Raw genomic sequence first — 115,343 nt, forward strand, 5'->3', positions numbered from 1 at the left:
GGAGAGCACCGACCAGGCCCGCGCGCCCAGCTCGGCCGCCAGCGCGCGCGCCTCCCGCTGCGTGTCCTGCGACGCTCCGGGCCGCGTCAGCACCACGAAGCCCTCGCCGAGCACGTGGTCCATCAGCACCCGCTGGCCCTCGGAGGCCTCGACGCGGGGCTGCGGGAAGTAGGTGCCCTCCGGCGCGGCCTTCGCCCGCTGCGCGCCGAGGATGAAGCCCTTCTCCAGCGCGAAGGCGGGCTTCACCTTGAACTGGCGGATGAACTCCCCGGTGACGGGCAGGCGGTAGAGAAGCTGGATGAGCACGTTGCGCGCGCGCGCCAGCACCTGGCCGCCGGTCATCATCGCCCGGCCCATGGCGTCCGAGCTCTTGATGACCTCCGCGACGTGGCCCCGGCGCTCCTGCTCATACGTGTCCAGGAGCGAGTCGTCCGCCGAGCCGTCGAGGACTCGCGCCAGCTTCCAGGTCAGGTTCGCCGCGTCGCGGAAGCCCGCGCACAGGCCCTGGCCCAGGAAGGGCGGCATCAGGTGCGCGGCGTCCCCGAGCAGGAACGCGCGCCCCACCCTCCAGCGGTCCACGAGCCGGCTGTGGTACGAGTGGACGTTGACGGAGCGGATCGTCACCGTCGCCGGGTCGATGTAGTGCGCGATGAGCGAGCGCACGTGGTCCGGCTGCCGCACGGCCTCCAGGTCCGCGCCCGGGTCGACAATCAGGTCGAAGCGCATCTCGTCCCGCGCGGTGCGCGCGATGAAGCCCCGACGGTTCGGTCCGCACAGGTAGCTGGTGTAGTCGGGCTCCGGCGACGTGGTGCTCACCGTGATCGCCAGCGAGTGCTCCAGCGCGGTGGTGCCCTCCAGCTTGAGGTCCAGCTTGCGGCGGATGGAGCTGTGGGCGCCGTCGCAGGCCAGCAGGTAGCGCGCGCGCACCGTCACGGACTTGTCGGTGCCGCACTCGCGCACGCGCACGTTGAGCCCCTCGCCATCCTGCACGAAGGATTCGACCTCGCGGCCCTGCCACAGCTCCACGTTCTCGAAGCGCGCCATCCCCCGCCGCAGCCCGGCCTCCATGCGCGGCTGCTGGAAGAAGGCCCCCACGTAGTGGCCGTACGGCTGATCCAACCCCGCGAAGTCCACCTCCGCGAGCGAGCGCAGGCGGTCGTCGAGGTAGCGCAGCGTGTGGCACGGATGGAAGCCCGGCCCCAGCTCGCCCTCCAGGCCCGCGGCCTGGAAGATGCGCTGGGCCTCGTCATCCACGCTGATGGCGCGGGACTGACCATGCGGGGACAGCTCCTTCTCCACCACCAGGGTCCTCACGCCTTGGAGCCCCAGCAGATTGGCTGCCATCGCTCCGACCGGTCCACATCCCACGATGATGACATCAACAGTTTCTGGAGCCACGTCCGCCCTCCGGGTGCCGTGCTTGTTGAGCTGCCTTTGATTCATCCCCCAGGCCAGGCCTTGGAATAATCAAGCCAGTACCACCGCTCCGCCTCGCCCCGTGCCTCTTGATTCAAAGAACGCCTGGGGGTGGATTCCTTGCCTGTTTGAGTTTCACCCCTCGAACAGAATTTCCAATCACTCCCGGATGTTTTCCGTTGCAAGCGGGGGGTGCTCCCTACCCGGCGGATTCCCGTCGTGGGCCGAGGTGGGCGTGTATTCCTCGTGAGCTACAAGTTTTGCGTCTGCATGAAATCGCAGTGTCGAGTAGCAACGGAGACCCTGTCGGGAAAGCAGCACAGACGTCGTGGGCAACGCGCGGCGTCGTGCTTTCGGGGATCGACGGATGCTTTGGTGGCGCTTCCCCCTCACGCGAAGTTCGCGAAGGAGCAGTCCGATGGAATGGCTCGAATTCTCCCGCTGGTCCCCCGAGGTGGAGCGACAGCTCGCGCTGCAGGCCGCGCGACTGGGCGCGGCGGCGGCCCGTGGAGCCTCGCTCACCCGGCGGGTGCGCGTCAGCGCCACCGTGGCGGCGGCGTACCGGCTGAGCGCGATGCTGCGTGAGTATCCGCGCACCAATCCCTGGGGGCACCCCGTCTCGGAGTCCTGAGTCGGGCAGACGCTCGCCGGAGGTCCCCCGGCTTCCGGCGTCACGTCCCCACCAGGAGCCCAGGCCCCGTCGTCGAGGGTGAGCGCGTGAAAGGTCCCTTCAAGGGGCCCCACGAAAGCTCCCTTCCGAGGGAAGGGCCCTGAGAAAAGCGGTTCGTTTCACGATTGATTGACACATCAATCCACTCCCACTTCAGACTACCGGGTTCCCGCTGCGACGCCCAGGGGCACGCAAGGACTTCGCTCAATGGCCCAGGCGCGGCGCAGGACCTGCGTGGGCGCTTTCGGCGGGCTGGCCCGGGTCCACGTCCCAGGGTATGCGTCCTGCCTCCTCCGGCGGTCACCTCGCTGGCGGCGGTGACCTGGAGAGAATGTCGGTGGTGAACAACACGGAAGGACGCCACGGGCGATGGGTGCCCTGGGTGGGCGCGCTCCTGGGGGTGCTCTGGCTCATCGCCCTGGGCGGCGGGCGCGCGTTGGACCCGACGTACCTGGAGTGGCTGGGCTGGGGCGACCTGGCGCAGCACGTGCTCGGCTGGATGTTCTTCCGCGATGCGCCGTGGGGCTTCCCGCTCGGCAGGACGCCCGGGTTGATGACCCCGCTCACGATGACGGTCGGCTTCTCCGACTCGAACCCGTGGGTTTCTCTGCTGCTCAAGCCCTTCTCCGGCTGGCTGCCCCGCGACTTCCAGTTCATCGGTCCGTGGCTCGCCCTGTGTCTGGCACTCCAGGGGTTCATGGGCGCGAAGCTCATGGCGCTGTTCACCCCTCGAGCCTCCCAGCAGGTGCTCGGCGCCGCGTTCTTTGTGCTGGCGCCCGTGCTCACGCATCGCATGGGACACGACACCCTCTGCGCCCAGTGGGTGCTCACGGCGCTGCTCTGGCTCCACCTGAAGCCTCGGACGAACTCGCAGGCGGCCTGGCGCTCGCTGGGCGGGGCGCTGTTGCTCAACGCGTACGCGGCCGGCACGCATCCCTACCTCGCGGTGATGGTCTTCGCGCTCTCGCTAGCGCTGCTCATCACCACGGTGCGCACGGAACGCTGGCTCACCTGGCGCCAGGGAGCGGCGGTGTCCGGAGTGATGAGCCTGGTGGTGCTCACCCTGTTCGTCGCCTTCGGCTACGTGGGCACGGACGTGCGCGGCGGGACGAGCAGCTTCGGCGTCTACAGCGCGGACATGCTCGCGCTCATCAACCCCATGGGCTGGTCGCGCGTGCTGCCGTGGTTGCCCTCCCGCGTGGAGCAGTACGAGGGGTTTGGTTATCTGGGCACCGGCGTGCTCGCGCTCGCCCTCCTCGCCCTGCTGGGGAGGCCCTCTTCATGGTGGCCCCAGGCGCGGATGCAGGTGAAGGCGCGGCTGCCGCTGGTGGTCATGGTGGTGCTGCTCTCGCTCCTCGCGTTCTCCACGCGGATGACCCTGGCGGGACAGGACGTGCTGACGATGCGCAAGGTGGCCGACCCCCTCATGCCCATCCTCGGGGTGTTCCGCGCGTCGGGACGGTTCATCTGGCCACTCCACTACTTCGCGCTCACCGCCATCCTCGCGCTCGCCATGTGGCGGTGGCGGCGATACCCGGCGGTCGCCACCACGGTGATGCTGGTCGCCGTGATTGCGCAGGCCGCGGACACTGCGCAGCTGTGGACGGGCGAGCGGTTCCAGCCCGCGCCGTGGCCCCGTCTGCGTGCACCGGAGTGGGAGAGCCTGGACTCCAGCTACCGGCACGTCGTGCTGTTCCCGCCCTCCATCCGTGACGCGGACGTGCCTTGCGTCAAGAGCACCTTCGCCCTGGATGACTACCTGCTCTGGGGAGACCTCGCATACCGCAAGCGCATGACGACAAACAGCGGCTATGCGGCGCGCATCAACGAGAAGCACATCGCGGAGGTCTGCTCGGCGCTCACGAACGACGTCGAGAACGGGCGCCTCGCGGACGATGCGCTCTACGTCGTCGACGCTCCGAAGCTGGAGCTGTTCCAGCGGCTGGGTGACCGTGTCACGTGCGGACTGGTGGAGGGATTCACCGTCTGCGTGACGGCTCGGGAGAGTCACTTTCGGGAGACCCTGCTCCGAACACCCGTCCGCGCGCCGATGCCTCCGACAGCGGGCAGCCCTCCGTGAGCCGGTGATGCTCGCGCTCCCAGCGGCGCGAGCTCACTCCCCCGCGGCCTTGCGCAACGCGCGGCGCTCCAGCTTCCCCATCGCATTTCGTGGCAGGGCCTCCACCTCGAGGAACCGCGCCGGCAAGTTCACTCCTCGGCGGCCTTGCGCAACGCTGGGCGCTCCAGCTTCCCCATCGCATTGCGTGGCAGGGCTTCGACCCAGAGGAACCGAGCCGGCAGCTTGAAGCCCGCGAGCGACTGGCGACACCATGCCTCCATCTCTTCCACCTGGGGGCTTGGCTGGCCCACGCGCAGGACAACGAAAGCCACGGGGACTTCGCCCCAGCGCGCGTCCCTCACGCCGACGACGGCGGCCTCCTGCACCGATGGATGATTGGCGAGCACCGCCTCCACCTCGGCCGGGTAGATGTTCTCACCGCCCCGGACGATGAGGTCCGTGCGGCGCGACAGCACCGTGAGGCAGCCTCGTGCGTCGAGCATCCCGAGGTCCTTCGTGTGCAGCCAGCCATCACGCAAAACTTCGCTCGTGGCCTCGGGCCTTCGCCAATAGCCCGCCATCACCGTGGGGCCACGGACCTCGATGTCGCCCTCCTGCCCCGGGCCTCGCACGTCGCCGTGTTCCCCGACGATTCGAACCTCCGTCCCTGGCAGCGGTGGCCCGGCGGTCCGCCCATCCGCGTCAGAGGGTCGCTCCGTCGTCACCTGTGAGCACGCCTCGGTGAGCCCGTACGTCTGGAGCGCGAGCAGTCCCACCGCGCGCGCCCGCTCCAACAAGGGCACGGGCACCGGCCCTCCGCCAATCAACGCCAGCTTGAAGGACTCCGGCACGCGACGCCCCGCTCGAACATCCAGCACCCGCTCCAGCGTGGTGGCGACGAGGCTCGCGTGCGACACGACCTCATCGTCGATGGCTCGACACGCGGCTTCCGCATCGAAGCGCTCGTGCAACACGAGGCAGCCACCCTCGTATGCCGTGCGCGTGAGCATCGCGAGTCCACCAACGTGGAACAGCGGCAACGTCCCCAGCCAGCGGGGTGCCCGGTGTTCTCCCAAGTTTGCCGCCGAGCCACGTGAGGACGCCCGGAAGTTCCCCTCCGTCAGCACCGCCCCCTTGGGCCTTCCCGTCGTCCCACTGGTGAAGAGGACGACGCGAGGCTCGCCCTCCTCCAGCTCCACGCACGTGTCGGACGAAGCCTCTCCCACGAAGGACTCCATGTCCTCCGCGCCGACCAGCCGCTCACGCAAGGCCCCCAGGGCAAGCGTCAGGCTCGGCTCGACATCCTGGGCCAGGGGCTCCAGCTCCGCGCGGGTGAGTCGCGCATTGAGCGGCGCCAGCACGGCTCCGAGTCGGCCCAACGCCCAGAAGAGGAACACGCAGGCAGCGTGATTCGTGGCCAGCACACAGACGCGATGGCCCGCGCCAATCCCGCGAGCCTCCAGCGCCGCCACCCACCGACGCACCTCTACCTCCAGCGCGCCGTAGCTCCACGAGCGTCCCGCGAAGGTGAGCGCCTCCGCGTCCGGGTGACGCGAGGCCCCTTCTCGAATGGGACACCCGAACTTCGTCACACCAACGCCCCGACATCCAGGCCCAGTCCAGGCGACTCCGGAAGACGAATGCGCCCGTGGACGGGCTGGTAGTCATGCCAGTCGGGCTCCTTCGCGAAGAGCCGCCCCACCGCGAGCCCCGAGGCCAGCGCACCCGAGGGCAGCGCGGCGGCCAGGTGCGCCGCGCCCGCTCGCGCCACCACGCCATCCAGCGAGCTCGTCACATACGCCTGCATCCCCAACCGCGCGGCCCGCATCGCCACCACGAGCCCGGGGAGCAGTCCACCCAGCACCATCGGCTTGAGCACCACCGCTCCCACCGCCGGGCCACCGCCCAACAGCGGGTCCACCGACAGCAGCGCGCGCAGCGTCTCCGGTGAGCCGAGCGACTCGTCCGCCGCCACCATGCACGGCGCCCTTCGCTGAACACGCCACAGCGCCGACAGGTCCTCCGGCGGCGTCGGCTGCTCCACCAGCTCCAGGCCATACCAACCCAGCTTGTCGAGCGCGCGCTTCGCCTCGGGCTCGGACCAGCCGCCGTTCGCGTCCAGCCGCAGCTTCACGTCCGGCCCCACGGCCTCGCGCACCGCCTTCACGCGCTGCTCATCCGCCTCCAACGAGCGCGTCGCCACCTTCAGCTTCAGCGTCCCATAGCCCTCGGCCACCGCGCGCCGGGCCTCCTCCGCCAATGCCTCCGGGGACTCCTCGCCCAAGAGCGCGTTCACCAGCACCTCGGGACGCGACTCCTCCGCCAGCAGCCAGCACAGCGGAACACCCTGGCGCTTCGCGAGCAGGTCCAACAGGGCCAGCTCCAGCGCATGCTCCGCGGCGGGCACGGGACCCGGAGGCGCGGGATGACGGGCCCGGACGCGAACACCCTCGCCACGCGCCACCGTCGGCGGGAAGGGCGACAGCGTGTCCTCGACGGCGCGCACCGTGTCGCCCAACAACTGGCCCTTCAGCGACGACAGCCACGCCCCCAGCACCTCGCCGCACACCGCCAGCGACTCCGTGCCGAACTCCGGCAGCGGCATCGCTTCTCCGAGCCCTACCCGCCCATCCTCGTCCTCCAACTGCACGAGGAAACCCTCGCGCGCGGAGTAGGAGCCTCGGGCTGTCTTCAAGGGCTGGAGCAGCTCCAACTTCAGCGGGGTCAGCGTCGCCTGGACAATGCGCATGAGCTCACATCATCGCAGGTACAGGCCCACCCCGAACAGCACTCCGAAGAAGAGTTGGAAGCGCGCCGTCCCGCCCAGCGCCGGGTTCAGCGCGGCCCCCTGCTCTCGCAGCACCCGCTTCAGCGGCGGCACGACCAGGGGCAGGCTCAGGAACGACAGAAAGACCCAGGGTCCCGCGAGTCCCAGTGCGAACATCGCCACCGGCGTGGCGAACGAAGCCCCGAGCAGCAGCACGTACTCAGCCTTGCCCGCCGTCGTCCCCCAGCGCACCGCGAGTGTGCGCTTGCCCGCCTTCACGTCCGTGGTGACGTCTCGCAGGTTGTTGACGACGATGAGCATGGTGCCGCTCGCGCCCACGGGAATCGCCGCCCACCACGCCGCCGGATGGACCGTGCCGGCCTGCACGTAGAAGGTCCCCGTCACCGCGACGAGCCCGAAGAAGATGAAGACGAAGAGGTCGCCCAGGCCGTTGTAGCCCAGGGGGAACGGCCCGCCCGTGTACGCGTAGCCACAGAGGAGCGACGCGAGTCCAATCGCGACGATGGGCCAGCCGCCCACCGCCACGAGGTACGCCCCCACCGCCGTCGCCAGGGCGAAGCAGATGGCCGCGCCCAACAGCACCGTGCCCGGCGCGATGAGGCCGCTCTGCGTGACTCGCACCGGCCCGAGCCGCTCATGCGTGTCCGCGCCCTTCTTGAAGTCGTAGTAGTCGTTGATGAAGTTGGTGCCAATCTGGATGAGCACCGCGCCCAGGAGCGCCGCCAGGGCCGGGACGATGCGCCCCACGCCCAGGCCGAACGCGAGCGTCGTCCCCACCAGCACCGGCACCAGCGCCGCCGTCAGCGTCTTGGGACGCACCGCCATCAACCACGTCTTCACCGTGGGCCGAGGCTTCACCATGGCCACCGGGGCTCCCGGCACGGACGTACTCACGGGTTCATCCTCTCGGGACTCACCGCCGCGGTGGCGGCCTCGAACTGGGGCGCCTCGTACCAGGGCGTCTGGAGGAACCCCAGCACCTCCCGGGCGTAGCCCTCCGGCGCCTCCAGGTGCGGCGCGTGGCCGCAATCCGAGAAGGCATGTCGCCACACCACCGGAAGCTCCGTCGCCATCTTGCGCGCCGTCTGCGTGAACTTCTCGTCCCGCGCTCCCGTGAGCAGCAACGTGGGTAGTCGCTGGTGGTGCAGCTCCGACCAGTAATCCGGTTGCACTCCGAGCCCCAGGCACTCCAGCGCCCCGGCGAGCCCCTCCGCGGTGCAGGCCCGACGGTGGGCGCGCAGCACGGCGCGACGCTCCTCGGGCATGGCGCGAAGGCCGTCGAACAGGGGCAGCGCCTCCCAGCGCTCCACGAAGGCGTCCACGCCCCGGGCGCGGATGAAGGCCGCGAGCTGCGCGTCCGCCTCACGTCGCGCGGCACGCTCCTGACGGCGGTGCAGCCCCGGCGAGCCGCTCTCCATGATGAGCCGGCCGAACCGGTCCGGCGCGCGCACGGCCGCGGCCAGCGCCACCCGCGCGCCCTGCGAATAGCCGAGCAGATCCACCGTGCCCGCGCCCAGCGAGTCGACCAGGGCGACCAGCGCGTCCACCGTCTCCAGGAAGCCGTCGCGGCCCTGTCGCGTGGGCAATGGCGTGGCGCCATGCCCCGGCAGGTCCACCGCGATGGCTCGCACGGAGCGCCCCAGCAGCGGACGCAGTCCGTTGAACGAGGCCCGGTTGCCGGTGAAGCCGTGCAGCAGCACGAGGGGCCGAGAGCCTTCTCCCCACGTCTCGTAGGCCAGTTTCATGCCCATGGTCCGTCTCCCAGTGCGGCTGCCATCCTCGTGAAGAGCTGCCGGTGGTCATCCACGTTCGCGGCCCGGTCCACGCGAACCTCCACGAGGTGCAGGCCGCCTTCGAGTCCTTCACGTACCGCCGACCGCAGCGCGGAGGGCGTCGTCGGCCGGTGCAGCCGCGCCCCTCCGAGCGCCGCCGCATGCGACAGGTCCACGCCGTGCGGGGTGCCGAACAGCGTCTCGAACTCGTCCGGCTTCGCCGCCTGGGCAATCGGCAGGAACGAGAAGATGCCGCCGCCGTCGTTGTTCACGGCGACCACCGTCAGCGGCACGCGCGAACGCGACGCCGTGACGAAGGCGCCCACGTCGTGAAGCAGCGCCAGGTCGCCGGTGAGCAGCACGGCGGGACGCGAGGCCGCGGCGGCCATGCCCAGCGCGCTGGAGATGATGCCGTCGATGCCATTCGCCCCACGGTTGGCCAGCACCCTCAGCGGCACCGGACCCGCCGGCGCGAAGGCGTCCACGTCGCGGATGGGCATGCTGCTGGACACGAACAGCGGAGCACCCGCCGGAAGCGCGGCCACCACCTCGCGGGCGATTCTCGGCTCGCTGAGCGACTCGGGCCGCTCGGCGAACGCGGCTTCGAGCGCGCCTCGCGCCAGTCGCTCCGCCGCGAGGAAGGCCTGCGCCCACCGACCCGGGCCTCGCGTCTGCCCCTTCGTCAGCGCCGCGCAGGCCGCCACCGCCGAGCCCTCCACCACCGTCGCCGCGCGATGCGTGGGGTCGAACAACGCGCCCCCATCACTGAAGAGGACGACGTCCGAGCCCGACGCCTCCAACCACTGCTGCGGCGACTTGGGCGTCAGCCCGCCACCGAAGCGCAGCACCAGCTCCGGCCGGTGCGTCTTGGCGAAGGGCGCATGGCGCAACAGCGCGTCGTAGTACGAGAGCGTGAGCGGCCCACCGCCGTAGCGCGCCTGCGACGTCGCCTCGGCGAGCACCGGGTAGCCCGTGGCCTGGGACAGCGCGGAGATGGCGTCCGCGAACCCGTCCGCCTCGTCACGGGGGCCACAGACGATGACACCCCGCTCCGTCGCGGCGATGCGCTGACGCAGGGACTCCAGCACCGAAGCGTCCGGCTCTTGCATCGGCGGCACGATTCGCGTGAGCGGCGCACCCGCGCGGCCCGCCTTCGACAGCTCGGACAGGCGCTCCTCGCCAAAGGCCTCGGTCACCGGAGCGAGCGGCTCGCGGAAGGGCACGTTGAGCTGCACGGCGCCACGCGGCATGCGCAGCGCGGTGGCCACGGCCCGAGCGGCGGTGGCGCGCAGGTGGATCAACGCGACGTCACTGGCCTCCGGGACTCCCACGTCCGTGAAGCTGCGCGCGTGCTCGCCATAGAAGTGCGCCTGGGGCACCGTCTGCGCCGCGCCCCAGCCCTGCAGCTCCAGCGGCCGGTCCGCCGTCAACACCACCAGCGGCACCTGCGACAGCGAGGCCTCGATGACCGCGGGATAGAAGTGCGCGCCCGCCGTGCCGCTCGTCGCCACGAGAATCACCGGCGCGCGGGACTGCTTCGCGAGCCCCAGCCCGAAGAAGCCCGCGCTGCGCTCGTCGATGATGGACCAGGTGCGCAGGCCCTCCGCGCGAGCACACGCCAGCGCCAGCGGCGAGGAGCGCGAGCCCGGGCACACCACGGCGTGCCGCGCGCCACCGCGAACCAGCTCCTCCACGAGCGCGCGAGCCCACAGCAGGTTGAGATTACTGTCGCCCGACATCCCCGCCTCCCAACGCACGCAACACGGCCAGACTCTTCATCTCCGTCTCCCGCCACTCCGCCTCCGCGATGGAGCCGGCCACGATTCCGCAACCCACGTACAACCGGGCCCGCGAGCCCCGCACGCGCGCCGAGCGCAACGCCACCATCAGGTGCGCACGCCCCGGCCCCACCCACCCCACCGGCCCCGCATACCAACCCCTGTCCAGCCCCTCGTGCTCCACCAGGAAGAACAGCGCGCGCTCACGCGGAGTTCCTCCCACCGCGGGCGTGGGATGCAGCGCCCCCACCACCTGCGCCGCCGACACGCCCTCGCGCAGCTCCGCGCGGATGCCCGTGCGCAGGTGCACCACGTTCTTCAACGCCAACAACCGGGGCTCCGCGTCAGCCCGCACGTCCTCGGTGGCCAGGCCCCGCACCGTCGCGAGGATGTAGCGAACCACCGCTTCGTGCTCGCGCACGTCCTTGTCCTGGCCCCGCAGCCCCTCGGCCAGATGCGGCGCGGCCGTCCCCGCGAGCGCCTCCGTCTCCAGCACCCGCCCCTCCACCCGACACAGCGTCTCCGGCGTCGCGCCCAGGAAGCACGTCCCGTCCGGCGCTCGAAACAAGAAGGTGGCGCAGCGAGGGTTCTGCTCCCGCAGCCGCGCCAGCACCTCCACCACGTCGAAGGGCGCCGGCCCCTCCACGTCCACGGCGCGCGCCAGTACCACCTTCTGGAGCTGTCCCGAAGCAATGGCTTCCAGCGCCCGCTCCACCCGCGCCTCGAACTCCGGACGCGACGACGTCAGCGACAGCGCGACCTCACCGCCCCGCGCATGTCGATAGGCCGCGGAGAAGCGCGCACGCACCCGCTCCAGCCGCGAGCGCACCAGGTCCTCGCCGCCCCGTCCCTCGGGCGCGAAGGCCGCCACGGACAGGCCGCTCGCGGTGCGCCACACCAGCACCTCCGGCAGCGTCCAGCGCGCCACGCCGTGCGCCGCCCAGGCCTCATCAGGAAGGCCCGTCGCGCCGAACCGGATTCCGCCGAACCAGGGACCCGGAAGGTTGTCGGGCACCTCGCCCAACCAGCGCAGTGACGTCGCGGCCAGCGTGTTCAGGACCTCGGGCACCTGCCCGGACTCCGACGCCACCACCACCGCCGCCTCACCCCACCCCGCCGCCGCTTCCCGCTCCAGGGGCCGCTCCCAATACACCGTCGGCACGCCCAGCGAATCCGCTCCGGAGAGTGGATCCACCGCCGCCAGGGGCATCATTCCGGCCACCCAGCGCTGGCCCTCAACGGGATTGAGCGTCTTCATCAGCGGTCCTCATCCGCGACTGCCCTGAAATCACCTTCGGTTGTCTTCTAAGCCATCTCGGCTATACATGCACCAAGGAGTTCAAAACCTCTTGAACTCGGTGGATGGGAGGGCTCGTGGGAGGCAAGCAGCCAGACGAATCCGTGCCGGCAAACGCCGGAAAGGACACGGGTGCGCGGCGGGTGCTCCGAGCATTCCGTCCCGAGGGCACGCGTGTCCGCGTGGGGACCGTGGAGGTAGGCGGCCCGGGGTTCGTCGTCATGGCTGGCCCCTGTGCCGTGGAGGGCGTGGAGCAGGTGGACCGGACCGCCGCGGCCGTCGCGCAGGCCGGCGCCCATGTCCTCCGGGGCGGCGTGTTCAAGCCTCGCACCAGTCCCTACGCGTTTCAGGGCATGGGAGAGCCGGGGCTTCACCTGCTGGCCGACACCGGGCGCCGGCACGGACTGCCCATCATCAGTGAAGTGATGGAGACCGCGCAGATTCCCTTCATGGCTGAGTCCGCGGACATCCTCCAGGTGGGCGCGCGGAACATGCAGAACTTCTCCCTGCTGCGCGCGCTGGGAAAGATTCGCCGCCCGGTGCTGCTGAAGCGGGGGCTGTCCGCCACGGTGCAGGAGTGGCTGCTGGCGGCCGAGTACCTCCTGGAGGGCGGCAACGAGCAGGTGCTGCTGTGCGAGCGGGGCATCCGGACGTTCGAGACGGAGATGCGCAACACGCTGGACCTGGCGGCCGTCGCCTGGGCCAAGCAGCGCACGCACCTGCCCGTTATCGTCGACCCCTCGCATGCGACGGGACAGGTGGAGCTCATCCTCCCCATGTCCCTGGCGGCGGCGGCGGCGGGGGCGGACGGGTTGTTGATTGAGGTCCATGCGAAGCCGGAGCAGGCGCTGTGCGACGGGGCCCAGGCCCTGACGCCGGAGCGCTTCCAAACGTTGATGCAGCGGCTGCCAGCCGTGCTAGACGCGGTGGGCCGACACCTTTGGCGGCCGGAGAGTCCGGCCCAGGTCGTGAGGGCGCGATGAGTACCGAAGTCCGTCAGATGTTCTCCTCCATCGCCACGCGGTACGACGTGACGAACGAGGTCCTGTCGTTCGGCATCCACCGCCTGTGGCGCCGCACCGCCGTGCGACTCAGCCGGGCCAAGGAAGGCGACAGCGTCCTCGACTGCGCCTCCGGCACCGGTGACCTGGCGCTGGTCTTCAAGCGCAAGGTGGGAAGCAACGGCCGCGTCGTGGGCACGGACTTCTGCCCGGAGATGCTGGAGAGCGCCCCCGCGAAGGCGGCCAAGGCGGGCCTCCAGGTGGACTTCCAGGTCGCCGACGCGATGGCCCTGCCCTTCGCGGACAACAGCTTCGACGTGGCCTCCATCGCCTTCGGCATCCGCAACGTGGATGACCCGGTGAAGTGCCTCAGTGAGATGGGGCGCGTGGTGAAGCCGGGCGGCCGGGTGGTGGTGCTGGAGTTCGGCCAGCCCAGCGGCGTCTTCGGAGCGCTCTTCCGCTTCTACAGCAAGACGGTGATGCCGGCGATTGGCGGCATGCTCACCGGCAACCGCGCGGCCTATGAGTACCTGCCCCGCACTTCGGCGGCCTTCCCCGCCGGGGACCGTTTCCTGACGCTGATGGACCAGTCCGGCGCCTATGCGGAGCGAAGCGCGCATCCGCTGACGTTCGGTACGGCGAACGTGTATGTCGGCACCGTCCGCTGAAGGCCGCAGAAGACTCGTCGAGCATGTCCTCAACTCAGTGGATCCCCGGCTCGCGCCGACACTGAGAGAAGCCGTCGCGCGTCCGGGGCCCACGCCCCGCCCGGACACAGGCCAGACGGTGGTGCTGTGTGGCCACCGCAGCGCGGGCAAGTCCACGCTGCTGCCCCGCATCGGCGGGCTGTTGGAGCGGCGGGGGCTAGACCTGGACGCCCACCTGGAGCACGTCCACGGACGCCCGCTGCGCAAGTGGGTCGCGGAGGCTCCCACGGAGTTCCGCGCCGCCGAGCGCCAGGCGCTCCTGGAGCTTCCCTCCGGAACGCTCGTGGCGGTGGGTGGCGGCTTCCTCTCGCACCACCCGGACGCGCTGGCGGGGATGTTCACCCTGCTCATCCCGGTGACGTTCGAGACCTACCGGGAGCGACTGCTCCACGACCGCACCCGACCTCGGCTGCGTCCGGCGGTCTCCCTGGAGGAGGAGCTCTCCTCCGTCTTCCATGAGCGCGAGGCCCTGCACGCCCGCGTTCCCACCGTCGCCCTGGTGGACTTCCTCCGGGGCTGCCTCCACCTCCAGGAGTCCCCGTGACGCCCGCACGGCGTGTCGTGACGCTGCCTCCCACCCTGCTCGGCACCGACGCCGTGCACTTCGCCCGGGAGTGCCAGCGTCGCGGCGCCGACGTGCTGGAGATTCGCACGGACCTGCACACCCCGGAGGCCGTGGACCCGGCGGCGCTCGCGGCCGTCCTCCCGCTGCTCGTCTCCGAGCGTGGCAAGCCGCTGCCCCCGTCCTGGGTCTCTGCCGCGTGGCGCGTGGACCGGGACTTGATGGATGCCACCGGGCACCAGGGCTCGCTCGACGCGCCCTCCGGCAAGCTGCTCGCGTCGCACCATGCGGACCGGCAGCTCACCACCGACGAAGCGCTGCGCCTGTGGGAGCGCGATGTGCCTCCCGACGCGCTGGTGAAGCACGTGGAGCCCATGGCCCATCCGGACCATGTCGGCACCCTGCTGGAAACCCAGCGTCGGCTGGCGGAGCGGTTCGGCGTGACGCGTGTCACGGTGCTCGGCATGGGCGCGGTGGCGCTGCCCGCGCGGGCCGTGCTCGCCCGGAACAACGTGCTCGACTACGTGGCGGCCGGTGGCTCATGGGCCGCGGCGCCGGGTCAGCGGCTTCTCGACGACGTCGTCCGGGAGTGGCGCGGCGCGGACCGCACCACGATTCCCGCCCCGCTGCGGCTGGGCATCTTCGGGATGTCCATCGCCCACTCACGCTCGCCGCGCATCCACCGGCAGCCGTTCGACCGCATCGACATCCCCGAGGACGGCCCCGTCGAGGCGCTCCTGGACTCGCTCCTGCCCCACTACGCGGGCTTCGCCGTCACCAGCCCGTTCAAGAAGCCCTTGGCCCGGCACACCGGCTCCTCGCTGGACGCCATCAACACCCTGGTCCGCCGGGGCACCCGGTGGGAGTCCTTCAACACGGACACCGAGGGCGCCCGGAAGGTGCTGGAGCGCCTGGGCTCGAAGGAGGTCTTCGTCCTCGGTGACGGAGGCGCCACGTCCGCGCTGCGCACCGTGGCGGCCGAGCGCGGTGAAGCCCTGCGCATCCTCCGCCGGGCCGACATCCAGGCCCCCCTCACCGGGGCGGGCGTCTGGACGTGGCCGGTCCAGGTCGAGCCGCCGGATTCCCTGCGATTCGAGCGAGCACGCGTCGCGGTGATCGCATACGGTGCGCCCGGCCGACGCATCGCGGCGGAGATTACGCGGCGCGGCGGCACCCCGGTCCTGCTGGGTGCGGCCTGGTTCGTCGCGCAGGCCCGGCGGCAGCGACAGCTTTGGGAGACAGCAACGTGAACACCTTCGGAGTCCTCTTCCGTTTGACGACCTTTGGTGAGAGCCACGGCCCCGCGCTCGGCGCGGTGGTGGATGGCTGCCCCGCGGGTGTGCCCCTCACGCAAGAGCGCCTCCAGGCCGCGTTGGACAGGCGCCGCCCCGGACAGTCCGCCCTCGTCACGCCTCGCAACGAGCCGGACCGGGTGGAGATCCTCTCCGGCGTCTTCGAGGACAAGACGCTCGGCACGCCCATCGCCGCCATGGTGCGCAACACGAACCAGCGCTCGGGCGACTACGAGCAGCTCAAGCAGGTGGACCGGCCCGGCCACGCGGACGCCGTGTGGCGCGAGCGCTACAAGCACCGGGACCACCGCGGCGGCGGCCGCACCAGCGGACGCGAGACGCTCTGCCGCGTCATCGGCGGCACCATCGCGGAGGCGTACCTGGAGCGGGACCTGCCCACCGTGCGCACCGTCGCGTACGTGTCCCAGGTCGGTGACCTCATCGCCTCCGTGCCCGCGCCGGGCCTCACGCGCGCCATGGTGGATGCGCACCCCACGCGCTGCCCCGACGAAGCCGTCCGCGAGGAGATGTCCCGCCGCATCCTCGCCGCGAAGGAAGCCGGGGACAGCCTGGGCGGCTCCATCGACATCCGCGTGGAGGGCCTGCCCGTGGGACTGGGCGAGCCCATCTTCGGGAAGATCAAGGCGCTCATCGCGCAGGCGCTCGGCAGCGTGGGTGCCATCACCGGTGTCGTCTGGGGCCCGCCGGACTTGCTCCAGCGCATCGGCCAGCCGGGCACCCAGTTCCACTCGGTCAAGGACGTCTACGGCGGCATCCAGGGGGGCCTCACCAATGGTGAGCCGCTCCAGGTCCGCGCTTTCTTCAAACCCCCAGCGACGCTGGCGGACCACGCGAAGGGTGGCCGTCACGACCCGTGCATCATGCCCCGCGCCGTTCCGGTGCTGGAGTCCATGGTGTCACTGGTCATCGCAGACCTCGTCCAACAGATGAACGCACGCCCCAACACCCTATGAGCCCCTACCCTCCCGGCGCCTACCGTCCTCCCAACGACCGCTGGGGACCGTTTTCCCGACTCGCCAAACGCCTCCCCGAAGGCAGCCTCGCGGTGGTGGACCGCACCGTGGCCCGCCTGCACCCGGGGCTCATCCCCGCGCTGGAGGCGCAGAATCCTCGCGCCATCGTCCAGCTGGTGGGCGGAGAGAGCGCGAAGAGCTTCAAGGCCCTGGAGAAGGTGCTCGCCGGGGGACTGTCCCTGCCGCGCTCCGGCACGCTGCTCGCCGTGGGCGGAGGCACCGTGGGCGATGTGTCCACCGTCGCAGCCCACCTGCTCAAGCGCGGCGTGAGGTTGGTGCAGGTCCCCACCACGCTGCTCGCCGCCGTCGACAGCAGCCTGGGTGGCAAGGGCGCGGTGGACCTCACCGTGAAGGGCCGCGTCGTGAAGAACCCCGCCGGCGTCTTCCACTACGCCGAGGAGTCGTGGATCTGCCCGGAGCTGTTCGCCTCGCTGTCGCCGACTCAGGTGCGCGAGGGCTCGCTCGAGGCGTGGAAGATGATCATCAGCCTGGATGCCGCGCTCTTCCGCCGATATCTGCGCAAGCCGCCGGCGCTCGAGAAGCTGGTGAAGGACGCGCGCGCCCTCAAGGAGAGCGTCTGCGAGCAGGACCCGTACGAGCACCAGGGCCTGCGCCGGGTGCTCAACTTCGGCCACACCTTCGGCCACGTGCTGGAGAGCGTGTCCCACTTCAAGCTGTCCCACGGTGACGCCGTGGGCCTTGGCATCCTCCTGGCCCTGGACGTGGGTCGCCACCTGGGCGTCACCCCCGCGCCCGTGGCCGCCGAAGTCGAGCGCGCCCTCATCGACGGCCCGGGAGTCCTCGGCCGCGAGCGGGTCGCCGCCCTCCTGCGCCCCGCGTCGCTCAAGGACATCGCCACGCTGCTCGACGCCGACAAGAAGGCGGGAGCCCGGGGCGAGCTGCGCATGGTGCTGTTGACCGCCATCGGCGCCACCGAGGTCCGCGACGTGGCGGCCAGCACGTGGCGCGAGCTGTGGCCGTCGTGGACGAAGGCGGTGCGCCCGTGAGCACCAGCACCCGTCGAATCCTCCTGGACCCGAGTGGCCTGAAGGCTTCGCCGCTCACCCCTCCCGTCTCCAAGTCGGACGCGCAGCGCGCCCTGGTGCTCGGACACCTCACCGGCGCCTGGCCCCTGCCCTCCGTCCAGGCCGAGTCGGACGAGGACCTCCCCGCCGACGTGCGCGTGCTGCGCCGGGGCGTGGAAGCCCTGCGCCTGCCCCCCGGCCCCGTGCGCGCCGTGGACTGCGCGGACGGTGGCGCTCCCTTCCGCATCCTCGCCACCCAGGTCGCGGTGACTCCAGGCGCGCGCGTGAGCCTCACCGGCACGCCCCGCCTGGGTGAGCGTCCTCACGGCCCGCTCTTCACCTCGCTGAAGGACGCGCTCGGCCCCGCCGGCCTCGTCCTCACCGAGGGAAGCCCGTGGCCCGTGGAGCTCACCGCGCCGACGGACACCTCGAAGGTGTCGCCCGTCTTCCGGGTGCCCGGCGACCAGAGCAGCCAGTACGCCTCCAGCCTGCTCCTGGGCTGCGCCGCGCTGTTCCTCCGGGAGCGCCGCGCGTGGAGCGTCGAAATCGAAGGCACGCTGACGAGCGCCGGCTACCTGGAGCTCACGCTGACGTGGTTGGAGCGCTTCGGCTTCGAGGTCCAGAAGTCCGACTCCCGATACACCGTCTCCAGCTACACGCCCCCACCGAGCGTCCCCTCTCTCCCCGGGGATTGGTCCTCATTAGGTTATCTCCTGCTCGTCGCCTGGAAGGCCGGCGGCACGGTGGAGCGGGCTGATTCGGCCAGCGCCCATCCGGACCAGGCCATCCTCCGCCTCATCGAGCAGGTGGGCCTGGGCACCACGCCAGCGGGCCCGGCACACACCCTGAAGGTGACGGGACGTCCCGCCGGAGGCCTGCGGGCTTCAGGCAAGGAGTGCCCGGACCTGCTACCCACCCTGGCGGCGCTCGCCTGTGTACTCCCCGCGCCCTCCACGCTGACGGACGTCGGAATTCTCCGACTCAAAGAAAGCGACCGGTTGGAAGGTATCCGAGACCTCGTGAAGGCCTACGGGGGCACCACGGAGCTTCAGGGGGAAATCCTCCACCTGACGCCTCCGGTGGCCCCTCCTGCCCGCTTCGAGATGGACAGCCGGGGGGACCACCGCCTGGCGATGACGGCCGCGACACTCAGCGTGCTGTCTGGAGCGACCCTCGTCCTGACTGGCCCTGAGTGTGTCGAGAAGAGTTTTCCCGGCTTCTGGCGGCAGTTGTCCCGCTCGGGAGCGCGTATTTCCGAGCAGCTGTAGGAAGCATCAGTGTCTCCCCATCCGACTCATCGTTCTTTTTTGTTGAAAGCGATCCGCGCCCTGTGAAATCTCCGCCCATGCCCAAGGACACGCTGACGATCACCGACAATCGGACCGGCAAGACGTACGAGGTCCCGGTCGAGAACGGCTGTATTCGCACCAACGCCCTCCGACAGATCAAGGTCGCGGACGACGACTTCGGCCTCATGGGCTACGATCCGGCGTTCCTCAACACCGCGAACTGTAAGAGCGCCATCACCTTCATCGATGGCGACAAAGGCATCCTGGAGTACCGCGGCTACCCCATCGAGCAGCTGGCCGAGAAGTCCAGCTACCTGGAGGTCGCCTACCTCCTGCTGAATGGTGAGCTGCCGACCCCGAAGGAACTGGACAACTTCGTCCACCTCGTCACGCACCACACGTACGTGCACGAGAACGTGAAGTCCTTCATGGACGGGTTCCGCTACGACGCGCATCCCATGTCCGTGCTGGGCTCCACCGTGGCCGCGCTGTCCAGCTTCTACCCGGAGGCGAAGTACACCAAGGACGAGCAGAGCCGCCGCATCCAGATCACCCGGCTCATCGCCAAGATGCCCACCATCGCCGCGTTCTCCTACCGGCACCTGATGGGGCTGCCCTACATCTACCCGGACAATGACCTGTCCTACGTCGCCAACTTCCTGGCGATGGTGAAGCGCGTCGGCACGGCGACCTACAAGGTCCACCCGGTGCTGGAGCGCGCGCTGGACGTGCTCTTCATCCTCCACGCCGACCACGAGCAGAACTGCTCGACGACGTCGGTGCGCACGGTGGGCTCGTCGGAAGTGGACCCGTACTCGGCCGTCACGGCGGGCATCGGCGCCCTCTACGGCCCGCTGCACGGCGGCGCCAACGAGGCGGTGCTGCGCATGCTCCGCGAGATTGGCCACATCTCCAAGGTCCCGGACTTCATCAAGTCGGTGAAGAGCGGCGAGGGCGAGAAGAAGCTGATGGGCTTCGGCCACCGCGTCTACAAGTCCTACGATCCGCGCGCCAAGGTCATCAAGCGCGTCGCGGACGAGGTCTTCGACGTGACGGGCAAGAACCCGCTGCTGGAGCTGGCCGTGGAGCTGGAGCGCATCGCGCTGCAGGACGACTACTTCGTCAAGCGCAAGCTCTACCCCAACGTCGACTTCTACTCCGGCCTCATCTACGAGGCGATGGGCTTCCAGGCGGAGATGTTCCCCGTCCTCTTCGCCATTCCCCGCACGGTGGGCTGGTGCGCGCAGTGGGAGGAGATGGTCCTCGACTCCGAGCAGAAGATCGCCCGTCCCCGGCAGATCTACACCGGCCAGAAGCGCCGCGACTACGTCGCCATGGACAAGCGCGCCGCGAAGTAGTCAGCGCGTCCCTCCGGGGATGATGTGAGAAGGGGCGAGGGACCGCGAGGTTCCCCGCCCCTTTCTCTTTGCGGGCTCCGGAAAAGGCCCCGCCAGCTCCGGAGACCTCCAGAGCTCAGGAGCCCCGGCAGCCGCCCGCACCGCCCCGCTTCAGCCCGCCTGGGCCGCGCCGCCGGGCTCGGCGTACATCGACTCGATGAGCGCGGCGTGCTTCTGCTCCACGGCCTTGCGACGGACCTTCAGGGTGGGCGTCAGGTCGCCCGCGTCCACGGTGAGGTCCGTCTCCAGGATGACGAAGCGCTTGATCGTCTCGAAGCGGGAGAGCTTCGGGTTGATGTCCCGGTCCAAGCCCTCCTGGATGAGCTGGCGCAGGCGGGCGTCCTGGGAGAGCGTCTTGAGGTCCGCCGGCCAGCCCTTCTCCTGGGCCAGGGCGCGGCACCTCTCCACGTCCAGCGCCAGCAGGGCCACCAGGAAGTTGCGCCGCTCTCCAATCACCACCGCGTGGCCCACGCCGGGCAGGGACTTGATGAGCTCCTCGATGTTGCCGGGCGCCGTCTTCTTCCCGCCGGAGGTGACGATGATCTCCTTCTTGCGGCCGGTGATGTGGAGGTAGCCCTCGCCGTCGAGCTGGCCCACGTCCCCGGTGTGCAGCCATCCGCCCTCCAGCAGCTCCTGGGTGGCCTCCGGGTTCTTGTAGTAGCCCATGCAGACGTTGCCGCCCTTGACGAGGATCTCCCCGTCCTCGGCGATGCGCACCTCCACGCCGATGAGCGGACGTCCGACGGTGCCCAGGTGGGCCGCCTCGCGAGTATTGACGGTGCCCGGGCCCGCCACCTCCGTCATGCCCCACACCTCGTGGATGAACATGTCGATGGAGGCGAAGAACTCCAGCACGTCGCGGCCGATGGGCGCCGCCGCCGTGGCGAAGAAGTCCACCCGCTCCATGCCGATGCGCGTCTTGAGCGGCTCGAACACCAGCCGCTGGGCCAGCTTGTACTGGGCCTCCAGCAGCACGGGGATGCGCTCATGGCGCTGGGCACGGGCATGCAGCTCCGAGGCGACGCCCCGGGCCCAGGCGACGATGCGGCGCTTCATGGGCGGTTGGGAGCGCAGGCCCTCCTCCGCCTTGGCCTTGAACTTCTCCCACACGCGGGGCACGCCGAAGAAGAACGTGGGCCGCACGTCCTTCAGGTTCGCCGGCATCGCCTCCACCGAGTCCGCGAAGTACACCTGGATGCCCAGCATCAGCGGGCAGTGCAGGGAGATGACCTGCTCCGCGATGTGGGACAACGGCAGGTAGGAGATGATGACCGAGTCACTCTTGTGCTTGAAGTCCACCGCGGTGATGAGCTGGCGGGACGTCCAGGACAGGTTGTGGTGGCTGAGCATCACCCCCTTGGGGTGGCCCGTCGTCCCAGAGGTGTAGATGAGGGTGCCCAGGGCCTCCGGCTTCAGCGCGTTGACGCTGTCCCAGTAGGGCTTGTCGTCCACCCCCGTGCCCTTCTCCAGGACGTCCGCGTAGCGCAGGACGCCCTCCGGCAGCGGCGTGGAGGGGGCATCCAGGATGATGATGTGGCGCAGCTTGGGCAGCCGCCCGCGCAGGGCCAGGCCCGTGCGCAGGTGCTTCTCGTTCTCCACCACGAGGACGGTGGCCTCACAGTGGCCCAGGATGTACTCGAGCTGGTCCACCGCGCTGGTGGTGTAGAGACCTACCGGCACGCCTCCCAGCGCCATGGCGGCCAGGTCCGCGACGTGCCACTCCTCGCGGTTGAAGCTGATGATGCCCAGGGGCTGGCCCTCCCCATACCCGAGCGTCCTCAGGCCCAGGGCGAAGCGTTTGACCCGCTGGGCATAGTCGAACCAGGAGGTGGGGACATACGAGCGTCCCCGGCGTGTCCAGAGGGCCGGCCGATGTTCCTGCTGCGAGGCCCGGTCATGGAGGGCATGCACCATCGTCTTCGGGAGGTCCATCCGACGAAGGTTAGCGGATGTAGGGGCGTCCCCACCACGTCCCCGATTCGCGGACGTTGACAGCTGGTTGGATGGCTTTGTATGCCGCGCCCGACCATGAGCATCGACTTCACCTGCCAGAAGTGCGAGGCAAGCTTCGAGCTTGACGTTCAAGACCTCATCGAGGGGACCGAGAAGATCGTCTGTCCCCACTGCGACGCGAAAGCGCCCGCGAATCTCTCGGAGGACTTCGTCGCCGCGCTCTCGGAGATGCGCGCGCAGATCGCCGTGCTCGACAAGAAGTTCGCCGTCTCCATGACGCTGGAGTCGGAGGACGTCGCGGACACCATCGACGACGAGGACGAAGAAGAGGATGAGGAGTCCGAGGACGAGGACGACGACCTCGACGAGGATGAAGACGAGGACGTCGAGGACGACGAGGACTACGACGACGAGGACGAAGACGAGCGCCCCTGACGTCCGCTCCCTTGCCCTCCGGGCGACCGTTTCCCGCCGTCCAGGGCAACCGGGCTGAACCGCTACCCTCCCGACAGGGTGGCGGGTGCGTAGTTTCAGGGTGTGAGAACACCCAACCGCGCCACTTTCTTCTTCGCCCCCCTGTCGGCGCTGTTGCTGGCGCTAGGGGGGGTCCTGATGCTCCCCGCCTTCAGCGCTCCGGGGGCCGCCGCGGCACCCCTTCCGGACGCCTCCGGGCAACCGTGCATCACCGAGCACGGAGGCGACCCCAAGGCCTGTAACGAGCTGGTGGAGCTCGAGGTGCAGGACGTCGTCCCCCTGGTGGAGGCCCAGACGCACGCCGTCGTGCTCACCACCAAGGACAAGCAGGTGGTCCTCCCCGTCTTCGTGGACGAGGCCTCCGCCGTCTCCATCGCCTTCCGGCTGGCGGAGCGCGAGCCACCCCAGCCGCTCGCCCAGGACCTGCTGGACGACGTCGTCGACCAGCTCGGCGCCAAGGTGACGGAGGTCCGCATCGATGACCTTCGGGACAACGTCTACTCGGGGCGCGTCTTCCTGGAGCAAGGCGCGAAGAAGATGACGCTGGAGGCCCGCCCGTCGGACTCCATCGCCATGGCCCTCACCAGCCATGCCCGCATCCGCGTCACCCGAAAGGTCCTCACCCTGGCCGGCATCAGCCGCGAGGAGATTGAGTCCCTCCAGAAGGGTGGCCCCGGCGTGGGCGGCAGCGGCCCTGGTGGCCTCATGGAGGAGCCCGAGGTGATGCCTCCGCCCGGGATGCCTGCCCCCGGTCACCCGCCCATCGAGATGGACACGGACGCCTTTCCCCTTCCGCCCGGCCACCCGCCGCTCGGCGCACCCCAGGGCACTGGAAAGAAGATCGACCTGTAGTCCCCGAGTCGGGGGCGAGCAGGCCTGACGACAGGTGCGAGAAAGCCCGGCCCCCCCTCCCTGGGAAGCCGGGCTTTCTCTCTCGAACCTCGAGCACTTCCTAAAGACGCGGGCGCGGCTCCAACCCGGGGGTCGGCGCCGTGCCTGAGGCAAAGAGTTAGTCTCCCGGGCGCGAGACTGTCAAGCCGCGCACCCCGCCGCCTAGGATGCGCGCGCATATGCGCAAGGCGAAGATCATCTGCACCCTGGGGCCGGCATCGAGCACGCTGGAGACGATTGAAGGCCTCATCCGCGCGGGGATGAACGTGGCGCGGTTGAACTTCTCGCACGGCACGCACGACGAGCACCGTCAGCGGGTGGCCCTCATCCGCAAGGCGTCCAAGCGGCTGAAGCTGCCCGTGGCCATCCTCCAGGACATCCAGGGCCCCAAGATTCGCCTCGGAAAGTTCGAGGGTGGACAGCTCCTGGTGCAGGCCGGACAGCGCGTGACGGTGACGACGCGCGCCGTCATGGGCCAGGGCTCCATCATCCCCACGCCCATCAAGTCGCTGCCGAAGGACGTGGCGCCCGGCGAGGCCATCCTCCTGGACGACGGCCGGGTGCGGCTGCGCGTGCGCAAAGTCACCGGCCAGGACGTCCTCTGCGAGGTGGAGATTGGCGGCCTGCTCAAGGACAAGAAGGGGCTGAACCTGCCGGGCTCGCCCATGTCCGTGCCCACGATTACGCCCAAGGACGAGGTGGACCTGGCGTTCGGCCAGGAGGTGGGCGTGGACTACGTGGCGCTGTCGTTCGTGCGCACGGCGGACGACATCCACCGCGCGCGCAAGCACGTGGCGAAGAACAAGACGCCCCTCATCGCCAAGATTGAAAAGCCCCAGGCCGTGGACCAGCTCGACGCGATTGCCCGGGCGTCCGACGGCATCATGGTGGCGCGAGGAGATTTGGGCGTGGAGATGCCGCTGGAGCAGCTCCCCGCCATCCAGAAGCGGATGGTGCGGGTGGTGAACCAGATGGGCGGCCTGGTCATCGTCGCCACGGAGATGCTGGAGAGCATGGTCAACAACCCGCGCCCCACCCGCGCGGAGGTGTCGGACGTGGCCAACGCGATTCTGGACGGCGCGGACGCGGTGATGCTGTCGGGCGAGACGGCCGCGGGGCGCTACCCCATCGAGGCGGCGTCCACCATGGCCCGCATCGTCGAGGAGACGGAGCGCGGCGTGGTGCGCCACCAGCACCACTCGCCCTTCGAGCGCTCGGAGGACTTGGGCACGGGCGTCGCGGCGGCGGCGGTGGCGGCGTCCGGGCAGCTCAACATCGAGACGATTGTCGCGTACACGGAGAGCGGCCACACCGCGCGCCTCATCTCCGAGTTCCGTCCCCACGCGCGCATCATCGCCCTCACGCCGAACGCGGCCGCGGTGAACCGCATGGCGCTGTACTGGGGCGTGACGGGGCTTCAAGTCCCGCGCGTGAGGTCCACGGACGCCATGCTGAGGCAGGTGCGCAAGCTGTGCCTGCGCGAGGGCATCTGCAAGGTGGGGACGCCCGTCGTCGTGGTGGCGGGCGTGCCACTCAACGTGCCGGGCAACACCAACCTGATGAGCATCCACCGCGTGTGAGCGCGGTGGACGCGCGTCACTCAGAGCACCTTCTGCTCGAAGTCGTAGATCTTCTCGACGGCGAGCTGGCGGTAGCGCTCCATGTTGAGGGCGCGGCGGGCGCACTCCCACACCAGCTCGTTGGACGTGCGCTCCGGCTCCTTCTTCTTGCGGCGCTTCACCTCGGCCTTGATGGACTTCACCGCGGCGCGCGGGTGGTAGCAGAAGGCGGAGGAGAACAGGAGATGCCCACCGAAGGGGATGAGGCGGGCCTCCAGGATGTCGCCCGTCTCCAGCCCGGCGATGTGGCGCCGCTCCGTCACGTCGAAGTCCTTGCCCGTGTACAAGTCACGCAGGCGAACCAGCCCCTTGCCCAGCTTGCGCACCTCGAAGATGCCGTGGACCGTCTCGGTGAAGCTGCGGAAGGCGTTGGCCTCCTCGGGCGGGGTGTTGGCCAGGCGCTGCTCGTAGAACTCCACGGCCGGCGTCTTGCCCGTGGCCGGCGAGACGCGGTCATAGAGGTAGTAGTCGAGGAACGACGCCATGCGCAGCTCGAAGAGCTTGTCGTCCTCGAAGACCTCGCCCGTCAGGCGGAAGTACTCCGCCTTGGCTTCGAGCAGGTCCGCCTTCCGCGACTCCACGCTGCCGAAGGCGATGAGCTGGTCCAGGTACGGCTGGTAGGAGAGCGGTGACAGCGGGGAGTCCATAGAGGGTCGGTCATCCTACCCCGCCATCAGCTTCGCGAAGCGGCCGAAGAGATAGCGTGCGTCATGAGGGCCGGGAGAGGCCTCGGGGTGGTACTGCACGCTGAAGGCCCGGGCGTCCGGGACGGCCAGGCCCTCCACCGTGCCGTCGTTGAGGTTGATGTGCGTGACGACGGCCTTGCCCTTGAGGCTGGCGTCGTCCACGGCGAAGCCGTGGTTCTGCGCGGTGATCTCCACCTTGCCCGTCGTCAAATCCTTCACGGGCTGGTTGCCGCCACGGTGGCCGAACTTCATCTTGTACGTCCGGCCGCCCAGCGCCAGAGCCATGATTTGGTGCCCCAGGCAGATGCCGAACACCGGCACCTTGCCCAGCAGCGCCGCCACGGTGCGGTCCGCGCCCTTCACCGCCGCCGGGTCTCCGGGGCCGTTGGCCAGGAAGACGCCGTGGGGCTTGCGGGCCAGGACGTCCTCGGCCGTGGTGTTGGCCGGCACCACTGTCACGCGGCAGCCCACGTCGACCAGGAAGTGGAGCATCGACTTCTTGAGGCCGTAGTCGTAGGCGACCACGTCGAAGCGCGGCTCGCCCTGCGGGTGGGCCTCCCCGATGCCGGTGAAGACATCCGGCGAGGGCGCGGTGAAGGTGTACGGCGTCTTCACCGACACGCCGGTGGCCAGGTCCAGGCCCTCCATGCCGTGGGCGGTGCGAGCGCGCTCCGACAGGGCGGCCGGGGACAGGTTCTCGCTGGAGATGACGCCCATCTGCGCGCCATGGGTGCGCAGGTGGCGCACCAGGCGGCGGGTGTCCAGGCCCTCGATGCCGGCGACGTTGTGACGCTTGAGGTACCCGTCCAGCGACTCGCGCGAGCGCCAGTTGGACGGCTGGCTCGCGAGCGCGCGCACCACCATGCCCACCGCGTGCGGCTTGCCGGCCTCTTCGTCCTCCGGCGTCACGCCGACGTTGCCCATCTCCGGGTACGTCATGGTGAGGATCTGCCCGACGTACGAGGGGTCCGTGAGGATCTCCTGGTAGCCGTACATGGACGTGTTGAAGACCACCTCACCCACCGTCTCGCCGACCGAGCCAAAGGCACGGCCCTCGAAGGTGGTGCCATCCGCCAGGGCGAGCACTGCCCGCTTCGTCATTACCGTGACTCCTTCACCTGGCCGTCGGAGAACACCTTCCGGCCAGAAACCCAGGTCTGCACCACGCGGCCCTTCTGCTTACGGCCATGGAAGGGCGTATTCCGGCTGCGGGAATAGAACCGGTGGGCATCCACCGTCCACTCCTCCGAAGGGTCCACCACGGTGATGTCCGCCGGGGCCCCGGGAGCCAGGTGACCGCCCGGCAGGCCGAACGCCTTCGCCGGGCCGTGCGTCAACAGCTCCACCGCCCGATTCGCGCCCAACAGCCCCGAGTGCACCAGCTCCAGCGTCAGCCCCAGGGCCGTCTCCAGCCCGACGATGCCGTTGATGCCCTTCTCGAACTCCACCTGCTTGTCCAGCACGCCGTGGGGCGCGTGGTCCGTGGCGATGGCGTCCACCGTGCCATCCACCAGCGCATCGCGCAGCGCCTCCACGTCCCGGTCCGCGCGCAGGGGCGGCGCCATCTTCGCGTGGGTGTCGTAGTCCCCCACCGCCCGGTCATCCAGGATGACGTGGTGGGGCGTGGCCTCGGCCGTGACGAGCAGGCCCCGGCGCTTCGCCTCGCGGATGAGGCGCACGCTGCCCTCGCAGGACACGTGGGCGATGTGCAGCCGGCCCTTCGTCTCCTCGAGCAGCACCAAATCCCGGGCCACCATGGCCACCTCCGCCGAGGCGGGGATGCCGCGCAGGCCCAGGCGCGTGGAGGTGACGCCCTCGTGCATGGCGCCCCCGGCGGACAGCGTCAGGTCCTCCTCGTGGACCATGACGGGCACGCCGAAGAGCGTGGCGTACTGGAGCGCGCGCCGCATCAGGGCCGCGTTCATCACCGGGCGGCCGTCGTCGGTGATGGCGACGCAGCCGGAGGACACCAGCTCGCCCGTCTCCGCCAGCTCCTCGCCCTTGAGGCCCTTCGTGATCGCGCCCGCGGGGTACACGTGGCACAGGCCGGCGGCGCGAGCGCGCGACAGCACCAGCTCCGTGACGAGCCCGCTGTCGTTGACGACCTTGGTGTTGGGCATGGCGACGACGGCGGTGAAGCCTCCGGCCACGGCGGCGCGGCAGCCCGTGAGGACGGTCTCCTTGCCCTCTTCACCCGGCTCGCGCAGGTGCACGTGCAGGTCGATGAAGCCCGGCAGCACCCAGCGCCCTTCGGCCTCCACGACTTCCGCGCCCGGGGGCACGGGGAGCGGCGCGTCGGAGACCTCCGCCACCTTGCCGTCGCGCACCAGGACGTCGCGGACTCCATCCACGCCGTTGCGCGGGTCGATGACGCGCCCTCTCCGGAAAAGCACCGTGGAGTTCATGACGCGCACACCTCGAGGATGGCCCGCCGCACGGCGACGCCGTTGGAAACCTGCTCCAGGATGACGCTGCGGGGCCCATCCGCCACCGAGGGCGCCAGCTCCAGCCCGCGGTTGATGGGGCCCGGGTGCATCACCAGCGCGCCCGCCTTCATCCGCTCCTCGCGGGCGGGGGTGAGGCCGAACAGGCGCGAGTACTCCTTCGTCGAGGGCAGGAACGCCTCGCCCATGCGCTCCATCTGCAGGCGCAGGCACATCACCGCGTCCGCGTGAGGCAGCACCGCGTCCAGGTTGTGCGTCACCTCGGCACCGAGCGACTCCAGGCCCGGGGGCACCAGCGTGGGAGGGCCACAGAAGACCACCCGCGCGCCCAGGGCCTTCAGGCACCAGAGGTTGGAGCGGGCCACGCGGCTGTGGAGGATGTCGCCGACGATGAGCACCGTGCGGCCGTCCAGGCCTCCCCAGTGCTGGCGCAGCGTGAAGGCGTCCAGGAGGGCCTGGGAGGGGTGCTCGTGCGTGCCGTCCCCCGCGTTGATGACAGCGCAGCGGACGTGCTTGGCCACCAGGTGGGGCGCGCCGGAGGAGCGGTGGCGCATGACGATGGCCACCGGGCCCGTCGCCTCGATGTTGCGGGCGGTGTCCAGCAGCGTCTCGCCCTTCGACGTGGACGAGCCGGAGGGGCTCCAGTTGAGGACGCCGGCGCCCAGGCCTCGGGCGGCCATGTGGAACGAGGTGCGCGTCCGGGTGGAGTCCTCGAAGAAGAGGTTGGCGACCACCTTGCCGCGCAGGGTGTGGGTGACGTCTGGACCACCAGGCAGGTGCGCGCGCGCCCTGTCGAGCACCGCTTCGAGCTCGTCCCGGCGCCAGCCTTCGATTCCAAGGAGGTGTCTCATGGCCGGGGCCGCCGCGTACCCCGGGCCGTGCGGCGCGTCAAGCACCGTCCGAGGCGCGCCGGCCCGCCTGCCCCTCGGGTGTGGGTCAGCGCACGGGCTCGAAGAACCGGTCCAACCGCAGGCCGGTGCCACCGAACAGGCCGTGCAGCAGGCCCCGGTGGCCCAACGAAGCCCAGACGACCATCGCCTTGCCCTTGATGTGGCCGTACGGAACGAACTCCGTCCTTCCGTAGCCGGTGATGCCCAGGCCGTGACGACTGTCGGCGCTGTTGTCCCGGTTGTCGCCCATGACGAACACGTGCCCCTCGGGCACCACGTAGGGGCCCTCGTGCCGAGGCATCCGCGTGGGTGTCTGGAGCACGCTGTGCGTCACGCCCCCCAGGTTCTCCCGGTACAGGGATTCCTGTTGGTCGTACCACTGCCCGTCGTCGGTGAGGTTGTGGACGACGAACGCGCTGTCCACGCTCTCGCGAGGCTGCGGCTGGCCGTTGATGTGGACCACGCCGTCGAACAGCTCCACCGTGTCGCCGGGCACGCCCACCACGCGCTTGGTGAAGTCGCTGGCCTCGTCGAGGGGGTTGTTGAAGACGATGACGTCGCCGCGCCCCGGAGGCCGGACGATGACGAACGGCACCACGTTCACGAAGGGGATGCGCACGCCGTAGATGAACTTGTTGATGAAGACCTGATCGCCAATCTCCATCGTGGGCAGCATGGAGCCGGAGGGAATCCGGTACGGCTCCACGAAGCACGACCGGAACACCACGGCGACGAGCATCAGCTTCGCGAAGCCCACCACGGAGTCCATGGACGACTCCTTGCGGAACGCGCCCAGGTGCTTCTCCGTGAGGACCTCCAGGGCCCCCACTTCGGAGCGCAGCGCCCCCAGGTCGCCTCGCACCGACGCGGCCTCTACCTTCAGGGCCTGCTCGGCGATGAGCTCGGCGACTCCCGGAGCCAGCTTCTCGCGCACGGGCTGCTTGGAGAGCACCCGCGCGTCCTGTTCGAGCAGGTCCGACGCGGCGAGCCGCGCGTCGCGCCACTTCGACGACACACGGCGCCCGACGAGGAGGGCGAGCCAGTACGCCACCAGCAGCAGGCCCAGGCCCTTCATCACCGGCTGCGCCTGGCTCGCCGCCGCGGGCACGAACTCGATGAGCAGCGTGTACGGGAGCATCAGCAAGGCGGCGATGCACACCGGCGCCCACAGGCTGGAGAGTCGCTCCCGCCAGAGCAGCCGGCGCCAGGCGCGCGCCTGTTCAGGGGTGCGCCGGGCCGCCATCATCGAGGACAACGACGCAGGAACGGACATGGAGTTCATGGAGGACCACCCCCTGTACGAACCGTACAGGAAACGATTTCCAGAAACTCCCTAGCGAACGGGTTCGAAGAACCGGTCCAACCGCAGGCCGGTGCCACCGAACAGGCCGTGCAGCAGGCCGTGGTAGCCCAGCGACAGCCACACCACCATCGCCTTGCCCTTGATGTGGCCGTAGGGCACGAACTCCGTCTTGCCGTAGCCGGTGATGCCCAGGCCGTGGCGGCTGTCAGAGCTGTTGTCCCGGTTGTCACCCATGACGAAGACGTGGCCCTCGGGCACCACATAGGGGCCCTCATGCCGAGGCATCCGCGTGGGCGTCTGGAGCACGCTGTGCGTCACGCCGCTCAGGTCCTCCCGGAACAGCGACTCCTGCTGGTCGAACCACCGTCCGTCGTCGGTGATGTTGTTGACGATGTACTCGGGGTTGATGCTCTCGCGCGTCTGCGGCTGGCCGTTGATGTGGACCACGCCGTCGAAGATCTCCACCGTGTCACCCGGCACGCCCACCACGCGCTTGATGTAGTCGGTGGCCTCGTTGACGGGGTTGTTGAACACGACGACGTCGCCGCGCCCCGGAGGCCGGACGATGACGAACGGCACCACGTTGGCGAACGGGACTCGCACCCCGTAGATGAACTTGTTGATGAAGACCTGATCACCAATCTGGAGCGTGGGCAGCATGGAGCCGGAGGGAATCCGGTACGGCTCCACGATGAACGTCCGGAACACCAGGGCGACCAGCAGCATCTTCACGAAGCCGCCCACGAAGTCCATGGGTGACTCCTTGCGGAACGCCCCCAGGTGCTGCGCGGTGAGCGCGTCGAGCGCCTTCACCTCGCGGGGCAGCCGCTCCATGTCCCCTTCGGCCGAGGCCGACTCCACCTTCAGCGCCTGGTCGGTGATCTGCTCGGCCACCAGCGGGGAGACCTTCTCGCGCACCTGCGGCTTCTGGAGGATGCGCTCGTTCTCGGAGATGAGCTCATGTGCCTCGTGCCGCATCCGGCGCAGCTGCTTCTCGCGGGGCGACACGTTGCGCCACACCAGCAGCGCCACGAAGTACGCCACCATCAAGAGCCCCAGCCCCTTCATCGCGGGCTGGGCCCACGCGGCCGCCGCGGGCACGAACTCGATGAGCATCGTGTACGGGAACAGCACCAGCGCGACGATGCACAGCGGGGCCCACAGGCTGGTGAGCATCTCCCGCCACAGCAGCTTGCGGCGCGCGCGCACCTGTTCAGGGGTGCGCCGGGCCGCCATCGCGGTCGCCAGCTTCGCGGGAGGATTGGCGGAAGGACTGGCAGCGTTCATGGCTACTGCTCCGACTTGAGGACCGCGAGGAAGGCCTCCTGCGGAATCTCCACCGTACCCACCTGCTTCATGCGCTTCTTGCCCTCTTTCTGCTTCTCGAGGAGCTTGCGCTTGCGGCTGATATCGCCACCGTAGCACTTGGCGAGCACGTTCTTGCGCATGGCGGAGATGGTCTCACGGGAGATGATCTTCGCGCCGATGGCCGCCTGGATGGCCACCTCGTACATCTGCTTCGGGATGACCTCCTTCAGCTTCGCGCAGACCTCGCGACCGCGCAGGTAGGCGCGCTCGCGGTGCACGATGACGCTCAGCGCGTCCACCGGCTCCCCGTTGATGAGGATGTCCAGGCGCGCCAGGTCCGCCTCCTGGTAGCCGGTCAGCTCGTAGTCCAGGCTGGCGTAGCCGCGCGACACGCTCTTGAGCTTGTCGAAGAAGTCGAAGACCACCTCGGCCATCGGCATCTCGTACGTCACCTGCACGCGCTGCCCGCTGCTGCCCAGGTACTTCATGTCCTTCTGCACACCGCGGCGGTCCTGGCACAGCTTCAGGATGGCGCCCAGGTGGTCGTTGGGGACGTGGATGTGACAGGTGAGGATGGGCTCCTCGAACTTCGCGATGTTCTGCACCGGCGGCAGCTTGGCCGGGTTGTCCACGAACTGGACGTCACCCTTGCCGCTGGTGATCCGGTACACCACGCTGGGCGCGGTGGTGATGAGGTTCAGGTTGTACTCGCGCTCCAGGCGCTCCTGGACGATCTCCATGTGCAGCAGGCCCAGGTAGCCGCAGCGGAACCCGAAGCCGAGCGCCGTGGACGACTCGGGCTCGTACGTGAAGGCGGAGTCGTTGAGCTTCAGCTTCGCGAGCGCGTCACGCAGGTTCTCGTACTGGTCGGATTCAATCGGGAAGATGCCGGAGAACACCATCGGCTTCACTTCCTGGAAGCCGGGGAACGGCTCCAGCGTCGGCCGGGCCTCCTCCGTGACGGTGTCGCCGACCTTCGCGTCCAGCAGCTCCTTGATGTTGGCGACCAGCACGCCCACTTCGCCGGCCATCAGCTGCTGGACGGGGCGGGAGAACGGGGTGAAGACACCCAGCTCCTGCACCTCGAAGACCTTGTTGTTGCTGAACAGCTTGATCTTCTGCTTGAGCTTGAGCGTGCCTTCCAGCACGCGCACCAGCGTCACCACCCCCCGGTAGTTGTCGTACCAGGAGTCGAAGATGAGGGCCTTGAGCGGCGCGTCCGGCGAGCCCGTCGGCGGCGGCACCCGCGCGACCACGGCCTCCAGGATCTCGTGGATGCCGATGCCTTCCTTCGCGGAAGCCGGCACGGCCACGGAGGCGTCGATGCCGATGACGTCTTCAATCTCGGCGCGGGTGCGGTCGACGTCCGCGCTGGGCAGGTCGATCTTGTTGATGACCGGGATGATCTCCAGGTCGTGGTCCAACGCCATGTAGACGTTGGACAGCGTCTGCGCCTCCACGCCCTGCGACGCGTCCACCACCAGCAACGCACCCTCGCACGCGGCCAGGCTGCGGCTGACTTCGTACGCGAAGTCGACGTGCCCCGGCGTGTCGATGAGGTTGAGGATGTACTGCTTGCCGTCCTTCGCGGTGTAGTTCATCCGCACGGACTGGGCTTTGATCGTGATGCCCCGTTCGCGCTCGATGTCCATGTTGTCGAGGAACTGGGCCTGCGCCTCGCGCTTGCTCAGCGTCCCCGTCTTGTCGAGGAGGCGATCAGCCAGCGTCGACTTTCCATGGTCGATATGGGCGATGATGCAGAAGTTGCGGATGTGCGCGTTTTCAGCCGGCATGTTCGTGGCGCTCGTCGGAAGAAGCGGGCGTGCCTAACATCGAACCGCGCGAAAATCTACGCGCGAACGCCCGCCAGACGAGCAACCCGCCGGGGGCGCCCGATTGTTCCCCAACCACCGTGTTCCCCTGAACGGACGCCCGGCCACCTGGGGACGACAGGACACGAGGCCCCGTCCGGGAGCGGCGACTTCCTCCCGGACTCCCCTGCCCTGCCTCCCGTCAGCCAGCCTCAGCCGTGGACGCGGACCGGCTCGGCCTTCTCGCGGAAGTAGGCGACGGTGCGGCGCGCCCCCTCGCGCAGGTCGGCGGTCGGCTCCCAGCCGAGCACCTTCTTCGCGAGCGAGTTGTCGATGCACGAGCGAAGCTGCTCGCCGGGCTTGCCGGGCGCATGGGCCACCGCGGCCGTGGAGCCCGCGGCCTCGGCCAGCAGCGCGTAGAGGCGGTTGATGTCGGTCTCCACGCCGGTGCCGATGTTGATGGCGCCCACGTAGTCCTTCTCGAAGGCCAGCCGGTTCGCCCGGGCCACGTCGGGCCCGAAGACGAAGTCGCGGGTCTGCTTGCCCTCTCCGAAGATGGTGCAGCCCTGCCCGGAGAGCAGGCGCTGGCAGAAGATGGCCACCACACCCGCTTCACCGTGCGGGTTCTGTCGCGGGCCGTACACGTTGGCGTAGCGCAGGGCGACGTACTGCAGGCCGTACTGGGCCCGGTAGTAGCCCAGGTACAGCTCGCCCGCCGCCTTGGAGACGCCGTACGGGGACACCGGGCGCGTCGCGTGGGACTCGGTCGCTGGGAACACGTCCTGCTCGCCGTAGATGGCGCCGCCGGTGGAGCTGAAGATGACCTTCTTCACGCCGGAAACGCGCGAGGCCTCCAGCAGATTGAGCATGCCGCGGATGTTCACGTCCGCGTCGAAGCCCGGATCATCCACGCTGCGCCGCACGTCCATCTGCGCCGCCAGGTGACAGAGCACCTGGGGCTTCTCCGACTTGATGAGCTCCGCGGCCTCGCGGCTGCGGATGTCATGGACGGCCAGCCGGACGCGCGGGTCCAGGTTCTCCTTCTTGCCGCCGGACAGGTCATCCAACGCGATGACCTCGTGTCCCGCCTTCAGGAACTCATCGCACACGTGCGAGCCGATGAAGCCCGCTCCACCCGTCACCAGGACTTTCACGCTTCCGTCTCCCCGCCACCCGGCCGTGGCCAAACTGTCTTTGATTCCAGAATCTCGCGGCGGCAACCTATGCCGGGGATCGCCGCACGGCAACCTCGCGGAACCACGCGATGGTCTCCCGCAAACCCTCTTCCAGAGGCACCTTGGGCTCCCAGCCCAGCAGCGTACGGGCGCGGGTGATGTCTGGCTGACGCTGCTTGGGATCATCCTTGGGCAGGGGCTTCTCGATGATGCTCCCGCCACCGCCCGCCGCCGCGCGCACGGCTTCCGCGAACTGACGGATGGTCATCTCCCGGGGGTTGCCGATGTTGACCGGGTTGGGCTCGTCCGACAGCGCGAGCCGGACCAGGCCGTCCACCAGGTCCTTCACGTAACAGAACGAGCGCGTCTGGCTGCCATCGCCGAAGACGGTGAAGTCCTCGCCCTTGAGCGCCTGGCCCACGAAGGCCGGGACCACACGGCCGTCGTTGAGCCGCATGCGCGGGCCGTAGGTGTTGAAGATGCGAACGATGCGGACCTGCACGCCCTTGCGACCGTAGGCCGCCGTCACCGCCTCCGCGTAGCGCTTGGCCTCGTCGTACACCGAACGCGGGCCAATGGGATTGACGTTGCCCCAGTAGTCCTCGCGCTGCGGGTGCACCAGCGGATCTCCGTACACCTCGGAGGTGGACGCCATCAGGAAGACGGCCTTGTTCGCCTCCGCCAGCTTCAGCCCGTTCTCCGTGCCGATGGAGCCCACACGCAGCGTCTCCAGCGGGAGGTTCGCGTAGTCGATGGGCGACGCGGGCGACGCCATGTTGAACATGTAGTCGAACGGCTCCTTCACGGGGATGCCGTCGACGATATCCGCCTTCACATAGCTGAAGCCCGGCCGCCCTTGCAGCGTGCGGATGTTCTCCTCGTTGCCGGTGATGAGGTTGTCCACGGCCGTCACGGCGGCCGCACCGTCATCCAGAAGGCGCTCGCACAGGTGCGAGCCCACGAAGCCCGCGCCCCCCAAAACCACCACTCGCTTGCCCTGCATGCTCTTCACGTCGCGCCTCGTCTCTCTCTCAAATCTCGTCGAAGGTCGCCTGCCCCGGCAGCTGCGCTTTGTACTTCTCCAGGACCAGGTCGATGCCCTGGCGGATGTACTCGGCCACGGGCACCTTCGTCTTCTGGTTCAGCGCCTTGAGGAGCTCGTTCTGCTCCGGGGTGATGTAGATGGTGGTGCTGATCTTCTTTCGGGCCATGGCGATATGTGAAAATATATGGAATGACGTGGCGCGCGAAAGCATCTCGTGCACACGACTCGGCGCAGAGGCCCCTGCGTCCCGGGAGCACTGAATGAGCCGCTGCAAGCGCTGGATTTTCCTCGGGTTGATGACTTCCGGCCTGCTCACCGGCTGCGCCAGGGACAAGTCCGCGGAGCGCGGCACCGGGACCCCGGGTAGCTCCTCACCCACCTCGTCCGGCTCGGCCGAGTCCATCCAGCCGGAGCGCTCGCGCGACGAGCACGTCACGCAGCTGGACGTGAACGGCGACGGAAAGCCGGACGTGTGGACGTACACGGTGGCGGACGCGGGCGCGAATGGCGAGGAGCGCTTCCGCAAGGTGCGCCAGGAGCTGGACCTGAACTGGGACGGCCGGGTGGACCTGACGCGCTACTTCGACGACGTGGGCGCGCTGATGCGCGAGGTGATGGACCTGGACTACGACGGCAAGGTGGACGCCACCTACTTCTACGAGAAGGGGGCCAACACGCGCCGCGAGCGGGACTTCGACGGCGATGGCCGCACCGACAGCGTCACCTTCTACGAGCGCGGCGTCCTGGTGCGGAAGGAGCGCGACACCAACTCGGATGGGCGCGTGGACTACTGGGAGTACTGGGAGGCGGGCCAGGTGGACCGCATCGGCGAGGACCTGGACGGTGACGGCACCGTCGACAAGTGGACCCGCAATCCCAACAACGCGGCCCGCGACTGAAGGGCGAGCCGCGCCTGCACGGCGCAGCGACTACGCCTTGCTGGTGCCGGTGCGACCGTAGGAGTCCTCCAACCGAACGACGTCATCCAGCTCGGGCGTGCTGACCTCGAGGATGTCGCAGTCGGTGAGGGCCACCATGCGGTGCTTGGTGAGGGGCTTGATGTGGTAGCTCTCCCCCGGGTTCATCTCCTTCTCGATGAGCCCCTGTCCCTCATCGACGATGAAGAGCAGCTTGCCGCTCTGGACGTGGATCGTCTCGTCCTTCTGGTTGTGGTACTGCAGGCTGAGCTTGTGGCCCTGCTTCACGTGCAGCAGCTTGCCCACGTAGCGCTCGGTGTGGGCCCAGATGAGCTCGTGGCCCCAGGGCTTCTCCACCCGCCTAGTCGTCGTCATGGTGCTTCCCGTCTTCCTCGCCCGCTCTCAGTTCGTGCCGGCCACGAACGCGTCGAGCTGGGTCTCACGCTTGAAGTCTGACAGATACCGCGTCGCAGCGTCCTTCGAGGCGAAGGTGCCCATGCGCACGCGGTACCAGGTGCCCTTACCTGCCACCTCCGCCGTGACGATATACGGGGCATAACCCCTATCACGCAACCGGGCCATGAACCGGTCGGCCTCCTGCTTGTCCTGGAAGGCCGACAGCTGGAGCGTGAACGCCCCACCCTTCACCGCCGGGTCCGGCAACTGCGCGGCGCGGGCCAGGGCTTCCTTCATCCCGCTGCCCCCCTCCTTCTGCGTCGTCCGAGTGGGCACGGCCGCCGTCTCCACCTTCCCCGACACCTGTGCGGGCTTGGCGGCGACAGTCGCGGGCTTCTCGGCGGGAGCGGCGGTGGGCTTCTCGGCGACAGGCTTGGGCGTCTCCGCGACAGGCGCCGGCTTGGGCGTCTCCGCGACGGCCACGGGCTCCTCGGAGGGCTCCTCCGGGGGCAGCTCGCCGGTGTCCGGATCTGGCGTCGGCGCCATCGCGGCCGTCTTCACGGGCTCGGGCGGCTTGGGCGCGGGCTTCTCGGCGGGAGCGGCGGCGGGCTTCGCGGGGGCGGGCTTCGGGGCGACGGCGACGGGCTCCGCGCTGGCCTTGCGCGTCAGCTCGTCCTGGAACGTGAGCGCGGAGTCCTTCTGCCGCACGGCCTGAAGCGCCTGGGCATTGGCATCCAGCGCGGAGAGCAGGTCGGGGGCGCTGGCCGTCTGCACGTCACCGGCGAGCTTCTTGCCCACCACGACACCCAACACGAAGACGGCGCCGAGCACGACGATGCCGGCGATCAACAGGCTCACAATCTGCCGGTTGTCGAGAGAGACGTCGAACTTCTCCTTCATCCGGTGGGCGTCTCGCATGACTCAGGAATCCTCGCGCGCGGACAGAGCGGGCCACACGAGTCCGTGTTGCGGCCTGTAGCGTCGGCGTCGAGGGGGAAGGTACGCCCCACCCCCCACCCGGTCAAATTCACGGAAGGCGGCCTCCAGGGCCGCGTTTGTCACCGCGCCACGGACGTCACCGGCACCACCGCCGAGGCGAGCGCCACCGAAGGGAGCACTGCCGCCACGGGCTCCTTTCGGGGCTCGGGGGCATTGAGCCGCGCGCGCAGCTCCTTGCCGGCGGCGAAGCTGAGCGTGCGGCGCTCCGGCACGGACACGCTCTGCCCTGTCTTCGGGTTGCGCCCCGTCCGGGCGCGACGCGTGCGCAGGGAGAAGACGCCGAAGCCTCGCAGCTCGATGCGCTTTCCCGCCACGAGCGCCTCCGCCATGCAGTCGAAGACCGCATGGACAATGGCCTCCAACTCCCGCCGCGGGACGTGGGGTGCACGCGCCGCGATGCGCTCGATGAGCTCACTCCTCGTCATGGGACACCTCCGCCGAGGGACGGTGGACTCTACAGAAGGCGCACCCGCGAGGACAAACCGGCCCGCCCTCTCCCTCAGCGCAGGCGCAGGTCCACGGGGCCTTCGACCTCCACCTCGGAGCCATCCTTGCCCTTCAGGATGACCTCCGCGCCATCCGGCACCAGCAGGCGGACGGTGCGGCCCAGGGGCACCTCGCGGCCCTCCAGGAGCACCGCGGTGGCCAGGTCATCCGTCTCCGCCACGGCGAAGCCATCATCCACCACCGCCACCAGCTCCCCCTCCCCCAGGTCCCCCGCATGGATGAAGGGCACCTTGGGACGGAACGGCGGCGCGGGCAGCGGCGTGTGAGGCCCCTCGTGCTCGGTGTCGGAGCCCATCCTCTGCAGGCCGTTGGGCGTGAAGAAGGCGACGAAGTACTGGGTGGACGAGTACGCGTCCTCATGCGCACTCTTGGGCGTCACCTGCACGTTGGTGTAGCGGGCGGCGACAATGCGCAGCGCGCGAGGCGCCTCCTGCACGGCGCCGTCCACCCAGCGGTGGGACGGGAGGTTGGAGCCGTGCAGCTTCGCCTCGTCCGCGTCGCCGACCTCCAGCGTGTCACCCTTCTCCAGGAACCTCAGGCCACCGCCGAAGTACTCCAGCACGGCGGGGCCGGTGGCGGTGAGCAGCATGTCCCCGGTGAGCTGGGCGCCGACGGCGACGGTGCGCTGCTCCTTGCCCTGCGTGCGCAGCACCGGGGCTCCGGCCGCGAGCAACCCGGCGATGGGCTTGTCCGAGCGCTCCTTGCAGGCGGAAAGCAGGCCGGCCGTCGAGACCACGAGCAGACATCCCATGAGACGCCGCGCCATTGTCCTGCTTCCTTCCTCAAGCCGACTCGAGCTCAGACGATCCAACCACCACCCAGCACCTTGTCCTGAGCGTAGACCACCGCGGCCTGTCCTGGGGTGACGGCGCGCGCGGGGGCATCCAGCTTCACCGAAACGAGACCATGGGGGGAGATCTCCACACGCCCCGAGGCCCCCGCGTGGCGGTGCCGGATGCGGACCTCCACGGGCGTCTCCGGCGACGGCGGCGCGTCAACCCAGTGGGGCTGGAGCAGGCCGAAGCGATCACGCCCCGTCTGCTCGGCGCTGCCCACCACCACGCGGTGCGTGTCAGGCTCCAGCCGCTGGACGTAGCGCACCTCTCCGCCACCCAGGTTGAGCCCCTTGCGCTGCCCCACCGTGTAGCGGTGGATGCCCTGGTGGGTGCCGAGCACGTTCCCCTCCGTGTCGACGACCTCGCCCGAGGGCTGGGGACCGGCGACCTTCTCCACGAAGCCCGCGTAGTCTCCGTCCGGCACGAAGCAGATCTCCATGCTCTCCGGCTTGTGGCTGGTGACCAGGCCGTGGCGCTCGGCGACGGCGCGGACCTCCGCCTTCGTCATGTCCCCGACGGGGAAGACGATGTCGCGCAGCTCGTCCTGGCCGAGCGTGAAGAGGAAGTAGCTCTGGTCCTTCGCGGCGTCGACGGCGCGGCGCAGGACGTAGCGGCCGTCCGTCTCCTCCACGCGCGCGTAGTGGCCGGTCGCCAGCCGGGCCCCGAGCGCCCGGGCGCGCTTGAGGAGGAAGTTGAACTTCACGTCGCGGTTGCACGCCACGCAGGGGATGGGCGTGCGGCCGCCGAGGTAGGACTGGACGAAGGGATTGACGACGCGGTCCTGGAAGATCTCCTCCGCGTTGGCGACGTAGAACGGAATCCCCAACGTCTGGGCGACGGCGCGCGCGTCATCGATGTCGTCCGGACTGCAGCAGCTCCCACACTTCGCCTTGCCCTCGTAGGACCAGACGCGCAGGGTGATGCCGATGACTTCGTGGCCCTGCTCCTTGAGCAGGGCGGCAGCGGCCGAGGAATCCACCCCGCCGCTCATCGCAACGACGACTCGCATGGTGCCCCTTCCTACACGCCCCGGCTTCCGGGCGCACGCGGCAGGACGCGGGGAGCTCCCCAAACCCGACCCCGGAGGCGGGTTGGGCACTCGGTAGAAGCTCGGTAGGGGCTCGGTGGAGGCTCGTTGGCAGCCCGGTGGGAGGGCGGCCCACCAGTCGGGCTCAGGCCCCCGCGCGCGCGGCCTGCCAGGCCTGGAGCCGCTGCTTGAGGCCCTCGGCGGTGTTCAGGGCCGGCTCGTCGAGCACCGAGTCCATGAGGAAGCGTGTCGCCTCCCCGACGATGGGAGACGGGCCGACGGCGAGGGTGGCCATGATGTCGCCCCCCGTGAGCGCCAGGTCCTTGGGCACCAGGGGCGGCTTCGCGGCGGCCAGTGCCTCCAGCCGCGCGAACAGGCGTTCCACCTCCGCCACCCGCTCTGGAGCGCGGACCTGGACTCGGGCCCTCGCCACGGCGACGAGTTGGGGAAGCTGGGGCGGCCCCACGCGAGCCAGGAGCCGACGCAGCGCGGGGTCCGCGTCCGAGACGCGCTCCTCCAGCTTCGCGGTCTCCACCAGCAGGGCGACGAGGTCCGCGACCTTGTTGGGGAACTTGAGCCGCAGGCCAATTTCCCGGGCCTGGGTGCGGTCGACGAGGTCCGCGAGCAGCGCGGCCATGCGCAGCTCGATTTCCGCTGGCGCGGCCTGCACGGCGGCACGAGCGAGCCGGGCGGCGTCCGGGGTGGCCTGGGCCACTTCGGGGAGGAACACGTCCATCAGCCCGGTGTCCTTGAGCAGCACGAGCCCGCCCTCCGCGCGCGGAGAGAGCAGCAGCTTGGTCAGCTCCTCGCGCACGCGCTCCAGGGCGACCTTGCGGAACACTCCGAGCGTGGCGGGGATGGCGTCTCGGGTGTCGGGGTCCAGGGTGAAGCCGAGCACGGCGGCGAAGCGGACCGCGCGCATGGGGCGCAGGCCGTCCTCGGAGAAGCGCTCCAGCGCCGAGCCCACGCACTTGATGAGCTGGGCCTGGAGGTCCGTCTGGCCGCCGAAGGGGTCCGCGAGGTCGCGGTCCAACGGGTTGTAGGCCATCGCGTTGATGGTGAAGTCGCGGCGGGACAGGTCCTTGACGATGTCGCGCTCGAATGCGACGGAGCTGGGCCGGCGGCCGTCGAGGTAGTCCCCTTCCGAGCGGAATGTCGTCACCTCGACGTGGGTGCCGCCCTGCACGACGGTGACGGTGCCGTGCTGGATGCCCGTGGGGATGACCTTGCGGAAGGCGCGCTGGACCTCCTCGGGGAGCGCGCTGGTGGCGACGTCGAAGTCCTTCGGGGGGACCTTGCGCACCATGTCCCGGACGCAGCCGCCCACCAGGTACACGGCGTGGCCCAGCTCGCGCAGCCGGGCAATGACGTCGAGCACGGGCTGGGGAATGTCGGCGTTGTGGAGGTTGGCGAGCATGTGTCCCTGGGCTGCGAGCGACGTGCCCGCATTCCCAGGTTGTACTTGCGTGCCCGCCCTTGGATCCAGGGCCACGATGAGAGACCCTGTCCTCGTTCCGTCACATCGACTCTTCGTCGCAGGGCGGCTCGGGGTTGTCCACCTGCGCGGAGGGCGAGGCGCACGCGATAATCAGGCACTCGGCCTTCGTCCCGCAGCTGCCGTCACAGCAGCGCTGCTGCCCGGTGGGACACGAAGAGCCGCCGTCGGCACAAGAGCCACAGTTCATGATCTCCCCACAGCCGTTGGAGACGCAGCCACAGAGGCCGATACAGGTGGACGGGTTGGGCTGACAGGTGGACTCGCACATGAACTGGGAGTTGCAGATGTAACCCGTGGAACAGGTGCCGCAGTCGAGCGTCCCGCCACAGGTATCCGAGGGAGTTCCGCACTGCCCTCCAATCGCGGGGCACGTCGTCCGCGGAACGCACCCCGTCGAGTACAGCTCGCTGGGCTGACGGGTCCAGGTTGTTCCACTCACGTCCCGGGTCCATCCGCCGTTGATGAGCACCTGATCGGGCGCGGAGCCGATGAGCGACACCTTGAAGTCCCGGCGCGCCCGCACGAGCGCCGGCATCGTCGTCCACCCGTTGGTGCCGATGTCGAACCGCGCCGCGGACGTCACCGGAACGCCGGTGGTGGGATTCAGACCGCCCACCACGAGCACGGTGCCATTGCTCAGCTCGACGGCGGCGTGGCCCGTGCGCACGAAGGGAACACTCCCCGAGGCGGACCAGGTGTTCGTCACCGGGTCGAAGAGGGAGGCCACCTGTCCCGGCACGTCATTGACCCAGCGCGGGCCCACCACCAGGACCAGCCCCGGGACGGTCTTCGTCAGCACGGTCGCGGAGTGGCCGGAGGCCAGCACGTTGTTGCTGTTCCCCACAGATGACCAGGTGTGGGTCGTGGGGTTGTACCGCTCGTGCTGGATGCGATTGCCGAGCACGAGCACGTCCCCCTGCTTGAGCAACGTGGCCGTGTGACCCGAATAGGTGTGGGTGGGCGCGGCCGTCAGGGCCCACGTTCCGGTGGCCGGGTCGAAGAGCTCCGCGGACGCGAGCCCCTGGGTGGAGTCAGGGTTGTCGCCGCCCACCACCAGCACCTTGCCGTCGGGCAGGAGCGTCTGGGTGTGGCGAGCCCGGGCGATCTGGAGCGAGCCCGTGGCGGACCAGAGGCCCGTGGTCGGGTCGTAGAGTTCGGCGCTCCTGCCAATGCCGCCAGGGGTGACGCCACCGGAGACCAGGACGCGGCCGTCCGACAGGCGCGTGGCGGCATGCTCGTGGCGAGCGGTCAACAGGCTTCCCGTGGTGCTCCAAAGCGTGGAGGCGCCTGGGGTGTACAGCTCACAGGTCCGGAAATCGCTGGGAGCCCCCTGGGCGGTACCGCCGGCGAGGAGGACCCGCCCGTCCGTGAGGACCGTCTGCGTGAAGCCCGTCCGGAGAAAGGCGGGCGAGGTCGTCAGGACCCGCGCCTCCTGGGACGCCAGCGCGGGGTCCTCGGACTTGGGTGAGCTGCACGCCACTCCCATGAACAGCCCCAGGAGCGCGGCGGCCCCTCTCATCCCACCCAGCTGGCTCAAGACGCCTCCGGAATACGGTCCGAGCTGTATACGAACCCAGCACGCCACTCGGGTCGTCGAGGGCCTTCCGGGTGTCGCCGCACCCCACCCCAGGTCGCCAGGGCCGTGACGGCTCAGCCGGCGCGTCTGTCCGACACGCGGGTCGCCGACAGCACGCCGGACAAGGCCAGCACGAGCACTCCTGCGATGGGCACCACGAGCAGGCCCACCCGCAGGCCCACCGCGTCGGCGACGAGGCCGACGATGGGAGGCGACAGGAGGAAGCCCAGGCGCATCAACCAGCTCACGAGCGTCAGGCCCGTACCCGGCCGCAACCCAGGCAGCTCGTCGGCGCCGTGCATGGCGGCGGGCACCAGCGTCGAGACTCCGAAGCCCGCGAGCGCGAACCCGGAGATGGTGGCGGGCACCGAGGGGAACAGCAGCGCTGTGCCCATGCCGAGCGCCGTGAGGGCCCCTCCCGCCCGAGCCACGGCGCGCTGCCCGAACCTGTCGACGAGCCTGTCGCCGAGCATGCGTCCGACGAACTGCGCGCCCACGAGCGCCACGTATCCGAGCGAAGCCACGGTGACACCCGCGCCCAGCGTCCCGGAGAGATAGACAGCCGCCCAGGTCATCCCGGCGTCTTCGACGAGCGCCCCGCCCAGGGCAATCATGACCAGCGCGGTGACGGTCAATCCCAGACGGAGTCGACCCGAGGTTCCACGCCGCGCCTGGCCGCCCTCTTCTTGAGTCGCGGACGCGGGTGGCTCGGTGGAGGCGGTGGGCTCGGGGCCGGGGAGCAGGAAGCGCAAGGCGGTCAGCGACACGGCGGAGAAGAGGAGCGCGGAGAAGCCCAGATGCAGGCCGCGCGGCACGTTGAGGCCCGCGGCGAGCCCGCCCATGAGTCCCCCGAGCACGGCGCCGATGCTCCAGATGGCGTGAAAGGAATTGAGGATGGAGCGACCGTAGAGCCGCTGCACCCGCAGGCCATGGGAGTTCTGCGCCACGTCGGTGATGGCATCCATGCTGCCCGCGAGGAAGAGCGTCCCGGCGAGCACCGCCCACGACGGTGCGATGCTGGCAAATAGCATTCCCAGTCCCGTGAGCACGGTCCCAGCCACGGCGACCCGAGACGAGCGGAAGCGGCGGATGAGCGCTCCCGCGGCCAGTCCCGCCATCAGAGCGCCGAACGGGAAGGACGCGACGGCGAGGCCGTACTGGGCATTGCTGAGCCCGAGGTCGGATTTGATCTGCGGATAGCGCGGCAACAGGTTGGCCAGGATGGCGCCGTTGGTGAGGAACAGCACCGCCACGGCGGCGCGGGCGGCTCGGTGCTCGCGGGGCACCGGGGGCCGGAGGGGGGAGGTCATGGTGAGGCGGCTCTAGGATGAGAGGAATCGGAGCACGGCGTCGCGAGTGACGTCGCGGCCATGCGGTGTGGCATCGAGGCTGACGTGGATGAACAGCCCTTCAATCAAGGCATCGAGCTTGTGGGCGGTCTTCGCGTCGACATGTTGTTCGAGCACGTCGCGGCTGCGGCGCATCCAGTCGTGGGTGATCTGCCGGAAGGCGGGCTTCCGGGCGGCGAGGGTGTAGAGCTCCAGCGTCAGCACCAGGTCATCGGGCCCCTCCACGAGGTCCGAGTGCACCAGGTCGACGATGGCCGAGGCGAGCTGGCTCGGATTGGACACCGCCGAGAGTCGCGCGGCGAAGCGCTCGCTGATGCGCTCGGCGAAGCGCGTGAAGGACTCGTGCAGGAGCTCCTCCATGCTGGTGAAGTGGTAGGTCATCGACCCCAGCGGCACCCCGGCGCGGTCGGCGACCCGGCGATGTGACGTTCCCGCCACCCCACCCTCCGCGATGACGGCGAGCGCGGCATCGATGATGCGGTCGCGTCGGTCTGGGTCATGGCGGCGAGCAGTCATGGAGGATGTGTACGTTCGTACATATCGACAAAGTCCGGAACGACTTTGTTCCCGAGAGCCAACGCCGCCTCTAGGACGAAGCCGTCGAGCAGGCAACCCGCAGCCCGCGCGACCGGCCCGCCCCGGGTCGTAGCCCAGGGTCAGACGCACTCCAGACGCGACGCCATTCATTACCACCCACGAATTTCCTTACCCCGCCAACCAACGTCAGGATTTGCCTCCCCTCGCGGTTCCAAGGCACGTCCATGACACCCAGGCTGTGTGCGGTTCTCCTCGCCCTGCTGGCCCTACCGCTTCACGCATCAGCGGAAACCTTCGACAGGACGTTCATCTACGAGGCAGAGACGGACCTGCCGCATGCCATGGGTTATGCCGAAGGCGCCGGCTGGGCCGTGAACACGGCAGGGTACACGCGTGGCACGCTCGTCTATGGGCCCTATGCCACGAACTGGGGCTCTGGCGCGGGCAAGGCTGTCTTTCGAGTCATGATTGACAACAACAACGCCAACAACGTCCCCGTCGCGCTCCTGGACGTGTACTGCTACGACAGTGATCGCCTCATCGCCACGAAAGAGGTGCGACGAGAAGACTTCACCCGGAACTTCGAATACCAGGACTTCGACCTGTGGTTCGACCTGCGCCTCTGCTCCGGCCAACGAATGGAGGTCCGCCTGCGCTGGCTTGCTCAGGCCTACATGAACATCGACAAAGTCACGGTTCACCTCGATGACTTCTCCGTGGGCGAGCCGCAGGTGAGGGACTTCACCGAGAGCTCTCCCGCGCACGTGCAGGCCCTGGTTCGAAGGGCCATCGAAGGGCTGGGGTTTGGAACCTATGACCCGGCCAACGCTCCGCTCCGGCGAGACGGACCGAACGCCGGGGACCTCGTCTTCGTCGGCAAGCACTACATGGCGTGGATTGATCAAACCGGCTTCTACGGAAAGATGAACGCGCTGTGGCTCCTCAATGGCGCCTCGGGAGATGCGCTGGCCTTCCTCCATGAGCAGCCCACCACCCGTCGTCCCGTGAGCTTCCTCGGCGTGGCCGAGGACGGAAATGGAGCGTGGATGCCGGGCTATAGCGGCGCGGAACATTATGAGCTGCCCCATGAGGTTCCGGAGCCCGGCGAGGACCCCAATGGGAACGGGCAATGCGACACCAACGAGGCCTGCACGGGCAGCGCCTGCGTCCGCACCATCTGCAACTGGTACAGCATCAACGAAGCGGCGCCCATCACCGACTCCGACGTGCCGCACTGGACGGCGTGTGGGCAGAACCGCATGGCCTGGGCCCGGCGGGTCCGCCCTACCCTCCAGGAAGAAAGTTCGACCTCGCTCCGCCTGGTCTACGAGGCCCCCATCACCAAGGAGTCCGATGCGGGGAAGGACGGCGCGAAGGAAGGAGATCGCTGCCACCAGGACTTCCTCTTCAGCAACGGCTCCCGGCGTCCCGTGTTCCTGCGGCTCGGCTATGTCCTGCATGGGGACAAGGCGTTCTTTGATCGGACGTACCAGTTCGACAATCCGGTTGGGAACCCGGCTTTCGGGCAGGAAGTCTGGTCCGTGATTGGAGGACTGGTCCTGTCGAAGCTGCCAGCGACGCAGCCGACCAAGGCGAACCTCTTCCATACAGTGCGGCCGGAGCTGCGCGCCGTGTCGGGGCCAGTGCCGCCCTATACGTTCCCCGCGGGCCAGTGGACCGTGCGCGGCCCGGCCACTTCGTCCACCGAGGACGAGGTCTGGGGCTGGATGGCGACCCCCATCTCCTGGAGCGCGCGGGGACGTGCTTCGCGGGGAGACTCGTTGAAGATGGAGTCCCTGGGCCCTGTCGACAATGACGACACGGGCTTCTGCCTGTGCAACGTCCATGGAGGGATGGAGGTCGGTGGTGGCGTGCTCCATCGCGGCATCTCACTGCCCATCGCGAGCGGAACCCGGTCCATCGAAACCACGCGACGCATCTCGTTTCCGGCGGAGTACACCCTCCCATTCGTCTACGAGGCGGAGGGCAGCTCACTCTTCAAGCTCGTGGGGCGTGCCGACGGTGACGGATGGTCCGCCAACACGGCGGCGGACTCGCAGGGCCGGCTCATCTACGGGCCCTATGCCACCCACTGGGGGGATGGCGCCAAGAACGCCGTCTTCAGGCTGATGGTCGACTCCATCACCACCGGCGGCAATGTGGTGACGGTGGATGTCTATGACGCGACGGCGGACCAGGTCATCGCGACGCGAGCCATCCCCCGCTCGTCATTCACCCAGCCCTACATGTATCAGGACTTCAGCCTGGGCTTCTCGCTGGACAACCGGCTGGGTCACGCCATCGAGACGCGCGTGTACTGGCATGACATCTCCTATGTGAAGGTCGACAAGATCTCCGTGTTCGACCAGTAGGCCGGCGGACGCCTCGTGACTCGACGCGGGGCGTCCCGACCGCTCCCTGGCCCATGAGGTGGGCGAGGGGGCGGTCTCTCGGACTCGCCTCTGTGCCCCTCGGACGGAGCCGCATTATCCTCCAGGCGTCAGAGCGGCATCAGACGGACGCACTTCATCAGGGCTTCGCTCTCGTTGCGCGCGTCATGGCACCTGCTATAAACCGGCCCAGCGCGAAGGGAGCCGCCGATGGTGGTAGCCCTTCACCTGAAAAGACGAGTGGTTCCGCAGACTTGGTCGCTTGACCTCGTAGCTCAGTTGGATAGAGCGGCGGTTTCCTAAACCGCAGGCCACAGGTTCGATTCCTGTCGGGGTCATTGCAGAACCCCCTGAAGTTACAGGGGAATTTGTTGGGCAGGGGGCGGTAGGCGACGTTGGCGTGGCGTCCACATGGCGTAAACGTGGAGCGGCGCCGCATCACCCCCCCGACCGCCGCCATCGTGCTGCTGCGCACTGCGGCTCCTCACGCACTGGGCCGGGAAGAAGACCCAGCCAAGCAGCGCACCACCTCGCGCGGGGGGCTTCCAACTGTCGGGGTCCTGAAACAGGAAGGCAGGATTCACGGCCGGAGGCGACGGGCGAGCTTCGCTCCTCGATTGCGAGCGCGCCGTACCTTCTTCGGGCGCCACGCCAGCCACTCGCTGGATTTCATGTAGACATCGGCCAGGGGACAAGCTGAGGGCCCTATGTGACGGAAGTCGGGAGTCGTGGACATCGGCTCCCCGTCCAAGAGCACCACGCCGCATCGCCTGCAGATGGCTTTTCGCGGGGGCTGTTCCTCGGCCATCATCCGTCCTCGCTCCCACCTACGCACTCGGCTGGGTTGCTCGCCCTCTCCCGCGCGAACACGAGTCGCGCGGTGACGCGGGGCCGAGCGTACCGGATAAGCCCCCCCGCGGCGAGGGTGACACGAAGCGCTTCCTCTCGGGTGCCGTGGACCATTCAGCTCGGCCGCGATGTCTCCACATCACTCACCCACGGATGCCGCCCGCTCGACCCCGGGTTCACAGGGCTCCCAAAACAACACAAGACTATATGGAGTGACCCGCCCCCAGCGCGTCAAGGGTTGGCCACAGCTACAGAAATCCTCACCGACCCGGTCGACGTATGTCTGACTGTAATAATAGTCAATCACATAGGTCACCGTGCAGAGCGGAACCACCTCCGGGAGCTCGACTCGAGCCTCGTCTGACCGGGTGCCGTCCACAACGCCTTCCCCTGTCCCCAACAGAACCCCCATCGACGTCACGAGCACAGCGGACAGCGTGGCCATGGTCCCTCCAGGGTAACGGCCACCAGCATGCCCCACCCCAACGCTTCGGACCATGAGGACGAACGAAGGCCGACCCCACCGGGCGCCGGCCTCCCATGGCATACCTATGCGCTGCGACGACGCTCTGGCCCCTACAACGCCTTCTGCAGCACCTGCTCCAGCTCCTGACGCGTCTGCCAGGTCACCGGACGGAGCCCGGAGACCAGCTCCAGCGTCCCATTGGAGACGGTGACGGAGGCCTGCGCATCCGTGCGCAACTGGATGCGCTTCACCTTCTCGCGCAGCGCGGTGCGACCAATCTCATCCTTGGCCAGGGACGCCACCACCTCGCGCACGCGCTCAGCCAGGAAGCCCAGCGCTCGCAGCTCCTCCGCGCTCGCGGGATTGACCCCGGGCGCCAGCGACACCTCCAGCGGGCCCTCCAGCACCGCGCGCAAGCGAGCCTCCATCGCGATGAGCTGGCGGCGCAGCTCCAGCAGCGACGGGACGGGCACGGAATCCCGCCTCAGCTCTCCAAACCACACCACATCGTGGATGGTGACGGACTCGATGGTGCCCGCGGGGATGATGGACACATCCTCCTGCGAGTAGCCGCCCTCCCGGGGAGTCTGAAGGAGGATGGCGCGCCCCTCGCGACGGTCCTCCAGCATCTCCCGGACGATGCCGGTGATGACCCGGCCACTGCGCAGCGACAGCGTCGCGCGGGGCAGGAACAGCGGAACCCCCGCCCGCTCTCGGGTGGTGATGCGCAACAAGGCGTAGAGCACGGCGTCCACGCCCTGGGCATCCGCCTCCAGGAAGGAACGGAGGGAGTCCCCCGTGTACGGATTCGGCAGCTCCGGGGCGGCCTCGAGCGTCTTGCGGATGGCCTCCTTCCGGTCATCCACCTGGTCCACGTTGGTGACGGGCTCATGGTCCAACGTGAGCACCCCGTCCTGGAAACTCGCGATGCTCGACGCGGACGAGTTGCTCGACGAGTTGCGGATGACGACGCGCTTGAGCGCGCCTCGCAGGAACTCACGACCCAAATCATCCTGTCCCAGGGCCTCCAGCGCGCCAATGAGCGGGGTGAAATAGACCTGGGGCCACGCCTCCGCGTACAGCTCCGCATACCCCTCCGCCGTGAGGCTGGCCCAGTCGACCTCCACGGGCACCTCGAAGCGCGCCGCGGCCTCCAGGTCCTTCTTCAGCTTCGGATAGAGCGTTTCCTCGAACTGCTTCGCGGCCTTGCGTTCGGCGAGTCCCATTCAATTCTCCGGAAGGAGGGTGTGGGCGAAGAGCTTCGCCCAGGCCCCCTGCAGACGCCCAGGGCCGACTGCTCGTTCCATCGCCCTGGTCCAGCACGACCCAGGCCATGGCCGTGTCAGCCCATCCTGGGTCGCCCCGGCATCACTGTGCCGGGTTTTCGGGCGCGGCTAGGCTTTCCCCCTCACCCGCGAACCAATCCCAGGAGCTCTCCATGTCGAAGTCATGGAACGTCGTCACGTGCAGTCTGGCCGCGCTGTGGATGGCCTGTTCAGGCGGCCTCGAAGAACCCACCCCGCCGGTCCTCTCCGGTGAGATGCGATTGTCTGTCAGCGGCCTGGCCGCCCAGCAGCTCGACAGCCTGGTCCTCACCGTACAGCCAGCCAATTTCTCTCAAGCCCTGTCGTACTCGTCGACGACCGATACCTTCGTCGGCTCGTTCATGTTGCCCATTGGAACGCAGACCCTGACGGCGCAAGGCTATGCCGACGATGGCGCGGGCAACCCCGTGCTCGTCGCGAGCGGCACCACCTCCGTGGACGTCGTCGCAGGCACGACGGTGACGGTCTTCATGAACGTCCAGGACGTCACGCCGCCAGTACCCCAGCCCGACATCGCGCCCTTCATCTACGGGGCGAGCATCAGCGGGTCGCCTCGCGTCAATGAGTTCATCGGCTTGAGCGTGACGGCCATTGACCTCGACGGAGACCCGCTGACCTACCAATGGACGAGCAACTGCCCGACGAGCGTGTTCACCCACCCGACCGCGTCCTACACCCAGTGGGGAAGCCGTGATGCGGGCCCCTGTCGCATCCAGGTGGACGTGACGGCGCGCGGAGTGACCGTGACCAAGGGCATCGACGTGCACGTCGCTGGATCCACGACGCCGCAGACCGGCGAGGTCGACGTGGAGGTCGAGTACATCGCCCGGCCCCTCATCACCGCCATCCACATCCAGGGCCCCGGCCTGAGCGCCCGCCAGTTCCAACGCCAGGACGCGGTGACGCGGCTCCCCTTCGTGGGCCCGAACCGGACCTTCCAGGTGGAGTTCTTCGTGGACTACGGCAACGGCCACGGCTCGCGCACCGCGAGCCTGGAGTCGACGTGCGGCACCGTGGTGCGCGGCACCGACACCTGCGCCACCACCCCCGCCCCCGCGACGTGCTCCGTGCAGTACGCGTGGACCACTCCCGCCCTGCCCAGCCCCACCTGTGTGGTGAAGGCCCGCGCGGCGAATGGGGCCCTGACGGACTCCTTCGCCGTTGGCACCATGGTGGACTGGGTCCCCTGACCGGCGCCCCCCCAAAAACCACATTCCTGGGATGGACCCGCCCGGGTCCACCCCAGGCACCGTGAAGACAGGCGCCCCCACCTACTCCGGCCGGATGCTCAGGCGGATGGTCCCGACATCCGTGTCGCTGTAGCCATCCACGACGATGGTGATGGCCTGCTGGGCCGTCAACTCAACAGGGACCTCCGTCGTCCCGCTGTACCGACTCCTGCCGTCGCAGGCCAGCACCGCCGCGGGCTCGCACGAGCGGGGATACACCGCGACCACCGTGCCGATGCTCGAACCCTCCGTATCAATCACATACCTCCCCGTGGCGGGCGCTACCCAGAAGAACACCTTCTCGGGTGCGTCGGACGGGTAGTAGCAGGCATCGACCTCGTGGTTGATGTGGCTGGGCCCCGACGTATTCGCTGTCGTCCAGACGGGGAGCGGGTCCGTCAGGTGGACGCCTTCGACCCCCTGGCAGTTGGCGCGCTCCGTCGTCCCCGAAGCCGACTGGCAGTCCGGGTCCAACGGGTAGTCCTCCAGCCCATCCCCGTCGTTGTCCACGCCGTCGAAGCACATGGGCGCCACGGGAGGGTCCACCTCGGATTCATCCTGGCGAGAGTCACACCCCGGCTCCTCGGGGTAGTCGACCCGCCCATCCCCGTCGTCATCCCTCCCGTTGCCACACGCGAACGGCAGCTCCACCGTCAGCGTGAAGTCGACCGTGGCCCAGCCCTCGATGACGGCCACCACCCGCTCGTTCGCCGCGAGCGTCACCACTCCCGTCGCGCCTCCCGGGTCGTCCGTGTCCTTGCACGAGGAGAGGACCTCGCCCAGGCACGAGGCCTCGCGCAGCGACAGGAAGAGGCGGGAGTCTTCGGGGGCGGTGTCCACCCGGAACCGATACGTCCCGGCGATGGGCGCCACGAAGTCATAGGCCCGTGCCTGGGCATAGCGGGAGTCACTGCACCCCGCCGACGCGGTGATGTCTTCGAAACGAGTCGTCCCCTGGATGACCATCGGGGCCAGCGGTAGGCCCTGGGTCGGGAGCAGCTCTCCGCAGGAGAGCTCGTCATCATCCGCGGCGCTCAGGCAGGACGGATCTCCCGAGCCCTGCTTCGAGAAGTCGATCAGCCCATCCCGCTGCCCCACGGGCTCACTGTCGACCTGGTCACCACAGGCAGGCGCCATGATGGGGTCCTGCTCGTCGTCATCCATCAAGTCGGAGCAGCCGGGGTCGTCCGGGAAGTCGTCCTTCCCATCCGCGTCCGAGTCATTTCCGTCATCGCAGCGAGGCGTGCGGCACTGGAACTCGGTATTGGACACCCCTCCGGCTCCCAGGTCCTTCGGACGGCAGAGCTGGTAGCCAGAGCACCGGAACCAGGGCTGCAATGGATCACACGCGGCATTCTCATAGAGGAAGCCAGACACCTCGAGCTGAGCCGTCCCCGTCCCCTCCACGACGGCGAAGAAGGTCGAGCCTTCACCCGGAGAGATGCTCGAGTAGACCCCGGACGACGGCACCTCCGTCGCATCACACGTGATGGGCTGACCATCGTCGGCGCAGACATCACGCAGGGAGACGCCGCTGACGCCCTCCTCCGCCCCGACGTAGAGGTATCCCGGCCCCGGCATGCGGATGCCCACGACGCGATCCGATTGATGCTCCGTCGAGCAGGTCAGCCGGTGGTCATCCACCGCCCCACTGAAGTCGAGTGAGAGCATGGCCACCTGGTTCAGTCCGACACTGGCCTCCCGCGTCAGGTCGATCGGCGACTCGCAGGCCTCGCCCGCTCCGAACTCCGTGTTGCCTCCAGCACTCGCACAGCCTGGATCGTGAGGCCAATCCACGAGGCCGTCCCCATCATTGTCCTCACCATCCGAGCAGCGCGGAGCCGTGGGGTCATCCATCTCATCGTCGTCCTCGGGAGACTCGCAGCCAGGATCGCTCGGGTAGTCCGTGACGGTGTCCCCATCGTCATTGTTCTCGCCGTCGTTGCACTGGGTGACCTGGCATCGGAACACCGGGGCGCCCTCCGGCGACTGCTCGCCCTCCTCTTCGCCGCACACGCCGTGGCCACACCTGAAGTTCGCGTCGCCCGGCGTGCACTTCGCGCCATCCCCGAGGACGGCCGCCATCAGCTTGATGCCCATGGTGTCGCTCAGGTACGGGACGAACACCTTCGCGTTCTTCGACATCGGGCCCGTCGTCATGCTCGATTCGAAGCCGGAGCGGCACCTCTTGTTTTCCTCAATCGGGGTGCAGCCGTCGGGCCCCTCCATGTCCTGGATGAAGATGGCCCACGGCAGCACCCAGTTGCCCGTCGTGCCCACCGTGACGCTTTCGACCGGGCCGTCGAACGGCAGGGAGAGCCAGGCCCCATCGCCGCTGAATGTCCCTCCCTCGGAACACGGCCAATCGATCGTCTGCCAATGCATCACCGGCCTGAAGCTGACGCCTTGAGGAATGGGGACCGCCGACGTACAGGTCGCCCCCGCGTTCGCCGCATACACGGGCAGCGTCAAGGGCGCGGAGGTCGCCGACTGGTCGAGGAGGTCGACCGCGGTCGCCGTGAACGACACCGAGCCTGCTTCCGCGGGAGTGTAGAAGTTGCGCAAGGGGAAGCCCGAGCTGGGCGACGCCGGCTTGTTCGCGCCGCTGTCCAGGACGGTCCCATCGGCCATCAGCGCCACCGACTTGAGCCCCAGCTCGTCGTAGGTGAGCGCCTCCACCGCCACGGGCTCGCCCACCAGGCCGTAGCTGGAGTTCGCGGTGAGGGAGAACCAGGGGGGACGGTTCGCCAGGACCACCGTCTCGTGAAGTTCGGTGACGCTCTTGCCACGGATATCCGTGGCCGTGGCCTCCAGTCGCAGCACGCCCTCCGGGAACATGCGAGGGCCGATCTTCACTTCGCAGCGCGCCGGCACGGCGCAGGTCGTGGACGACTCGACGACCTCTCCATTCGAGAGCGTCGCGACCACCGAGAGGGTCGCCATCCCGATGTCATCGGTGGCGATGGCCAGCAACTCGAAGGCCTGCCCGGTGACCAGTGGCCGCGACATGGGCCAGGCGCCATGGGTGAACTCCACGTCGGGCACCTGGTTCTCATCAATCCTCAGCTCAGCGTAGCGCCGCGCTTCGTGTCCCAGCTTGTCGGTGGCGACGAACATCACCACCAGCCGGTCCTGGCCTTCCAGTTCCGGCGCCCCCAGGAACGGCACGGTGAGGGAGCCGCTCAACTCCTCGCCGTCGTGACTCGCGATGAACACCGGCGCTCCCCCGCCCTCGATGCGCAGGGAGTTGACGAAGGTCGCGCCGTAGATGACCCAGGCGCTCACCGTGTCCAGGTCTCCATCGACGTCTCGGACACTGGCGTACACGCTTGTCTGGGCCCCCTCGCGATACGAATAGGGCACGTAGAAGCCCTCGAAGGACGGAATGGCGGTGGGCTCCAGCAACGTGAAGCGCTGCACTCCCGAATCCAGCCGCAGCCCCAACGTGTCTTCGACAACGACCTGCAGCGTCACCACGTCGCCCACCTGCTTTCCGGAGAGCTCCAACTCGTGGTCGAGCGTGTTCGGCGTCCAGCCATGGGGGCTGACGTTGCTCGCGATGACTTCCCCATCGACGTACAGCCGCAGGGTCGACGGTCCGTCATCCTCCGCGGACAGGTGAAGGACGTTCTTGCCGGGGCTCGCGAACAAGCGGCGCGGCATTCCCAGCAGATTCGTGGGAGGACTCGCCGAGTCCCTCACGGTGATGGGCACCTCCCCGCGCGTGCGCTGGCCCAGCGAATCGATCACGTCGACGTAGAGCATCTGGCTCTCCACCAGGTGGGCGGGGAGTCGGACCGAGCCGGCGTAGTCCCCTTCCTGCCCCAGCCTCAACGTCAACGTGCCCAGGGACACATCCTCCAGGCTCACCGTCACCGTGTAGGGCGGGCTGCCGCCATACACGCTCGCGGCGACCGGAACCGCCTGCCCCACGGCGAACTCGGCGCCCCAGTACGGTTCATTCACCCACAGCCCCAGGTCGCCCTGAGAGGGCGGAGCCGCGACGCGGATGACACGCTCCTCGGACAGTCCTTCCCCGCCACCGACCGCGCGGGCGCGCACCTGAAGCCGCAGCTCCGAGCCCGGCAGCGCCGTCGTGGGCACCCACCACTGACCCGCGACTGCTCCCGGCTCGAGGTGCGCGAAGGGCACCCCATCCACCAGCAACACCGCGTCATCCACGCGGGCACCTGACACCCGCGCATCGAACGGCACCAGCGTTCCCGGCGCCGCCACGAGCGGCGAAGCGGAGAGCAGCAACGTCGCCGTCGGAGACGCGAGCACCTGAGGCGCCGCGAACACCGCCACCCCCGTGAAGCCCTGCGCGACGACGACCTGGTCCCCCGCCAGCACCGCGTCCCTCGCGTCCTGAGCGGCGAACGTGGCCTTCAGCTCCGGCGTCGTGGTTCCGACATCCCACAACCGCACGCCCTCCTCCGTGGTGACCAACGCCAGACGCCCCGTCAACCGGATGCGCCGCACGGGCTTCGAGGTCGGCACCGTGCTCCGCGTCATCAGGCTCCCCGCGCTGTTCAACGTGAAGACGCGGAACCCGACCTCATTGCCCGCGAGCACCCACTCCCCCCCCAGCGCGACGGCGTTCGCCGGCTCGCTCACGAGGCTCTCGCGCCGCAGGATGTCTCCCGAGCGGTCCAGCTCCACCCACGTGAGGCCCGCGGAGCCTCGCGCGATGACGGCCCGGCGCTCGTCTCCCGCGATGTCGACCGTCGGCCCCTGCAGGTCCAGCTTCTTGACGGACAGCACGTCCGGCAGGCTGGCCGTCGCGACGACGCCTGCGTTCACCGTCCACAGCCGTCCCGCGCTCGCGTGGAACCGCTCCACGTCTCCGACCCCGGAGGACAACCTCGTCCCTCGCGTGGTGTCCGGACTGAAGGCCCCCGTGGCGTTCGCATCCGTCCACACGGACATCTTCGTTCCGTTGAGCAGGAAGGTGTCCCCGTCCACGCGCTCTATCTGCCGCACGGCCTTGGGCGTGGAGACTGACAGTTGCTGCAGGGGCCTGGCCGCGGTCGAGAGGTCCACCAGCGACGCTCCACCCGCCCCCGCCGCCACGACGACACCGCTCCTCGCCGGGGACAGGCCCACCGCCTCCATCGTGGGCAAGGTGGCCAGGGCCGGAGGAGTCGTCCCTCCAGACAGGTCCTTCAGCACGAGCCCCGCCTCGGTCGCCGCCAGCAGCACGCCACCCGACACGCGCAGCGCCCGCGCCGACAACGGCTCCTGGGCGAGCACTCGCGGCGCGGACGGCTCACGCACGTCCACGATGCGCAGCACCCCGTCATCCCCCGCGACGTAGGCCCGGCCCCGGCTCACAGCCAGCGCCCGCGTCCCGGTGCCCAGCACCGCCTCGCCCTGCGCCACCAGGCTCGACACGCCCATGGCCACCACCTGCACGCCTCGCGTCGTTCCCGCCACGAGCATGCCGCCGTCCACGTCGACCAGCCGGACGTTGTCCTGGAGGTCCGTGAAGAACTGCGACGTCGGTGTCGCCACCGGCCTCGCGTAGAGGCGTTTGGCCGATGCATAGAACAAGCGGTCGCTCGTCACCGCCAGCAACGGAGTCCTCACCGCCGGGCTGGAGCGGTTCGCCCAGGACTCCAACATGGGTGCCACGGGCTGGGACAGGAGCACTTCGTCAATCCAGGTCTGGTCCTCGAACGCCACGAAGGCTCGGCTCGACGCCTTTATCGACACCACCGTCGAGTTCTCCATCGCCCCGACGAGGCGTGGCTGCTCCGGTCGCGACACATCCACGACCTTCAGGCCGCCCTCCGCCATCGCCACCAGGACATGACGTCCCTGGACGGCCAGCGACAGGGGCGTGCCTTCCAGGCGCACCATCCCCAAGGGCGTCACACCCACCGCCGCCGCGTCACGCGCCAGTCGTCCCACGGCGACCCCCTCCGGAGTCGCGGCCACGACCAGCTCATCCAGCAGCGCGATGTCCACCACGCCCGCGAAGTCCCCGGCGACGATGACCGAGCCGTCGGACATCGTGGGAGAGACCACCTCGCGCACGCGGTAGTCCGCGGTTCCACCCTTGCTGACGTTGCCCTGGAGGTCCTTCGCCCAGCCCTCCACCAGGAGCACCGTCCCCGCGGGAGTCGTCACGGGTACCGTGTAGCTCAAGGGTGAGCCACCCGTGGCCACCAGCACGTCACCCAGCTTCACGCGCAGGCCCTGCTCCACCACCGGCGACGCCGCATCCGTCGCCGTCAGCTTCGCGGTCACCATCGAGCCCGCGGCCACCACCGCGCCCGCCGGAGTCACGTCCAGCGCCGAAATCACCGGGCGTGTCTCGTCCGGAACCACCAGCACCCGCGCCTGTGCCACGGACTCACGTCCGTCGCCGTCGACCAGCCGCGCTATCACCCACGCGCTGATGCTGCCCGAGCCCGTCGCGAGCGTCGGCATCCTCGGCGCGGCCACCTTGGCCGGCGAGGCGAGGACCAGTTGCTCCACCACCGTCTCTTCGAGCAGCCCCACGTCGAAGCTCACCGTGTACCGGGAGGGCACGGGCGCGTCGTCCTGGAACTTCACCGTCATCGACACCGGCTGGCCTTCCGTGACCTGGGCGACGCCGGGGATGAGGGTGAACGGTGTTCCCGTCGGGGCATCGTCCGTGAAGACGAGCACGGACCTGGGCGCGGAGATCGCCGTCTTGTCGCCGTCCGTCGCGGTCGCCACCAACGTGACGCCATGTCCCGTTCCGGTGCCCACCCTGGGAACCGACAGCACCGCCGACAAGGCCGGCGCCGTCACGGTGACGCTGTCGAGCTCCTGCTCACCGTCCATCAGCGACACCGTCACGGAGTGCACCCGCGCGGGGTCCACGAACCGGGGGACCACCGTCATGAGCGTGCCTTCCAGCACCTGCGCGGGCGCATCCAGGCCCACGAACTCCGGGCCAGACGCCGCCGCATCCAGGTCCACCACGGCCTCCGCCTTCTTGGAGTTACCAGCCTGGTCGTGCACCCACAGCTCCAGGTGCGCGCTCGCTCCCGTCAGCGGCAGGTCCACGGCGTCAGGCAAGCGGCCGTCCAGCACCTCCACCGTCCGGCCGTTCACCTTCAGCTCCGACACGTAGGCATTGAACGGGTCCACCTCGTCGCTCACGCTGGTGACCAGCGCGAGCCGGCTCCCCGCCACGCCATTCTCGGGCGCGCCCAGCGACACGACAGGCTCGTTCGGTCCGCGCCCCAGCGGCAGCCGCGCCACGCTCCGCGCGTCCGCGCTCAGGAGGTCTCCGGCCGTGATGACCGCCGCTCCCGTCAGCGCGGGGTAGTGGCCCACCGCCACGGGCCAGGCACCGCCCGACACAGGCTCCGAATGGACGTCGTGAACCCGCGTCCCCTGCGACGTTCCCACGACGAGCCACGGCCCGAACACCGAAGCCGACTGTGCCGGGACATCCAGCATGGCCGTCGTCCCGAGCTGCGTCAGGAGGGCACCCGACTCCTCGAAGCAACGGAGGCTCGTTCCGCCCAGCACGCAGGCCCGGTCCTCGCCCACGGCGACGACCAGGTCCGCTGCCGCCATGGCCACCGACGCCTTCTCCTTGGGCGCATGCGGCGTGGACACGTCCACCGACGTCAGGCTCGTCTCGGTCAGCACCAGCGCGCGCGAGCCGCTCGCGGAGAGGCCCTTCACGGGCTCGCCAGGCAGCCGGCCCGCGAGCTGGCCTTCGGCCGTGTACACCTCCAGGCCCTCATCCGTCCCCACCAGCAGCAGCGCACCGCGCACCGCCGCCAGCGCCGTGGGCACACGCCGCACGTCCACCGTCGTCACCGACAGGTCCGGCAGCGACAGCAGTTCGACGACACCAGCGCCTCCGGAGCGCACCGCCACCGCGAGCCGGTCCTCCACGAAGGCCAGCCCCACGCCGTGCCCCTTCACCCGGCGAGTGCCGGTGACGGCGAGCGTGGAGCGAGAGCGCAGCTCCACCACCGTCTCACCCACGGAGTCCTCGCGCAGCCCCGCCCACGCGTCGCTCTTCGCGGCCACGGTCACCACCGGCAGCGAGGGCTCCGGCTTCACGCTCTCGTCGGAGCGCGCGAACACCGCCAGCGAGCCCGTCTTCACGCTCGCCAGCCGCTGCGAGCCCGTCTCCAGGGCCTCCACCCGGGCCACCACCGGCGCGCCCTCCGGGCCGCGCGGCAGCGTGTACTTCCCCTGCGTCCCGGAGACCGCGACGCCTTCCACCGTGAGCGAAGGCACCGGTGTCATCTCTCCCGCCTGCGCCCCCACCTGGAGCAGCGAGCCCCCCAACCACATCGGGCCCACCGGCAGCGTCGCCACCTGGATGACGGGGGCGGGCTCCGAGGAGTCGTTCTCCACCTGGAACACCTGGGCGATGGGCTCGCTCTGGAGCCCATCCAGGTCCGTGGCCACCGCGCGCACCGCCACCCGATACGGCTTGTTGTTGACCAGCAATGGCACCCGGAAGCGATGGCTCCAGGGCTCGTGCGTCAGCGTCACCGACTGCTGGTCCAGCTCCAGCCGGACGGACGCCACGCCCGCGGGGGCGCTCACGTCCACCCTCACATCGACCTCGTCGCCTTCCCACAGGGTGGTTCCCACGCTCGGCGAGCGCAGACTCACCACCGGCTTCGTGGCGTTCGACACGGCCGCCAGCACGGTGAGGTCCACCGTCGACTCCGCGTCGTTGCCACGCGCATCCGCCGCGTATACCCGCAGCTTCACCTGCGTGTCCTCGGTGACGGACGGCGCCACCCAGCGCACCGGCCCGGGCACCCCCGCGAACGTGGCGAGCTGCTTCGGCGCGGTCGTCCCCATCAACTGGTGGAACGTGGTGCGCGTGACGCGGATGTCGTCGGACACATTCGCGCGCAGCACCAGGCTCGCGCCGGAGGGAGTCTTGGCGCCCGGGGTCGGCAGCAGCCAGGCCACCGTCGGGTCCTGGACGTCACGCTCCACCGTCACCTGCAGCAGCGCGGGCGCGGACGCCTGTCCACGCGAGTCCGTCGCCACGGCGACCAGCTCGTGGACCTGGCTCACCTCTCCGGTCAGCACGAGCGGGAACGCCTCTTCCAGCACACTCGTCGTCCCCGTCAGCCCGGTGACCCGGCGCAGCGGCTGACCGTCCAGGCTCAGCTCGATGGCGCTGAGCTGCTCGGGGTCTTCCGCTGAGACGCGGAGGGCGAGCGTCTCGCCCTCCTTGCCCTGCACCGCCGCCAGCGCGGGCTGCGTGAAGCTCACCGTGGGCAACCTGTCGTTGGTCAGGTGCACTGTCGCCGGCACCTCGGTGTCATTGCCGCTCCCGTCCACCGCGCGAGCCACCAGCGTGGACGTCCCCCCTGCCGGAATGCTCCGCCAGGTGTAGCGGAACTTCGCCTCGTTCGGCGTCACCCTCGACAGCGCCACGCCGTCGACGGAGAGTCCCAGGACCAGCGGTCCCGGGCCGGTGTCCGTGCCGGACACCACGAACGTGTACTCCGTGCCCACGCCCAGCGTGGAGTTGTGCACCGGCGTCGTGCGTCCCTCGAAGGCCAGCGCCACCGTGGGGTCGAGGACGTCCACGGCGTAGAAGGTCTGCGGCCGGGGCGAGGGCCGCACGTTGCCCGCGACGTCGTAGACGTTCGTCAGCGTCAACGTATAGCCCTTGGTGGACTCGAGGTTCGCGGCCCCCGTCGGTCTCGTGAAGGTCATCGTCGAGCCCGACACGCTCAGGGTGCCCGACAGCGTCGCCCCGGTCGTGACGTTCGTCAGCACGGCCGTGGTGAGCGGCTCGGGCGCGACACCCCTCCGCACGGGCTCGTCGAACGTGGCGCTGAACGTCTTCTGCGCGAGTGGCACGGCCCCCGAGGGCAGATATACGGGCGACGCGCTCGGCGGCGTCAGGTCTCCCCGGTGGAGCCTCCCCTCCACCACCAGGCTCGCGCCCGGCTGGGAGAGATAGAGCGTCACCGGTCCTTCTCCACCCGCGGGGATGCGGACATCCACGCGGTTCGCCGCGAAGTTCATGAGCTGCGCGGGAGGACCGTTCGGAATGAAGCGCACCTCCAGGCCGCGCGTGAAGCCGGTGCCCGTCAGCTGCACCCACCTTCCCGCGTTGTCGATGCGGTTCGGGGTGACTTCGGAGACGGCCAGCGGCGGGGTGTACACGAAGCCACCGGGCACCTCCGCTTCGTCGCTCCCACTGACCACGCGCACCAGCACCGGGCCCGCATGCAGCGTCGCCGGAGCGAGCACCCGCAGCTGGGTGGCCAGGGCCTCGTGCGTCGGGTCATCCGCGGCCGGCGTCAGCCCGAAGTACACCTGCGAGCCCGGCGCGAAGCCCGAGCCCTCCAGCGTCACGACAGTGCCACCCGTCAGGGGGCCGTGGTCCGGGGCAATCTCGGAGACGGAGACACCGGAAGCCTCCGCGCCGCCACGGAACGAGTACGTCCAGTCGCCGAGCACCGTGCCGCCCTTGTACTGCGTCTTCCCCAAGGTGATGCGCGCCGAGTAGTCCCTCCCGGACACGAGCGTGCAGGTGGGCTGAGCGCGCAGCGTCGAGCCCGACGGCGTCACCGTCGCCGGCACCACGCTGGTCTCCTCCAGCAGGAGGATGGACGACTGCGCCACCACGGACAGCGGCAGCTCGCTCGCGACGGACACCGACACGGGCGCGTTCAGCGGCAGCACGCCTCCGGGCAGGGGCGACACGTGGCGCAGCGTCGGGTACGGCAGCGTGTCGAAGAGCTGCGTGCGGCCCGACAGCGTCGTCACCAGCACGAAGCCGTCCCCCACCAGCGGCCTCGGCTGGTAGTTGGCGGTGTGCGTGAAGAAGGTCCGCTCGACGAAGGTCGGCATGACAGTCGTGTCGATCCACGATGCGCGCCCGGTGCCCGCGGCGACCAGCCACGGACCGGAGAGCGCCACGGAGCTCGGCGTGCTTCCGGGCTCGCCATGCGAGGTCCATGAGCCCACCAACTCCGGCGCCTTCGGGTCCACCGCCTCCAGGACGTACGCGGACGTGCCCGCCGCCACGGCGATGCGGCTGCCCTCCACGGACAGGTCCATGGCCGGCGCCGCCAGTCCGCCGATGAAGCCCTGAACCTTCAGCTCTCCATCCGTCAAGCTCCGGAGCTCCACGCGCGACACCTGGTTCTCGTCCAGCAGCACCGCCAGGGCATCCCCCACGACGCCCAGCGCGGCGATGCGCGAAGGCCACAGCGAGTGCTGCGACAGCACCATCAACCGCGCGCTCGGCTGGCCCGCCTCACGCATCTCGCCGAGCAGCAGCAGCTCACCGCCGCCCGCCACCGCCACCGTGCTGGCCCCATGCCCCACGGCCACGGACGTCAAGGGGGTGCCCGCCACCAGCGGGACACGGTCCAGCTCCACCGGCGCGCAAGGCACGCCCGGGCCACTGCCACACGCCCCCAGCTCGTACCGGACGACCACGTCCGTCCCGAGGAGGACCGCCCGGCTCCCGGACACCGCCAGCGCCATGGCACCGCTCACGCCCGGCACGCGGCCCAGCTCCAGCTTGTTGCCGGACAACGACAGGTCGATGGCGACCAGGTCGCCGCCCCGCGCCTGGAGCAGCGTCGTCCCCACGAGCGCGCTCGCGGGGCCACCGGCCTGAAGCTCCTCGCGCTGCGCCAGGGTGAAGGTGAAGCCACCCGCCAGGACACTGCCCACCGAGGTGCTCCCCGTGGGCGTCTCCACGCGCACGTCGACGGGCCCCACGATTCCATCCGGCACCGTGGCCGTCAGCACGCCCGCCACGTCCACCGTCGTCGTGCTCGCCGGCACGCCGGAGAACGTCACGCGCGAGCCGGAATAGAAGCCCTCGCCATGGAGGCGGACCTGCGCGCGGCTCATCGTCTCCGCGAAGGCCGGCTCCACCTTCGTCAGCTTCGGAACCGGCAGGTAGCGGTAGGCACCGAGCCGCGACACCGACAGGCCATCCGCGTTGCGGACCTCCACGGAGGCGGCGCCCGCGACACCCGGAGGCGCGAGCACCGTGATGACCTTTCCACCCTGCGACACGGCGCAGCTTCCCCCGGACGTCGCGCCCGCGGGCTTGCCGCCGATGAGCACGGTGCAGCCCGACAGGAAGCCGGTGCCATGCACCGTCACCGTCTCACCCCCCGCCGTCAGGCCGTAGGCCGGGCTCACCTCGCCCAGCGTGGGACGCTCGACGGTGGCCTGCGTGGCCGTCTGGAACCGGACCTCCGTGTCCGTGCCCAGCTCACCGCCCTGGAGGTCCGCCAGCGCGCCGCCCACCTTGAGCACGTAGCGCGTGCCCACGCTCAGCGCGGGCGACGGCGTGAAGGTGGCGCGAGCGCCGCCCTCGTCCGAGCGGGCCTCCACCGAGCCCGTCACCGTCTGCCCCGTGGACGTCTCCAGCCGGATTGCGTCCAGCGTGTTCGTCGCGGGCAGCTCCGACAGGAGCACCGCCGGCTTCGTCCCCACCGGCACCGTCTCGCCCTCGGACGGAATGGAGCCACGCACCTCCAGGTGGTCCAGCATCACCGAGGCGATGGTGCCCGCCAGCACTCCGTGCCCGGTGTCCGGCGGCTGCACGGGCAGCTCCACCGCGCGCCCGTTCTTGTCGAGCACCAGCGTCCCCACCATCAGGTACTTGTCCATCATCGCCAGCGTGTTGGCGTCTCCCTGGACCAGCGCATGCTCCAGCGCCGTGGGGCTCCCCGTGTGAGGCACCCGGAAGCGCTGCACCTTGCCGCCACCCGCCGCCACATAGGCGATGCCCGCGGCCACCCGCGTCTGCTCCGCGGAGACCCGTCCGTTGTTCATCACGTCCGCGAGCAGCAGCGCGCCCGCCAGCGACGGCTGGTCCGGCGTCTGGAGTTCGATGATGGTCACCTGCGCCTTGGCGCCGAGCGACACGTAGGCCCGCGAGCCCTCCGTCGTGATGTGGCGCGCGGCGCCGATGAGCGGGAACTCGCTCACCTGCTCCAGGTCGCCCCTGCGCGCGTCCAGCACGAGCAGCCGGGTGCCCCCCGCCCCTTGTGCCGACGCGAGCAGGTAGTGGCCATGCAGGGCCAGCGCCGTGACGCCGCCTGGGATGAGCCGCTGGTACGTCTGGCGCGGCTGGGGATTCTCCGTGGTCCGGTAGGCACGGATGCCCGAGCCGTCCGCCGCGTAGACCATGTCGCCCCCGGCCACCACGGCCACCGTCGCGCCCGTCCCCGGCAGCGAGTACGTCACCGAAGACGCGGAAGGCCGCGTCACGTCCACTATCTTGAGTCCGCCCGTCCCCGCCGCGACGTAGAGGACGTTGCCCACCTTGGCGAGCTGGTACGCCCCCGACGTCCCGCTGTCGCTGAACATCACCCGCGCCATCTGCCGGACCGCCGTCTGCTCGGAGAGGTCGGCGATGAACAGTCCGCCCGGGGACTGCGAGCGCAGCCCTCCGCCCTCGATGGCCGCGCCGTTCGGGCCGGTGACGTCCACCTCGCCACCGATGGAGGCGTAGAGGACACCCCGGTCCACCAGGACGTGCCGCAAGGGCGGCGTCTCCAGCCGCGCCGTCGCGCCCGCGCCATAGAGGAATGAATTGGCGCGCACGGCCTCGCGCTGCGAAGTGCCTCCGTCATGGGTGGGGAGCGTCAGGCGGGCCTTCACGTCCACCAGCCCCGCCGCGTGAGGCGGAGCCACCGCGGTGGCCTGACCCGACGTGCGCACGTTCACCGTGAAGGAGCGCGCGTCGTCGAAGAAGACCTCCATGCCGGGCAGGAAGCCCGCGCCCGTGAGGGCCACTTCCACGCCACCCTGCTGGCTCGCATGGTCCGGAACCGGAGCGCTCAACTGGAGCGCGTCGCGGTAGGTGAATGAGCCCAGCCGCGTCGCCTGCATTCCGTTCTCGTAGCCCACCTGCACCGCCGCGGGCCCCGCGACGGACGACGGCGGAATCCGCACGATGAGCGCGCCTTCCTCGGCGTCCCACACCACATCCCCCACGCCCGTGAGCGGCGTTCCACCCACGGACACCCCGAGTCCCGCGCCGTCCAGGTGCGTGCCCTTGAGGCTCACCGTCGTCGTCTCGGTCCGCAGACCGCTCGAAGGCGTGACGGAGGTGATGGCGGGCCGCAGGCGGCCAGCCAGGTCCACCTGGAACTTGAAGAACACCGACGTCGCCAGCGGACGCGACAGCCCGTCCTCGGACAGCGTGGACTTCACGCCGCCCGCGGCCAGGGACACCTCCACCCGCTCACCGGGCAGGAAGACCTCCGCCGGGTCGGGCGTGAAGAACAGCGATGAGGTCCGCAGGGCGGTCGCCTCCACCCGGCTGACTCCCGTCACCACGCGCCCGGCCGGGAACGCCGTCGAGAAGGCCTTCACGCTGAAGTCCGCCGGCACCAGCGAGTCGAGCGCCACGGGCAGCGAGAAGTCGATGCGGACGTCCGTGCCCACCGGGGCCAGCGAGTCCGGCTCCGGAGACGAGCCCACGGCCAGCAGCTCCGCCGGAGCGACCTCCACGACGGTGCGACCCGCGCCGCGCGTGGCCACCCACAACGAACCGCCGAACCACGTCAGGCCGGAGCCGTCCGCGTCCAGCAAGGTGGACTGGAGCAACACCGGCTGCCCCTCGTGCGCCGTCGTCACGTCGAAGACGTACAGGCGCCGGCCCACCGTGACGTAGGCGCGACCCGAGCGCACGGAGATGCGCGCACGCATCAACGGGTCCGTGGACACGCCCGCATCGACCACGACTCCGCCCACGCGCGCGCCCTGGCGGTCATGGATGGCCAGCCGCAGGCCATTGCCACCCGAGGCGTTGATGTTCGACGTGAGGACGTAGAAGCGGTTCGCCCCCAGGTCCAGCGCCAGGCCATCCTCCGGGTACAGCGGGATGGAGCGCACGAACACCGGCTGCGGCCCCACCAGCTCGAAGACCTGGATCTGCCCGCTGGCCGTGCCCGGCTGGGTGACGCTGACATAGGCCCGCGTGCCTTCGATGCGGACGCCCGTGGCGATGCCACCCGTGGTGGCGCGTCCCGCGACATAGGGCCGCTTGCTGTCCGCCGCGTCCACCACCGTCACTCCGGCGCCCTCCGCCAGCAGCACCAGGTGACCGCTCACGTCCAGGCTGTTGACGGGGTTGTCCGTCCTCACGCCCCCCAGGCGGATGGGCCGCTCCTCGAGCGTCACGTCGAAGATGTCCAGCCCCACCAGGTGGGCCTGCGCGCCAATGCCCACGTACAGCGTGTTCCCCGACAGCCGGAGCTCGGACACTTCCTTCGGGGGATAGCCAGGCAGCCCCAGGTTCGTGCCGAACGGCAGGTCATAGGCGAACGTCGCCACGTCCCATTCCCGCGTCTCGCCGGGGAGCACCAGGGTGACGGTCGCCAACCCCGGCACGTCCGCCTCGGGCACCGTGAAGCGCACCGTGCGCAGGTCGACGATGTCGACGTCATCCGCCAGCGTCGTCTCGCCGAAGCGGACCTTCATCCCCGGCTGGAGCACGGACTGGTCGAACACCAGCGTGGCCCGCGTCCCACCGCCCACGGGGCCGTGGTCCGGAGAGAGCGTCGCGTGCGCCAGGTCTGGGTCGTCGATGTAGAAGAGCGCGAAGACCAGCTCCGACTTCGGCCCGCCCGGATGCGTGACTGTCACATCCACGGGGCCCGCCTGCGGTGCCCCCAGCACGGTGACCTCCATCTCCGTGTTGTCGACATTGCGCGGGCAGGTGACAGGCGTGCACGTCACCGTGTTGGGGCCAATCTGGACCCGCTCCGTGCCCGTGAAGCCCGAGCCCTCGAGCGTGACGGTTCCACCGGTGGCGCGAGGCAGCGTCGTCGGCGACACCGACATGAGCACCGGCACCCGGCTGCTCGCCTTGCCCGTGGTGAACGTGGCGCGGAACGGCTTCAAGAGCCTCCCGCCCCGCTCGTCCGTCACGGCGGTGGTGACGAGCAGCGTGTAGTCCTCCTCCGGCCGCAGCGTGCCCTGCACGGAGGCCTTCACCGTGTAGGAGAGCTTCATGTCGTTGCTCTCCACGGAGAGCTGCACCGGGACGGGCAGGCCGTCCTCGCCCAGGAGCTGAACGGAGGTCGGCCCGACGTTGGGCGCGAAGATGGGGCGATTGAAGCGCACCGTCAGCACGGGGCTGTCGGGAGAGATGATGGCCCCGCGCTCCGGCTGCACCCCGGTGACGAACGAGAACGGAACCTGGAGCTCCGTCAGGCGGTCTCCACCCGCCAGCAGCAGCCGGTCTCCCGCGACCGCCACGTCCATGGCCGGCTCGGTGTTGCCTCCGCTCACCAGCTTGGGCACGCGCGGATTCGACACGTCCACCAGCACCACGCTGCCCTCCTTCGACGACACGAAGAGCATGTCCCCCAGCAGGCGCAGCCGCTGGGGCTGGCCAGGCGTGTTCGACAGAGACTCGTCGAAGTCGATGAGCGGGCAGTGCTGCGGGTCCTCCGCGTTCGTGCAGTCCAGCTCCACCGGCGCCTCGGGGTTGCTGATGTCGATGAAGCGAAGCCCCAGCTCCGCCGCCGCGACGATGGCCGTGTTCCCCACCACCACCACGTCCGTGATGCTGGCATCGAAGGGCAGTCGCGCCAGTCGCCTCGCACCCGGCCGCGCGGACTCGTAGATCTCCAGAGCGCCCTCGGGGCCCTCGTTCTTCCCGTGGTACGTCGTGCGCTGCCCGCCTCCGGCGCCACCTCCCAGCGAATACTCGGGCGGCGGCGGCAGCGTCCCTTCCGGGTTGTTGCAGTAGTGAGCGCCCTCATGCTGTCCGGTGGCGACGAAGAGCCGGCCCCCGTGCACCGTCATGCCGTAGGGCTCGCCGCCCGGAGACAGGCTCCCCACCAGCAGCGGGTCCGCCGGGTAGCGCGTGTCCAGCAGTCGCAGGATGCCGCCCTTGCCGGCCGCGGGCTCGGAGCCCGCGCAGGGCCCCGCGTTCGGCGGAGGGTTCGGCTGCATCTGGTTGAAGGCCACCCAACTCCCCATGGGCGTGGGCAGCAGACGCGTGGCGAACTCGGGCTCGCCCCAGCCTCCGAACTTCGCCCGCCCCAGCTCCGTCATCGAGCGGTCATTCGACGTCGTCACGGCCAGGCCGGCCGCGCCGTTGGCGATGAGCACCTGGCCCGGCAGCGTCGCCACGTCGAGCGAGTCCGGCGTCAGGTCGAACTCCGGCCACGGCGTGTCGCTGGGCAGGTAGCCGAACAGGATGGCCTGGAGCCGGTCCACCTTCTCGACCTTGGGATTGACGGTCTGCCCCACGGAGGCGACCGGCAGACCCGCGTTGCGGACATCGAACGTGCCCGCGGTGTACGCGTCGAAGTAGCGACCATCCTGGATGTAGTGGGCGTTGAGCTCCTTCGGCAAGCGGTTGCCGTTGATGGACGCTCCAGCCGACGAGTACAGGTACAGGGGCTCTTCGAGGTCCGCGACCAGGGCCTTCGTGCGGAACGCGGAGACGATGGCCACGCCATCCGTGGTCACCGGCGGGCCCGACGCCTGCGGCGTACGACCCCGCGCCAGCCCGTAGCCCACCTCTTCCCCGAGGCTGCTCTCCTCGGGCGGCTCCGAGCTTCCGCCCGAGCCGTGGTTGCCCGGCAGCGGAGCCGTCACGCGCACGACGGCCCAGCCATCCGAGCCGAAGGACCCGGGGGGCGCCGTCACCGCCAGCTCCTCAGTGGAGAGGACCTGAACGGAGGAAGCCGGCGTCCCGCCGACGAAGACCTGCGGTCCGCCCAGCGCCCCATAGGCCCAGGCCGGCAGGAAGCCGATACCGCGCACCCGCATCTGACTGCCGCCAAAGGGGTTGAGGAAGCGAGGCGTCGCGCTCGTGATGTTCAGCAGTGGCTTGTAGAGGAAGCCACCCGACCTGCGGTCCCACAGCCCCGAGCCCGACACCAGGTTCCCGCTCACGTCGAACACACCGTTGATGACCACCACGTCCGCGAGCCCAGGCGCTCCCCCCGGAATGGTGACCTCCAGTCGCGTCGAGGACGGAACCTCCAAGGGCAGCACGGTGGCCCGCTCGCCACCCATCAGGACGGTGACCGCCTGATCGAAGTTGCGTCCGAGGATCTGCACCCGCGAGCCGCCGGCCGTCGGGCCCACGCGCGGCACCACCTGGGCAATCTCAGGACGTGCTCCCGGCGCGCGCGCCGCATCGAACTCCACCTTGAAGGGCGACAACAGCTCCTTGCCGCCCGGGGTGAGCAGGTCCGTGGACACCGACAGCACCAGCTCCGCGCCCGAGGGCAGCGGGTTCTCCGGGCGGAAGCGGATGAGCACGGTGCTGACCGGCTCCGCCGCGCTCCCCGCCTCCAGATCCGCGCCCGTCGCGCCCGTGCCCAGCCACTCCGTGCCGTCCACCGTCAACGACACGGCCTGACGCGCGCTCTCCGGCGTCACCGTCGTGGAGAACGTGAGCAGCAGGGACGACAGGTCGAGCGGCACCACGTCTCCCGCCTTCACGCTCGCGGAGACCAGGGTCAGCTCCGCCGCCGGACCGAACTCCAACGCCCAGCCCGTGTTGCCACGATTCCGCGCGCTGACGATGCGACCTCCCGCCACGGCGACCCGCTCAGCGGAGCCACCGCTCGCTCCCGCGACGTAGTGCAGCAGCCGGGGGTTCAGCAAGTCACTCAGGTCCACCACGGCCACGCCCGCCGCGCCCACGGCCACGTAGGCGACATCCCCCACCAGCCGCACGTCCGAGGCGAAGCCCTTGAGCGTGTCGGTGCCCAGCGAGGCACCTCGGACAGGGTTCGCGGGATCCGACACGTCCACGAGCACCAGGCCCTCGGTCCCCGCCGCCACGACGGCCACGTGGTCCCGACGCAGGCGCACCCGCTGGACGTCCAGCGCCAACGAGCCTCGCTGCGCCGGCATCCGGTCCACGCGCACCGTGTGCAGCGTACCCCCGGTGAAGCGGTGGCCCGGGGTCCACGTGCCGGTGCCCACGACGGCCAACTCGTCCTCCACGGCCAGCGCGGTGACCTCGGGGAGCAACGGCGCCCCCAGGGTGTTCAGCAGGAACGCGGCGTTCGTGATGTCGAAGCTCCGCAGGCCCCCCTTGCCAGCGGCGGCGAGCAGCCGGTCTCCCCTCAGGTCCAGACCGAAGGCCGCGCCGTTGCCGGCGGTGGTGGAGCGAACCAGCCTGGGCGTGGCCGGGTTGGAGATATCCAGCTCGAGGACGGTGCCCGCCGTGTAGCCGTTCCCATCCCGACTGGCTCCCGCGCCGATGAAGAGGCGGTCGTTCCACTCGGACGCGTACGCGAGGGAGAGCAGGTCTCCTCCCAGGTAGTCAAACGTCCCGATGATGCGGTCATCGCGACGGTCCGTGTCCTCGTCGATGACCTCGTTGCGGCGCTCGGGCGGGATGGGCGTCCCCGCCAGTCGGCCCTTCAGGTAGAGCCCCGACATGTCGACGATGCGAAGGCCCCCGGCGCCCACCATGTAGATGTGCTCGCCAATGGTCAGCATGTCGCGAATCTCGCCCTGGAACGCCACCGCCGAGTCCGTCGGCTGGTCAAACGTGAAGGCGCCCGCGAGCGTGGCGCTCTCCTTGTCCGACTCGTCCGAGGCTTCCCACTGCGTCACCGTGACGGCCACCGGGCCGCGCAAGCCATTGGGCGTGTACGCTTCGATGCGCTCCATGCCCAGCACGCGCACGCGCAGGGCGGGCGCGGTGCCGAAGCGCACCTGGACGGTGCCGCTCGTCTTGAAGCCGGTGCCATTCAGCAGCACCTTCGTTCCACCCGAGGCGGGACCCCGGCCGGGAGTGACGGAGACCAGCGACAGGTCCTTCGTGTAGATGAACGCACCCGCGCGAACCAGCGAGCTGCCAGACGGGGTGCGAATCTCCAGCGACGCGGCGCCGTCCACGCTCGACGCGGGCGTGCGCACGACGAGCCGGGTCGAGGTGCGCGACTCAATCTCCGCGGGAGCACCGCCCAGGCGGACCTCCAGCCCAGACTCGAAGCCGCTGCCCGTCATCGTCACGAGCGTGCCGCCGGTGACGGGGCCTTCTCGTGGCGAAATCGAGTCGACGACGACCCGCCGCGCCACCGTGTCATCGGACGTCTCGAACTCCGTGACGAAGCGCCCGGGCATGAGCGAGCCGTCGTCGCTCGCGGCCTGGAGGCCGGAGATGACCAGCCGGTGGCGCGTTTGCGCCCTGAGCGTCAGGGTGGGGTCGATGACGAGCTGGTGGACCCCGGCTTCGCTCACCTGCAGCGAGGCCACGACGGTGAGCTCGTCACCTCGGGCAGAGCCATCCATCCGATAGAGCCGCGCGTTGACCGACGATACCGGGCGCACCGCGAGGTTGAGGTCGGCGACGAGCGTCTCCGTGGTGGGAACACCCGTCGCGGACGGCGCAGGACTCACGGCCATCACCATGGGGAACGGCACCGCGATGACGGCGAACCCGTCATTGGGCGCGGGCTGTCCAGGTGGCGAGTAGACGGTGCTGATGCTGGCCGCCACCACGCCCCGGTCGATTTCGACCTCGGAAAGCGACGTCGCGGGCCACAGGTCCACGGCGTCCACGGCGAGGGGCGCGGCCAGCTCGGAGAGCGCGGAGAGCTGCACCACGCCAGCGCCCGCGTTCGCCCCCAGGTGCGTGCCGAGCGCGGAGAGCGAGAAGCGCGTGCCCACCAGGGCCGGCACCTGCGCCACCTGACGAGGCTGCGTGGGAGGCGTCAGGGAGACGGTGGACGCCCCCACTCCGGACGACGACAGGCCTCGTCCCGAGTGGATGGCCAGGTCGCCCAGGTCCTGCGTCTCGCCCACCACGGGGAAGCCCGGACGCGCCAGGTCGACCACCAGGGTGGCCACGTCGTTCCCGGATCTGGCGCGTAGCACCGCATGACGGCCGAGCATCCGCACCTTCTCGATGGAAGGCGTCCGCACCGAGCCCTTCATCAGGAAGGACCGCACGGAGCCGAGCAGCGTGGGCCGCAGCGGCTCCACCAGCGAGAACACCGCGAGGCCGCTGTCGCCGGCCGCGACGAGCGCCAGGTCATCCACCACGGCGATATCGTGGGCCTTGCCCTCATAGGGCAGCGCCATGACGAGCCGAGGCTGCGTCCCCTGGCGGGCGTCCACGACGAGCAGCGACGGGCCCCCCTCGCCCACCATGTCCACATGGGTCAGCTCCAGGGCCTCGGCCGCCACGTAGGCGATGCGCTCACGCACCGCGAGCGCCCTGGGCAGATAGGGCGGAGGGAAGGACACGCCGCCCATCACCTCGGAGTCCTCCGGCACGGAGATGTCGACGATGGACAGCGCGCCCTGCGTGCTGCGCTTCAGCACCTCGATGACGTCCGCGCCCTGCTGGATGTTCGCATCCGCGAGCAGATAGGCGCGGCCCTTCTCGAGCGCGAGCGCGCCAGGGCGGCCCTGCGGCAGCCGACTCGAAGGACGACCTTCCGTCCCGTCGATGGCGGGCTGGTAGCGGCCAATCCGCTTCGTCGTCGCCAGGTTCGTGTAGAGGTAGGCGTTCTCCGCCATCGCCGTCTGCCCGTCCGGATTGCTGACGAAGATGTCCGCCGGCCCGAAGCCGCCCGCTGGCGTCGTCACCCGCATGCGGCCCGGAGACAGGACGATGGCCGAGGGGGCCAGACTGCCTCGCGCCGTCTGCGCGCCCTGCCCCCGGAAGTAGACCTCCGCGCCCTGCTGGAAGCCCGCGCCGGACAGCTCCACTTCCTGCCCGCCCGCCAGGGGACCGGAGGCCGGCGAGACGAAGCTCACCTGCAGGATGTCCATGTAGATGAAGCCACCCAGCAGGCTGCCTTGCAGTCCGCCCGGGTTGACCACGGTGACCTTCACGGGCCCTTCCACCTGCTGCGGCGTGCGCGCGGTGAGGACCGTCTTCGACTCACTGACGGAGACCTCCGTCGCCTCCGCGTCGGAGAAGTACACCCGGGCGCCCGGCTCGAAGTGGGCGCCGCGAATCGTCACGCGCGTGCCGCCGTCCACCGGACCCGCGCGAGGCTCCACGCGGTCCACGCGCGGCACCAGTCCCTCCGCCGTGCGGGTGCGGAAGCGCGACAGGAACCGCTTGTCCAGCGTCTGCTGGAAGGTGCTCCCCACCCCGGCCTCCACGGAGATGGAGTGCTCCTTGCCCCGCGCGAGCTTCACGCCCGCGGGCAGCAGCAGCTCGATGCGGTAGCTGTCCGTCGGGCTCACCCGAGCCTCGGTGGTCAGCACGCGGCCGTTGAGCAGCCCTTCGCGCAGGATGACGCGCGCCGCGCTCACCGTGGCCGGGTCCACCGGCTGGGAGAAGCCCACGGACAGCGCCAGCTCGGGCGCTTCGAGCGCCACCTGCTCCGCGCCGTTTCCAGGCGCGACGTCGGTGACGATGAAGCGGGGCAAGGTGAACTCGGCCACGCCCTGGTGGCCGAACAGCGTCAGCAGTCCGTCGCCCGTCATCGACACGTCCAGCGCGGCGGGCACGTTGGCCCGCACGGACGTCGTCGCGATGCCCGCGTCATCGATGAGGGAGGCCGTGAGCAGCCCCTTCACCGGCCGCGAGTCCTGGTCGATGAGCTGCACCGTGGACACCGACACGTTGCCCAGTCCCGCCACCGAGCGCTGGCCCGAGGCCAGCAGGTCCGTGCGCCCTGGAGCATGCGACAGCAGGGACACCACGCGCGGCGCGGCGCGCACGTCGACCACCGCGAGCGAGGCCGTGGCGCCCTGGCAGCCCACGTGGACGCGCTCGCCCACCACTTCCAACGTCTCCGCCCCACCCGGCACCGCCGCGTGGCCCAGCTCGCCCAGCTCCGGGTCCAACAAGTCCAACACCCGCAGGCCGCCCGTCCCCGCCGCCACCAGCAGCTTGTCGCCGAGCACCCCCACGTCACGCGCCGGCCCATTCGTGGGCAGCGTCGTCACCCGCTGCGGATAGTCGAGGTTCGACAGGTCCACCACCACGACGCCCTGGTCGCCGTTGGCCACGAAGGCCAGCTGCCCCGCCGCCACCACGCCGCCCACGTCATGGCCGGACAGCTCGATGGAGCCGCGACGCGTGATGTTGCCCGCGTTGCTCGTGTCGAACAGCACCAGCTCGCCGTTGCGAGCCGCCTGGTCATGGCGGACGCTGACGAGCGCCAGCCGCCCGTGGAAGGCCGACGCCACCGGCACGCCTTCCAACGGATGCGCGACCAGCGCCTCCAGCGGAGCATCCGTCACGCGGAAGAACTCCACGCCCCGGCGCACGGGCGCACCCAGCGGCAGCCCCGTGGCGCCCACCACGCCCAGGCCCGCGCCATCCACCGCCAGCGCGGACAGGCGAGTGCTCTCCCCCGAGCCACCAAACGGCCTGTAGGGCGTCCGGGACGGCCGCATTCCGGCCTCCACCTGGACGACCTGCGAGGACGTGGTGTTGCCGGACAGGTCCTTCGCGCGAGCGTGGAGGGTGATGGACCTGCCCGCCAGCGGCGTCGGCACCAGCCACGAGTAGCGGTACTGCGGCCGGTTCGCGGAGCTCGTTACCGCCACGGCCGAGGCCCCCACCTCGCCCGACACCGTCTGGCCCGACTCCGACGTGTAGCTCGCGAGGAAGCCCACGTCGTGGATGCCGGCATTGTCGGCGGCGAAGGCCGACAGGAGCAGCGGGTCACCTTCCGTCACGACATCCAGGTGCGGCGGGTCCACGAGCTCCACGTTCGGCGCCGTGGTGTCGGGGATGGTGCCCACCTTCCGTGCGGGCGTCTCCGCCTCCTGGCCCGCCTTGTCCACCGCCACGGCCTTGATGAAGAACTCGCGGCTGCCGCTGCCAATGGGCGCGACGAAGCTGGCCACGTACGCGTTGGGTTTGCCGGGGATTCCCGCCGGAGCCAGCGCCGTGGCCACCTTGCGGCCGTCCACGAAGAACGACACCGACTCGATGCCGCTGTCCACGTCGAGGGCGTTGGCTTCGAGGCGCAGCCGAGCGCCCGCGAAGACGGTGCCGTCGGGCTCCGGCCGCGTCAGCTCCACGGTGGGGAGCTGGTCCGCGACGACGTTGAACGCGATGGGCTCCGACTGCGCCGACTGTCCGGCCGTGTCCACGGCGCGCGCGGCGATCCACAGGCGCTTGCCCACGTCCGCGGGGTCCGCCACGTAGATGTGCTCGAACGGCAACTGGAAGCGGCGGCCCACCTCGGCGAGCGAGTCCCGCGTGGGGCCCACCAGGAACGTCACATGGGCCACCGCGACGTCGTCCCCCGTCTGCGCGTGGAAGCTGCTCGGCAGCTTCGCCACCACCTTGAACGGCGGGTTCTTCAAGGCCACCGTCGGCGGCTTGTCGTCGATGGCGCTCACCGTCACGGTGTCCGTGGCCGACCGGTTGCTCAGGTCCACTGCCCTGGCGGTGAAGCGCAGCGGGACGGGCGCGCCGCCATCGGCGACGAGGTCCTTGGGCACCAGGTAGGAGAAGCGGTACGGCGGCGCGGGGATGTAGGCCACTTCCTTTTCATCCCCCGAGCCCACCTGCACCCGGAACGACACGCCCGCCACGCCCACGTTGTCCTCGGCGCGGGCCTCCACATCCAGCCGGAGCCCCGTCACCCTCGCGGACCCGTTCGCCGGAGACACCAGCTTCACCACCGGGTCCTGCGTGTCAGCCTTCGCCAGCACCGTCACGGTCTGCGCGTTGACCGTCTTGCCCGAGGAGTCGCGTGCGTTCGCCCGGATGGTGAGGCTCCTCGACGCGGAGCCATGCGGCAGCGGCACGCGGAAGGCATACGGCCGCGTGGAGCTGGCGAAGCGCAGCATGCCGTCCACGCCGCCCTCCACTGTGACTTCCACGCGCTGGACGTCGACGTCGTCCTGCGCGGCCACCAGCACGGAGAAGTCGCGGCCCTCCGTCACGATGGCGCCATGGGCCGGCTGGGCGATGACCACCGTGGGCGGCAGGTCCTCCGCCACCGTCAGCACCACCGTCTGCGAGTTCACGATGTGCCCGAAGCTGTCCACCGCGCGCCCCTGCAGTCGCAGGGTGCCGCCCGTCGTCCCCGGCACGGGAATCAGGAAGCGGAACGGGGGCTGGGTCAGCGTGGCGACCGGCGTCGCCGAGCCATCCAGATAGAGCGACACGGAGGTGACGGCGACGTCGTCCTCCGCGGAGAGAATCACCGGCAGGAAGTTGCTCGCCACGGCCGTCGTCCCGTCCGCGGGGGACAGGATGGACAGGGCGGGCTCGCGGTCTCTCACGACGTCGATCTGCTGGTACTCCAGCTCACCCAGGTTGCCGGAGATGTCCCGGGCCCGGGTGGCGATGAAGTACGGCACGGAGTCCAGGCCGCCCAGCTCGGACAGCTTCGGCACCGAGTGCTGGAACGTGACCACCGGCGAGTACACGTCGAAGGGAGAGCCCGGCAGGCCGTTCTCCGACGGGAAGCCTCCGGCGACGTGGACCAGCTTGAGGCCCTCGGCGCTGGGGCCCGCATGGATTTCCACCCGGTCCACGAACGCGTTGTCATGCGCCTGGACCTGGATGAGCACCGGCGTGTTCTCGATGATGTCGCGGCCCAGGCTGGGGCGCAGCACGTTCGCCACCGGCAGGCCCGTGTCCTCGGCGATGCGAATCCGCCGCTCCACCGAGGAGCGGTTGCCTTCCAGGTCCGTCGCCTCGACGCGCAGGAGCACGAAGCTCTCCGTGCGCGTGGGGTCCAACCGGACGAAGCCCGGCGGCAGCGCGAGCAGGCCTCGGAAGATGCGGAAGCGGGAGATCTCCTCGGGCCCCACGCGCAGGGCCGTGAGGGTGTCGCGCACGGTGACGTCCGCGGCGACGGGGTTGCCTTCGGGGTCGAACAGCGTCGGCACGGTGGTGCCATCCCGCGCCTCCAGCTGAAGGGCGGGCTTGCCGTTGACGAAGAACTCCACGCCGGTGACCTGGGTGTCATCCGCGGCGAGCGCGCCCAGGCGGAGCTGGATGCTGCCTTCCACCAGGTACCCATCCTGCGCGGGCTCGAGGATGGCCAGCTGGGGCGCACGCGGCCTGCGGCTCTCGATGACCAGCCGCGCGCTCTTCTCCTGGTTCGCGGTGTCCTTGACGGTGAGGGTCAACACCGTGGGCAGGCCCTCCGGGCCCACCGGTGGAGTGAAGCTCACGGACAGCGCCCGGCTCCCCACCTGGGGCGGCTCGAAGGTCTGCGTCCGCGGCGCTTCCGAGCCGAAGGTCGTCGTCACCGACTGCACGCCCACGTCGTCCTTGACGGTGAAGTGCAGCGTCGCGGTCTTGTTCTGGAGCAGGCTGACGAAGCCTCCCTCCAGCTCCGTGCGGTACAGCGTCTCCCCCACGGCCACCAGCCTGTCCATCTGGAGGGTCGGCGGCGCGTCGGAGACAATCTGGACATACGCGGGCAGGGAGACCGTCTCGTTGCCAGCGCGGTCCCACGCCTGGGCATACAGCTCGGCGGCGCCCAGGGCGTCGCGCTGGAGGGTGACCTCCACCTCCTGCGACGTCCCCACCAGGAGCGTGTCCCCTTGGGGAGCACCATCCATCAGCAAGCGGACGCCAGACAGGCTCGCGTTGTCGGCGACCCGCAGGCGGACCTTGAACGGTTGATTGCGCACCGCCGTCGCGCTCTCGCCCAGGCCGACGATGGACACCGTGGGGACCACCGTGTCCGGCACCACCCGCAGGCTCCGAGCGTCCTTGGTGACCACGCCGCGCGTGTCCACCGCCACGGTGGTGAGGCGCACGTCGGGAGACGTCCACGACGCGGGGATGCGGAAGCCCACCTGACGCGAGGTGAGCTGGCCCGGATTGAGCGACGAGGACAACGGGTCCACCGTCAGACGCTGACCTCCCGCGGCGGCACGGACCTGGTACGGCTGGCCGGACTGGTAGCGCAGCGCCAGCTCCGACACGAGCACCGGACGCGAGTCACCCCCACGCGCCCGCAGCTCCACGAGGACCTGCTCCACCTCCACGGCATTCTTGGGGAACCCGAGGTCCGCCTCGTACCCATTGCCGGCGTCGAGCGTGAGCACGCGGGTCAGCGTGAGGTCGCCTGACGGGAACAGGGCCTTGAAGGTGTTCAGCTCCGCCTGCGCGTCCGGAGAGAGCGAGGCACGAGGGCGCAGATGATAGGTGACACGGGCCTCGGCCCCCTGGGAGTCCGCGCCGACCTTCAGGCGAAGGAAGCCGGGCGCGCTGTCCGTGGAGAGGGCCACTGGTGGCGTGACGCGCACGGCGCCGTCCTCGCCCGTCACGCTGAAGGTGAAGGGAGCACCTGCCGACCCACCGCTGCCCGGCTGACCACCGAAGGACAGCGTGGCGACCGGCACCGCGTGGTTCGCGAGGGAGAACGGCGTCTGGGGCGTGCCCACGAGCGCCGGCGCGTGGAGCGCGAAGTCGCTGGCCGTCGCCGTCTTCACCTCCGACGTGGAGGCCACCAGCCAGGCGGCCCGCAGGCCCACGTCGTCCTGCAGCTCCAGCGCGCCCTGGTAGCGCTGCTCTTCAATCAGGTCTCCGCTCGTGGGAGACACCCAGCGCGCGACGGGCGCCGTGTCGGCCACCAGCAGACAGGAGTAGGCTGAGACGGTGGTGCGCCCCTCGCTGTCCGTCGCCGTGGCCTCGAAGCTCACGGTGCCCGTCTCGCCGTTCGTCACCTCGGGAAGCGTGTAGGAGCCGCTCAACGACACACTGGTCGCGGGCAACTCCTGTGGCTTCTGCTCCAGGCCCGTGAGGTCAGCCCCTCCCTGGAAGCGCACGGAGAGGGACTCCACCCCGCTGTCATCCGACGCCTGGACCTGGAGCTTCACCTGCGAGCCGGCCACGCACGACTGCGCGTTGGGCACGCCATTGAGCGAGACGCGCACCACGGGAGGCAGCTTGTCCTCGGCGACGACGATATCGAACGCGACCTGGGACGTGTCCGTGGGGTTGCCGGCCGGGTCATACGCGCGGGCCCAGATGACATGCCGCTCGGGCTCCGTGTCGGCGGGGTCCACGCTGGTGCGCTTGATGGGCACCGTTCCGGAGAAGGTCCCCACGTAGCGCCGGCTGACGAGGATGTCGCCGGGCCCCTGCGGATTGGGGACGCGGACCTCCTCGAAGTCCTCCTGGCTCGCGCGCAGGTAGGCCTGCTGCGGCGCGGTCGGCTGGATTTCGACGCCATCGAGCACCACGGCGACCCGTGAGACGCGGACATCGTCCGAGACGTCGACGCGCAGACCGAGGCTGCTCCGGTTCGGCACCTGGAGCGGCTGCGTGGGCGTCCCCGGAATGGGCGACAGCAGGAGGGCCGTGGGGTGCTCCAGGTCGTCGATGACGTCGAGCAGCACGTCCTCGTGCCCGAACTGGGGCACCGGGCTGACGTCCTTGGCGATGATGCCCACCGTCCGCTCGGATGCGGGCGTGGACGGCGTGACGATGGGGGCGCGAACGATGAGCTTCTGCTGGATGGCCGTGTTGACGGGGCCGATGAACGGCTCCAGCGTCACGCCTCCGGAGCGGGCCGCGAAGCTGGCGACCCCTTCGTCATCCGAGACAGTGAAGGTGACGGTGACGTCCTGGCCTTCCTTCACCACGGTGCGCGGCGCGGGCAGCATCAGCTGGACGACGGGGGCTGTGTTCACCACGGCCTGGAGCACCAGGCGGCGCTCCGCGGTGCGGTTCCCGTCATCCGTGACGACGGCGCGCAGGCGCAGCGGCTTGTCCGCGAAGTCGGCGGGCACATCCAGGGTCCACTTGAAGACCTGGTACAAGCCCTCCTGCGTTCCGGTGATGGCGCCCGAGCCCACCGGCGTCTCCGGAGCGTCCGGGTTGGACGGCTGGAGCGGGTCCTGGAGGAAGAGCCGGGCGTTCTTGACGCGGACGTTGTCCGTGGCCACCACGACGACGTCCACCTTCCGGTTGGCGCCAGCGTAGACACGCGTGCCCTCGGCGGGAGTCCGGAAGGCCACCATGGGCGGCTCGTCGTCCGCCGTCACGTCGAGCGAGAGGGAGACGGTGCCCACGTTCTTCTCACCCGCGCTGTCGACAGCCTCCGCCAGCAGCTGGACGGTGCCGGGCGTCGACGGCAGCAGCAGGTCGAAGCGATACGGAGGAACCGTGGCGACGCCGACGGAGTGGCGCGTGCTTCCGCGAAGCTCGAAGAGCTCCACCCTGGAAACGGCCACATCGTCCTCCGCGTGGAGGACGATGGGAACGTGCGTGGCCGCCGTGCCGACGAAGCCGGGACTGGGGCTGAGGAACTCGACGGTGGGTGGCCGGTCGCCCTTGAGCGTGACGGTGTGGCTGGTTTCAGCGGAGTTGCCCGAGGAGTCGAACGCGCGCGCGGTGAGCTTGAGGGTCTCCTTGGGGAGCGGCCCCACGAAGAACTTCTCGACGGGGATGACGGTGTAGCTGATGTACGAACCGGAGACGCCCGCGTTGTCGCCGAGCGCGTCGTCGACGAAGACCGGGGTCTCCTCTTCATCGAGGTAGAGCTCGACGCGCTGGGGGGAGACCTCGTCGAACCCCGCGATGGTGACCAGCAACGCCTGGGAGTTCGGCACCTCCACCAGGTGCTGGGGCGTCAGGATGTTCACCGTCGGGGCCTTTGAGTCCCTGCGAATCCCCACGACGACAGTCCCGCTCGTCTGCTCGTGCCCCTGCGCGTCCCGGGCGGTGGCCGTGACGGAGAAGGTCCCATCCACCTCGACGACGGGTGTGCGCCAGAGCAAGCGATAGGGAGGCACGGAGGACTGCCCCACCGGGACGTTGTTCACCTTCCACGTCACCTGCGGCGGCTCACCGCTGTCATCCGACGCGGCGGCGGTGAGCGTGACGGGAGTGCCGCCCACGTAGGAGTCCGTGGACGTAGGCGTCTGGATGGCCACGTTGGGTGGACCGTCCAACCTGATGACGGCCTCGAAGCCGATGCGGCGCTCCAGCCCGCCATGGTCGATGGCCTGAATCTCGACGCGGGGACGCTTGCCCGCGCTGCCCGCCGGAGGCGTCCAGACGAGCTTGAATGCCTGGCCACCCTCGGCCGTGCCCCCCTGCCCTCCCTGGTCCAGGCGCGTGGTGGCCACCGCGTTGCCATCCACGAGCAGCGCGAGCTTCACGCCGAAGGCCATGGCGTCGTCCGCCACGGTGCCTTCGACGGAGAGCGGCACCTTCTCCGTCACCTCCACCGTGCTGCCCAGGGGGGCGCGGCGGGTGATGAGCGGAGGGGCGTTGCCGACGATGCGGACGAGGACGGTGGAGCCTTCCGCCGTCGCGCCCTGGCGATCCACGGCCGTGGCCTTGAGGGCGGCCGAGGTGCCCGCGCTGCCCGCCGGAGGCACGTAGCTGATCTCCCACAGGGGCACCGCGACAATCTCTTGAGGCGAGGTGTTGGGGACGGGGCGCAGCTCCACGCGGGCCGTCTGGGAGGAGCCGACGGGCGCGCCGTCCACGGTGAAGCGAACGACCTGGAAGTCGAGCGGCGACAGGTTGCCGGACATCCAGTCACCGCTCGTCACGCGAAGAATCTGGGGGAGTCCCTCGATGAGATTCGCGCCGGGGGTGGGCAGCTCGTAGACGACCTGTCGGGTGCTGGGACCGGCGGGCGGCACGACCTTGATGTCGAGCGTGGCCCGAGGAGACTCCTGGTCGCCGGAGTCCACCGCGATGGCGGCCACCTTGAAGCTGGCGCCCACGAGGGGTGGCGCCTGGATGCGCAGCGAGTACGGCGCGGTGTCGTCGATGACGGTGGGCACGCCATTGACCAGGAAGCTGACGTGCTTGATGGACAGGTCATCCGAGGCCACGGCGCGAACCTCGAAGCTGGCGCCCGCGGCGATGGATGTGGGGCCTGACAGGCGCACCGTGGGAACACCGTCTCGTGCCTCGACGCGGATGTCGTCCGTCCAGACAACCTCGTCGAGGGTGGTGTGCCGCGCGGTGATGGTCACGCTGCCCGGGCGGAGCGACGTCAACCTGCCCTCGGGGGTGACGTGAACGATGGTGGGGTCCTGCGAGCTCCAGTCCGTGCGGAGGGCCGACGGGGTCAGGTCGATGACCCGGCCTGTCTCGGCGTCATCCAGTCGGCCCTCCAGTTTGAGCTGGAAGGTGTCGCGCACGCGCTCCAGCGTGACGGTGTCTGGGGTGATGCGGACGCCGGCGATGCGCGAAGGGTCGGTGACGATGACCGGCACTTCCTTCGTGCGCTCGGCGTAGGTGACCTTGAGGGTGGCCTCGCCCTGGCCGAGCGCGATGACCTCACCGGATTGGGTGACGGCGACGGTGGCGGGGTTGCTCGACTCGTAGAGCACGCCCCGGCGTCCACCGGAGATGTCGACTTCGCCCGCGATGGCGAAGTTGCCGAAGACCTGGAGCTGCTCGCGGCGGCCCACCTGGTCCAACAGGAGGGACTCGGGCTTGGCGGAGATGGAGATGAGCGGGTCGAACGAGGTGGAGCTGGTGAACTCCACGGCGGAGGTGTGGACGGTGCGGCCGAAGGGGTCCTGGAGGGCGACGTCCGCGATGACGACACCGTCGGGAGGGACCTTGCCGTCGAGCGTGGGGAGGAAGAACTGGATGCGGCCCGGGGTGGAGACGCGGGGACGGCCGACGAGGCGACGGGCGGTGACGAAGGCCTGGGCCTCGGCCTCGCTGAGGTCACCGAAGACGGTGCGCAGGGCGAGCGCGGAGGCGCCCATCATGGACAGCTCGGCGGAGGAGACCTGGCCGGTGTAGCCGACCTCCAGGACGATGCCGCCAGCGTTGAGCTCGGAGCGGACGGTGACGGGCGTGGGGGCGAAGCCGGGGGGGCTGGCCTTGGCGTCGAAGGTGGTGCTGAAGGAAGCACCGGGCACCGAATCGGGACCGATGGGGACGGCGGTGACAGTCAGGGCGCCGTCGTCCGGGAAGGCCGCCTTGAGCGGCACGAGCAGGTGGAACGGGACGGCGCCGGCGAAGTCACGCTCGACACGGAGGTTCGTGACGGAGGCGAAGTTGCCCTGGGTGGCGGAGGTGCCCTGGATGGTGACGAGGACCTGCGACACCTGCTGCTCGATGTCGAAGCCGACCTCCACGCTCTGCGAGCCAGGACGCAGCGGCGCGAGGGGATAGGCCGCTGTCACCACGGGTGGCGCCGCGTGGGCCACCAGGGCGAATCCCAGGCACACCACCGCGAGCACCGCGCGAACACCGCTTGAGCTGAACTGACGCACTGCCCCTCCGACCTACGCCCTCTCGGGACGTACCGTGACCGCCTCAACGACTGCCCAAACGACACACCGCTCGCCCGACGCCCTGGGGAAACAGGTCTCGAAAGACCCGCCCCACAAGGCGCCCCCATCTCTTCGATACGAAGTGAATCGAACATTTCGGCAGTCCCGCCGGCAGATCCTCGTGCCAGCAGGGCCTGCCTCACCACGTCCGGGCCCACCGGGTGGGGGGCGGCGCGCCTCGGCGGCGGCCACTCTCCCCAGGCACCGGCTTACACGCCCTGTGTGGCCCCACAGACAGCAACGATGGCCCGAATCACGCTGCGTGGGAGATCTGGACGGCCGATATAGACGTCGTCCTCGTCACCCGGCGCCTCGTTCGCCTCCCGGGCGAACAGACAAACGCGCTCCCGCATCTCGGCGGACGCACCAGCCAGCACCGCCCCCACCTCATTCGAGAGACACAAGACAGCGACTTCACGCGCCGCCAGATCCTTGCTCAGCAACCCGAGGTCGCATTCAAACTCAATGGCCCCGATCTGATCGGCAATCGAAACCACATGCGGGCCCGGCCCTGAGTGCGAAGAAACGGAGGGATTGAACTCCACCTCATGTCGCCCGTCCCCCAACCTCCGCAGCTCCGCATAGGTCACCCCGTGAAAGTCCTCACCGGGCCACACCTCGGTCAGCTCGCCCCATTGCCTGGAATAGGAACTCATCACCAGGACACGACCTGCCTGGGACCGAATGAACAAGGTCTTCATCCAACATCTCCCAGGAAACACAGACACAACCAGGACAACGCGGACTCAAGGCGTCCCATTCTGACCTCTCATCCTCAAAACAAGGCAATCCGCCACGTCCCAGGCCTGGCAATGGAGGTTTCCTGGGTTCTTCGCGCGGATGTAGTCATGAACCTGTCGCTTGGTCAGGGATTCGTTCGGGCTTTCCGCGAACAAACGTCTCAAGCTGTTGAGTTCATGCATCTCATGTCCGAAGACGGCGACGATCTCCTCATCACTCTTGAGCACGTCCCGGTGGATCGCCACCAGAACCATCCCATCGGCGTCGAACAGCGGATCACCCTCTTTCAAGTCATGAACGAAGTTTTCCCAGGTCATCATGTCCTTCATTTCCTTCGGCTGGCGGGCCGGATAGTACTCCGCCCTGGCATTCTCCGCCCTGATGGTCGGCCTGGCCTGGAAGTAGATATCATCGGGGATGTCCACACCGTTCGCCCGGGCAATCTCGATGGCTTGCTCCAGGGTTCGCTCCTGCCCTGCGGGATTCGGCTTGAACTTGAGCCGTGTATCCTGCGCCGCCCCGACCAGGGACGTTTCGAGGGCATCATCCACATGGCTGACGGCGGCGGAGGCTTCCCGCAGCGCGGAGGCAGATGGGGCCGCCGCTTGCCTGAAGATCATCGCGCCAACCCCGGCCGTCAGCGCGTTGAAGGCCACCCCCTCCGGCGTGACCTCGCCGGAGATCCCGTACTCCATGGCTGTTCCAGCCCCTGTCTCGGCCAGCCACACCCCCACGGTCGCCGTCGTCGTGGAAACACTTCCCGCTTCGACGAGCACCAGGGCCAAGGGCGTGGCGGCGAGCGAGACACCCACGCCGGCCGCCAGGAACGCGCCTTGAACGCTCTTCTTGAGCTCCCGCTGACGCTCCTCCTCCCAACGCTCGTACTTCCCCCGGAAGGGCCGCAGGTCACCGTGGTGGAATTCAGAGCCTCTCCACCGCCCGGACAACGCGAGGCGCATCTCGCAAGCCATGCGACTTTCGCCACTGAAACAGGCCGACCGACCATCCGGATCCGTGAACCGCATCGGATTGGCATTGGCATACGCCCACGGCTGCATCCCCGTGGGTGATTTCAGATACGCCTCCGCCCCCACCGGGTCCTCGGACAGGAACCGTCCTGTCGAGGCGTCGTACCAGCGTTGCTGCGCGTAGGTGAGGCTGGCGGCCGAATCCCAGGAGTGGCCGGTGTAGCCGACACTGGCCTGGTTCTCGTCCGGAACGGCACCTGAGCGATATTCGCCCCAGGCATCGAACCTGGACGACGTCAGGTCCCCCATCCCGTCGACCCGCGCCACCCCGCTGCCCATGCCGTCATGGAGGATGCGGTCCTCTCCCGAAGCGAGCGTCAGCCCGGCGAGCACCTCTTGATGCAGGCGATTGCCGCTCGGAAGCTGCTCCTCGACGAGCGTGTCTCCAGCCCAGACGTACCGCGTGGTGCCGGAGTTCGTCTCGCGGGACCGGCGCAAGCCATCGAAGCCATAGCGATAGTGGGCCTCCGTCGTCTCCGGCGTACCTCCCGTGCCTTCCCGCTCCACTCGGACATGGGCCAACCGCCCCATCGCATCCCAGCCATAGTGAGTCTGTTCCGTCTCCGAGCGGACTTCCCGACGCACACGTCCCGAACCATCCGTGAAGTATGTCGCTTGACGTCGGGCGTCCTCCGCCAGGGCCAGGTCATCAATGGACTCCAAGCCACCTGCACCATTGAACCCGTAGACGAGACGCCGCTGCGCGCTGGCCGCCTGTTCGTACCCCTCCGAGGACAGCGAACCGGAATGACTCAAGGCATGGCGGGCGCCCAGGCGCGTCCCATCCGCAGCCAGCTTGTAGAGCACCGCGGCCCCACCCGGGTAGCGCACTCCCGTGAGACGGTCCGCCTTGTCATATCCGTATTCGGTTCTCTCGTTGACGAGCGCACCCTGGCCGTCGGGCACCTGAGCATCCTCACGGACCCGATTGCCGCGAACGTCGTAGGTGTATTGGAACGAGATCCGGGGCGTGCCAGCCGTCTGCTCACAGCCCACATCCAATTCCGCCGTCGTCGTCCGGATGGACTCCAGCCAACCGCGCCCGTCGTAGCACTTTCGCTCCACGTTGGAGCCGTCCGCGATACGCGAGAGCAGCTCTCCTCCTGGCTCCCAGGCCACGGTCCGCTGGGTGCGCACCTCGCCATCGCGAAGCGTCCGCACCACGTTGATTCGAGCCAGCGCGTCGTAGCCGAGCTCTTCCGCCAGGCGAACGCCGCCGGTCACCGGCCCCGACGTGCGACGGAGCGGTAGATCGCTCCCCGTGACGTAGGAGAACTCAATCCTGTCTTCCGTATCTGTCGCATGGTCCTTGCCACGCTCGCTCCACGCGGGCCGACCTCGCGAATCGTAACCGAAGCTGTTGAGCACGTTTCCACTGGTCCGAACCTCATTGGCTTGAACCAGGGCGTCCAGCGCGTCATAGGCGAAGTCAATCCGCTGGACGTCATGATGGGCCGACGAGGACGTCTCCGCGACGAAGGCTCGCCAGACAGGACGCCCCCGACCATCCAGCAGCGTCTTGACGACATCCTTGTCATTGCCGCCAGACAACACCGCGTTGCTGGGTGAGGTCACCTGCTCGACGCCGTTCACCCACGAGGTGACCCAGTCCGACGTTCCACGCACTCGGTGGGTGGGCCGCGACAGATAGTCATACTCAAAAGTCTCCGAAGGAACGCCGCCCGAGGGGCGCTGGATGGCCGACAACCGCCGCGCGGCGTCATATTCGTACGAGAAGGGGGATAGGCCAGGAGGGGTCACACGCCGCACCTCGCCCAACGGTCCATTCTCATACTCCCAGGCCTCACTGGGATTGGCGGAGTCCTTCCAGACCTTGGCGACGAATCCACCGGCGTCGTAGGAGATATTCGTCTCCTTCAGCTCGCCGTTCTTTCCGAACTGCTCCCGTACCAGCAGGCCACGCGGCCCGAAGGTGAACGAGCGCACCCGCTCGGCGGGGTCCGTGACACTCGTGAGGCGACCATCCAGCCGGTAACCCATGTGGGTGTGCTCCGGCGCTCCCCCATCACCTAGCGCGACATCGACCAGCAATCCCTGGTCATAAGTATAGACCTTCGAGGGTCGTCCCGCGGGCTTCTCCCGGGCAATCACTCCGAGCGCGTCGAAGCTCCAGGAATCCGTCAGCCCGCCCTGCGTCCGGGACACCATCTGGCCCAGGCTGTTCGTCTCCACGTCGAACTGGCGCGCCGGCAACACGACGGAGGGTGTCGCACTGACCGTCCCTGTCTGGAGGACGGAGACGGTGCGCCCGGTCCATGGAGCCTTCGTCACGTATTCATAGAAGTCCGAGCCTCGCTGCCAGTGCTCACGCGACTCCAGCGTGCGCCCCCGGTCATCGAACTTCTTCCGCTCGAAGGTCAACACCGACGGAGCTCCCTCGCCTCCTTCGGTCTTCTCTGTCGTCACCCGTTTCTGAAGCCAGGCTCCGGAATAGGCATACGTCGTGGTGATGGAGTTCCCGTCCGTGCCGGTCCCGCCCCCGGACAGCGGGCGTTTGTCCTCACGCACCTCCTTGAGGAGCTGGTGTCTCGCGTTGAAATAGCGGTACGTCTTGTAACCGAGCGGACCTATCTCCTCGGTCGCGGAGTCCGGCACCGAACCATCCGCGCCTGGCTTCCCGGTCAACCCGTAGCTGTAGGACCAGCGGGCACCGACGGTGTTCCCACCCGTGGCGACCAGCTCTTTGCTCTTGAGCTGTCCGAAGGCGTCATAGGTATGACGCCAATCCGCATCCGGGTGAGGTCCCTTCTGGCGCACGACGCGCCCCTCTCCATCCACGAAGAGTTCCGTGATGGCCGCCGGATTGGCCGCGTCCCCCGGTTCGTCCTTGCGATACAGATTCCCCGCGGAGTCGTAGTGATAGGTCGTGGTCTCCGTCGTCGAGGAATCAATGGGAGCCACTTCGGTAATCATCTGCCCGCGCGCGTTGTAGGTGTACTTCCACGAGGCCGGGTCTCCTCCGACGATCCGGACCCGCTCCACCAGCCGGCCCGCGACGTCGTAGAACTCCTCTTCGTTCTCCACCCGGGCAGCGCCATCCGGACGCCCGATGGTCCGGGTGATGAGAACCTTCCTGCGGCCCGTGGGAGGAGGACTCCCGTCCTCGTAGCGATACGTGACCTCGAGTTCCAGCGGGGCCGCGCCTGAAGCAATGCTCCGGGAATAGCGAGTCAGGCGCCCCAGTGCGTCGTGGTACTCGAAGTGCTCATCCGTCTCCATGACGTGGTCCTGCTGCCTCGTCACGCGGCCATGGTCGTCATAGTGCCGCTCGAACTCCACGCTGGTGACGACAGTTCCCGACAGGTTCGTTTTCGTGGAACGCACCTGACCCAGTGCATCCGGTTCGATGTCCAGCACATGGCTGGAGGCACTGTTTCCAAAGCTCCTGGCAACGACGTCGCCCTGGAAGTTGCGACGCCACTCCTCTGTACTGCGCTCGCCATTCACCACCGCGGCGCCCGTGTAATCCCAGTACACGGGCCGCCCCAGGAAGTCGTAGCCAATCCGGGTCAACAGCCCGTTGTGGTCCACCACGGAGCGGGCGCGGCCGTTGGAGTCGAAGTCCTGGTAGCGCAGCTCGTCGACGCCAGACGGTCCCGTGGTCGTTCCAGCGTTGACGATGCGAACCCCCGTCAAGCGCCCGGAGTCGTCGTAGTCGTAGGCACGTTCGACACCCACCGCATCCGTCGTCGACACCAACCTGCCATTGCGCTGGTGTTGCTTGCGGACCGCCACCGCCTCCTGTCCCGGCGGGCCGAACGGCGTGCGCTCTTCCACGAACACACCCCGGAGGGACTCGTCCCCTTCCGTCACCTCCCAAGTGTCCACCGTGCGAAGCGTGGCGGAGCCATTGAGGCTTTCCCGCACCGTCACCCGAAGGTTCGCGGGCGAGTACGAATAGGCCCAATCCTGACGCGGAGTGCCCTCGACGATGTGCCGGGTGACTCGACCGAGGCTGTCGTATTGCCACGACTCCTCGGAGCCCGTCTCCTCGTCCTTGCGATGGGTCATCCGCCCGAACGTGTCGTACGTCAGCTGGCGCGTCAGCGTCCCAAGTCCCAATGAACCCGCGTTCGGGTTCGTCAGGACGATGAGTTGCGGGAGCCCCAGGGCATTGAGGTCGCCATAGGTCTTTTGTTGGCCGAGTGTATCGATCTCCGTGAGCAGCACTCCGGAGCCGTCCATCTGGAACGTGCGGGTTCCAGTGTTCCTCGCCGTCAAGCCATTGCTGTTGGTGACGGTGATGCCTTCGATCTTCCCTTCCGGCGTGACACGGGTGTTGACGGATTGGGTTCCCTGAGTGGCCGGGGTGATGCGCTGGTCCGGAATGCCAAACTGCTTGTTCACCGGATTCGTGAAGGTTTGACGCACCAGCTCCGCTTGTCCGCCCGCCGGGACCGGACCTCGGAATCCCTCGCTGCTCGGAGGTGCCTGCTCCAGCTTCAGCGACAGCAACCGGTGAGACGAGTCGATGTCGTACTCGAGTTCGGCCTTGTTCGGGAGCGTCACGTGGAGCGGCGAAATCTGGCCGTCTGTGCGCCAGACCGTCTTGTGCTCATTCAACGATCCCACCGTGACGCTCTGCGCGCTGCCGTAGCTCGTCAGCGTGTACACGACGCTCACGCCATCGGAACGGGTCACCTGGCGGCGGCCAGTGCTCTCGTAGACGTACTGATAAGGCGCGGGCCCCTTGCCCGAGCTCGTCGACAAGTCGATGACCTCGGCGGGCTGGACATGCTCGTAGGTATGGGAGGTACCGGTGCTCGTGTAGTGGGCGACCCACTGGTCGAAGAACGTCAGGGGCGCGACATCCGGCGTCACCTGGTAGCGCGCGGTCCGCAGCTCATTGACCAGACGCCACCTGGAGTAACCAGACCCCGTCCCGGGGAGCGGCGCGTACTCGTAGGCCCAGGCCTGATGCGGCAGGCCCGTGCGGCGGAGGGCTCGCTTCAGGTTGCCCCAAGCGTCGTGAGCGAACTCCACGCGGTGGATGGCCTCGTCCGCGTCGGGCTCCTCCGTCGGGTCGTCGGGCAGCTTCGAGTTCAGGTAGAGGCCCACCGCGGACAGCAGCTTGAGTCCTTGCGTACGAGCCAGGAGCTTCAGCTTCTCCGAGGCATCCCCGTCGACCTCCTCGTATTCGAAGGCCAGCGACACGCGGCCCGGCGAGCGCGTCACGCGCAGCACGCGGTCCGAGTCCGGCGCATACGTCAGCGTCGTCCACCCCTGCTTCGGGCTGTCCTGCCCCAATCCATCCGAGTACTCGGTGAGCACCCAGCGGCGTTGCTGGGCGATGCCCGTGTCGAGCACGGACGGAGTCCTGAAGCGGTAGACCAGACCATTCGGCGTCCGGAACTCGGCTCCCAGACGGTCCACGGACAGGGTGCCACCGTGCGACTTGTCCGTCCGGCAGTTGCTCGCGGACTGGTCCACTGGAATCACCGTCTCGCACGACGGGAAGTCAAAGGACTGGCCGCTCAGGACGACGATGTAGCGTCCGAGTTCCTCCTCGACGATGAAGCCCTCGTAGTTGTGGGACCAGCCCACGCCCAGCGGTGACACCTCGTTGTTCTGGTTGTTGAACGTCCGGGAGAAGCTCACGGCCTCCGCGAGGTGCGGCACCGAGAAGTCCTCATGGGTGACGCTGAGGTGGCCACCCGCGAGGTTGACCCCCTCCACCACCGTCTGGCCCGCCGCCCGCGCGTTGACGAAGCTGTAGCGGCCCACGGGCTCGCCCAGCGCCATCTTTATCGGAGCCCTCGGCCCGAACAGGCCCGGCTCCGGCTCGATGACCAGGAACAGCTCCCGGCCCCGGGTCAGCATGTCCTGCATGCGTCCCAGGTCGTTCGTCAGCGGCAGCGCGAAGCGCCGTGCGCCATTCGCTCCAGGCTTCGTCAGCTGGATGAGCGGCTGTTTGACACGCGCATTGCCTTCATCGAGGTACCGGATGATGTCGTAGCCGCCGACACCCGTCGCCTGGTTCGGCATGTACCGGAGCTCCGCCGCCTTGAGCAGCGTGGACGCGTTGCAGTCCGGCCCTTCGCAGATGCGGATGATGCCGTTGGTCAGCGTGTCGGGCTCGATGGCGAAGTGGGCCATGGCCTTGACGGAGATGGGGCGCGCCACCGCGGGGGCGGTCAGGTTGTTGAGCGAAGGCGACGAGGGCGTCGACCTCGCCATGGAGCGCTCCAGCGTGTCCTCGCTGCCCGCCGTCACGAAGTCCGTGCGCGGGGAGATGCCGTGGAAGTTGAAGCGGTACAGGACGTTGTCCGCGTTCCCGCTCAGGTACAGCTCGAAGTAGAGGATGTCCGCCGCCGACAGCACCTCCGGCAGGAACTCGCCGTCACACGTCCCGGTGAGCCGGCCGTCCTCGATGACGATGGGGCACTCGATTCCGAAGTCATCCGTGCCCAGCCGCAGCCTGTACTCGCCGCTCACCGTCCCCGCGCGCCCCGGGAGGTCCGGCTCCTGGAGGCTGTCGATGAGGAACTGGTACGCGACGTCATCGTCCGTGGCCTCCGGTCGAGGCAACCCCGTCAGCACGCGTCCGGCATCGGCGCTGCCCGCGTCGGCCCCACCTTGGTCTCCCGTCTGCGCCGTGACGGTGACCTTGCCCAGCTCCAGCACGCGGAACTCGTGCTCACGCGCACGGTCATACCGCTCCAGCGCCGAGCCATCCGCCTCGCGGTGCCGGTAGACGTTCTTCAGGCCCACCGCCCACTTGGGCAGCTTGTCCGGATGCTCCTCCTCGGACTCCGGCTCGCCATCGATCTCCTGGCACTCCCCCGGCTCACAGAAGTTCGGCGGAGGGGCGTTGACCTCGTCGGGCTGCAGGAAGCCGTCGTCGTTCCTGTCTCGCTCGTACATTGGGTGTCCGACGACGTGCAGGTAGTAGTTCGCGCGAGACAGCGAGCTGAGCGACACCGTCGCCCCGGACTCGTTCTGGTACGTCAGCGACGCCTGCACGGAGGCCGTGTGGCGACCTGGACGCACCGGGAAGGCGACGACGACGGGCTGCTCCACCGCCGTCTGCGTCACCTGCACCAGGCGGCCCGCCAGCGGCGGCACACCGGTGGGCACATCCACCACCCGAGGCGTCCCCGTGTCACACCGCCCCAGCAGGCGCTGCGGTGACGTGGGCGGCAGCTCGGAGCAGAACAGCTCCAGCTCCTCCCCGGGCTCGCCACGGTCTCTCAAGAACCCGGGCTCGCAGATGCCACCATCCGGCAGGAAGCCGGCATCCGTGCACTCGGCCTCGTCGGAGCCGCCATCGGACGACACGGGCGTGCCCGCGTCCGTCGGCGTCCCTCCATCCGACGTCGGCTCGGGGAGCTGGCGCACGCGCCAGTGCGTGGCCATCTGGAGGAAGTCATCCCGCGTCGTCGCCGCGCCACCGTGGCGGATGAGGCTGGGGCGCGTGGGGACCTGGACGCCCTCCGGCGTCATGCGCCGGGCCACGCGGACATCGATTTCGGGCGGGAAGAGCTTCAAGTCCGCGGGGATTCCCAGCTCGGACTGCGTGCAGCGGGACAGCGTCATCGGCTCGCCGAGCTCCGTCACCTCCAGCGGTCCACCGGCCGCGTCGTCCGCCTGGCAGCCGCCCGTCTCCGTGCGGCTCACGCGGTTGATGGCCGGCACGGTGACGGACGTCATGCCCGAGTAGCCCGTGGCGTGGTTCACCGCGAAGACGACCAGCCGGTCTCCAGGGTTCAGCCGCAGCGTGTTGGTCCGGTTGTCGCGGCAGTTGCCGTCGTAGTACCCCTGGTCCTCCGAGCTCAGCGAGCCCGCATCGGACGTGCCGATCTGTCGCTCCAACTGCCGGCACCGCTCCCGCGCGGCCTGCCGGATGCGAGCCGCCGGCCCCGTGCGGACGCGCGAGTAGTAGCCGTGAGGCGTGTCCTCGGTCGGCGGTCCCTGGGTGCAGGCGAAGCCATTGGCGGTGCCCGCGGCGAACGTCGCGATGGGGTGCTCCAGGTCGTCCGCGCGGAAGAAGTGGACCTCCGTCGACTTCACGTCCTTCAGCGCGATGTCGGTGAACTCCCCGGGCGTCGTCGCCGCTTCGCTGTGCGCCTCCGGGTCGCAGTTGAGCGCCAGCGGCTCACCGTGACGGTTCACGAAGGTCAGCGAGCCGTACAGCATGCGCACGTCGACCAGGATGTCCGCGCGCGTGGTGGCGCCCGGGTACAACCAGAACGTCTGTGAGCAGATGGGGAACTGGTTGAGCGTGGGCGTGTAGTGCACCACGCCGTCCTCCCCCAGGCGCTCCACCATCCGAGGACCCGTGGGGACCTCCGTGCAGGAGATGCCCATCTCCCCGCCCATGAGCCCGGGCACCGGGATTCCGTAGCCTCCCGAGGCGCCCGTCGCCCCCGCGGAGCCACTGCCAGGCCCCGTGAGGGTGACTCGCAGGTTCTTGAAGCGCACGGGGCTGTGGACCGCCTCGTCCTCGCTCTCGTTGAACGTGTCCTCCAGCGTGCGCAGCCGCAGCGTCGCCGTCGACGGGCCACCATCCGAGGGCTCGGCGACGAGCTCCGCCTCGAACTTCATCAAGCGGTGCGTGGACTGCGACAGCCCGGACAGCGTCATCGTCGTCTTGCCGATGGGGAGCGCGACACGCGGCGCGAGCGCGGCCTCGCCTTCTCCCTGGGACTGCCACGCGCCCGCGGTGGGCTCGGAGAGCGGCCCCGAGGGCCCCTCCGCCGTCAGCTTGACGAGCACCGTCTCCGGGTTCGCCACGTCATAGGGGTCCGCCGACTCGAACCGGGAACGGAAGTCGAGCGCGAGCGTGTACGGCAGCGTGACGACCTGCTCCGACGCGGGCTGGCCGAACGGCGGCACCACCGGCGCGCGGACCTCCAGCTCCAGCTGGCGCTCCAGCGGCGCGCGGACCGAGCCCATCACCGCGCCGGGCACCGCCATCCCGAGCATCGTGTCGAAGGCGTTGTACGCCGCCATGTCCAGGCCACCGCCGAACTGGGCGTGGGCATCCGTCACCAGGAGGTTCGTCAGGAGCTTCTTCCACAGGGGCTCCGACGACAGGGAAGGACGCACCCGGTCCATCAACCCCTGCACTCCCTCGCCGTCCTCCTCCGAGCCCGCGTCCGGGTTCATCCCCAGCGCCGTCGCGACGGCGACATGCTGGTCCTTGTTGAGCGGCACGTAGCCGATGAACTCCAGCGACGTGAGGCCCAGGGGCGCCAGCGGCGTCAGCGTGACGCGGTCCTCATCCACCCGAGCGAAGCCCACGCGCTTGAGCACGTGTCGCTGCGGGTCATGTCCCAGCACCATGGCCAGGCGGCCAGCGGGCAGGTTGGTGCGGTTGGGGAACTTCACGGACACGGTCTTCTGCAGACGCAGTCCCGCCGGGCCAATCTGCCAGACGGCCCCCAGCGCCGCGCGCCCCTCCATGGGCAACGGCAGCGCATACGGCTGAAGCTCCGTCGCGGTGACGAGTCCCCGCGTCATGCCGTCCTCGAAGAAGAGGCCGTCCTCGGGCACGTCAAAGCCCAGGTCCGGGTGGCGGTTCGCGAACCGGAGCATCATCGGATGCAGCGCGTCCACCACCTGCGCGGAGGCCGTGTCCACGGCGGTGAGCACCAGCGGCGTGTCCAGCGTGTCGGCCTCCTCGTTGACGAACAGGCGGCGCCGCAGCGTGGGGAACGAGGCGCCCTCGGATGTCAGGCCGCCCTCGTAGCGCAGCACCACTTCCCCGCCCTTGGGGCTGAACAGGGTCCAGTTGCCATCCGGCCCCGTCACCGTGGTGAGGCTCGTCCCCTCCATCGCGACCTTCACGCCGGACAAGGGGCGGTAGTCCGCGTCCACCACGTAGCCGCGCACCCGCGTCAGCGGCCTGCGCACCGTGAAGTCGCTGGAGAAGTCGCCCCCCATTCCTGGCGGCATTTCCGGTGCCAGGTCCTTCTTCACCTCCACCGTCAGGCGGGCGCCTTCCGGGAGTGGGTCCCTCGCGATGAAGGACACGGTCTGCGAGCCTGGAATCACCGAGTAGCCACCCGGCAGCGGCGTGGACTGTCCCTGCACGCGGACCTTGAAGTGCTCCGACAGCTCCGTGCCCAGGATGGGCTTGTTGAAGGACACGCTCACCAGCGCATCGGGCTCCACGCCCTGCTCTCCCGCGCGGGGAGACACACCCGTCACCTGGAGCGGCGCAGCGCTCGCCTTCAGGTAGTGCACGGTGACGGAGGCCGAGCTCATCATTCCGCCGGCCTCCTCTTCTGGAACCAGGGTGTTCACGGCGGTGACCTGGATGACGTTCTCACCGTGCGCCAGCGGCACCTGGGCCGTGTACTCGTCCGTCGACGACGTCACCTCGTCCGTCCCGATGGTCACGACGCGCGGGCGCCCGCCGTTCTCCACGCGGACCCGCACCGTCGCCACCGGGGTCGGAGACTCCGAGCCCTCCACCGGCTCCAGGATGGTGATGCGCGGAGCGCTGCTTCGCAGCGTGAGCACCACGGTCTCCTGGCTGCGATTGCCCGCGACATCGAACGCGGTGACGACCACGGACTTGGGCGCATTGGCCGCCAACTGCACGTAGGCGCTGAAGGCGCCCGCGATGACTCGGGCCGGTACGCCATCGACCAACACCTCCGTCAGGTGCCGGTCTCCCGCCGTGCCGTGGAGGAGATAGGGAGCGCTGGAGAGGCTGCTCCACGTCTCGGGAGCCGTGGGTGGGGTGAGCACGATGTGCGGCGGCGTGTGGTCCACCGCCACCGCGCGGGTCTGCGCGTGGGTGCGCCCGCGTGCGTCCGTCACCTTGAACTGGAGCGTGTGGTCGCCATCCGCGAGCACCAGCGCGCCCGTGAAGTCATGGCCGTTCACCGCCATGCTCACGCCTTGCACCGTGACTCGCAGCGGTAGCGTCCCGCCCTCGATGTGACCGCTGACCACGAAGCGAGGGCCGCCGTACACGCCGCCTTCGAGCGGCGCGTCCACCACGAGCACCGGATCCGGCTCCAGCTCGGGCCCCGCGTCCTGCGTGCCTCCGGAGCCCGCATCCACGCCCACGCCGCCATCGCTCGTGGACCCGCCGCCAGCGTCCGGCCGCGAGCCCGCATCCGGAGTTCCGCCATCCGCTTCCGTGCGCGTCAGGGTGCGGACGACCTCCTCGGTCGCTCCGTAGCTGTCTCGCGCGACGATGGAGATGGACCGCGTCTCCCCGGCCGACAGCGACACGACGTGCGAGAAATCACCCGAGGGGGAGACCGTGACGGAGGTCCCAGCGACGGTGACGGTCACGGTGTCCTGCGGGTCCGCCGCCTTCGCGTTGCCGCTCACCGTCACGGTGGCCGCGCTGACGACCTGGTCTTCCGGGGGCGAGGTGACGACGAGCGTGGGCCGGCCACCGCTCGCGCGAACGGTGCGCGTCACCGTCTCGACATGTCCGAGCGCGTCCGTCGCCACCACGACCAGCGTGTTCTCACCCGAGGTCAGCGTCACCCGGTGGGAGAAGCTCCCGTCGGAGGCGACCGCAGCCGTCTGGCCATTGACGGTGAGCGTCACCGACGAAGTGTCCGAGACCCGCCCGGTGACTTCGGTGAACAGCACAGGGATGCGCGCGTTCTGCTCCGGAGCCGTGACGGTCAGGTTCGGCTTCTCCGAGTCGCGGGTCACCGTCACCGTGTGGGGCGTGACGTTGCCCGCCTCGTCGGTCGCGGTCAGCTCGAAGAGGTTGGTCCCCTCTTCCAGCGCCAACACGGTCCGGTGGCGGCCGTCCTCGCCTCGCGACAGCTCGGTTGAGCCCAGGCGCACCGTCACGTTCGACCAGGTGTCGGTGACCTGGAGCACCAGCTCCAGACTCGCCTCTTGGGTGACGGTGCCGTCGGCGGGACTCACCCGGGCCACGACGGGCGGGGTGCGGTCCACCGTGAAGTGAAGGGTTCGCGTGAGCGAGTTGCCCAGGTCATCCGAGACGGTGATGGCCAGGGTGTGCGGGCCTTCGGCCGTCACCGCGCTTCCACTGGTGAAGCTCACGGAGTCGAGCGTCGCGGACACGGACACCGGTCCTTCGTCCGTGGCGTTGAAGACGGGGACCACTTGCGCGGCCTTGGTGACGAGCCCGTCGGAGACACCGGTGACGGTGAGCGCGGGAGGCTCCGCATCCACGCGGAACGAGCGCTGGACCTCCGTCTGGTGCTGCGCGCCATCGCGCGCCACGGCGATGAAGACGTGAGGGCCGTGCTCCGTGATGGCCGCTCCGCTCGTGTAGGGCTCTCCATCCAACGTGCCCGTCAGCGAGGTCAGGTTCGCATCCTCGGCGGCGAACCCGATCGCCACCGGCGCGGCCCGGCGGCTGCCTTCTTCGACACCCGACACGGTCAGCTCGGGCGGGGTCCGGTCGATGGTGAAGATGTGCTCTTCACGCGCGGCGTTGCCGGCCGCATCCGTGGCCACGACGACGAGCGTGTGAGTGCGCTCCGCGGTGACGGGCGTTCCAGTCGTGAAAGGCAGGTCGTTGAGCGTGGCCTCCACCGTCACGGCCGTCAGGGTGTCCGTCGCAGCGAAGGTCGGAACCACCTGCTCCACGTCCACGACCTGGCCGGTCGGAACTCCCGACACCGTGAGGGTCGGCGGATGGAGGTCGAGGGTGAAGTGCACCACCTTTCGCGTGAGGTTGAGGAGGTCGTCTTCGGCGATGACCTCCAGCGTCTGCGCTCCCCCCGCTGTCGTGGCGCTGCCACTGGTGAAGGGCGCTCCATCCAGCGTCGCGCGCACCTGGACGGCTCCGCCCGAGTCATCCGTCGCGCTGAAGGTGATGACCACCGAGGGGCCCTTGGTCACGAACCCTTCATGGACTCCCGTGACGGTGATGACCGGCCCCAGGGCATCCACGGAGAACGTGCGCGTCACCGACGTCTGATGACCCAGCCGGTCCACCGCCACGGCGGTGAAGGTGTAGGCCCCGTGCGCGGCGATGGTCGTCCCGCTCACATAGGGCGAGCCGTTGAGCGTCGCCGTGACGGAGTCCAGGGTGAGGTCACTCGCGTTGAACGCCACGCTGGCGCTGGGATATCTGCCGCCGTTCGTCACGCCCGACACCGTCAACACCGGCCCCGAGCGGTCCAGCGTGAAGTGGACTTCCTTCTGGGTCTCGTTCCCCGCCAGGTCCGTCGCGGTGACGACCAGCGTGTGAAGGCCCTCGGCGCTCACCGCCGTTCCGCTGGTGAAGGGCTGGCCATCCAAGGTCGCCACCACCGAGGGTGAGGGGCTCAGGTTGTCCGAAGCGGCGAAGGTGGGCACCACTTGCGCGGTGTCCACCTCCTGCCCATGCGTGACGCCCGAAATGGTGACCACCGGCGGCGTCGTGTCGATGACGAGGACGCCTTCGGCCTGATTCGTATTCCCCGCCTTGTCCGTGGCGGAGACGACCAGCGTGTACTCACCCTCCAGATACAAATCCCACGGGGACGTTATCGGCTGACCGTTCAACGTCGCGGTCGCCACCAGGGGCCACAGCAGTCCTCCGGGAACGGTTCCCTCCGCGAAGAACTCCAGCGTGACGGGCACCTCCTTGAGGTGGTCCCCGTCAGCGAAGCCCGAGAAGCTGACATCCGGCAACGTCCTGTCGATGAAGAAGATGACGGTCCGCGACGCGGTGTTCCCCGCGGCGTCCGTCGCCGTCACCACCAGCACGTGCCTTCCCTGGGCATGGACGGGGGCGCGCAGCGTGAAGGGAAGTCCGTTGAGGGTCGCGGAGAGCGACACGGCGTCCACATCCATCGCCGAGGCATTGGGGAAGACAGCAGGTGCTCTGGAGTGTTCGCCGTCCTCGACGCCGGAGATGGAGATGACCGGCGCCGTCATGTCCACGCGGAAGGTCCGCGTCACCGTCGTGGACAGGCCCATGGTGTCCGTCGCACGGACGATGAGCGCATGCGGCCCTTCGGCCGACACCGTCACGCCGCTGGCCACAGGCTCGCCGTCCAGCCACGCCTCCACGAGCGTCGCGCTCTGGTCCGTGACGGTCCACGTGAGCGTGGGCGCGACTCGCACCGACGCGGCCTGTGCCACGCCGCTCACGGTGATGGCGGGCGGTGTCACATCCCCGGACACCGCCTGACGCACCTGCTCCTCGCGCGGCGCCTCACGCGTCGACGGGACTTCGGAACGAGACCGCTCCTGGCCACACCCCAGCCACACGCCCAGGAGCGCCATCACCCACACGCCACGACCGTTCATGGATGCTATTCCTTGCTTGTCTGGCTCGTGGCCAGGGACGCGGCGGCGCCCAGACGCTCCGGATGGGTCTTCACGGAGATGCGCTCACGAAGGTCCTTCATGAGCTGCGTTTGCGCCTCGCGACGCGAATCCGACTCCAGCTTGCCGCGCGCTTCCTCGAAGGTCGGCACCACCGTCTTCACGGCCTCCACGGCCTCGAGCAGGTGAAGGCCGTACGGCGTCGCGAACGGACGCGAGCGCTCACCCTGCGCGAGGCGCGCGGCCTCGGTGAAGAACACGTCGTCCACCTGGCCCTCACGTACCGGGCCCAGGTCTCCGCCCCGCGCCGCGCTCACCGTCTCCTCGGAGGCCTCGCGCGCGACCGTCTCGAACGGCTCCCCGCCCGCGAGCCTCGCGAACAGGGCATTCATGCGCGACTGCGCACCCGCCCGCGCCGCGTCGTCCGCACCCGGGGCCACGCGCACCATCAACTGACGGACATGCACCTCGCGACGTCCGAGCTCCTCCCGGGTCGCCGCGTAGCGCTCGCGCAGCTTCGCCTCGGTGGTCAGCTCCGACAGGCGCTTGTCCAAGAGGGCCTGGGCCAGGACTTCGCGCTCGGCGGTCCTCAACCGGGCCTGGACCGCTTCGTCCTCGTGAAGGCCCGCGCGCCGCGCCTCGTCGGCGAGCAGCGAGCGCTCCACCAGTGCATCCAACGCCTCGGCGGGGGGAGGACGCTCGCGCGAGCTGCGCGCGGCGAGATAGGCGGACACATCCGCCTGGGAGATTTCACGCTCGCCGACCTCGGCGACGACGCGCTCATCCCGGCACCCGCCGAGAGCGAGCACCAGGAGCGCGAACACGGGAAGCCGCCGCGCACGCCGGGAAGTCCGGAGCGCGGGCAGTGGATGAACTCCACCCTCCGGGCACACGACGCCATCCGCGGCGAAAACGCCGCACGAGCCAAAGTGATGCACAACCCCTCCCGCCTGCGCCCTCAGGGCGTCTCAGGCACGTCGATGCCCACCGAGCCCGCTGCACGCAGTCGGGCCAGCATTCCTTCGAGAACCTTTCGCTTCCACTGCGGCAGCGCGCGCCCCTCCACCTCCGCCCTCACCTCCTCGAACGCGGGGACCCTCGCGTCCTTGCGCTCCAGCAGTCGCACCACGGAGAACCCCTTCGCCTCCGCCACCACCCCCGTGGTGTCGCCGACCTTCTTCAAGGCGAACGCCGCCGTCTCCAGCTCGCGCTCCGGCAGGTCTCCGCGCGCCACCCAGCCCAGCTCGCCACCGCGTCCGCGCTCCGGGCCTTCACCGTCGGCGGCGACCTTCTCCAGGGCCTCGCCCGCCTTGAGACGTTGCGCCAGCCGCTCCGCCTTCTGCTTCGCCTGGGTGCGCTGCTGGGCCGTCGCCCCCTGGGGAACGAGGACCTGCACCCGCGCCAGCCGCAGTCGCTCCGGTTGAGCCAGCTCGTTCCGGTGTTGCTCGTAGTAGTCGCGCAGCGCCTGCTCGCTGGGCGTCCCGGCGGACTTCTCCTCGGCGGCGATCAACTCCTGGATGACCAGCCGCTCCTCCAGGGCCTGGACCTGCTTGTGGATGTCCGGGCGCTGATGGAGTCCATGGACCCGGGCCTCTTGAGCGAGCAGGCGCTTGTCGATCATCGAGCGCACGAACTCGCGCTGGCCGGCAGGGCGCTCGAACTGCTCCCGCAGTGGGGAGGGCAGCCGGGAGGACTCCTCGGTGAGCTCCTCCTGGGTGACGACGCCGCCGTCGAAGCGGCCGACCACCCGACCTCCACCGGTGTGAGCGGCTCCGGTGGGAGCCTCCGGCGCCGGCGTCGTGCAGGCGGAGCAGAGCCCCCACACAACCAGCAGGGCACGACTCATCCGTATCGTTCCTAGAGGAGACTTTCCCTGCTGCCCGTCCAGCCTGGTCCGAGGAACCACGGGATTCGCACCTTGCGCCATGTTGGATATACGATTCAGGCCCACTTTTTGGTTGTCGCTTCACGCGGTGCCCGCCGTCCCGGCTCGAAAACACGGCGCGTTCACCCCCCATGTGAAGCTCCCGAGGTTGATTTCACCCATGCACACGCCCTCCCTCCGCACCCGAGTCCTTTCAGCCGTCGTCGCCGCCCTCGCCCTCTCCGCCTGCAACGGTGGGAGTCCTCGTCCAGCGGAGGCTGGGCCCAAGGACTCGAGCCCCGTCGTCGCGGTCATCAATGACCGCAACGTGACGACCCAGGAGGTGAAGGCGAAGTTGGACGAGCAGCCGCTGTTCGTGCGCAGCCGCTACGCCACGTTGGAGAAGAAGAAGGAGTTCCTGGACAACCTCATCCGCTTCGAGCTGCTGGTGCAGGAGGCTCGCAAGCAGGGGCTGGAGAAGGACCCGGAGATCCAGGCGACGCTGGAGAAGGTGATGGTGCAGAAGCTGCTGCGCAAGCAGCAGGAGGCCGCCGCCGGAACCCTGACCGAGCCGGAGCTGCGCAAGTACTACGACGAGCACCTCTCCGAGTTCTTGAAGCCCGAGCGCGTCCGGGTGAGCCACATCTTCCTGGAGGCGCCGAAGGATGACGCCGCGAAGCGCACGCAGGCGCGGGCGACGGCGGTGAAGCTGCTGGCGGAGCTGAAGGCGAAGGAAGCGGGCCCGACGAAGAGCGCCTTCGAGCTGGCGGCGACGCAGCACTCGCAGGACGGGGCCACCAAGCCCGCCGGTGGAGACCTGGGCTTCCGCAGCCGGGATGAGCTGACCGTGGCGTGGGGCGCGGCCCTGGCGGAGGCGGTGTTCGGCCTGAAGTCGTCATCGGAGATTGGCCAGGTCGTGGAGACCGACAAGGGCTTCCACCTGGTGAAGCTGCAGGGCCGGCAGGTCGGCATGGACCAGACCTTCGAGCAGGCGAAGCCGCGCATCGAGGCGCGCCTGCTGGGTGAGCGCCGCTCCAAGGCGATGGAGGGCTTCATCGACGGGCTGAAGGCGCAGGCGAAGATTGAAGTGAAGGAGGCGGCGCTGGAGCAGCTGAAGATTGAAGGCGCGGAGAACAAGCCCGCCGCCCCTGCTCCGACGGCCCAGCCTCACCCGTAGGCGACTCGTAGCGAGGCACCGGGCCGGCGTACCGCTTCAAGGGTCTTCGCCGGCTCGTGAGCCCTACCATGGCCACAATCACAGACATCGCGAACCAGGTCCGTCAGCACTGGCTGACCCAGGGGCCTCGAGCCCATCCTGTTGCAAGGGATGAAATCGTGGAGGCATGGCGTTCGCTGCCTGGCGCGCTTCCCGACGAATACGAGACGTTCCTCCGCATCGCCGGGCTTCCCCCGGACGACGATCTCCGGGGGTTTCGTTTCTGGTGGCCCAAGGAGCTTCGCGCGACCGCCGACGTTCTCCGGGACGCGGGGTACCCATGCAACGCCACGGAGGCGTCGGTCATCATCGCCGACTTCCTTCAGGAGTCTTGGTGGTACGCGTTATGGGTGACAGGGCCCTGGAAGGGATACGTGTCACTCGTCCTGGGCAGCTACAACGGCAGCGATCCACAGTTTCCGCTGGGGAGCCTGGAGGACTTCCTGCTGGCGTACATCAAGGACGACGATGATGTGCTGTGTCCGAAGAAGTAGGGACTGAAAGGGTCCGCGCCGGCTCGCGCCACTCCCGGCGGGCTCACGCCACGCCACGCCGCAGCGGCATCGTCAGACAGCGCACGCTCCCGTTGCCGCTCTCGAGCGCGTCGATGTCGACGCCCACCACCTCCAGCCCGAGGCCCCGCGCCAGGTGGCGCAGGTGCGGCGCCGCCCCTTCCGAGGCGAGCAACAAGCGCGGCTCCAGGCTGATGAAGTTCGACATGAAGGGATGCGTGCTCCCTGGCTCGAACGCCAGCACGCGCCGGCCCCGCTGGGTGAAGTAAGCCTCGAACGACTCCCAGCACGGCGGCTCCCCACGCACGTACACGTGGAGGGGGCAGTGACGCAGGAAGGCGCGCGCCACGACGGCCTCGGTCCCGAGCACGTTGAAGGCCAGGTCCAGGTGGATGATGCCCAGGCTCTCGGGGATGCGGACGACCGCCACCTCCTCGAACCCCGCGTCCCAGGCCAGCTTCACGAAGTCGCTCACGGACCTCGGGTCACTGCGCAAACCCACGTTGACGAGCAGCCGCCCCTGCCCCAGCAGGAAGACGTCCCCGAACTCCACACGGGCCGCGGCCGCCCACTCCACATTCCCATCAGCCCGCCCCATCAGCCGTGACAGCGCCCCGTGCGCCACGTCGAACTCGGCCACCCTCGGCGGAAACGCCGCCGCTCCCCGAACCAGCCGGGCCCCCAACACCACCGCCGTGTCCCGAACGAACACCCGGTTGACCGTGGTGTTGCTGACGACCCTGTCCGCTGGCGACAGGAACTCCTCCAGGTCGATGGTCCGACAGCCGAACGACGCCAGCGTCTCCCGGAGCCGGCCAAACGCGTCATCGGCGGCCGCCCGCGTCACGACCCGGGCAAACCCCACCGCGGCCGCCTCCTCCTCTGAGGCGACGTCCAGCGCCGCGGGCCGGAACACGACGACGCTGTCCAGCCGGCCATCTTCCGACCAGCACTCGACTTCCCCGAACCCCATCAAATCGCCACCTGCCACACAGACGTGGCTAGACCTTAATTCACGTATTGTTGTAATAAATCAACAACACGATTCAAATCAACTAATTCAGATCTTGACAACTTTCGCTCGTTCATCCAGCCCGCCGTCCTCCGGTTCCCCTCGCACGTTCGAGCAGCTCGTCGCGTGGCTCGTCGCCGCCGTGGCCGAGGAAGCGGGTGTACCGCCCTCGGCGGTGAAGCTCGATGAACCCTTCGTCACATATGGCCTCACCTCCAAGGAGGCGGTCTTCCTCACGGGCGAGCTCGCGGACTGGCTGGAGCAGGACGTCTCCCCCACCGCCCTGTGGGAGCACCCGACCATCGACGCCCTGAGCCGGCATCTGGCCGGACGGCTCGCGCCTCCTCCTCCCGCCGCCGAGCCACCCGAGGCGGAGTCCTCCGGGGACCTGGACGACGCCATCGCCATCACCGCGGTGGCCTGCCGCTTCCCGGGGGCGCCCTCACCCGAGGCGTACTGGGCCCTGTTGCAACGCGGTGGCGACGCCATCATCGAGGTGCCCCCGAGCCGCTGGGACTCGCGGCGTTTCCACGGTGCCGGGCCGGGGGCGCCCGGAACGATGAACACGCGCTGGGGCGGCTTCGTCGAGGGGATTGACGCGTTTGATCCGCTGTTCTTCGGCATCTCCCCTCGCGAGGCGCACCGGATGGACCCGCAGCAGCGGCTGCTGCTGGAGGTCGCCTGGGAGGCGCTGGAGCGCGGCGGCCACGCCCCCAAGGCCCTCCAGGGCAGCCGCACCGGGGTGTTCGTGGGCATCAGCACCCAGGACTACTCGCGGCAACAGTTCAGCGACCCCGCCTTGCTGGATGCGTACGCGGGCACGGGCAACGCCCACAGCATCGCCGCCAACCGCCTCTCGTACCTGCTGGGCCTGCGGGGGCCGAGCATGGCGGTGGACACCGCGTGCTCCTCCTCGCTCGTCGCCGTGCACCTGGCCCGCCAGAGCCTCCGCGCCCAGGAGTGCGACCTGGCCCTGGTCGGCGGGGTGAATGCCATCCTGAATCCGGAGCTCACCATCGCCTTCTCCCAGGCGGGGATGATGGCGAGCGACGGCCGCTGCAAGACCTTCGATGCCGCCGCGGATGGCTATGTCCGCTCCGAGGGCTGTGGCGTCGTGGTGCTCAAGCGGCTGAAGGACGCGCTCGCCGCTGGTGACCCCATCCTCGCCGTGCTCCATGGCTCGGCGGTCAACCATGACGGCGCCAGCAATGGCCTCACCGCGCCCAGCGGCGCCGCGCAGCAGGACGTCATCCGTCAGGCCCTGCGACAGGCGCGGCTGTCCCCCGCGAGCATCGGCTACGTCGAGGCCCACGGAACGGGGACACCGCTGGGCGACCCCATGGAGGTCGACGCGCTCCAGGCGGTGCTGGCCCAGGGGCGCGACACGTCACAGCCCTGCTACATCGGCTCCGCGAAGAGCAGCATCGGCCACCTGGAAGCAGCCGCTGGCATCGCCGGGCTCGTAAAGGCGGTCCTGACGCTGCGGCACGGGGAGATTCCCCCTCAGGCCCACTTCCGTCAGCTCAATCCGCACATCGCGCTGCGGCAGCCCGCCTTCCAGATTCCGACGCGGCCCGAGCCCTGGCCCCAGGCACCAGGAGCGCGGTACGCGGGCGTGAGCGCCTTCGGCTTCGGGGGGACCAACGCCCACGTCATCCTCGGCGAGCCTCCCTCGCGTCCCCATGAGGCCACGAGCCCTCCCGCGCGCACCCATCATCTGTTGACGCTGTCCGCGCGGACCGCGCCGGCCCTGCGCGTCCTCGTCGAACACTATCGGGAGCTGCTCGCGTCCTCGGACGCACCCTCGCTGGAGGCGCTGTGCTTCACGGCCGCGACGGGTCGGGACCACTGGCCGCACCGGCTCGCCGTGGTGGCGGGCTCGCGCCAGGAGCTGTCGGAGCGACTCAGCGCGTTCCTCCAGGGAGAGGACGTCCCGGGCCTGCACCACGGCGAGGCGCGGCGAGAGGCGCAGCCGCACGTCACCTTCCTCTTCCCTGGCCAGGGCGCGCAGTACCCCGGCATGGCGCGCGCGCTGTATGAAAGCGCCCCCGTCTTCCGCGAGGCCATCGAGCGCTGCGACGCGCTGCTTCGTCCGCGCCTCGACGTGTCGCTGAAGTCGCTCCTCTTCCCGGGGCCCGGTGACGACGAAGCCCGCGTGCACCAGACGCGCTACACCCAGCCCGCCCTGTTCGCGGTGTCGCACGCCCTGACGGAGCTGTGGGCTTCGTGGGGCGTGAAGCCGAACGCCGTCCTGGGGCACAGCGTGGGGGAGTACGCCGCCGCGCACGCGGCCGGAGTCCTGGGGCTCGAGGACGCGCTGCGCTTGCTGGCGCTTCGCGGCAGCCTCATCCAGGCCTTGCCACCCACGGGGACCATGGTCGCCGTCATGGCGGACGAGGCGACGGTCCGCGCCGCGCTGGCATCCGAGCGCGCCGTGGAGGTGGCTGCCATCAACGGCCCCCGCCATGTGGTCATCTCCGGAGAGCGGACCTCGGTGGAGCGCGTGGTCCAGGCGATGGAGGCACGGGGCGTGGAAGCCCGCCCGCTCCAGGTCTCGCATGCGTTTCACTCGCCACTGATGGAGCCCATGCTCGACGCGTTCGAGCAGGCCGCTTCCGGCGTCGTGTTCCAGCCGCCGCGACTGGCGCTCATCTCCAACCTCACCGGAGCGCCCCTGGCCGCGGCCCCCACCGCGCGGGAGTGGCGCCGCCACGTGCGCGAGCCCGTCCAGTTCTTCCAGGGCATCCAGCGCGCGGCCACGGAGGCGAAGGGCCCCTCGCTGTTCGTCGAGCTGGGACCGCACGACACGCTCCTGGGCATGGCGAAGCGCTGCCTCCCCGAGGGCGGAGCCGAATGGCTCCCCAGCTTGCGTAAGCAGCGCGACGCCTGGGAGACGCTCCTGGGCACCCTGGGCGCCCTCTACGTCCGAGGCGCCCCGGTGGACCTTCGCGCGCTCCACGCGGGCCACGACACCACCCGGGTGCTGCTCCCGACCCATCCGTTCGAGCGCCAGCGCTACTGGCTGGACGCCACTCCCTCTCCTCAGTCCTCGCAGGCTCCCATGACCGCTCCCTCCGCCGTGCACCGTCAGGAACGCATCCTGAGCGAGCTGCGCGCCCTGCTGGCCCGACTGCTCCAGATGCCTCCCGAGCGCATGGACGCGCACGCCTCCTTCCTGGAGCTTGGCGCCGACTCAGTCATCTTGATGGACGCGGCTCGGGCGGTGGAGAAGCGGTTCGGCGTCACGTTGACCATGCGCCAGGTCTTCGAGGAGCTGACGACGCTGGACGCCCTGGCCCGCTACCTGGACCAGACCGTTTCCGCTGATGCCGTGCCCGCGCTCGCGATGCCCACTCCTGCCTCCGAGCCTCTCGCCACGCCCGCCTCCGCCACGTTCACGCCCACGGCCGGCGACGCGGGCCTGGAGCAGATCGTCAAGCTGCAGCTCCAGCTCATGAGCCAGCAGCTCGCGCTCCTGGGAGGAAAAGCCGGGGCCGTCGCCGCCATGCCCACGGGCGCCGCGCACGTGGCCCCCACTGCCACGCCCGCGAGTCTCGCGGCGCCCGGTGTCACGCCCACTGCTCGCGTGGCGCCCACCACCGTCCCCGCGCTCCCGTCCGCTCCGCCGACCAAGGGTGCCTCGCCCTTCGCCTCGGGCTCTCTCAAGGGCACGAGCGACAGAGCGTTGACGCCCACGCAGCGGAACCACGTGGACACGCTGGTGGAGCGCCACACTCGGCGGACCCGAAGCTCGAAGCAGCATGCGAGCGAACATCGCCCTAGGTGGAGCGATGTGCGCTGGCTGATGAACTTCCGCGCGGAGCTCAAGGAGGTCTGCTACCCCATCGTCAGCACCCGCTCACGCGGCGCGCGCTTCTGGGACGTGGACGGCAACGAGTTCATCGACCTCTCCATGGGCTTCGGCGTGCACCTGTTCGGGCACCACCCGCCCTTCCTGGTGGACGCGCTGCGCGAGCGCCTGGAGCAGGGCATGGAGGTCGGACCGCAGTCGGACCTCGCGGGCCGCGCGGCGGAGCTGCTCTGCGAGCTCACCGGAATGAAGCGCGTCACCTTCTGCAACTCCGGCACGGAGGCGGTGATGACAGCGCTCCGGCTGGCCCGCGCGGCGACGGGGCGCTCGAAGGTCGTGATGTTCACCGGCTCCTACCATGGCCACTCCGACGGGACGCTCGTCGTAGGGCGGATGGTCGACGGGGTGCCTCAGTCGCTCCCCATGGCCGCGGGCGTCACGCAGCAGGTCGCGGACGACGTCATCGTGCTGCCCTATGGCGAAGAGCGCTCGCTCGACATCATCCGCGAGCGCATGGGCGAGCTCGCCGTGGTGGTGGTGGAGCCGCTGCAGAGCCGCCGCCCCAACCTCCAGCCCCGGGCGTTCCTCCAGACCCTGCGCGAGATGACGCGCGAGGCGGGAGTGCCGCTCATGTTCGACGAAATCATCACCGGCTTCCGCCTCCACCCCGGCGGCGCCCAGGCGTGGCTGGGCATCGAGGCCGACCTGGTGACCTACGGAAAAGTCGTGGGCGGCGGCATGCCCATCGGCATCGTGGCGGACCGAGGCGGCTTCGTGGACCGCATCGACGGCGGGGACTGGAACTACGGCGATGACTCCTATCCGGCCGTCGAGACGACCTTCGCCGCCGGGACGTTCTGCAAGCACCCGCTGACCATGGCGACGATGGTCGCCACCCTCACTCATCTGAAGACCGAAGGCCCCTCCCTCCAGGAGCACCTCAACCAGCGCGCCGCCCGACTGGCGGAGCGCATCAACGAGGTCTTCCAGCGCGCCCAGGTCCCCGTGGAGCTGGTGCACGGAGGCTCCGTCCTCCGGTTCAACGTGGCCGGCAACTCCAGCTACCTCTTCCAGCCGCTGGAGATGGACCTCTTCTTCTGCCACCTGCGCGACCGCGGCATCTACATCTGGGAGGGGCGCACCTGCATGCTCTCCACCGCGCATGGCGACGCGGAGTTCGATGCCATCGTCCACGCGGTGGCGGACAGCGTCGCGGAGATGCAAGCGGGCGGCTTCTGGCCCCAGCCCCAGCCTGCCCCCGGCCTCCCCGTCCCCACCGCGTCGGAGCGGACCCTGCCGCTGACGGAGGCGCAGCGACAGCTGTGGATCCTCGCCACGGCGAACGAGGGCGGCTCCATCGCCTACAACCTGTCCATGACCCTCCGCCTGGAGGGGGCGCTGCGCGAAGACCCGCTGCGGCGCGCGTTGCAATACGTCGTGGACCGCCATGAAGCCCTGAGAACCATCATCGATGCGGGCGGCGAACGGCAGCACGTCCTGCCCGAGCTCCGCATGGCCCTGCCGGTGCTCGACGTGTCCGCGTTGTCCCCCGCCGCCCGGAGCGACTCCCAGGCCGCCTGGTACGCGAAGGAGAGCACCACCGCGTTCGACCTGCGGCGTGGCCCCCTGTTCCGCGCGCACCTGCTCAAGCTGGACTCCCTGGAGCACCTGCTGGTGCTGACCGTCCACCACGTCGTCGTGGATGGCTGGTCCCTGGGCGTCATCGTCCACGAGCTGGCGGCGGCCTACTCGGCGTTCGTGACAGGGGCCACTCCGGACCTGCCCGCGGTGAAGCAGTCCAGCGACCACGTCCAGTGGCTCAGAGCACAGGAGTCCACGGGCGCGCTCGCGGTCCACGAGCGCTATTGGCTGGAGCAGCGCGTGGAGCGAATCCCCGCCATCGAGCTGCCGACGGACTTCCTCCACCCCGCGTCGCGACGCTTCCGAGGTGCTCGGGAGACCGTTCGCCTGGAGCGCCCTGTCAGTCAGGCACTGAGGGAGCTGGGGCAGCGGCAGCAGGCCACGCCCTTCATGTTGCTGCTCTCCGCGTACACCGCCTTCCTCCACCGGCTGACGGGACAGGCCGAGCTCCTCGTGGGCATCCCCACCTCCGGGCGCGGGTTGGAGGGCGGCGAGGGGCTCGTCGGCTACTGCTCGCACCTGCTGCCCATCTCCAGCCACGCGCGCGGTGACGAGCCCTTCCCTGAGTACCTCCGGGCCCTCAAGCAGGTGCTCCTCTCCGCCTACGAGCACCAGGACTACCCCTTCGCCCGGCTGCTCAACCGGCTGTCGCTGCCTCGCACCACCAGCCACACGCCGCTCGTTGAAGTGACCTTCAACCTGGAGCGCCCGCTCGCCCTGCGCGACATGGGGGGACTGAAGGCGAGCTTCCACTCCCAGCCTGTCGCGTTCGCCGCCTTCGACTTGAGCCTGAACGTGCTCGATGTCGAGGACGGGCTGGTGCTGGACTTCGACTACAACACCGACCTGTTCGAGCCGGCGAGCGTCGCCCGCTTCGCGCGCGGCTTCCGAGCGCTGCTGCAAGGGCTGGTGGCCGCTCCCCAGAGCCTCCTCCACCAACTGCCGGTGCTCACCTCCGCGGAGCACTACCAGCTCACCTTCACCTGGAACGAGCGGAACCGCGCCGCCTACCCTCGCGAGCACCTGGTCCACCAGCTCTTCGAGCAGCAGGCCGCGGCACGGCCCGAGAAGACAGCGGTGGAGTTCGAGGGGCGGCACCTCACCTACGCGGCCCTCAACCAGCGGGCCAACCAGCTCGCGCATCACCTGCGCGCGCTCGGCGTCGGGCCTGGAGTTTTGGTGGGCGCGCTGCTGGAGCGCACTCCGGAGATGCTCGTCGCGCTGCTCGGCATCCTCAAGGCGGGTGGCGCCTTCGTGCCGCTGGACCCGGCCTACCCGACGGAGCGCCTGCGCTTCCTCGTCGAGGACTCCCGCGCGGCCGTGGTGGTGACGCAGGCCGCGCTCTCCGAGCGGCTGCCGACCCTGGACACGAAGGTCGTCCGCCTGGACACCGACGCGGCCGTGCTGGCGGCACGGCCCCTCGGGGACTTGGAGAACCTCGCGCAGGCCACCACGCCAGCCTACGTCATCTACACGTCCGGCTCCACGGGCGAGCCCAAGGGCGTCGTCGTGGGACACGGCGCGTTCGTCACCCACTGCCACGACGTCATCCCGCGCTACCGGCACACGGAGCACGACCGCATCCTCCAGTTCGCGTCGTTCAGCTTCGATGCCTCGCTGGAACAGGTCCTCCCGACCTTCATGGTCGGCGCGACGCTGGTGCTGCGCGGCCCCACGGTGTGGACGCCCGAGGAGATGGCGCGGCGCCTCATCGAGGACCGGCTCACGGTGGTGAACTTCCCGACCGCCTACTGGCGGCAGCTCGCCCAACGCTGGGACGAGTCCCCACCTGACTTCACCGGCCACCACCTGCGCCTGGTCATCGTGGGCGGCGACGCCGTGCTGGCCGCCGTGCTGGAGCAGTGGCAGCGCGGTGCCCTGGGCTCGGTGCGGCTCCTCAACGCCTACGGCCCCACGGAGACGCTCATCACCGCGACGACCCATGAGGTGCCCGCCGCCTCCCCCGGGCAGAAGCCTTCCGCGCGAATCCCCATCGGCCGACCGCTCTCCAACCGCAGCTTCCACGTGCTCGACCGGCATGGGGGGCCTGTCCCCATCGGAGTCGCGGGAGAGCTCCACATCGGCGGTGAACTGCTCGCGCTCGGCTACCTTCACCGGCCCGAGCTGACCGCGCAGCGCTTCGTCGAGGACCCGTTCTCCAGCTCACCTCACGCGCGCCTCTACAAGACGGGAGACGTGGTGCGCTACCTGCCGGACGGAGCCCTGGAGTTCCTGGGGCGCACGGACCACCAGGTCAAGGTGCGCGGCTTCCGCGTCGAGCTGGGCGAAGTCGAGTCCGCCCTCAGCCGGCACCCGGCCCTGCGGGCAGTGGCCGTCACAGTCCACCACGAGCCGGTGGAGGGAAGCGGTGGCTCCGACAAGCGGCTGGTCGCCTACGTCGTGCCCGACGCGACCGCGAGCGTCACTCCGGCGGACCTGCGCAGGTTCCTCCTGGAGACGTTGCCGGACTACATGGTGCCCGCCTTCTTCGTCCTCATGGACGCCCTGCCCATCGCGCCCGGCGGGAAGGTGGACCGCCACGCGCTCCCAGCCCCCGACCCGTCCGCGAACGCGACCCTGCGCCCCTTCGTCGCGCCACGCACGCCCACCGAGTCCACGCTCGCGGAGCTGTGGATGAAGGCCCTGCGCGTTCCGCGCGTGGGCATCCATGACGACTTCTTCGAGTTGGGCGGAGACTCGCTGCTGGCCACCCAGGTGGCCTCGCGACTGAGGGAGGCGCTCCAGGTGGAGGTATCCCTGGAGCGGCTCTTCAAGGCGGCGACGCTCGCCGACCTGGCGGAGCACCTGGACACGCTCCTCTGGGCCACGGGCCCGCGAACAAGTGACACCGCGCGCGAGGAGGGCGAGCTGTGAGCCTCCCCGCTCCGCGCTCCATCGACGAGGTGATGCGCCACCTGCGCGGCCTGGACATCCAGCTCTGGCTGGAGGGCGAACGCCTGCGCTTCAGCGCGCCACCGGGGGCGCTGACTCCGGAGCTGCAAGCCGAGCTGAAGTCGCGCAAGGACGAGGTCATCGGGTTCCTCCAGCGCGCCACGGTGAGCACGCGCGGCGTCGCGGAGTCCATCGCTCCCCGACCGAGTGACGAGGCCCCCCCGCTGTCCTCCAGCCAGCAGCGACTGTGGTTCCTGGAGCAGCTCGAGGGACCCTCCGGCGCCTACACCATGCCCGCGGCCCTGCGCCTCACGGGCGCGCTGGATGCCGACGCCCTGACGCGCGCGCTGAGCGCCATCGTCCGGCGCCACGACGTGCTGCGGACGCGCTACGCCTTGGATGGAGGGCGGCCCGTCCAGCGCATCCTGCCCGGCGTTGACGTGACAATGGAGCGGGTGGACCTGGCGTCGCTGTCCGCCGAGGCACGGCGCGCGGAGGTCCAGCGCCTGGCGGCCGAGGAGGCGCGCGCGTCGTTCGACCTGACGAAGGACTCGCCGCTGCGCGTGCGCTTGCTCCGACTGGAAGAACACGAGCACGTGCTGCTGCTCACGCTGCACCACATCGCCAGCGACGGCTGGTCCCTGGGCGTGCTGATGCAGGAGCTGGCCGCGCACTACCAGGCCCTCACCTCCGGTAGGGAAGCCACCCTGCCGGCACTGCCCATCCAGTACGCGGACTACGCGCACTGGCAGCGGCGGCGCGCGGAGGATGGGACCTTGAAGCCGCATGTCGAGTGGTGGCGAGCGCACCTGGCCGGCGCTCCAGAGCTGCTCGAGCTGCCCACGGACCGGCCCAGGCCCGCGGCGCAGCGCTACCTCGGCGCCACGCGGCGCTTCACCGTGCCCCTCGCCCTCGTCACGCGGCTCAAGCAGCGCGCCCGCGATGCGGAGGCGACGTTGTTCATGACGCTGCTGACCGCGTTCGGCGTGCTGCTGTCCCGCTACAGCGGCCAGCGCGACGTGGTGGTGGGTGCGCCCATCGCCAACCGGCCGCCTCGGACGGAGGCACTCATCGGCCTCTTCGCCAACACGCTCCCGCTGCGCGTGTGCCTGGACGGAGACCCGAGCTTCGCGGCGCTGCTCCGTGACGTGCGCCGCGACACGCTCGCCGCCTACGAGCACCAGGAGGTGCCCCTCGAACAGCTCGTCGAGGCGCTCCAGCCCGCGCGCGACCTGAGCCACCCTCCCCTGTTCCAGGCCCTGCTCACCCTCCAGAACACGCCTCCGGCCCCGCTGGCGCTTCCCGGGCTGACGTTGGAGTTGATGGAGGTGGAGAGCGGGACTTCGCAGTTCGACCTCGCGCTGTCGCTGGCTGAGACCGAGCGGGGCCTCGTCAGCGAGCTGACCTACAACAGCGACCTGTTCGACGAGGCGACCTCCGCGCGGATGACGGCGCACTTCCTGGGCTTGCTGGAACAGGTGGCGACCACTCCGGAGCGCGCGGTCTCACGACTGGCCCTGCTGTCCGAGACGGAGCAGGCCTCCCTGCTGCGCGATTGGAACGCCACGGAAGCCGAGCTCACGGGCCCGCGCACCGTGCATGCGCTCTTCGAGGCCCAGGCCGCGCGCCGCCCGGACGCCACCGCCGCCCGCTTCGGCGCCCACTCCCTCACCTACGCGCAACTGGATGCGCGGGCCAACCAACTGGCGAACCATCTGCGACACCTGGGCGTGGGGCCAGGGCAGCGGGTGGGACTCTTCCTGGAGCGCGGGCTGGAGCTGCTCGTCGGACTGCTCGGCATCCTCAAGTCGGGGGCGGCCTACGTCCCGCTCGACCCGATGTACCCGGCGCCTCGGCTGATGCACATCCTCGAGGACAGCGGCGTTACCGCGCTGGTGACGGAGCCGGAGCTGGCGGCCCTCATCCCCGACTGGCGCGGACGCACGCTCCGGTCCTCCGACGCCGCCCAGGCCCCGTCCGCCTCGGCGGGCGCGACCACCGGGGGCTCCGACCTGGCGTACGTGCTCTACACCTCCGGCTCCACGGGCTTGCCCAAGGGCGTGGCCGTCCCGCATGAGGCCGTGGCCAACTTCCTGATGTCGATGGGGCGCGAGCCCGGGATGACCGAACGGGACACGCTGCTCGCGGTCACGACGGTCGCCTTCGACATCTCCGTGCTGGAGCTGTTCCTGCCCCTGAGCGTGGGCGGGTGCGTGGTCATCGCCAGCCAGGAGGAGGCGGTGGATGGCACGCGTCTGATGCCGCTGGTGACGGCGAGCGGCGCCACGATGATGCAGGCCACGCCCTCCACCTGGCGGATGCTGCTGTCGCTGGGCTGGTCCGGCCTCCCCACGTTGAAGCTCTTGTGCGGCGGAGAGGCCCTGCCCTCCGAGCTGCTCGCCCCGCTGCGCGCGCGCTGCGCGGAGCTGTGGAACATGTACGGCCCCACGGAGACCACCGTGTGGTCCACGGTGTCGCGGCTGGAGGCGGGCGGCCCGATTACACTCGGCCATCCCATCGCCAACACCCAGGCGCACGTGCTGGATGCGTGGCTCCAGCCCGTGCCTCCCGGCGTGGTGGGCTCGCTGTATCTGGGCGGACTGGGCGTGGCCCGTGGCTACTTGAACCGTCCTGACCTCACCGC

General features: G+C 69.5%; 54 protein-coding genes and 1 tRNA gene (2 of these 55 running past the window's edge). 21 read left to right on the top strand and 34 right to left on the bottom strand.

Annotated elements, in window-relative coordinates:
- Positions 1–1,443, bottom strand: the 5' portion of a protein-coding gene (locus tag LZ199_RS27000) for a bifunctional 3-(3-hydroxy-phenyl)propionate/3-hydroxycinnamic acid hydroxylase (RefSeq protein ID WP_256569447.1). Its footprint begins 225 nt before the window's first position; only the first 1,443 of its 1,668 coding nucleotides appear in the window; the start codon lies at positions 1,441–1,443; the stop codon falls past the left edge of the window.
- Between the two features lie 391 nt (positions 1,444–1,834).
- On the opposite strand from LZ199_RS27000, the gene LZ199_RS27005 reads away from it, so the two are divergent.
- Positions 1,835–2,047: a hypothetical protein gene (locus LZ199_RS27005; protein ID WP_253996637.1), complete on the top strand. Its 213-nt coding sequence runs from the start codon at positions 1,835–1,837 to the stop codon at positions 2,045–2,047.
- Positions 2,048–2,417: 370 nt separating this feature from the next.
- Entirely contained in the window at positions 2,418–4,166 is a 1,749-nt protein-coding gene (locus LZ199_RS27010; RefSeq protein WP_253996638.1) for a DUF6311 domain-containing protein, read from the top strand.
- A gap of 128 nt (positions 4,167–4,294) precedes the next feature.
- Here LZ199_RS27010 and menE read toward each other — a convergent pair whose 3' ends face one another.
- From menE to LZ199_RS27040, 6 genes are read right to left on the bottom strand one after another with little or no spacing between them, the layout of a single operon-like run.
- Complete coding sequence (gene menE, locus LZ199_RS27015; protein WP_253996639.1) at positions 4,295–5,737, bottom strand: o-succinylbenzoate--CoA ligase; 1,443 nt, start codon at positions 5,735–5,737, stop codon at positions 4,295–4,297.
- Complete coding sequence (locus LZ199_RS27020) at positions 5,734–6,894, bottom strand: mandelate racemase/muconate lactonizing enzyme family protein (RefSeq protein WP_253996640.1); 1,161 nt, start codon at positions 6,892–6,894, stop codon at positions 5,734–5,736. Before LZ199_RS27020 ends, menE begins: the two co-directional genes overlap by 4 nt.
- 9 nt (positions 6,895–6,903) lie before the next feature.
- The gene (locus LZ199_RS27025; RefSeq protein WP_253996641.1) at positions 6,904–7,827 is read right to left on the bottom strand and encodes a 1,4-dihydroxy-2-naphthoate polyprenyltransferase; all 924 of its coding nucleotides are present in this window, start codon (positions 7,825–7,827) and stop codon (positions 6,904–6,906) included.
- Positions 7,824–8,684, bottom strand: a complete 861-nt coding sequence (gene menH, locus LZ199_RS27030; RefSeq protein WP_253996642.1) for a 2-succinyl-6-hydroxy-2,4-cyclohexadiene-1-carboxylate synthase — start codon at positions 8,682–8,684, stop codon at positions 7,824–7,826. The genes LZ199_RS27025 and menH overlap by 4 nt, the downstream gene beginning before the upstream one ends.
- Positions 8,675–10,444, bottom strand: coding sequence for a 2-succinyl-5-enolpyruvyl-6-hydroxy-3-cyclohexene-1-carboxylic-acid synthase (gene menD, locus LZ199_RS27035; protein WP_253996643.1), 1,770 nt, complete (start codon positions 10,442–10,444; stop codon positions 8,675–8,677). Before menD ends, menH begins: the two co-directional genes overlap by 10 nt.
- Positions 10,428–11,741 carry an isochorismate synthase gene (locus LZ199_RS27040; protein WP_253996644.1) on the bottom strand — a complete coding sequence of 438 codons (1,314 nt, stop codon included), beginning with the start codon at positions 11,739–11,741 and terminating at the stop codon, positions 10,428–10,430. The genes menD and LZ199_RS27040 overlap by 17 nt, the downstream gene beginning before the upstream one ends.
- A 104-nt stretch (positions 11,742–11,845) precedes the next feature.
- On the opposite strand from LZ199_RS27040, the gene aroF reads away from it, so the two are divergent.
- From aroF to LZ199_RS27080, 8 genes are all read left to right on the top strand, one after another.
- A complete protein-coding gene (gene aroF, locus LZ199_RS27045; protein WP_253996645.1) occupies positions 11,846–12,763 on the top strand; it encodes a 3-deoxy-7-phosphoheptulonate synthase in 918 nt (305 codons plus the stop codon).
- Positions 12,760–13,449 carry a bifunctional demethylmenaquinone methyltransferase/2-methoxy-6-polyprenyl-1,4-benzoquinol methylase UbiE gene (gene ubiE, locus LZ199_RS27050; protein ID WP_253996646.1) on the top strand — a complete coding sequence of 230 codons (690 nt, stop codon included), beginning with the start codon at positions 12,760–12,762 and terminating at the stop codon, positions 13,447–13,449. Before aroF ends, ubiE begins: the two co-directional genes overlap by 4 nt.
- A 37-nt stretch (positions 13,450–13,486) precedes the next feature.
- Complete coding sequence (locus LZ199_RS27055; RefSeq protein WP_253996647.1) at positions 13,487–14,032, top strand: shikimate kinase; 546 nt, start codon at positions 13,487–13,489, stop codon at positions 14,030–14,032.
- Positions 14,029–15,300, top strand: coding sequence for a shikimate dehydrogenase (locus LZ199_RS27060; protein WP_253996648.1), 1,272 nt, complete (start codon positions 14,029–14,031; stop codon positions 15,298–15,300). Before LZ199_RS27055 ends, LZ199_RS27060 begins: the two co-directional genes overlap by 4 nt.
- Positions 15,297–16,316: a chorismate synthase gene (gene aroC / locus LZ199_RS27065; RefSeq protein WP_253996649.1), complete on the top strand. Its 1,020-nt coding sequence runs from the start codon at positions 15,297–15,299 to the stop codon at positions 16,314–16,316. Before LZ199_RS27060 ends, aroC begins: the two co-directional genes overlap by 4 nt.
- Positions 16,313–17,383 (top strand): 3-dehydroquinate synthase, encoded by a 1,071-nt coding sequence (locus LZ199_RS27070; protein ID WP_253996650.1) that lies wholly within the window; start codon positions 16,313–16,315, stop codon positions 17,381–17,383. The genes aroC and LZ199_RS27070 overlap by 4 nt, the downstream gene beginning before the upstream one ends.
- A complete protein-coding gene (locus tag LZ199_RS27075; protein WP_253996651.1) occupies positions 17,380–18,669 on the top strand; it encodes a 3-phosphoshikimate 1-carboxyvinyltransferase in 1,290 nt (429 codons plus the stop codon). The genes LZ199_RS27070 and LZ199_RS27075 overlap by 4 nt, the downstream gene beginning before the upstream one ends.
- Before the next feature lie 77 nt (positions 18,670–18,746).
- Positions 18,747–20,048, top strand: a complete 1,302-nt coding sequence (locus LZ199_RS27080; RefSeq protein WP_253996652.1) for a citrate synthase — start codon at positions 18,747–18,749, stop codon at positions 20,046–20,048.
- A 150-nt stretch (positions 20,049–20,198) separates the two neighbouring features.
- Here LZ199_RS27080 and LZ199_RS27085 read toward each other — a convergent pair whose 3' ends face one another.
- Complete coding sequence (locus tag LZ199_RS27085; RefSeq protein WP_253996653.1) at positions 20,199–22,001, bottom strand: AMP-dependent synthetase/ligase; 1,803 nt, start codon at positions 21,999–22,001, stop codon at positions 20,199–20,201.
- Between the two features lie 99 nt (positions 22,002–22,100).
- On the opposite strand from LZ199_RS27085, the gene LZ199_RS27090 reads away from it, so the two are divergent.
- The 3 genes from LZ199_RS27090 to pyk all read left to right on the top strand — a co-directional run bounded on the left by LZ199_RS27090 (position 22,101) and on the right by pyk (position 24,985).
- Positions 22,101–22,475, top strand: coding sequence for a hypothetical protein (locus tag LZ199_RS27090; RefSeq protein ID WP_163866972.1), 375 nt, complete (start codon positions 22,101–22,103; stop codon positions 22,473–22,475).
- Positions 22,476–22,652: 177 nt separating this feature from the next.
- The gene (locus tag LZ199_RS27095; RefSeq protein WP_253996654.1) at positions 22,653–23,366 is read left to right on the top strand and encodes a bifunctional nuclease family protein; all 714 of its coding nucleotides are present in this window, start codon (positions 22,653–22,655) and stop codon (positions 23,364–23,366) included.
- 218 nt (positions 23,367–23,584) lie between these two features.
- Positions 23,585–24,985, top strand: coding sequence for a pyruvate kinase (gene pyk, locus LZ199_RS27100; protein WP_253996655.1), 1,401 nt, complete (start codon positions 23,585–23,587; stop codon positions 24,983–24,985).
- A 20-nt stretch (positions 24,986–25,005) separates the two neighbouring features.
- On the opposite strand, the gene LZ199_RS27105 is transcribed toward pyk, so the two are convergent.
- From LZ199_RS27105 to LZ199_RS27150, 10 genes are all read right to left on the bottom strand, one after another.
- A complete protein-coding gene (locus tag LZ199_RS27105; RefSeq protein WP_253996656.1) occupies positions 25,006–25,671 on the bottom strand; it encodes a hypothetical protein in 666 nt (221 codons plus the stop codon).
- A gap of 15 nt (positions 25,672–25,686) precedes the next feature.
- Positions 25,687–26,811 (bottom strand): glutamine-hydrolyzing carbamoyl-phosphate synthase small subunit, encoded by a 1,125-nt coding sequence (gene carA, locus LZ199_RS27110; RefSeq protein WP_253996657.1) that lies wholly within the window; start codon positions 26,809–26,811, stop codon positions 25,687–25,689.
- Positions 26,811–28,115 (bottom strand): dihydroorotase, encoded by a 1,305-nt coding sequence (locus LZ199_RS27115; RefSeq protein ID WP_253996658.1) that lies wholly within the window; start codon positions 28,113–28,115, stop codon positions 26,811–26,813. The genes carA and LZ199_RS27115 overlap by 1 nt, the downstream gene beginning before the upstream one ends.
- Positions 28,112–29,005, bottom strand: coding sequence for an aspartate carbamoyltransferase catalytic subunit (locus LZ199_RS27120; protein ID WP_253996659.1), 894 nt, complete (start codon positions 29,003–29,005; stop codon positions 28,112–28,114). The genes LZ199_RS27115 and LZ199_RS27120 overlap by 4 nt, the downstream gene beginning before the upstream one ends.
- A gap of 85 nt (positions 29,006–29,090) precedes the next feature.
- Positions 29,091–30,326, bottom strand: a complete 1,236-nt coding sequence (lepB, locus tag LZ199_RS27125; protein ID WP_253996660.1) for a signal peptidase I — start codon at positions 30,324–30,326, stop codon at positions 29,091–29,093.
- Between the two features lie 51 nt (positions 30,327–30,377).
- Positions 30,378–31,634 (bottom strand): signal peptidase I, encoded by a 1,257-nt coding sequence (gene lepB / locus LZ199_RS27130; protein ID WP_253996661.1) that lies wholly within the window; start codon positions 31,632–31,634, stop codon positions 30,378–30,380.
- A 2-nt stretch (positions 31,635–31,636) separates the two neighbouring features.
- Positions 31,637–33,448 (bottom strand): translation elongation factor 4, encoded by a 1,812-nt coding sequence (gene lepA, locus LZ199_RS27135; protein WP_253996662.1) that lies wholly within the window; start codon positions 33,446–33,448, stop codon positions 31,637–31,639.
- A 230-nt stretch (positions 33,449–33,678) separates the two neighbouring features.
- Positions 33,679–34,620 (bottom strand): NAD-dependent epimerase/dehydratase family protein, encoded by a 942-nt coding sequence (locus LZ199_RS27140; protein WP_253996663.1) that lies wholly within the window; start codon positions 34,618–34,620, stop codon positions 33,679–33,681.
- A gap of 67 nt (positions 34,621–34,687) precedes the next feature.
- A complete protein-coding gene (locus LZ199_RS27145; RefSeq protein ID WP_253996721.1) occupies positions 34,688–35,644 on the bottom strand; it encodes a UDP-glucuronic acid decarboxylase family protein in 957 nt (318 codons plus the stop codon).
- A gap of 28 nt (positions 35,645–35,672) precedes the next feature.
- Positions 35,673–35,852 (bottom strand): ribbon-helix-helix domain-containing protein, encoded by a 180-nt coding sequence (locus tag LZ199_RS27150; RefSeq protein ID WP_044281109.1) that lies wholly within the window; start codon positions 35,850–35,852, stop codon positions 35,673–35,675.
- A gap of 94 nt (positions 35,853–35,946) precedes the next feature.
- On the opposite strand from LZ199_RS27150, the gene LZ199_RS27155 reads away from it, so the two are divergent.
- Complete coding sequence (locus LZ199_RS27155) at positions 35,947–36,585, top strand: hypothetical protein (protein WP_253996664.1); 639 nt, start codon at positions 35,947–35,949, stop codon at positions 36,583–36,585.
- A gap of 30 nt (positions 36,586–36,615) precedes the next feature.
- Here LZ199_RS27155 and LZ199_RS27160 read toward each other — a convergent pair whose 3' ends face one another.
- From LZ199_RS27160 to LZ199_RS27200, 9 genes are all read right to left on the bottom strand, one after another.
- Positions 36,616–36,978: a cupin domain-containing protein gene (locus tag LZ199_RS27160; RefSeq protein ID WP_253996665.1), complete on the bottom strand. Its 363-nt coding sequence runs from the start codon at positions 36,976–36,978 to the stop codon at positions 36,616–36,618.
- A 27-nt stretch (positions 36,979–37,005) separates the two neighbouring features.
- On the bottom strand, positions 37,006–37,917 hold the full coding sequence (locus tag LZ199_RS27165; RefSeq protein ID WP_253996666.1) for an SPOR domain-containing protein: 912 nt from the start codon (positions 37,915–37,917) through the stop codon (positions 37,006–37,008).
- A gap of 140 nt (positions 37,918–38,057) precedes the next feature.
- Positions 38,058–38,423, bottom strand: coding sequence for an integration host factor subunit beta (locus tag LZ199_RS27170; RefSeq protein ID WP_253996667.1), 366 nt, complete (start codon positions 38,421–38,423; stop codon positions 38,058–38,060).
- Positions 38,424–38,497: 74 nt separating this feature from the next.
- On the bottom strand, positions 38,498–39,271 hold the full coding sequence (locus LZ199_RS27175) for a hypothetical protein (protein ID WP_253996668.1): 774 nt from the start codon (positions 39,269–39,271) through the stop codon (positions 38,498–38,500).
- A 32-nt stretch (positions 39,272–39,303) separates the two neighbouring features.
- Positions 39,304–40,350 (bottom strand): tRNA 2-thiouridine(34) synthase MnmA, encoded by a 1,047-nt coding sequence (gene mnmA / locus LZ199_RS27180; protein WP_253996669.1) that lies wholly within the window; start codon positions 40,348–40,350, stop codon positions 39,304–39,306.
- Between the two features lie 163 nt (positions 40,351–40,513).
- Positions 40,514–41,785, bottom strand: a complete 1,272-nt coding sequence (locus LZ199_RS27185; protein ID WP_253996670.1) for a CCA tRNA nucleotidyltransferase — start codon at positions 41,783–41,785, stop codon at positions 40,514–40,516.
- A 100-nt stretch (positions 41,786–41,885) separates the two neighbouring features.
- On the bottom strand, positions 41,886–43,403 hold the full coding sequence (locus LZ199_RS27190; protein ID WP_253996671.1) for a Kelch repeat-containing protein: 1,518 nt from the start codon (positions 43,401–43,403) through the stop codon (positions 41,886–41,888).
- Between the two features lie 113 nt (positions 43,404–43,516).
- On the bottom strand, positions 43,517–44,752 hold the full coding sequence (locus LZ199_RS27195; RefSeq protein ID WP_253996672.1) for an MFS transporter: 1,236 nt from the start codon (positions 44,750–44,752) through the stop codon (positions 43,517–43,519).
- A gap of 12 nt (positions 44,753–44,764) precedes the next feature.
- A complete protein-coding gene (locus LZ199_RS27200; RefSeq protein WP_253996673.1) occupies positions 44,765–45,307 on the bottom strand; it encodes a TetR/AcrR family transcriptional regulator in 543 nt (180 codons plus the stop codon).
- A 245-nt stretch (positions 45,308–45,552) separates the two neighbouring features.
- Here LZ199_RS27200 and LZ199_RS27205 point away from each other — a divergent pair, with 245 nt between their 5' ends.
- On the top strand, positions 45,553–47,700 hold the full coding sequence (locus LZ199_RS27205; protein ID WP_253996674.1) for a hypothetical protein: 2,148 nt from the start codon (positions 45,553–45,555) through the stop codon (positions 47,698–47,700).
- 282 nt (positions 47,701–47,982) lie between these two features.
- Positions 47,983–48,056 (top strand) — tRNA-Arg (locus LZ199_RS27210).
- 1,087 nt (positions 48,057–49,143) lie between these two features.
- On the opposite strand, the gene LZ199_RS27215 is transcribed toward LZ199_RS27210, so the two are convergent.
- Positions 49,144–50,259, bottom strand: coding sequence for a hypothetical protein (locus LZ199_RS27215; protein WP_253996675.1), 1,116 nt, complete (start codon positions 50,257–50,259; stop codon positions 49,144–49,146).
- Between the two features lie 212 nt (positions 50,260–50,471).
- Between LZ199_RS27215 and LZ199_RS27220 the strand changes: the two genes are divergently transcribed.
- Positions 50,472–51,548: a hypothetical protein gene (locus tag LZ199_RS27220; RefSeq protein WP_253996676.1), complete on the top strand. Its 1,077-nt coding sequence runs from the start codon at positions 50,472–50,474 to the stop codon at positions 51,546–51,548.
- An 81-nt stretch (positions 51,549–51,629) separates the two neighbouring features.
- Here LZ199_RS27220 and LZ199_RS27225 read toward each other — a convergent pair whose 3' ends face one another.
- The 5 genes from LZ199_RS27225 to LZ199_RS27245 all read right to left on the bottom strand — a co-directional run bounded on the left by LZ199_RS27225 (position 51,630) and on the right by LZ199_RS27245 (position 101,597).
- Positions 51,630–83,690, bottom strand: a complete 32,061-nt coding sequence (locus tag LZ199_RS27225; RefSeq protein WP_253996677.1) for an Ig-like domain-containing protein — start codon at positions 83,688–83,690, stop codon at positions 51,630–51,632.
- A gap of 269 nt (positions 83,691–83,959) precedes the next feature.
- Positions 83,960–84,451 (bottom strand): hypothetical protein, encoded by a 492-nt coding sequence (locus LZ199_RS27230; RefSeq protein WP_253996678.1) that lies wholly within the window; start codon positions 84,449–84,451, stop codon positions 83,960–83,962.
- 45 nt (positions 84,452–84,496) lie between these two features.
- Positions 84,497–99,733: an RHS repeat-associated core domain-containing protein gene (locus tag LZ199_RS27235; RefSeq protein ID WP_253996679.1), complete on the bottom strand. Its 15,237-nt coding sequence runs from the start codon at positions 99,731–99,733 to the stop codon at positions 84,497–84,499.
- 5 nt (positions 99,734–99,738) lie between these two features.
- Entirely contained in the window at positions 99,739–100,575 is an 837-nt protein-coding gene (locus LZ199_RS27240; RefSeq protein ID WP_253996680.1) for a peptidylprolyl isomerase, read from the bottom strand.
- Positions 100,576–100,709: 134 nt separating this feature from the next.
- Positions 100,710–101,597 (bottom strand): peptidylprolyl isomerase, encoded by an 888-nt coding sequence (locus LZ199_RS27245; protein WP_253996681.1) that lies wholly within the window; start codon positions 101,595–101,597, stop codon positions 100,710–100,712.
- Positions 101,598–101,796: 199 nt separating this feature from the next.
- Between LZ199_RS27245 and LZ199_RS27250 the strand changes: the two genes are divergently transcribed.
- Together LZ199_RS27250 and LZ199_RS27255 are read left to right on the top strand one after the other, a co-directional pair.
- Positions 101,797–102,792: a peptidylprolyl isomerase gene (locus tag LZ199_RS27250; RefSeq protein WP_253996682.1), complete on the top strand. Its 996-nt coding sequence runs from the start codon at positions 101,797–101,799 to the stop codon at positions 102,790–102,792.
- A gap of 68 nt (positions 102,793–102,860) precedes the next feature.
- On the top strand, positions 102,861–103,325 hold the full coding sequence (locus tag LZ199_RS27255) for a hypothetical protein (RefSeq protein WP_253996683.1): 465 nt from the start codon (positions 102,861–102,863) through the stop codon (positions 103,323–103,325).
- A 43-nt stretch (positions 103,326–103,368) separates the two neighbouring features.
- On the opposite strand, the gene LZ199_RS27260 is transcribed toward LZ199_RS27255, so the two are convergent.
- Complete coding sequence (locus LZ199_RS27260; RefSeq protein WP_253996684.1) at positions 103,369–104,316, bottom strand: arginine deiminase family protein; 948 nt, start codon at positions 104,314–104,316, stop codon at positions 103,369–103,371.
- A gap of 94 nt (positions 104,317–104,410) precedes the next feature.
- Here LZ199_RS27260 and LZ199_RS27265 point away from each other — a divergent pair, with 94 nt between their 5' ends.
- Positions 104,411–112,681 (top strand): non-ribosomal peptide synthetase/type I polyketide synthase, encoded by an 8,271-nt coding sequence (locus LZ199_RS27265; RefSeq protein WP_253996685.1) that lies wholly within the window; start codon positions 104,411–104,413, stop codon positions 112,679–112,681.
- Positions 112,678–115,343: the 5' portion of an amino acid adenylation domain-containing protein gene (locus LZ199_RS27270; protein ID WP_253996686.1), read on the top strand. The gene runs 784 nt beyond the window's last position; only the first 2,666 of its 3,450 coding nucleotides appear in the window; the start codon lies at positions 112,678–112,680; its stop codon lies off the right edge, out of view. Before LZ199_RS27265 ends, LZ199_RS27270 begins: the two co-directional genes overlap by 4 nt.

The sequence above is a fragment of the Myxococcus qinghaiensis genome, assembly GCF_024198215.1.
In the GTDB taxonomy this organism is placed as follows: Bacteria; Myxococcota; Myxococcia; order Myxococcales; family Myxococcaceae; genus Myxococcus; species Myxococcus qinghaiensis.

Bases quoted from the DNA above. Each gene is read 5' to 3' on its own strand.
- LZ199_RS27205 (WP_253996674.1), top strand. From the start codon at position 45,553: ATGACACCCAGGCTGTGTGCGGTTCTCCTCGCCCTGCTGGCCCTACCG.
- aroF (WP_253996645.1), top strand. From the start codon at position 11,846: ATGGGAGGGCTCGTGGGAGGCAAGCAGCCAGACGAATCCGTGCCGGCA.
- LZ199_RS27260 (WP_253996684.1), bottom strand. From the start codon at position 104,316: ATGGGGTTCGGGGAAGTCGAGTGCTGGTCGGAAGATGGCCGGCTGGAC.
- LZ199_RS27070 (WP_253996650.1), top strand. From the start codon at position 16,313: ATGAGCCCCTACCCTCCCGGCGCCTACCGTCCTCCCAACGACCGCTGG.
- LZ199_RS27080 (WP_253996652.1), top strand. From the start codon at position 18,747: ATGCCCAAGGACACGCTGACGATCACCGACAATCGGACCGGCAAGACG.
- LZ199_RS27150 (WP_044281109.1), bottom strand. From the start codon at position 35,852: ATGGCCCGAAAGAAGATCAGCACCACCATCTACATCACCCCGGAGCAG.
- ubiE (WP_253996646.1), top strand. From the start codon at position 12,760: ATGAGTACCGAAGTCCGTCAGATGTTCTCCTCCATCGCCACGCGGTAC.
- LZ199_RS27005 (WP_253996637.1), top strand. From the start codon at position 1,835: ATGGAATGGCTCGAATTCTCCCGCTGGTCCCCCGAGGTGGAGCGACAG.
- LZ199_RS27185 (WP_253996670.1), bottom strand. From the start codon at position 41,785: ATGCTCGCCAACCTCCACAACGCCGACATTCCCCAGCCCGTGCTCGAC.
- lepB (WP_253996661.1), bottom strand. From the start codon at position 31,634: ATGAACGCTGCCAGTCCTTCCGCCAATCCTCCCGCGAAGCTGGCGACC.
- LZ199_RS27195 (WP_253996672.1), bottom strand. From the start codon at position 44,752: ATGACCTCCCCCCTCCGGCCCCCGGTGCCCCGCGAGCACCGAGCCGCC.
- LZ199_RS27010 (WP_253996638.1), top strand. From the start codon at position 2,418: ATGTCGGTGGTGAACAACACGGAAGGACGCCACGGGCGATGGGTGCCC.
- LZ199_RS27160 (WP_253996665.1), bottom strand. From the start codon at position 36,978: ATGACGACGACTAGGCGGGTGGAGAAGCCCTGGGGCCACGAGCTCATC.
- LZ199_RS27085 (WP_253996653.1), bottom strand. From the start codon at position 22,001: ATGGTGCATGCCCTCCATGACCGGGCCTCGCAGCAGGAACATCGGCCG.
- LZ199_RS27120 (WP_253996659.1), bottom strand. From the start codon at position 29,005: ATGAGACACCTCCTTGGAATCGAAGGCTGGCGCCGGGACGAGCTCGAA.
- LZ199_RS27040 (WP_253996644.1), bottom strand. From the start codon at position 11,741: ATGAAGACGCTCAATCCCGTTGAGGGCCAGCGCTGGGTGGCCGGAATG.
- LZ199_RS27250 (WP_253996682.1), top strand. From the start codon at position 101,797: ATGCACACGCCCTCCCTCCGCACCCGAGTCCTTTCAGCCGTCGTCGCC.
- LZ199_RS27235 (WP_253996679.1), bottom strand. From the start codon at position 99,733: ATGAACGGTCGTGGCGTGTGGGTGATGGCGCTCCTGGGCGTGTGGCTG.
- LZ199_RS27170 (WP_253996667.1), bottom strand. From the start codon at position 38,423: ATGACGAGGAGTGAGCTCATCGAGCGCATCGCGGCGCGTGCACCCCAC.
- LZ199_RS27165 (WP_253996666.1), bottom strand. From the start codon at position 37,917: ATGCGAGACGCCCACCGGATGAAGGAGAAGTTCGACGTCTCTCTCGAC.
- menH (WP_253996642.1), bottom strand. From the start codon at position 8,684: ATGGGCATGAAACTGGCCTACGAGACGTGGGGAGAAGGCTCTCGGCCC.
- LZ199_RS27220 (WP_253996676.1), top strand. From the start codon at position 50,472: ATGTCGAAGTCATGGAACGTCGTCACGTGCAGTCTGGCCGCGCTGTGG.
- lepA (WP_253996662.1), bottom strand. From the start codon at position 33,448: ATGCCGGCTGAAAACGCGCACATCCGCAACTTCTGCATCATCGCCCAT.
- LZ199_RS27105 (WP_253996656.1), bottom strand. From the start codon at position 25,671: ATGGACTCCCCGCTGTCACCGCTCTCCTACCAGCCGTACCTGGACCAG.
- LZ199_RS27230 (WP_253996678.1), bottom strand. From the start codon at position 84,451: ATGAAGACCTTGTTCATTCGGTCCCAGGCAGGTCGTGTCCTGGTGATG.
- mnmA (WP_253996669.1), bottom strand. From the start codon at position 40,350: ATGCGAGTCGTCGTTGCGATGAGCGGCGGGGTGGATTCCTCGGCCGCT.
- menD (WP_253996643.1), bottom strand. From the start codon at position 10,444: ATGTCGGGCGACAGTAATCTCAACCTGCTGTGGGCTCGCGCGCTCGTG.
- LZ199_RS27200 (WP_253996673.1), bottom strand. From the start codon at position 45,307: ATGACTGCTCGCCGCCATGACCCAGACCGACGCGACCGCATCATCGAT.
- LZ199_RS27145 (WP_253996721.1), bottom strand. From the start codon at position 35,644: ATGCAGGGCAAGCGAGTGGTGGTTTTGGGGGGCGCGGGCTTCGTGGGC.
- LZ199_RS27245 (WP_253996681.1), bottom strand. From the start codon at position 101,597: ATGAGTCGTGCCCTGCTGGTTGTGTGGGGGCTCTGCTCCGCCTGCACG.
- LZ199_RS27020 (WP_253996640.1), bottom strand. From the start codon at position 6,894: ATGCGCATTGTCCAGGCGACGCTGACCCCGCTGAAGTTGGAGCTGCTC.
- LZ199_RS27155 (WP_253996664.1), top strand. From the start codon at position 35,947: ATGAGCCGCTGCAAGCGCTGGATTTTCCTCGGGTTGATGACTTCCGGC.
- carA (WP_253996657.1), bottom strand. From the start codon at position 26,811: ATGACGAAGCGGGCAGTGCTCGCCCTGGCGGATGGCACCACCTTCGAG.
- LZ199_RS27090 (WP_163866972.1), top strand. From the start codon at position 22,101: ATGCCGCGCCCGACCATGAGCATCGACTTCACCTGCCAGAAGTGCGAG.
- pyk (WP_253996655.1), top strand. From the start codon at position 23,585: ATGCGCAAGGCGAAGATCATCTGCACCCTGGGGCCGGCATCGAGCACG.
- LZ199_RS27175 (WP_253996668.1), bottom strand. From the start codon at position 39,271: ATGGCGCGGCGTCTCATGGGATGTCTGCTCGTGGTCTCGACGGCCGGC.
- LZ199_RS27215 (WP_253996675.1), bottom strand. From the start codon at position 50,259: ATGGGACTCGCCGAACGCAAGGCCGCGAAGCAGTTCGAGGAAACGCTC.
- LZ199_RS27255 (WP_253996683.1), top strand. From the start codon at position 102,861: ATGGCCACAATCACAGACATCGCGAACCAGGTCCGTCAGCACTGGCTG.
- LZ199_RS27095 (WP_253996654.1), top strand. From the start codon at position 22,653: ATGCTCCCCGCCTTCAGCGCTCCGGGGGCCGCCGCGGCACCCCTTCCG.
- LZ199_RS27115 (WP_253996658.1), bottom strand. From the start codon at position 28,115: ATGAACTCCACGGTGCTTTTCCGGAGAGGGCGCGTCATCGACCCGCGC.
- lepB (WP_253996660.1), bottom strand. From the start codon at position 30,326: ATGAACTCCATGTCCGTTCCTGCGTCGTTGTCCTCGATGATGGCGGCC.